Source organism: Niveispirillum sp. KHB5.9 (assembly GCF_048066115.1).
Lineage (GTDB): Bacteria > Pseudomonadota > Alphaproteobacteria > Azospirillales > Azospirillaceae > Niveispirillum.
The window spans coordinates 803,079-917,036 of record NZ_JBLTYX010000001.1 but is presented as its reverse complement, the minus strand read 5'-3'; the positions used below and the strand labels follow the sequence as shown (position 1 = coordinate 917,036).

Below are 113,958 nucleotides of genomic sequence, written 5' to 3'. Positions count from 1 at the left end.
CCTGTCACCCCTGCCGATCGACCTCGTGGTCTGGTGCAACCGCACCTATCACGATTACCGGCTGCGGCAGATCACCCAGGCCAACCATTGGGGTGCCTGGATCGCCTTCGTCGCACAGATGCTGTGCCATGCGGTGTCCCGCCTGCCGGCGCCCGCCATTCCTGTTCCCCTGGCCCAAGGAAGTGCCTGATGTCGTACACGAACCTGTTGGATGAGCAAACCCGGACGGCGCTCACCGGGCGGCTGGGCGCGTTGCGCCCGGACTGCATATCCGGTCAGATCGGGGTGTCGGAACTGAAGGATATCGCCCTGAACTATGTCAGGCGGGAATTCCAGAACGTCGCCATGGCCTTCCTGTTCGGCTCGGTGGCGCGCGGAACGGTCGGGCCGCTTTCCGATATCGATCTCTATGTCATCGTCTCCGCCGGCAGGGTGGCAGAGAAGCGCACCCTGGTTTTCGAGGGCGTGCCGCTGGAATGCAACCTGTTCGATACGAACAGCTTCTATGAACTGCTGGTGCGCCCCCGCCAGGACCGCCGGCAATATCCGTTCATCGCCAATGCGTTGGAACATGCTGCGCTTCTGACCGGGGATGAAGGCCTGTTCAACCGCCTTCAGGCCGAGGCACGCTCCATCCTGGAACTAGGCCCCCCGCCACGCGATGCCCGCCTGACGGAGAATTTGCGCGCCACCGCCACCAACCGCCTCATGGATCTCTATGCGGGCAAGGGGCCGGTGCAGACCCTGCTCGGCGTGGTCAATCTGGTGGAACTGATCCTGGTGGTCAGCGCCGGGCAGGCAAGGGACTGGTATCTTCCGGGCAACTGGTCGCTCGACCGCATCGCCGCGCGCACCCCCCAGCGGATGGCCGCCATCGAAGAGGCCAGCCGCCAGGCACTGAACGGCGACATGACCTTGCTGACGCGTCTGGCATGGCAGGTGCTGGAGGAACTCGACGGGCCGGTGCTCCAGCAAACCAACAGCTACAACAACAGCCGATAGCTCTGTCAGTTCAAATGGAGTTGTTTGAACCTCGAATAGCACAGGCACGGGCGCCCCGGCCTGCACCATCGGACCGGGCAGGGCAGGTTAACGAGGCGCTTGCACTTCAACGATCCGACGGGGAAACAGGCAGTCCTAACTGCCCGTGGGGACCTCATGGATTGCTCTCTGGCCGATGCCATTGCCCGTTTCCTCGATCATTGTCGCATCGCAAAGCGACTTTCCGCCAATACATTGCGTGCCTATCAGACCGATCTCGGCGATTTTTCCCGGTTCATGAGGGGGGGCCAGCCCGTTGTCGAAATCGACCGGGAATGCCTTCGGCGGTATGCGCGCAAGCTGTTCGATGTCGATTGCCTGAAGGAAGCCTCCGCCAAGCGCCGAATGGCGTCCCTGAAGGTGATGTTCAGATGGCTTGAGCGGGATGAGGTCATTGCCCTCAGCCCTTTTCATCGCCTGGACTTGAGCATCCGGTTGCCCCGTCGTCTGCCGAGGAATCTGGCGGCCGGCGAGATGCGCACCTTGCTGCGCGCTTGCGATGGGCAGCCTGGGCACGCCAGCATGCTGCTCAGGTTCATCATTATCTGCTTGTTTTCAACGGGTCTGAGAGTTGGGGAGTTGGCAAACGTCTCTGTTGACGACCTGGATTCCAATGATAGCAGCATCCTTGTCCGCGGGAAGGGCAATCGGGAACGCCGCGTCTTCTTGCCCAAGGGTGAGGCGGCATCGACACTCCGTCAGTATCTCAAAAGCCGATGCTCCCTCAGGCCCAGGTCGGAGAAATTGTTGGTCACGTCGACCGGCAGCCCGGTCGATACCCAACATATCCGGCGGCTTGTTGTCCGCTTGGCGGAACAAGCCGGTCTTAATCGACGTGTAACCCCCCACATGTTGCGCCACACCGCCGCCACCCAGCTGATCGAGGCGGGTGTTGATATACGGTTTGTGCAGAAGCTTCTGGGGCACGCCAGCATCGCGACCACACAAATCTACACCCAGGTCAGCGATATGAGCCTCAAGGCAACCCTGGAGAGGGCGGATACGCTGGGAAGAGTGAAAGGGGAACGGCGGTGGTCAACCGGGGTTGACTGATAACTAGGAATTACCATGAAATCACCAGCCGAACTGCGCGCGTCGGAAGCGGAATTCACATCCCAAGGAGATACGGCTGGAAAAAGAAATAACAAAATAGTAGTCAGTAAATCGAATGGGGTTTTCCTAAAAACGGACGATGGAAGGGAATTATTGGACATGCAAATGTTCAATAGCTCTGCAAATTTCGGATATGGCAGCCCCACTCATCATGACGCTGTAGTGAACCAGCTGGAGGATCTGCCGGGAATTGGCAGTGAATATCAGTCAGCTGCTCGCATCGAACTCGCCGCTGAAATTGCATTATCCGTCCAGGACCGCTTCGGGAAAAAAGGGCGCGTCCATTTCAGTGTGTCGGGTGCACAAGCAGTCGAAGACGCCCTGAAAGTCGTAGCCGTGGCAACCGGCAGCAGGTCGGTTTTTGCCTTCGAGGGAAGTTATCACGGCAGAACCCTTGCCGCAGCGTCGGTCAGTTCCTCGTACAGATATCGCCATAAATTCGGCGGCGATCATCGAGCAAGTTTTGTACCATTCCCATATTGTTATAGATGCCCATATGGAAAGTCACTTTCAGAGTGCGGATATTATTGTGTTTCTCAATTCGAACGCCTTTTCGAATCCGAGTTCGCTGGAATCAGGGATCCATCTGGCGCCCTTGAATATACCGCTTTCCTGGCAGAGCCCGTTCTTGGGAGGGGAGGGTACATTGCACCGCCGCCAGAGTATTTCCCCAGATTGAAAGAAGTTCTATCAAAATATGGCGTGTTATTAATATGTGATGACATACAAATGGGTATCTACCGAACCGGAAAGCTCTGGTCGTTGGAGAATTTCAAAGTGGAACCCGATATTCTGCTTTTCGGAAAGGCGCTGACCAATGGGCTGTTCCCGGTTTCCGGCCTTTGGGCACGCGAACCATTGCTTGATCCGTCGGTATGGACCCCAAGTTCTGCCCACGCCACCTTTGCCGGGCACCCCGTGGGCATGGCGGCTGGTCTGGCAACGTTCTCCATCATGCGCAGCACCGACTTCGAGCAGATGGCTGAACGGGTGGGGGGATTAATCGAGGATGGGCTTCGCAGGATTGCAAATAACGAGCCCAGCATTGGGCGTGTCGATCGTCTTGGTCTGGCCATCAGTGTGGAATTCTGTCACCCGGCAAGCCGCCGGCCCTGGGGCGAACGGGCTTCCGCGGTCAAGGAGGCGGCACTTCAGGCTGATAGTTGCCCTGATACCTTGTCGACCCCTTTGGGGTTGCTGCTGACCGTTGGCGGATATCACGATAATATTATTACGCTATCGCCCGCGGTGACGATGACGGAACACGAAGTACATCTGTTCCTCGACCTTTTTGAAAAATACTTAAAGGCCGTGCAATAGGAAGAAGGGGTTCAGGGGCCATCGGTCTTCCTCAGCGATGCAAGGATATTGCGTATGATGGCTTGCATCGCTTCACTCCAGGAGGTGGCGGTGATCAATGCCTGGCAGATGATCGGCAGAATGGGCTGATTGCAAACTGCTTCGAGTGTGACAATGATGCGCGACCATTGCAGTTGTTCGAAGGTGCGGTGCTTGATCCTGGAATCGAGGGCGCATTCGATGAGATAACGGTCATCCGATGACAAGGCGGCACCGGAACGGGCAATCAATGCGGCCGTTTCGACAGGAAAACGGTGGAAACATTCCGCGAGCACCCGGATCAATGAGCGGCGGATTGTCGGCTCCTGCCGTCCCACCAGTTTGAGAAGCTCATCCATGGCACATTCAGGCCAGATACTGGCCATTTGTCCCAATGCATGAACGATCTGCATAATGCCCTTGCCGGACTTTTCCGTCTCGAAGCGCAGGAGCAATTCATCGTAAAAGGGCACGGTCCCGCCCTTCGCGTCGAAGCGAGCATAGCTTACATTTTGTCGTGCTTCTGACGGGGCGTGATAGAAATAGAACGCAAGAGGATTGAAGCCATCTTCAAACTGCTGGTCGAAATCATCCAGGAATTTACCTTGCATTTGGGCACGCCACTGCCCTGGATTTACAATGTAAGCCTGAGGAAGTCGAGAGAATATGCTGCGTGTAAATCTATCAAGTATGGAAAAGGCATTGACCCCATTGATTGAATGAGAAGCAAATACGCAGCTGAGCAGCAGGTCTATCTGTTCAACCGGAATGTTGGCGGGGAGCCGTTCCAGCGCCCTGACCAGTTGATCGACAGTTGCCGTGGGCTTCTGACGGAAACTGATCGCCCAGAGCAAATTTGCAATGATGAACCGTATTGGATGCCCGATTTCCGACGCCAAGGGGGCTATCCTCATGAAATCATCCGCTGTCAGGACGCTCCCGTCCTGCAATTTGGACCACAAATCCTTAAATGGGCCGCTACGAGCCGGATCCATGTAGTAAGCCGACAACCAGTCGGGGCGGGCGTTGAAGATGAAGCGGTTGGCATCTATCTCCGACACGTTGATCAACGGAGCGCCCCATGTGGCGATCAGGTCATCAGATGGCGTCAGGTCCAGATCGATCGAGATTTCCTGAATGTATCGGGAAAGCTCCTGCGTGAAGGCGTCCCACTCGCGTTGGCTGAGATTATCCGGCCCAAGCCGGGAAGCCAGGTTCAGCAACCGGCATATCTGCAGGACGGGACCGGCCTTGCTGTCCCGAAACCAACGGGAGAGGACGGGACTGGTGATCGGCGAGAGCTGTAATTCCCATCGGTTCAGGAAGTTTCGCGCCACGCGATCATAAAGAAATGTCTCGACTTCCACCCTTTCGGATTCCGATCCATGCTCCAGTGCATCAATCCAGATTGCAAATGTATGGCCATCCGGCAGAAAATTCGCGGCCTGCAGCAGAATAGGCCGCATGAAAGCCGGACTCTTACCACTCAGAAGATCTTGGCCAAACAGATCCCGGTACTGGTCGGGATTGTGGGCTGCCATCTCTATAAGGACGTCCTTTACAAAGCTGTGTAGATTCTTCGTGGTTTGAGTGACATCTTGCAAGTGTCGGCCGATGATTTGGCAGGCGGAGCGGAGCAGTGTACGGTTGCGGCTGGCTTGATCCGGACGTCCCATGGCGAAGCAACTGACCAGAGCGCCGCGCAGGCGGGTGACAATGCCGGCTTGCCGCAAGGCCGCCTGCAGGTCCTCCGGATCCTGAAGCGGTAGTGCAGCCTGATCTTCGATGGCACAGGCAAAGAAGACTTCCGCGAGCCTGTCATGTCCGAAATCGAGATTTCTGTTCCCGTGATCGGTCAGGATGCCGGCATCAATCAGGAGGGCCAAATCCTCCGCATGTACCCCGCAATCAGCCAGCATGCTTTCCTGGATGGTGGTCGACCGGTCCCTAATCATGGTGGCGGCCAGCTTGCTGAGCGATGATAGCAGCGTCTCCAGCTTTCGTGGCGAAAGACGCTGAAGCAGTTGCTGGCGTATCGCTTCCTCGATCAGGCGGCGGCTGACGCTGGGGCCGCGAAGTGACGCTCCCTCCCTCATGACGAACCCGAGCAGGAACGGGTCCCGCAACGCGGTCTGCATGGATGGGCTGATTTCTCCCCAACGGGTCTTCGACCGGTATTTCTGTGCGTAAATCTTGAAGGCTTGCTCTGCCTCGGCGAGGCTGAAGCGTCCCAAGGTCAGGGCGGTCAGGCGATCCGTCTTGTCGCTGGAACTCCACAATACACGCCCGACATCCATGATATCCAACAGCGGGAATACATCGTTCCAGATTTCCTGTCGGATCGTGATGAGGAACTTGATTGATTTCTGGTTCCGGATACGGATTAGAATCTCGATGACACTTCGAACCAGCCTTGCGACTTCATCTATGCTTGTACTGAATTCGTTGACTGCTTCCAGAACTATGGTCAGTTCGTGGTTCATCGAATTGAGCCAACTGGCGAAATCATACAGACGGCCGATCGCATTCCCGGACCCGTATTCCAGTTCGCTGGAAATGCGGGCCGCCAAATTCAAGTCGCTGAGGGATTGTGCCCGCAGAACCAGAATCGAAGGGAAACCATCTTCCCTTTCCTGGTCACAAAGCCGGGCAACCAGTGATGTCTTTCCGCATCCGGAAGGACTAGCGAGTACGGCCAGTGGATTGCCCTTCTTGGAGCGGAATTTTTCAAGTTGGAGTTCCACCTCGCCTCTAGGTATGAAAATCGCCTCTCTTTCCGCCTTGCTCCGTTGTTGAAGGCTGGAGAGAAATCTCTCATTTGCTTCTTTTATTCGGCTTGCCACTATGGAACGTATGAATGTTCCATGGTCGATTGTTATATTCGTTCCTTTAAAAGCCAATTCAGCAACTTCTTGCATGAATGAGCCGTAAGTGCTCTTAACGAAGGCAATGTTAGTCGGGCCGAGGGCTTGGACGACAGGGGCGTGGTGCTCTGGCGGAGCGCGGTTGACCCAATAGACTTCCCCAGCCGGACGGTCGCTGGCGCGGATCGCCTCGGCCACCATATTATCATGCCCGCTGTAACCAACAAATATCAGGCGGTGTGTTTTCAGAACATATATTAGCAGAGATTGAGATGACTCGCTGTAAGACCGGCCGACGATTTCATCATCACTGAGGTGGGTTATTATTTTGCTTTCCAGGTCGCCATGCAATTTCAGGAGGATAGGAGCAGGTGGCGGCACCGCCTCGCCATTCAGCATGTCGGGCTGCGCCACGCCCGGTGCATATATCTGGAAAAGTCGCCCCCCTATTACCTTTTCAGCACGCTCGATCAACGTGTCAAAATTTGTTGTTACAATGGCATCTATTCCGCCGACCTTAACAAGAATGGCGGTGATGATGTGAGCCTCTGTTGGATTTAGGCGTTCAATTCTATTAAATATCCAATCAATGATTAGGCCGCGAGTGCGATCTCCTGTTTCATTTTTCAATATTTCTTCAAACTTTTTATCAATTTCCTCATTATCAAGCGCATCAACATAACGTGAATCCTGAAATTCATGAATTGCATCTTTCTTGAGTTGCTGAAAGGTGAGGCCACCTGCTTCTATATCTGTGCCGGCACCGAGAAACAGACAAATGGGTTTGCTTCGACGTTCGGATGCGCGCCCGCGATCCCGGATCATCAGGCCAATCGTCTTCGTATTCATTCGATAAATAATTCCTAGTTATCAGTCATTTGAGTTGATTATTAAGATTATGATGATAAATTACAAGCGTTTAGATTGTCAATATCGGGCTTGGATTTTTCGATGGTGGCTTTTCATTTTTAAAATCATCTATTTGTATGTGACCTTTGAAGGTCATCCTAAGCACTCCTAATGGTGCGGATTTTGATGGGCAATGGAGATTTGGTGTTTTGATTCTATAGAATTGATCTATCGTTCAGTCAATATTACCGGCATGGACAGCAGGTGTACAATGCGTAGGTGCTTTGAGTTGATCGGAGTCTGTTGGGTGATGGCCGTCGAAACTTTCCCGATGGTGATCTTGACTGGCGGCGGCTGGTTGGGTGCCGCTGGCGAATGCTTAACGAATTCTTCTTACAGCCTCTCGATGACTGTCACATTGGCGATGCCGCCACCCTCACACATCGTCTGCAGCCCATAGCGCCCGCCCCGCGCCCGCAACGCGTGGATCAGCGTCGTCATCAGCCGGGTGCCCGACGCGCCCAGCGGGTGGCCGAGCGCGATGGCGCCGCCATTCACGTTGAGGCGCGCGGGATCGGCCCCCAGCGCCCTCATCCAGGCCAGCGGCACCGAGGCGAAGGCCTCGTTGACCTCGAACAGGTCGATATCGTCCAGGCGCAGGCCGGCGCGGGCCAGGGCTTTGACCGTCGCCGGGATCGGCTCCTCCAGCATGATGACGGGATCGCCGGCCGTCACGGTCAGGCTATGCACGCGGGCCAGCGGGGTCAGGCCGAAACGCTTCAGTCCCGCCTCGCTGACCACCAGGACCCCGGAGGCGCCGTCGGTCATCTGGCTGGCATTGGCGGCGGTGATGCTGCCGCCCTCGGTCAGCGTCTTTACCGAGGCGATGGCGTCCAGCGAGGCATCGAACCGCACGCCTTCGTCCTGTGTGAACAGCCCGGCCGAGGTGGCGACAGGCACGATCTCATCAGCGAAGGCCCCCGCATTGATGGCCCGTGCGGCGCGGCGGTGGCTTTCCAGCGCGTAGGCGTCCATCGTCGCGCGGCTGAGGCCATATTTGTCGGCCATGGCCTGGGCGCCGTGGAACTGGCTGAATTCGGTGACGCCGTAACGGTCCCGGATGGCCCGGCTCCACGGGCCTTCCCCCAGCCCCGCCTGGGCATGCAGGGTGAGGTTGGAGAGCATCGGCACCCGGGTCATGCTCTCCGCTCCCGCCGCGATGACGATGTCCTGCGTGCCGGACATCACCGCCTGTGCCGCGAAATGCAGGGCCTGCTGCGAGCTGCCGCATTGCCGGTCGATCGTCACCGCCGGCACGCTGTCGGGCAGGCGCGACGCCATGACCATGTTGCGGCCGAAGGCGAAGGATTGCTCGCCCGCCTGCGTGACGCAGCCCACGATCACATCCTCCACCGTGGCAGGGTCGATGCCGGCCCGGTCGACCAGCGCGTCCAGGACGGTGGCGCCCAGGTCGGCGGGATGCATGGCGGCCAGCGCGCCCTTGCGCTTGGCCCCAGGGGTGCGCACGGCCTGGACGATATAGGCTTCGGGCATCGGTCGATCCTTCTTTTTCAATCGCGCGATGATCGTGACCGATCACCGACCTCAGTCGTCGGCGCTGCCATCCGGCAGCTTGGCGTCACAGCGCCCGGCCGATGACTTCCTTCATGATTTCGCTGGTGCCGCCATAGATCCGCGTGACGCGGGCGTCGCGATAAAGGCGGGCGATCATGTATTCGTTCATGTAGCCGGCACCGCCGTGCAATTGCAGGGCGGCATCGACGACACGGCCCTGCAGCTCCGTATGCCAGAGCTTGGCGGCCGAGGCGGCCTGGGCGTCCAGCTTGCCCGCCACATGCCGGGCGATGGCCCAGTCCAGATGCGCCCAGCCGACCTGGAGTTCCGTCTTCAATCCGGCCAGCACGAAGCGGGTATTCTGGAAATCGAGCACGCGTTTCCCGAAGGCCGGGCGCTGCCGGGTGAAGGCCAGCGCCTCATCGAAGGCGCGCTGGGCGGCGGCCTGGGCTGCGACCGCCACCGACAGCCTTTCCTGGGCAAGCTGTGTCACCAGATAGCCGAAGGCGGCGTTCTCCGCGCCCAGCAGGCTGTCGGCGGGAACGCGCATGTCCTGGAAGAACAGTTCCGCCGTGTCGCCCGAACGCTGGCCGATCTTATCCAGCTTGCGGCCGCGCACGAAGCCGGGGGTATCCGCCTCCACCAGGAACAGCGACATGCCGGCAGCACCGCGCGCGGGATCGGTCTTCGCGGCCAGGACCACCAGATCGGCATTATGACCGTTGGTGATATAGATCTTCGAACCGTTGATGATGAAATCATCGCCGTCGCGCCGCGCGACCGTGCGGATGGCCTTCAGGTCCGACCCCGCCGACGGTTCGGTCATGGCGATGGCGGTGATGCATTCGCCGCCGACCATGCGCGGCAGATAGCGCTGCTTCTGCGCCTGCGACCCATAGGCCTGGATATAGTCGGCGGTGATGTCGTTCTGGATCGCCAGCCCGGCATGCGACCCGGCATAGGACAATTCCTCCTGGACGATCACATTATAGGTGAAATCCAGGCCGGGCCCCCCAAAGGCGGGGTCGACGGTGGGGCACAGCAATCCCGCCACGCCGCACTGCAGCCAGAAATCCCGGCCGACGACGCCGTCGCGCTCATGTTCGTCCAGATGGGGGATGAGCGCGCGGCTGAACAGTTTGCGCACACTGTCGCGGAAGATCGCATGATCTTCGGTGAAGATGGTCCGTGTCGTGGTATCGAGCATGAGCGGTCAGGCTCCCGTTTCGATGTTTGCCAGCAGCTCGGCATTGTGCTGGCCCAAGCGGGGGGGCAGGGCGACCGGCGGCCGCTGCCCGTCGAACAGCACCGGCACGCCCGGCATGCGCAGTTCCCCCAGCACCGGATCGTGCAGGGTGGAGAAGAAGCCCACCGCGGCCAGGTGCGGGTCGTCGATCAGATCGTCGAGCGACAGCACGGGCGAGGCGGGAACCCCGATCCGTTCGCACGCCGCCAGCCAGTGGCGGCTGTCCTGCCGGGCGACCAGATCGGCGACAAGCTCATAGAGCGCGTCGATATTGGCCGTGCGCGCCGCCATGCTGGAAAAGCGCGGGTCCGTCGCCTGTTCGGCCGCCCCTGCCTCCGCGAAGAAGGCGCGCCAATGGGCGTCGGTATAGGGCAGCATGCAGACATGGCCGTCGCGCGTGCGATAGGGATGGCGATGGCGCGACAGTACGCGTGGATAGCCCATCTCCCCCTGCGCGGGGGTGAATTGCCGGCCGTAGAGATGTTCGACCAGGTTGAAGCCGGCCATGCATTCGAACATCGGGATCTCGATGACCGACCCCTTGCCGCCGGCCGCCCGCCCGGTCAGCGCCGCCAGGATGGCCATGGCCGCGATCAGCCCGGTGGTCTTGTCGGCGGTGATGGTCGGGAAATACTGGGGCTCGCCCGTCTGGCGCCGCATCAGGTCGGCACAGCCCGACAGGCCCTGGATGATGTCGTCATAGGCCGGGCGCCCGCCATAGGGCCCCGCCTCGCCGAACCCGTGCAGGCCCGCATAGACCAGCCTTGGGTTGCGCTGCATCAGCCTTTCCGGATCCAGCCCCAGCTTCGCCAGTTTCTGGGGCCGGATATTGTGCATGAAGACGTCGGCACCATCGATCAGGCGGGCCAGCGCCTGCTGACCGCTGGCCTGCGTCAGGTCCAGCACTATGCTGCGCTTGTTGCGGTTGGCGCTGAGGAACATGGCGGCCATCCCGGCCTCGGTCGAGGGGCCGGTCTGGCGCGTCGTGTCGCCGCCGGGTGCTTCGACCTTGACCACGTCGGCGCCGAAATCGCCCAGCCACTGGCTGGCCAGCGGACCCATCGCCACGGTGGTGAGGTCGATGACCTTGATATGCTTGAGCGGCAGCATCATGGTTTGTCCACCGCCTGCGGGTGGCCGGCGATCATGCGGCGCGAGCTGTAGCGCATCACCGGTTCCGCACGCTGGTTGAAGATGGTGATCGTGGAATCGACGATCCCCTTGTCCCCCTTCGCGGTCGGGCGCACGCCGGTGAATTCCACGATGGCATGCACGGTGTCGCCGACATGCACCGGCGCCAGCGGTTCCAGCGTGTAGCCCAGCATGGCGATGCCGGTGCCCCGGATCAGCGACTGGATGATGAAGCCTTCGATGATCGACAGGGTCAGTGCGCCGGGCACGGGGCGCCCGCCCATCGGCCCCACCAGCGTGGCGTCCAGGAAGCCGCTGTCGAGCATCCCGGTCAAGGTCACGAAACTGACGAGGTCGGTCTCGGTGATGGTGCGCGTATAGGTGCGGAATGTCGCGCCGACCTGCATCTCCTGCCAGAACAGGCCCTGGCCCAGCAGCGTCGCGCCACGATTGGGCGCCGATGGTTCGGATTGCATCGGAGGTTTCTCCTGATCAAGCGTCAAAGGGCCGTGACCACCGTCTTCAGCTCGGTGAAGCTCTCGATGCCGTCGGCACCGTTCTCGCGTCCCCAGCCGGATTGCTTGAAGCCGCCGAAGGGCAGGTTGGGTCCGGCGACGGAGCCGGTATTGATGGTGATGGTTCCCGCCCGGATCTTGCGGGCCAGCCGGTAGGCGGCGGAGATGTCACGTGTCCAGATGCTGGCGGAAAGGCCGTATTCCGTGTCGTTGGCAAGTGCCGCCAGCTCGTCCGGGTCATCGACCGGCGTGGCCACCAGGACGGGGCCGAAAATCTCTTCCCTTGCCACGCGCATCTGCGGGGTGACGTTGCAGATGATGGTGGGATCGACGAAATAGCCCTGGTCGCCGACCCTGTTGCCGCCGGTGATGATGCTGGCGCCTTCACCGCGCGCGCTGTCGATATGGTCCATCACCCGCCGGCGCTGGGTGTCGGAAACCAGGGGCCCCATGGTGGTGGCGGGGTCCAGGCCGGGGCCCAGCCTGAACTTCGCCGCGGCCTTGACCAGCCCCTCCATCACCTCGTCGAACCGTTCCCGCGCAACATAGAGGCGGGAACCGGCGACGCAGATCTGCCCGCTGTTCAGGAAGATGGAATTGGCGGCGGCGGGAATGGCCCGCTTCAGGTCGGCATCGGGCAGGATGATGGTCGGGGACTTTCCACCCAGTTCCAGCGTCAGCCGCTTGAGGTTGCCGCGCGCGGCCCCGATCAGCGACTTGCCCACGGCGGTGGAGCCGGTGAAGGAGATCTTGTCGACATCGCCATGTTCGGCCAGGGCCGCACCGGCCACGGCGCCAAGGCCGGTGACGATATTGACGACGCCCGGGGGGACGCCGGCCTCCAGGATCACCTCGCCCAGGCGCAGGGCTGTCAGCGAGGTCTGCTCGGCCGGCTTCAGGATGATCGTGCAACCGGCGGCCAGCGCCGGTCCCAGCTTGGACACCGCCGACATCAGCGGGAAGTTCCATGGCGTGATCAGGCCGACGACGCCCACCGGTTCGCGCAGCGTCATCGCCAGGAATTCGCCCGGCAGGTCGACGGCACGCGTTTCCCCGGCGATCTTCGTGCACCAGCCGGCCCAGTAGCGCAGGGCGGCGACGGAGGCCGGCACATCCACCCAGGTCGACATCATGATGGGCTTGCCATTGTCGAGCGTTTCAAGCTCGGCAAACTCCTCCTTGCGGGCCTCGATCAGGTCGGCGATGCGCCACAGCATCCGGGAGCGCTCGCCCGGAATCATGGAAGGCCAGGGGCCGCTTTCGAAGGCCCGGCGCGCCGCGATGACCGCCCGGTCGATATCCGCCCCGCCGCCCGCCGGGATGCGGGCGATGATGCCGCCATCGGCGGGATTGACGACGTCCAGGGCCTCGCCGCTCTCCACGTCGGTCCAGCGCCCGTCGATCAGCAATTGAAAGGGCCGCGCCAGTGACAGCCTTGTCTGTTCCTTCAGGTCGATCATCTGTCGTCTCGCTGTCAGTTGGCCAGCATCATGGCGGCGGCCTTTTCGCCGATCATGATGGAGGGCGCGTTGGTGTGGCCGCCGATCAGGGTCGGCATGATCGAGGCGTCGGCGATCCGCAGCCCGTCGATCCCGTGTACCCGCAAGTGCGGATCGACGACGGCATCCCCGTCCTTGCCCATGCGGCAGGAACTGGTAGGGTGCTGGGCCGTGGCCACCGTCTGGCGGATATAGGCATCCAGCGCCGCATCGGTTTCCAGGGCGCCGCCGGGAAACATCTCCTTGCCGACATGGTCAGCCAACTCTCCCTGCCGCATGAAATCCCGCGTCCAGCGCAGAGCATGGCGCAGCAGGCGCAGGTCGTCCGGGTCCTGGAGAAGGTTGAACCGGATGCGGGGCGGGGCCAGGGGATCGGCCGACCGCAGGCGCACGGAACCCCGGCTGCCCGGACGCAGCACGACGTTGAGGGTGGTCAGCATGTCGGGTGCGGGCTTGCGCCAGCCCGGGAACCAGACATTCGCCGCCAGGTTGGTCGACATGAACACCGTCTCAAGGTCCGGGCGCGCCAGATCGGGCTGCGACTTGTGATAGGCGATGCTACTCAACGGCACGGAGGCGGGAAGACCACGCCCCGTCAGCAGCCACCAGATCACCGACCAGGCCAGCCGGTCGGCCCGCAATTGCCGGCTGAAGCGGAAGGGCTTTTTCGCGGAAAAGCCCATCGGCACCAGCGGGTGTTCCTGCAGGCCCGTGCCCACGCCCGGAAGGTCGTGGACGATGTCGATCCCGACCTCGCGCAGATGGTCCGCCGGGCCGATGCCCGACAGCATGAGGATCTGCGGCGAGGCATAGGCACCGCCCGACAGCACGATCTCCCGCTCCGCATGGACGGTGACGCTCTTCCCGTCCTTCAGATACTCCACGCCGACGGCCCGGCCCTTTTCGATAAGGATGCGCGTGACATGGGCGCCGGTGACGATGGTGAGATTGGGCCGGTTGCGGGCCGGATGCAGGAAGGCCTTCGAGGCGCTGGCGCGGTGCCCGCGATGGATGGTGCTGTCGGGCAGGGCGAAGCCTTCCGGATCGCCCGCCTCGAAATCGTCCAGCACACGGTAGTTCAGGGACCGTGCCGTTTCGCGTATCGCCCCGGCCACCGGCTCGTCGCTTGTATAGGGCGTGACCTCCAGGGGGCCGCTGCCGCCATGGGCCGGCCCCTCGCCGCGCCAGTTGCGCTCCGATTTCCGGAAGAGGGGCAGAACCTCATCATGGGACCAGCCATCGGCCCCCATCCGGCTCCATTCATCATAGTCGCCGGGATGGCCGCGGGAATACATCATGCCGTTGACCGACGAGGAGCCGCCCAGGACCTTGCCGCGCGGCGCCTGCACCCGGCGGTCGGATGCGAAGGGCTCCGGATCGGTCCAGTACCCCCAGTCGAACGCACTGTCCCGCAGGGCGGTGAAGACCAGCGGCATCTTCAGGAGGATGCTTGTATCGGCACCACCCGCTTCCAGCAGCAGGACCTGATTGTCCGGGTGTTCGCTCAGCCGGGCGGCCACGACGGAACCCGCCGATCCGCCGCCGATGACGACATAATGATAGGTCATGGGCGCCATCCGGCCCTGCCGTGCGCCGCCCTTCCAGGCTCGGACATCTCCTGTTCCTCTTGCTTTTTTGTGGGAATGCCGCGCGTGGCGGGGCATCTGGATGCACAAAATCTATTGGCAACAGGATGCGTGATCCAATATCGATTGGAATGATATCGATATATGGAATGTATCATGGAGCTTCGACAGATCCGGCAGTTCGTGGTGCTGAGCGACATGCTGAACTTCCATCGCGCGGCCGACGCGCTGAACATGAGCCAGCCGCCGCTTTCCGTTTCGATCCGCAAGCTGGAGGAGGAGATGGGCGTGGCCTTGTTCGACCGGCAGGCGCGCGGTGTCGCGCTGACGCCGGCCGGTCTGGCCGCCCTGCCGCATGCCCGCCGCATCCTGAATGATGTCGAGGTGATGAACGAAGCCGTCCGCGCCACCCTCGACGGCATGGGCGGGCAATTGAGCGTCGGGTTCGTGGGATCGGCCGTCTATGCCCTGCTTCCCAGGGTCGTCCCGTTGTTCCGTGCGCAGCGGCCGGCCGTGGACCTGCACCTGCGCGAGGCGACCACGCTGGAGATCATCCGGGGGCTGGAGGCGGGCGACCTGGATGTCGGCGTGCTGCGGACGCCCGTGCTCGATATCGGCGACATCGTGCTGGAGCCGCTTTATCGGGAGGAGATGATCCTGCTGCTGCCCCATGATCATCCGCTGCGGGGCCGGGAACTGGTGCGGCTGGAGGAGCTGCGGGAAGAGGCCTTCATCGGCTATGACCGCGCCCGGCTTCCCAATTATCGCAATCTGTCGCTCAGCGCCTGTTCGGCGGCGGGGTTCCAGCCGCGGATCGTGGAGGAGGTGGCCCATCTGCACACGGCGATCGCCTTGGTGGAAAGCGGGATCGGCATCGCCCTGGCCCCGGCCGTGTCGCGCATTTCCGGGTCCAACCGGGTGTCCTATGCGCGGCTGACCGTCGAGGGCGCGCCGATGATGGTCGGCCTGGCGCTGGCGACGCGCAGCGGCGACAGCCGGCCGGCCCGCGACGCCTTCGTCGCGGCCCTGCGGGAAGCGGCGGGCCGCCTGGCAGATACCGAGCCGGCCCTGGCCGCCGCCGTTCCCTGACGTCAGGCGGCCGGGAAATGCCGGTCCAGGAATGAAACCACGCCGGCGCTGAAGGCATCGTTCTGGTCCCCGGCCACCATATGGCCGGCGGCCGGCACCTCGTACACTTGCGTCTGCGGGACGAGGCGGCGCATCTCGGCGATGCCCTCGTCATTGACGATGTCGCTGCGCCCGCCGCGGATCACCAGGGTCGGGATGTGGACGCGGCTGCTGATGGAGACCAGGGCATCCAGGCGCGATGGCGGCTCGCTGCTGGGCGACACGTCCAGCAGGCGCGGGTCCCAATGCCAGTAGAGCCGGCCATCGTCGCCCTGCCGCAGGTTGCGGCGCAGGCCGGACGGGTCCCGGGGACGCGGTCGTTCCGGGTTGTAGGCGATGACGGCCTCCACCGCCTCCGCCAGGTCGGCGAAGCCGTTGCGGTGGCCCTGCATGAAACGGCGGATCTTCTCCACGCCGGCGCTGGCGACGCTCAGCACGATATCGACCATCACCAGGGCCTGGGCGGCCGGCGGCTCGCCGCTGCCCACGGTGTAGAAGCCGGTCAATCCGCCCATCGAGGCGCCGACGAAGGCGACGGGCCCGTGCACGGTCGCGCGCACGGCGCGCAGGTCGGCGGCCAGCGCCTGGATCGAATAGTCACCGGTGGGCGACCAGGCGCTCTCGCCATGGCCGCGCGCATCGTAATTGATGACCCGGTATCCGCCACCCACCAGACTGTTCATCGTCCGCGACCAGGAATGCCGCGTCTGCCCGCCGCCATGCAGCAGGATGACGGTCGGTGCATCCGGGGGGCCGCCCACCTCGCCCACCAGGGTAAGGCCGTCGGGCGTGGTGAAATCCCAACGGGTGAATGCGCTCATGTCGATATCCTTGTCTGCTGTGTCGCCCGGATGCGGCCGGCTTGACGGCGGGCCGTTCCCAACCGCCGTCAAGCCTCGCCCCTAGGGGCCGGGCGTGCGTCGCAACACGCCCGGCCCCGGCGATCGCCGCCCCGGTGTCATGCCTTCTCAAGGATATGCACGACACAGGAGGAACCGAGGCCCGTCATGCCGCCGACAACATGGGTGAGGCCCAGACGGGCACCCTCCACCTGCCGCCCGCCAGCCTCGCCGCGCAGATGCAGCGACACCTCGTAGATGTTGGCGATGCCGGTGGCGCCCAGGGGATGGCCCTTGGACAGCAGGCCGCCCGACAGGTTGACGGGGATCTTGCCGCCGATGGCGGTGAAGCCGGTATCGATCAGCCGGCCCGCCTCGCCATCCGCGCACAGGCCCAGATTTTCGTAATGCACCATCTCGGCGGTGGCGAAGCAGTCATGCAGTTCGACCAGCTGCACCTCCTGCGGGCCGATGCCGGCGCGTTCATAGGCGGCGTTGGCGCAGTTGCGGGTCACCAGATTGAAATCGACGATGGCGTCCTGGCGCGGGGTATAGGGATTGCTGGTCATTTCCGAGGCGCGCACGCGGATGGCGCGGCCCATCAGGCCCAGCTGCCGTACCTTCTTCTCCGACGCGATGATCGCGGCCGCGGCCCCGTCGACATTGATGGAGCACATCAGCTTCGTGTTGGGATAGGAGATCATCTCCGCCCCCATCACCTCCTCCAGCGGGGTTTCCCGGCGGCTCATCGCCTTGGGGTTGAAGGTGGAATGATGGTGGTTCTTCACCGCGATGCGGGCGAACTGCTCGAACGTGGTGCCATATTTGCGCTGATGCTCCATGCCGACCTGGGCGAACATCGCCGGCGTCGTCATGGACCCGATCAGCCCCTCCTCGATGAAGCCATCGGTGCGCCCGCCGCTGGCAGCACCCAGCAGGCCGCGCCCCATCTGTTCCACCCCGATGGCCAGGACAAGGTCGTAGATGCCGCCCTTGACCGCGATATAGCCCTCGCGGAACGCCGTGCCGCCACTGGCGCAGGCATTGGCGGTATTGACCACGGGCATGCCGGTCTCGCCGATCTCGTGCAGGATCTGTTGCCCGACCATGGCGAAGGATCGCATCTGGTTGCCGCAATAGAGGGCCTGCATGTCCTGGATCGCAAGGCCCGCGTCATCCAGCGCCAGCAAGGCGGCCTCGGCCCCCAGCTGCGCCACCGTGCGCAGGGGATAGCGGCCGAACGGGATCATGTCGATCCCGACGATGTAGACATCCTCGCTCATCACGCTTCTCCTTGGGCGGGCACGAAGAAATGGCTCACGAACCGCTTGCCGTCCGGGTTGGTCAGGCCGGTATCGCGGAAGACGATGCTGATCGGCATGTCGCGGGGCAGCTTCGCCGGGTCGGGTTCCACCTCCACCAGCGTGCCGCGCAGCGAACCGCCGCCTTCCAGGTCCACGATGGCGGCCACGAAGGGAACCTTCACGCCCGGGAAGCTGCGATGGACGATGGTGTAATTATAGAGCGTGCCCTTGGTGGCGAGCCGCACCGGCCCGATCGTGTCGCGGCGGCCGCAGGACGCACAGGCCATCCGGTCCCCCGGCACCGTCTGTCCGCAGTTCGTGCAATGGCTGCCCATGATGAAGGCCGCACCATCGTCGCCGATCCGGATCATCGGTATCGCCGGTACATGCCCGCTGAAATCATCTGTCATCGATGTTCACTCCCCTTTCGATTTATGGTGTGTTCCGCCCACCGTACCGCGCATCGGCATGAAGGAACCGGCCTCCATGCAGGCCCGCTGGGTATGTTCCTCCAGCCGGATCACGGCCGTCAGATCCTCGATCTCCGCCGCCCGCGTCATGACCTCCTTGGTCTTGCGCAGGCCCGTGGGCGATGCGGCCAGCAGTTCCTCGATCAACCCGCGCGCGGCATTTTCCAACTGGTCGTCATCGACCACATCCGACACCAGCCCCGTGGCCAGTGCGCGGTCGGCATGGATGAAGCGGCCGGTCATCATCAGTTCGGCCGCGACGGAGGTGCCCACCATGCGCGGCAGGAAGTAGCTGGTGCCCAGCTCGCAGCCGGAAAGGCCCAGCTTCACGAAGGCCACGTTCATCCTGGCGCTGCGCCCCGCGATGCGGATATCCGATGCCAGCGCGAAGTTGAAGCCGCCGCCGCAGGCCGCCCCCTGCACCAGACAGATGATCACCTGCGGGCAGGCGCGCATCTTCAGGATGATGTCGGGCAGCGACGGGCCCGGCCCCCGCTCCGTCGCCCCCCTGGGCATGCCGTCGGGGGAATTGTTGTACCAGACCAGATCCAGCCCGGCGCAGAACGCCCTTCCGGCCCCGCGCATGACCACGATGCGGCGCGCGTAGTCGGATTGCAGGTGCTGGAAATAATCCCACAGCTCATTCACCATGGTCGCATCGAGCGCGTTCAGGCGCTCCGGACGGTTGAGGGTCAACCAGTCCACCGCCCCCTCATGCACGACATTGATCGCGGTATATCCGTTCATCTCGCCCTTTGTTCCCCGTCATTGCGGCGGATCGACGGGACAAGGTGTAGAGGGGCGGGAGCGGTAGCGGAAATTCCTACGTGGCGGGAGGGATGCCTGCCAGGCATATCGCCGGCGTCTCCCGCAGACATTCCCCGCAGGCATGGCAAGCGCCCTTTTATCCGATCTCAACGCTCCCACCCCTCTGCTAGGGTCGCCCCAAGGTCGAGCAGAACGCTCGCTTTTGGCCATGCGCCATCCCTGGGAGAGGAGCGTCGGAAGTGCAGAACGACCATTTGAACGTGGCGGCGGGGCCGCTGCCGCTGGGCGACCTGCCAGCCTATCATGCCGCCAAGGACCCGATGCTGCCGGCGGTGACCTGTGATGGCGTGACCACGCGCTTCGCCGAACTCGATGCCGCCTCCAACCGCAAGGCGCGCCAGCTGGCGGCGCTGGGCGTCGGGGAGGGCGATCTCGTCACCCTGGCCGTGCCGAACAGCCTTGAATTCTATGTGACCGCCTTCGCCATCTGGAAGCTGGGCGCCACGGTCGGCATCGTGTCGTCCAGGCTGCCCGCCGCGGAGCTGCGGACCATCGTCGAGCTGGGCAATGCGCGCCTGGTCATCGGGGAGGAACATGCCCGCATCGATGGCTGGAACTTCCTGGCCATGGGGGCCGCGCCGGGTGCTGAATTCTCCGACGCACCGCTGCCTTCCAAGACGCCTGCGCGCTGGAAGATCCATACCAGCGGCGGGTCGACTGGGCGGCCCAAGCTGATCGTGGACAAGCAGCCGGGGCTCTATGATCCGGAGAAGCCGCCCATGGGACAGAGGCAGGGCGATGCGATGCTCAATCCCGGCCCGCTTTATCACAACGCGCCGTTCATCGGGGTTTTCCACACGCTTTTCGCGGGCGGCCATGTCGTTGAGATGGGCAAGTTCGATCCGTTGCGGGCGCTGGAGCTGATCGAGCGCCACAAGGTCAACTGGGTGAATTTCGTGCCCACGATGATGAGCCGGATCTGGCGCCTGCCCGAGGAGCAGCGCAGCGCCTTCGACATGTCGAGCCTGCGCATGGTGTACCACATGGCCGCCGTCTGTCCGCAATGGCTGAAGCAGGCCTGGATCGACTGGCTGGGGCCGGATCGGATCACCGAGGTCTATGGCGGGACCGAACTGATGGGCGGCACGGTCATCACCGGGCGCGAGTGGCTTTCGCACAAGGGCTCCGTCGGCAGGCCCCGCCCGGGCTGCCGGATGCGCATCCTGGACGAGAAGGGTGGGGAATGCGCGGTGGGCGAGATCGGCGAGATCTATTTCCTGCCGGACACGGGCCGGAGCTCCACCTATGAATATATCGGGGCGCAGGCCAAGGCGGCGGGCGAGTGGGAGACCTATGGCGATCTGGGCCATGTCGACCAGGACGGTTATCTCTACATCGCCGACCGGCGGACCGACATGATCGTGTCGGGTGGGGCCAACATCTTCCCGGCCGAGGTCGAGGCCGCCCTGGACCAGCATCCCGACGTCATGTCCGCCATCGTCATCGGGCTGCCCGATGCCGATCTGGGCCAGCGTGCGCATGCCATCGTCCAGGTCGCGCAGAATGCCTGCGAACGGACCGGCGATGATGCTTTGCGGGCTTTCCTGTCGGAGAGGCTGGTGCGCTACAAAATCCCGCGTACCTTCGAATTCACCGTGGAGAATTTGCGCGACGAGGCCGGCAAGGTCCGCCGGTCGAAACTGCGCGACGAGCGGATCGGCGCGGGAGCATGATCGCCGGGGGGCAACAGCGCTGGTTGCTGGCCGGTGTCGGCCATTCATGGTAGGAATAGCCGCATGATCGACCGGCGTCTCCAATATGTCGTTTCCACCGCGCGTTACGGTTCCTTCACCGCCGCCGCCGAGCGGGTGGGGGTGACGCAGTCGGCGATCACCAAGAGCGTCGCCGACCTGGAACAGCAGCTGGGCTATTCCATCTTCAACCGCACGGCCCGGGGCGTCATCCTGACGGAGGAGGGGCGCCTTTTCGTGGAGCGGGCGTCACGCCTGCTGGAGGATACGCAGGATCTGCTGCGCGGGGCATCCGCGGGTTCCGACCCCTATGCCGGCTCGCTGCGGATCGGGGTCTGCCCGCCATCGCTGGAATGGCTGCTGGTGGAGCCGCTGGCGACGCTGATCGGCCGGCATCCGAACATCCGGCTGCATATCGTCGGCGGCAGCTACGACAGGATCGTGCAGCAGTTGCGCGTCGGGGCGATCGACGTCGCGCTTGGCTATGAGGCGGCGTTCAAGGAGCAGCCGGATTTCCGCTGTGAACCAATGGCGCCGATGAGCACCACCTTCTTCGTCCGCAAGGGGCATCCGATCCTGGAGTGCGCGGAGGTGACGAGGGCGGAAATCGCCAAGTACGACCTGATCTCGCCGTCGGGCTCCTCGCCCTATAATTTCATCTGGCGCCAGATCTATGAGGATTCGGGCATCGATGTGCATGACCGGCTGCACATCATCGATTATTTTCCCATCGTGGCCAGGCTGGTGCGCAATACCAACGCCATCAGCGTGGCCTCGCTGCATTACGTGAACACAAGTATCTTCAAGCGGCACTTCGCCGCCGTGCCCATCATATTTCCCCCCTCATCGCTCTGCTGCGCGACGCGGCTGCGCTGGAGCCCGCGCCCGGCGGTCCGCGCCTTCATCAAGGCCTGCCGAGAACGGCTGCCTTCGTCGGAAGAAATGACCGGCGTTTAGCCGGTTCCCAAAACAACCTGAAATTCGCACCCAGCCACGCCCTCATGGGACGCGGAGACGGGGGCTATTGGAAGGACGCTGATGGACCTCTCCCGCGCCACCCTGTCCACCCTTCCCACCGCCATCGCGCGGCCGGGTTATGATCCGGCGATGGTGAGGGCGGGCATCGTCCATCTGGGCTTCGGCGGTTTCCACCGCGCGCACATGGCCCGGTATACCCATGACCTGATGGAACGACGGGGCGACGCCGCCGGGTGGGGGATCATCGGCATCGGGCTGCGGGCGGGTGATGTCGGGGTCCATGACGCGCTGGCCCCGCAGGATGCGCTCTACACGCTGGTGGAGCGGCAGGACGGGGACGAGACGGCAGTTGTGATCGGTTCGGTCTGCCGGGTGATCCAAGCCGCCGCTTCCGCCAAAGCCGTGCTGGACGCCATCGATGATCCGGCGATCCGCATCGTCAGCCTGACCGTCACGCAGAACGGCTATTGTCTCAACGCCGCAACCAAGCTGCTGGACCTCGACCACCCGGCCATCCTCCATGATCTGGCGCATCCAGCGCAGCCGCTGAGCGCGGTCGGGATCATCGTGGAGGCCTGCCGGCGGCGGATGGCGGCGGGGCTTCCCGCCTTCACGGCGATGTCCTGCGACAATATCCAGCATAATGGCAGGGTGCTGCGCGGCGCGGTGCTGGCGCTTGCCGGGCGGCGTGACGCGGCCCTGACCGATTGGATCGCGGCCAACGCCTCCTTTCCCGGTACGATGGTGGACAGGATCACCCCGGTCACGACCCCGGCCATGGCGGCGGATTTCGCGGCGCGCTCCGGCCTTGCCGACCGCTGGCCGGTCTTCTGCGAGCATTTCCGGCAATGGGTGATCGAGGATGATTTCACGGCCGGGCGCCCGGCATGGGAAGAGGCCGGCGCACAGTTCGTCGCCGACGTTGCGCCGTACGAGTTCATGAAGCTGCGGCTGCTCAACACCAGCCATCTCGCGGTCGCCGGGCTGGGCCGGCTGCTGGGCCATATCCATATCGACGAGACGATGCGCGATCCGGCGCTGCGATGCTACATGCGGGCACTGATGGATCGGGAGACGGGGCCGACATTGCCGCCTGTTCCGGGTATCGATCTCGACGCCTACAAGGACCAGCTGATCCGGCGTTTCGGCAATGTTGCGATCAAGGATACCGTCGATCGGGTCAATGCCGACGCGCCGATCAACCTGCTGGTGGAACCGATCGGCGATCGTCTGGCCGCAGGCGCCGGTGTGGACCTGCTGGCGCTTGCCCTGGCCGCCTGGATGCGCCGCCTGACGGGTGTGGACGAGGCGGGAAGGCCGATCGAGGTCGTCCATCCGCTGGCCGGCCTGCTGCGCGAGCGAGCCTGTGCCGGCGGCGGGGACCCGGTTCCGCTGCTGGGCATCCGCCCTCTTTTCGGCGATCTGGTCGGGCATGAGGCATTCGTCGCCACGCTGCGGACATGGCTGACGTCGCTGCATGTGCACGGTGCCCGGACGACGCTTTCCCATGCCCGTGCCCGGCTCGGCTTCTGATGGCCATTCATAAGTGGCACGAGCCATTCCGGCGGGGCATGAAGGATGGTGTGTCGGATGAAGCAACCATCTGTTTTCAAAGGAATTTCCACGACGATGCCGCCAGGATCGGGGGCGATGCGCCGCTTGACAGCAAGAGCCCGCTCCCCGACCACCATAGTCGGCCTGATCGCAAGGCCCAATGATCCGGGAGGAAACGGGATGGCCGGAAGCCCCAAGAGACAAGGAACATTCCAGATGCAGCTGACGGATGCCGGAGAAGGGCCGCCACCGGCGGCCGCGCCGGACGGGGACGCAAGGCGTCCCACCCGATTGCCCGTCGCGCGCAAGACCGGCTATGGGGCGGGGCAGCTTGTCGAGCTGATCGTCGAAAGCATGCTCAACATCTTCGTGCTGTTCTACGCGACGGCGGTCTGCGGGTTGCCCGGCGGCCTGGCCGGGCTGGCCATCGGTGCCGGCATCGTGGTCGACGCGGTGGTGAACCCGCTGATCGGATCGCTGTCGGACGGCTGGCATTCGCGGTTCGGCCGGCGGGTGCCCTTCATGGCCCTGTCGCTGGTGCCCATCGTCGTGACGTTCAATCTGATCTTCTCCCTTCCCACCGGCCTGGGGCAGACGGCGCTGTTCGCGTGGCTGACGCTGCTGTCGGTGTCGCTGCGCATTTCGCTGTCGATCTTCACCGTGCCCTATCAGGCGCTGGGCGCCCAGCTGACCGATGATTACGCCGAACGCTCGTCGGTGGCGGCGTGGCGCTGGGGCATCGGCATCCTGGGCACGGTGGCCGTGATCGTGCTGGGCTATGGCGTCTTCCTGGCCGGACCGGGCGGCGTGTCGCAGCGCGCTGCGTACCTGCCGTTCACACTGACCTTGAGCGTGCTGCTGCTGATCGGCGCGTTCATCGCGATCCGGCAGGGGCTGGCGCTGCGGGAACTACCGCATGAGGTGGCGGCGCCGACCGGGGCGATCCATCGCCGGCTGCTGGGTGAGATGCGCGAGATGTTCGCCAACCGGACCTTCCGCATCCTGTTCGCCGCCGGCCTGCTGTTCAATATCGAGGCGGGGGTGCACCAGGCGCTGGGGCTGCATGTGGTCACCTTCTTCTGGCATCTGACCCCCGGACAGATCCAGGGGATGGGGATGGCGGCGGTGCTGGGGCTGGTCCTGGCCGCCCCGCTGGCCGGGCCGTTCGGCAAGCGCATGGAGAAGCGCACCATGCTGATCATCAGCATGATCGGCATGGTGGCCTGCCACGGGCTGCCGGCGATCTTCAAGCTGCTGGGGCTGATCACCCTGACCGGCAACGCGCTGCTGGCCGTCCTGGCCAGTGTGGCATTCCTGGGCGGTGCCATGATGGCCATGTCGATCATCGCTTTCGTGTCGATCATCCCGGATGCCGCCGACGAGCACGAGCATCTGTTCGGCACGCCGCGCCAGGGGCTGTATTTCGCGGGCTGGTCGTTCGCCACCAAGACGGCGACGGGGGCGGGCGTGCTGATCGCCGGCATGGTGTTGCAACTGATCGACTTCCCCGTGCAGCTGGCCGAGCAGGGCGCGGCGGCCGTGCTGCCCCAGCAGACGGTGGCCTGGCTGGCCATCGCGCACGGGCCCGGGGCCGGGCTGCTGTCGATCGCCGGGGTCGGGCTGGTGCTGCTCTACCGGATCGACAGGCAGGCCCATGCGCGGATCATCGCCGATCTGGCCTGGCGGCGGCGGGCACCTTAGAGCGTATTTCCGGTAACCGGAAATACGCTCTAGCTTTTCGTTTTCCTCAAGCGCCGGCGCCGCATCCGCGGCTTGGCTTCACGCCGCACGTGCGGCGCGGCGGCAGTCGCCGCCGGAGCGGCTTTCCAGTCAGAGGAAAACCGCTCTAGGGTCTGTCAGGTGCTTCAACAAACACTTTAGGCAACCGGTTTCAAGGGGTGGGGCGCGTCCGGCGGAGAAGGCCGGACGTGCCCTGAAGCATGTCTGCGCCCCCGGCGCGGGGGTATTCCTGCGGCTCATGCCCGGCACCGCGTTGGAATTGGACGCCCTACCTGAAATGCGGAAGGCTCGGGTTCAACCGAGGCAAACGGTTTCCGATACGTGCCGAAGAGCACGTGAAACAGGAGGAACAGACATGGCCGCAGGCGGTCACGAATATCAGCAGCTGATCTATGAAACGCCCGCGCCCAAGGTGGCGCGGATCGTGATGAACAGGCCCGGCCGGCGCAACGCCCAGGGCATCACCATGACCTATGAGCTGGACGCCGCGTTCAAGCGCGCCTGCCATGACGACCAGATCAACGTGATCATCCTGGCCGCCACGGGCGACCACTGGAATTCCGGCCATGACATCAGCGGCGACGAAGCGTCCATGCCGGCACCCGACCAGGTCGTCGGGCTGTGGGGCGACTATAGCGGCAAGGGCTGGGAAGGCTATTACGCCCGCGAGAAGGAGATCTATCTGGAGATCACCGAGCGCTGGCGCAACGCGCCCAAGCCGGTGATCGCGGAGATCCAGGGATCGGTGATCTCGGGCGGCATCATCCTCACCTGGATGTGCGACCTGATCGTCTGTGCCGAGGATGCGCGGTTCCGCGATGCGACGGCGGCGGAGATGGGCATCGCCGGCGTGGAGTTCTGGCAGCATCCCTATGAGATGAGCGTCCGCCAGGCGAAGGAATGGCTGATGACCGGCGGGTGGATGAGCGCGCAGGAGGCCAAACAGCGCGGCATGATCAACCATGTCGTCCCGCGTGAGCAGCTGACGGCCCGCACGCTGGAACTGGCCCAGACCATCGCCGCCCGCAATCCGCTGACTATGAAGCTGGTGAAGCAGGCGATGAATTTCGCCCAGGACCAGATGGGCCGCAAGGCGTCGGTGGATTACGGCTTCCACCTGCATCAGATCGGCCACATGCAGGCGATGCTGACCAGCGGCCTGCCCATCGACATCGAGAGCATGCCACCGGCCATGCGCGCCAACATCGAAAAGGTGGTCGCCGCGCGCAAGGCCGCTGCCGGCGGCTGATATCCAGGCTCCGCCGCGGGCGGGGCCTGCACCCAGGATTGGACAATCACATGACCGACATTGCTAACCGTACCGCCTTCATCACCGGCGGTGCGAACGGGATCGGCTTGGGTATCGCACGGTCGCTGGCAGGCGCCGGCGCCAAACTGGCCCTTGTCGATTTGGATTCCGACGCCCTGGACCGGGCAAAGGCCGAGCTGGGCAAGGTGACGGAAGTCTTCACCGCCGTGCTGGACGTGCGTGACCGTGACGCCTATGCGCGGGTCGCCGGTGATGTCGAGGCGCAATTGGGGCCGGTATCGATCCTGGTCAACAATGCCGGCGTCGCCGGCGGTGCGCCTGCGCCCAAGCTCACCTATGAGCTGTGGGACTGGGGCATCGGGATCAACCTGGACGGCGTCATCAACGGCATCCAGACCTTCCTGCCCGGCATGGCCGCGCGCGGTGACGGCGGACATATCGTCAATACGGCGTCCGGCGCGGGGCTGGTTGCCCGGACGGGCGGGGTGCTCTATTGCACGGCCAAGTTCGCCGTCGTGGGGATGAGCGAGGCACTGGGCGCCGAACTGGAGCCCCAGGGGATCGGGGTGACCGTCCTGTGCCCCGGACCGGTTGCCACGGACATCATCGACCGCACCCTGGCCATCCATCCGGCGAAGACTGTGAAACCCATGGCGCCGGAGGTTCTGGCGCGGCTGGAGGAGAAGAAGAAGTACCTGGCGGGGGGTGTGTCCCCCGATGCGGTGGGTGTCATGGTGCGCGATGCGATCCTTGGAAACCGCCTCTATGTGCATACCGACCGCACGGTCATCGGCATGATCGAAGAGCGCAGCAAGGCCCTGCTCGAGGCCATGCCGCCGGCGGCGTGAAACCGCGGGATCCCACAAGACTTCACAGGATATGCGGGACGGCGCCATGCCGGCGGGTCGGCGAGGCAGTCCGCGGCCATTCCTGGCGGGCATGGCCCGGCTCCATTCGGCATTTGACCCGAAGTCCTCAAAACGAGGACGAATGTATGAAAAAAGAAAATCAGGGAGGAGAGTTCCAATGAAGGCAAGAACACTGAAGACGCTGACATCGATATTGGCGATCTCCTGCGTAGGCACGGCCTATGCGCAGGCACCGTCCGCGCCGCCGCCGGCTCCGGCGGCAGACGCCGCGCAGGACATTCCGCTGGATTTCATCGTGGTGACCGCGCAGCGTCGCACGCAACGGCTGGTCGATGTGCCGATTTCCGTGGCGACGGCAACGCCCGAGGATCTGGAGCGGGCGGGGGCCACCTCGATCGAGAACCTCACCAAGGTGACGCCCGGCATCTACCTGCAGCGCGCCGTCTATGGCCTGTCGCCGACGATCCGCGGCATCGGTTCGACCCTCACCACCTCGGGGGGCGAGCAGAATGTGGCGCTCTATGTCGATGAAATCTACTATTCCACGCCCACGGGCAACATCTTCGACCTGGCCAGCGTCGCGGGCGTGGAGGTGCTGAAGGGCCCGCAGGGCACGCTGTTCGGGCGCAACGCCACGGGTGGCGCCATCCTGGTGCGCACCCTGGATCCCGGTTTCACGCCGGCGGGCCGCTTCAACGTGTCCTATGAGCGCTTCGACCAGGTGCGGACCAGCGGCTATCTCAATGTGCCGCTGGGCGAGAAGGTGGCCATCAACGGCTCGGTCGCCTATCGCCATTCCAACGGTTATGTCCGTGACCTGAAGACCGACAAGATCACCAACGAGGGCGAAAGCTTCACCGCACGCGGCAAGCTGCTGCTGGAGCCGACCGATAATTTCCAGGTGGTCTTCACGGCGGCGCATGCCGATTTCGACGATCCGTCGGGCAGCGATACCAAGAATATCCGGCCGGCCCGTCTGGTCGCGGCGGTGGGGGGGCCCATCGCGACGGACCGTTACCATTCATCGAACAATACCGAGCAGACCATCGAGACCCGGACCGACGAGTACAGCGCACGGGCGCGCCTGGACCTGGAGGCGGGGACGGTATCGTCCTTCACCGCGTTGCTGCGCAACAAGCTGGACGCGCTGAACGAGATCGACCTCAGCTACGCCAACCAGAATGTCGGGTTGCAGGTGAATACCAAGGTCTTTTCCCAGGAGGTGAATTTCGCCTCCCGGGACGACCGGCCCTTCACCTATGTCACCGGCCTCTATTATTTCCGCAGCCGGGGCAAGGTGCCGTTCGTGACCTCCACCGGTGCACCCCTGTCCAATTCCGCCGGCAGGCTGGAGGCCGCCGCCGGTTACGCGGACGGCACCTACCGGTTCGGCGACCTGTCGCTCATCGCCGGCATCCGCTACAGCGATGAAAAGCGCCAGACATGGAGTGCCGCCGGCGTCCTGGCACCGTCCCCCTACACGCGCATCCAGAAGGCCAACGACAAGCAATGGACGCCGCGTGTCGGCCTCTCCTATGCGCTGGACGAGGAAACCAGGATCTACACGACCTACAGCAAAGGCTTCAAAAGCGGCGTGTTCGACGCGACCTCGCCGACCGGGCCGGGCGTGACGCCGGAGAAGGTCGACGCGTTCGAGGCGGGCTTCAAGACGGCGGCGCACGATATCACTTTCAACGCCGCCGCCTTCTATTATGATTACAAGGACACGCAGGTGAATGCCACCATCTCCGGCCAGAACGGCCAGGTGTTCACCCAGCTGTTCAACGTGCCGAAGTCGCGCATCTATGGCGTGGAGGCGGATGCATCGCTGCGCCTCAGCGAGGCTTTCGACCTGCGGGCGGCCGTCGCCTATACCCATGCCCGTTACGTCGATTTCAAGTCGGCACCCGGCTATGTCGACGCACCCACCAATCCCGCGACCCTTGGCGGGCTGCTTTACGCCAATGTCAGCCTGGACGTGAGCGGCAAGGCCATGGTGCGCAGCCCGGAATTCACCGCCAGTTCCACGCTCGCCTATTACGCGTCGCTTGATGACAACAAGGAGCTGGAGGTCACGCTGTCCCCCTATTACAGCAGCCGCGTCCACTTCACCTTCGACAACAGCCTGAGCCAGAGTGGTTATGTGCTGTTCGACGCGGCCGCGACCGTGACGATCAACGACAACATCAAGGTGTCAGTCTTCGGCCGCAACCTGACCGACCGCAAATACAAGGTCAGCATGAGCCAGAACGCCCTGTCGCTGGAAGGCTGGCGCTATGCCCAGCCACGGATTTACGGCCTGTCACTTGGTTATTCCTTCTGATCCGATAAAACCCCTGCCGCCGCCCGCGATCCCGCGCGGCGGCGGCAGTTGCTTCCAGCAAGGAAAACACATGCCGACGACCAGGGGCGACGTCCGGATCCATTATGAAACCAGGGGGCCGCGTGACGGCATCCCGCTGCTGTTCATCCAGGGCTTCACCTGGCAGCTGATCGGCTGGCGGGAGGGCTTCTGTCAGGAGTTCGTCGATCGCGGTGCCTTCGTCATCCTTTTCGACAACCGGGATGTGGGCCTGTCGCAGAAATTCGGCGGGTCGGCGGATATGGATGGCGGCTACAGTCTGGCCGACATGGCGGGTGACGGTTTCGCGGTCCTGGATGATCTGGGCCTGGCGGTTGCTGAAGAATGCCGAGCTGCATGTCTATCCCGGCATGGGCCACGAAATTCCCGAGCCGCTTTGGCATGAATTCGCAACGGTGATCATGCGGACGGCGGCACGCGCCTGAGATTGCCGGCATAGTGCAAGGCCTTCCCGCGATAATCCCCGGCGGACTGCCGTAGCGCGGCCAGTTCCGGGTCGGACAATGGCCGCACCGCCCGCGCGGGCGCCCCGATGATCAGGCTTCCGGCCGGGAAACTCTTGCCCTCCGTCACCAGGGCGCCGGCACCGACCAGACAATCATCCGCGATGACGGCATTGTTCAGCACCGTGGCGCCCATGCCGATGAGGGTGCGATCGCCGATCCGGCAGCCATGCAGGACCGCATGGTGGCCGACGGTGACATCCTCCCCGATGACCAGCGGACTGCCCGGATCGGAATGGAGCATGGCACCATCCTGGATATTGGTCCCGGCGCCGATCTCGATCGGCGTGTTGTCCGCGCGGATGACGGCCCGGAACCAGATGCTGGCACCCGACCGCACCCGGACATCGCCGATAAGATCGGCCGAGGGCGCGATCCATGCCCCGACGGCCAAGGACGGTTGCTTTGTGTCGAGTTCATAGAGCGGCATCGATATTCCCCCGTTGATACCTATGGCGATTCCAGGTTGGATCGGACGGACCCTACCCTAACGCCCCTGCCATTGCGGGGCGCGTTTCTCCGCAAACGCCACGGGCCCTTCCACCGCATCCTGCGAGGTCAGCATCGCCTGCATCGCCGGATATTTCCATTGCCCGCCGATGCCATCCTCCAGGCTGGTATCCAGGCCGCGCAGGGCGGCCTGCTTGGTGGCGCGGACGGACATGGGGCTGCAGGCCAGGATGGCGGCGGCCCGGCGGCGGGCGGCCGCCATGACATCCGTTTCCGCCACCTCGTTGATGAAGCCGAGTGCCAGCCCCTCCGCCGCCGTCACGCGCCGGCCGGTGAGCATCATGTCCATCGCGCGGTGAAAGCCGATGGAACGGGACAGGCGCTGGATGCCACCGCCCAATGCCGCCAGGCCGACCCGTGGCTCAGGCAACGCGAAGACCGCGCCGGCGGAGGCGACCACCAGATCGCAGGCCAGCGCGATCTCGAACCCACCCCCCATGGCGACGCCGTTCACGGCGGCGATGACCGGCTTGGTGAGATCGAAACGGGAGGTGAGGCCGGCGAACCCGGTTGGCGGCAGGTCGAGACCGCCGCCGGCCGCCTGCTGTTTCAGGTCATGGCCGGCGCAGAAAGCCTTGGCGCCCGCCCCGGTGATGATGGCGGCCCACTGATCCCCATCGGCGGCGAACGCATCGAAAACCGCCTCCAGTTCCAGATGGGCTTCGCTGTTCAGGGCATTGTGCGCATCCGGGCGGTTGAGGGTGACAATGGTGAGCCGTCCTTCCCGGCTCACATCGACGTAACGGTAGGTCATGCGGTGGGTCTCCCGGCATGGATTGGTCGAAGGGGGGAGGGGAGGTGGCTCATTTCGGTGCCAGACGGATGGCTCCGTCCAACCGGATGGTCTCGCCATTCAGCATGGGGTTGTCGATGATCGCGGCCACCATGCGGGCGAATTCCTCCGGCCGGCCCAGCCGGCTGGGGAAGGGCGCCTGCCGGCCCAGGCTGTCCTGCGCCTCCTGCGGCAAGGACATCAGCAGGGGCGTGAGGAACAGGCCCGGGGCGATTGTCGCCACGCGGATGCCGTACCGGGCCAGTTCCCGCGCGATGGGCAGGGTCATGCCGACAATGCCGCCCTTGGACGCCGCATAGGCGGCCTGCCCGATCTGACCGTCATAGGCGGCGACGCTGGCCGTATTGATGATGACGCCGCCTTCCTCCCCACCGATGGTGCCGGCATCATGGATGCGGGCGGCGAATTTCGACAGGACGTTGAAGCTGCCGATCAGGTTGATCGCGATGACCTTGGTGAAATCGGCCAGCGGGGTGGCCTTGCCGTCCCGGCCGATCACCTTGGCCGGCGGCCCGATGCCGGCGCAATTCACCAGGATGCGCGCCTTGCCGTGCAGGCCCTCCGCCTCCTGGAGGGCCGCTTCCACGGCGTCCGCATCGGTCACGTCCAGCTTGATGAAATGCCCGCCGATCTCCTTTGCCAGCTGGTTGCCCAGGTCGGCGTTCAGGTCGAAGATCGTGACCTTGGCGCCACGGCCGGCCAGCAGCGCCGCCGTGGCGCCGCCGAGGCCGGATGCGCCGCCGGTGACGATCGCACCGGTTCCCTTGATGTCCATCGGACCCTCTCTGTCAGTTCGGAATTGGTGGCCAGGGCCCGCCGCGATGGCGGCGTCATACGGCGCTGGCAGGTCCGTCTTACAGAGGTTCGGGCAGGTTGAGGCGGGATAAAACGGCGCCAGCCATTCCTGCGAGGCATTACACGGCCCGGCTTTGCATTTCGCGATCGGGGGGCCGTGCCCTAGCGTTGGATGAAATTCAGCGGGCCAGAGCCGCCCTGAACAAAATCCATGGGAGGAACCATATGACCGACGTGCAGGGGCGCACGGCCTTCATCACCGGTGGCGGCAACGGCATCGGGCTGGGCATCGCCCGCAGCTTCGCCCGTGCCGGTGCCAGGCTGGCCCTGGTCGACCTTGATGGCGATGCCCTGGCCAGCGCCAAGGCGGAATTGCAGGACATCACCCCGGTGGAGACCTTCCAGCTGGATGTGCGCGACCGCGATGCCTATGCGGCCGCGGCCGACGCCGCGGAACGCGCGCTGGGGCCGGTATCGCTGCTGTTCAATAATGCCGGCGTCGCCGGGGCCTTTCCCGCCGAGAAGCTGACCTATGAATTGTGGGACTGGTCGATCGGCATCAATCTCTATGGCGTCATCAACGGCATCCAGAGCTTCCTGCCCAGGATGGCCGCGCGCGGCGGGGGCGGGCATATCGTGAATACCGCGTCGGGCGCCGGTCTGGCGGCGACAAGCTCCGGCGTCCTTTACTGCACGGCCAAGTTCGGGGTGGTCGGCCTGTCTGAGGCGCTGAATGTCGAACTGGCACCGGCCGGGATCGGCGTCAGCGTGCTGTGTCCCGGTCCCGTCGCGACCGGCATCATCCAGCGGTCGGCGGATGCCGCCCCCCTGGCCCGGATCGCCCTGTCGCAAGAGCAGGAGAGCCGGCGGGCGGAACGGATCGCCGTGATGAACGCGGCGCTGAAACAGGCTGTCAGCGCCGACAAGGTCGGGGACATGGTCCTGAAGGCGGTGCAGGACAACGGCCTCTACATCCATGTCGATCGGGTCATGGAGGAACGGATCATCGCCCGGACCCGGGCGCTGCTTGCCGCCATGCCGGATTGATCCCGAACATCCGAACCGAATTCAAAAGGAAGTCGACAATGAGCAATGTGCGGGTCGCCGGGGTCGGCATGATCCCCTTCACCAAGCCCGGCCAGAGCGAGGATTGGGACGTGATGGCGGAAAAGGCCATCCGTCTGGCGCTGGCCGATGCCGGCATCACCTATGACCAGGTCCAGCAGGCCTATGCGGGCTATGTCTACGCGGATTCAACCGCCGGCCAGTCCGCCCTCTACCGGATCGGTTCCACCGGCATTCCGGTCGTCAATGTCAACAATAACTGCTCCACGGGGTCCAGCGCGCTTTTCCTGGCGCGCCAGATGGTCGAGGCGGGTGCGGCCGATTGCGTGCTGGCCTTCGGGTTCGAACAGATGGTGCCGGGCGCCCTGGGATCGGTCTTCAACGACCGCAAGCGGACCATGGGCCATCATGGCGCCAAATTCCTGGAAATGCGGGAATACGACCCGGCCAAGCCGCCCACGCCGCAATTCTATGGCGGTGCCGCCGTCGAGTATCAGCAGCGCTACGGGATCGGCGACGAGGTGTTCGCGATGATCGCCGTCAAGGCACGCCGCCACGCCGCCAACAATCCGCTTGCCGTCTTCCGTGATCCGCTGACGCTGGAGGAGGTGCTGGCGGCACCCAAGCTGTCCGGACCGGTCACCCGCTTCCAGGCCTGTCCCCCCACCTGCGGTGCCGCGGCGGCGGTGCTGGTCTCGCCCCGTTTCGCGGCCCGGCATGGGATCAAGGCGCCGGTGGAAATCCTGGCCCAGTCGCTGACCACAGATTTCCAGAGCACCTGGGACGGGCGCTCGATGATCAGCCTGATCGGTTACGACATGACCAAGGCCGCGGCCGACAGGGTCTATGAGGCGGCGGGCGTGTCCCCCGACGATGTGGACGTGGTCGAGCTGCATGACTGCTTCACGCCCAACGAGCTGGTGGTCTATGAGGCGCTGGGCCTGACGCCGGACGGGACGGCGGAGCGCTATATCCGCGACGGGCAGAATACCTATGGCGGCAGCCATGTGGTCAATCCCAGCGGCGGTCTTCTGTCCAAGGGGCATCCGATCGGTGCGACCGGCCTGGCCCAATGCTACGAGCTGACGCGCCAGCTGCGCGGCAGTGCGGGCGGGACCCAGGTCGACGGCGCGCGGCTGGCGCTCCAGCACAATATGGGCATGGGCGGGGCGTGCGTCGTCACGCTCTACGGCCGGGCACAATGATACCAGTGGCAGGAAGGATTGACCGTTGGTCAATCCTTCCTGCCCCTCAATCGCCGGCGCCAGCATCCGCTGGCTTGGCTACGCCGCATGAGCGGCGCGGCGGCGGTCGCCGCCATATCAACGGTCATAATTTATGACCGTTGATATAAATCCAAGAGGAAGCAAATGACCGACGTGCAGGGGCGTACCGCCTTCATCACCGGCGGTGCCAACGGCATCGGCCTGGGCATCGCCCGCGCCTTTGCGCGGGCCGGCGCCAGGCTGGCCCTGGTGGACCTGGATATAGAGGCGCTGGCCCGCGCCAAGGCGGAACTGGAGGACATCACCCAGGTCGAAACCTACCGGCTGGACGTGCGCGACCGTGATGCCTATGCCACCGTCGCGGACACGGTCGAAGGCACGCTGGGGCCGGTGTCGCTGCTGTTCAACAATGCGGGCGTCATCGTCGCGGAGGCGCCGGCCAAACTGAATTACGCGCTGTGGGATTATGCGATCGGCATCAATCTGCACGGCGTCATCAACGGCATCCAGACCTTCCTGCCCAGGATGATCGAGCGCGGCCAGGGTGGGCATATCGTCAACACCTCGTCGGGTGCCGGGCTTGCGGCGACCGGGTCGGGCGTTCTTTACTGCACGGCCAAGTTCGCGGTGGTCGGCATGTCGGAATCCCTGCATGCCGATCTGGCCCCGGCCGGCATCGGCATTAGCGTGCTGTGCCCCGGCCCCGTCGCGACCAATGTCGTGCACCGGTCGCAGGAGGGCGCCCCCAAGGGTGCCGTGCAATTGTCGCAAGAACATGAACGGCGGAGAGCAGAGCGTCGCGAATTGATCAACCAGGCGCTTCAGAAGGGTACGGGCATCGACGAGGTCGGCCGGATGGTCATCGATGCGGTTCAGCAGAACAGGCTGTACATCCATACGGACCGTATCATGGAAGAGCCGATCAAGGCCCGGACCAAGGCGCTTCTCGACGCCCTGCCGGGCTAGGGGCTGGGCAAATGCCGGCCAAACGGTCCATCGTGGCGGTACCCCCGCCTGTTGAAACGGAAACGGAAAACATGCCGCTGAAGTCGATAGCGTCGATCATCCGGGACAATGCCAGGCGGAAGGGAACGGCGCCCGCCGTGACCTATCCCGACGGTTCGCTGAGCTGGGACGAGCTTGACCGGCGATCCAACCGGCGGGCGCGGATGCTGGCAGCACTGGGGGTCCGGCAGGATGATCTGGTCATGGTCATGCTGGCGAACGGCACCGAGTTCCATGAAGCGGTGGTGGGGGTGTGGAAGGCGGGTGCCACGCCCTGCCTTCTGCCCGCAAAGCTGCCGGGCCGCGAGGCGGGTGAGATCATCGCGCTGGCCAGTCCGGCGGCGGTGATCGGCGACGTCCCGTTCGCCTATGACGGACCCCGGATCCCCGCCGGCGCCGCGCTGGACGCGTTCAGCGACGCCCCCGTCGCGGATGCCGGTGCCGCCAGCTGGAAGGCGATCGCCAGCGGCGGGTCCAGCGGGCGGCCCAAGATCATCGTCGACACGATGCCGGCCTTCATCAACACCGATGCCCCTCCCTATGCGGCGCTGGGATTTTCCGGCGACGGTGCGATGCTGAACCCGGGGCCGCTCTACCACAACATGCCGTTCCTGTTCACCAGCCTGGCCCTGCTGGCGGGCACGCATGTCGTGGGCATGAGCCGTTTCAACGCCGAGGAGTTCCTGCGGCTGGTCGACAGCCACAAGATCGGGTTCGTCGCGGTCGTGCCGACGATGATGCAGCGCATCTGGGCCTTGCCGGAAAGCGTGCGTGCCGCCCACGACATGTCGTCGCTGAAAAGCGTGTGGCACATGTCGGCGCCCTGTCCGCAATGGATCAAGCGGGCCTGGATCGACTGGCTGGGCCCGGACAGGATCTTCGAGGCTTATGGCGGCACCGAGGGCAGCGGCACCGCGATCACGGGCCGGGAATGGCTGGCCAAGCCCGGCTCCGTCGGCAAGGTGGCGCCGGGAACCCTGCGTGTGCTGCGGGAGGATGGCAGCGAGGCGGATGTGGGTGAGATCGGCGAGGTGCATTTCCCGTCGGCCAGTGCCGCGAAGTTCCGCTATATCGGCGCGGAACAGAGCACGGATGCGGCTGGCGGCTACTGGATCGGCGACCTGGGCCATATCGACCAGGACGGCTATCTGTTCCTGGCCGACCGGCGGTCCGACCTGATCATCCGCGGCGGTGCCAATGTCTATCCGGCGGAGGTGGAGGCAGCGCTCGACGAGCATCCGCTGATATCCTCCTCCGCCGTGATCGGCCTGCCGGACGAGGACCTGGGTCAGCGCGTCCACGCCATCATCCATCTGCGCGACGGCAAGCTGCTGAACCTGGCTTCCATCGCCGCGCATATCGAACAGAGGCTGGCGAAATACAAATGGCCGGCCTCCTATGAGACCAGCCTGACGCCGCTGCGCGACGATGCCGGCAAGGTCCGCCGCACGGCGCTGAAGGCGGAACGGGTGGCCTGGCTTGAAACAGGACATGCATTCGAAGTGGAGCGGCCATGATGCTGAAACTTGCGGGCAAGGTTGCCCTGATTTCCGGTTCCGGGCGTGGTATCGGCCGCGCGCTGGCCTTGAAGCTGGCGTCGGAAGGGGCCAGCATCGTCGTGAACGATCTTGACGAAGGTCCCGCGGACGAAGTCGTCCGGACCATCCGCGAGGCGGGTGGCAAGGCGGTGCCCTGCGCCGGCAATGTGACGGACCCCGATTTCGGCGACCGTTTCGTGGCGACGGCGCTGGACGCGTTCAACGGCCTGCACATCATCGTGAACAATGCCGGCTATACGCTGGATGGCGTCATCCAGAACCAGACGGACGAGCAGTTCCAGAAAATGCTGGATGTACACACCGTGGCGCCGTTCCGCATCCTGCGCGCCGCGGCCGAACCGATCCGCGCCTTCGCCAAGCAGGAGGCTGCCGAGGGCCGCGAGGTGATCCGCAAGGTGGTCAATGTCTCGTCGATGTCCGGCACCCACGGCAATGCCGGCCAGGTCAATTATTCGTCGGCCAAGGCGGCGATGATCGGCATGACCAAGACGCTGTCGAAGGAATGGGGCCGCTACAAGACCTGCGTCAATTGCGTGGCCTTCGGCGTCATCGAGACGCGGCTGAGCCGGGCGGTGGAGGACCCCGGATCGCGCATCACCATCGAAGGCCGGGAGATCAAGGCCGGGATGCCGGGTGCAGCACTGCAGGCACTGGGCAGGATGATCCCGCTGGGACGCGCCGGCACGCCGGAAGAGGCGGCGAACGGCATCTACCTCTTCTGTGCGCCGGAAAGCGACTATATCAGCGGCCAGATCATCTCGGTCGGCGGCGGCATGAGCATGTGATGCCGGCCGCGAGGTTCATGAAAGGCAAGGCAACATGACCGACCAGGTCCAGTACGCGCACAAGGGTGGCGTCGCGTACCTCACCCTCAACCGTCCGGATGCGGGCAATGCCATCGACGTGCCGATGGCGCGCCGCCTGCTGGAGGTGGTGAGGATGGCGGAGGCGGATCGGGCGGTCCGCTGCGTGGTCCTGCGCGGTAACGGGCGGATGTTCTGCGCGGGCGGCGACGTGAAGGCGCTGCATGGGGCCGGCGATGCGCTGCCCGCACTTCTCCAGGAGATATTGGCCCATCTGCATCCGGCGATCGCCTGTCTGGCCGGGATGGAAAAGCCCGTCATCACCGCCATCCACGGGCCTGCGGCGGGGGCGGGCATCGGCCTGGCCGCCGTCGGCGACATCGCGCTGGCCGAGCCGGAGGCGCATTTCACCACCGCCTACGCGCGGGTCGGCCTGACACCGGATGGCGGTGCCACCTGGCTGCTGCCCCGGCTTGTCGGGCTGCGCCGGGCCCAGGAGCTGACCCTGACCAATCGCCGGGTATCGGCGGCGGAGGCTGCGGCGATGGGGCTGATCACGCGCGTCGTGCCCCCGGGAAGCCTTGAGACGGAAGTGGATGCACTGGCGCAGGAATTCGCTGCCTCGGCGGTGGGGGCGCTTGGCGTTGCGAAGCGCCTGCTGGGGACCGGCACCAATGCCACCCTGGAACGACAGCTCGACGCCGAGTGCGACCATATCGTCGCGCAGGGTGGCACGATGGAGAGCCGGACGGGGCTGGAAGCTTTCGCGCAGCGCCGGAAGCCGGATTTTCAGCGATCCTCATGAGGCAGGCCTGATCACCAGGTTGCGGATTTCGGTCATGTCCTCCTTGGCGAAGCGTACGCCTTCACGGCCAAGGCCTGAATCCTTCACGCCGTCATAGGACATGTTGTTCACGCGATAGCTGGGCACATCGTTGACGACCACTCCGCCGACATCCAGATCATCCCAGGCATCCAGGATCTTGAAGATGTCGCGGGTGAAGATGCCCGCCTGCAGGCCGAACCTGCTGTCATTGACGATCCGCAGCGCCTGCCGCCAGTCGCTGAAACGGATGAGGAAGGCGACGGGACCGAACGCCTTCTCGCGGTTGAGCCTGGTGTCCGCATCGACATTCTCCAGCAAGGTGGCCTCCAGCATGGCGCCGTCGCGTCCGCCACCGCACAGCAGCGCCGCCTCCTTGGGCAGCGCCTCGCGGATCCAGCCGTCGAGCCGGTGAAGGAGAGCAGCCTGAGCCGGTCATCGGATGAGGACATCGGGATGCTCCAGGGGCCGGTCAGGCGACGAGGCCCAGCGGCTGTTCCACGAGGGTGCGGAATGCCGACATCAGGCGGGCGCCGTCGATGGCGCGATGGTCGAAACTGCCCGTCACCGACAGCATCATCGCCCCCTCCAGCTTGTCGTCCACGAAGACCGGCCGCTTCTCCGCCGCGCCGACCGCCAGGATCATCGCCTGGGGCGGGTTGATCACCGCCTCGAACTGCCGGATCCCGTACATGCCCATGCTGGAGAGCGAGGCTGTTCCGCCCTGGTATTCATGGCCGTACCGGCCGCCACCATGGAGGGAGGCATCGACCGGCGTGGGGACCGGCACCGGGACCGTGACCGGCGGGGGCACCGCCGGGGCGGTTGCGGCGGGCTGCGCCGATCCGCTGTCCAGGACGCCGACTACGGTGCCGGCCGGGACGGCGGTCCCGGCGGCGACGTTGATCTTCAGCAGCGTGCCGGAGGCCAGGGCCGGCACCTCGCCCCTGGTGGCGTAGAGCGACCGGGTCCGGGTCGCGGATGGCGGCGGCCAGCAGGCCCACCACGTCGACGGGGGACGAGGGGGCCACGACCTTCAGGCCGGGGATCATCATGCACCAGTTCTCGACACTCTGGCTGTACTGCGCGCCGAAGCGGGCGCCGCCGCCATTGCCGGTGCGCACCACCAGCGGGCATTTCACCTGTCCGTTGGTCATGTAGTGGCTCTTGGGGAATTCGTTGGCGATATAGTCCCAGCAGACGGCGACGAGGTCGGAGAACATGATCTCCGCCACCGGCTTAAGGCCGGTCATCGCCGCCCCGATGGCGGCGCCCAGGATCGCCTGCCCGGAGATGGGCGTGTCGCGCACCCTGAGGGGGCCGAACTCCTCGAACAGGCCGAGCGTCGCCTTGAACACGCCGCCGGCGGCACGACGCTGAACATGGCGGCCGCACAACGCCCTGGGTTTCTTCCGCGCCGCGGGACTGCCGGTTCCCCGTCTCACGCTCTGGCTGGCCGTCCTGGTGGAAGGCGGTGTGGTGGCATCCCTGACCTCGGGCGTCCTGCTGAAGGTGGGGGCGATGACGGGGGCGGCTTCCTGGCGCTGGCCACGGCCGGCGTCCTGAAGGTTTCCCGCGGCAGGTGGCTGTGGAACGCCGGCGGGGCGGAATATCCCGCATTCTGGGCGGCGCCATCCAATCCATGGCGGAGGCCTTCGTGATGGTGCACAAGGCCGGTGGCGATGTCTCGCAATTCCGCGAGATCGTCACCGGTGGCCTGTTCTCCGGCACGGCCCACACGACCTATAGCGGCCTGATCGAGGCCGGGCGGTTCGATCAGGTGGGGTTCGCCGTCGAACTCGAACTGGCGGTCAAGGATATCGAGCTTGTCCTGGCCGCGGGCCGCGATCTGGCGGTGCCGCTGCTGACGGCCGCCCTCGTCCGCAACCGCCTGCTGTCAATGATGGCCCAGGGCGAGGGCGGCCTGGATTGGGCGGCGCTGGTGCGTGAACAGGGCAAGGCCAGCGGGCTGAATGTCGACGGGCAGGAAAATCTGTGGGGAGGCCGGCAATGAAGCTGGTCCGCGCGGCGGATGCGCAGGCCTATGTGGCGGCCGGACATGCCGGTGTGTCCGCCTTTCGCCTGCAGGGGCCGGAGGCGAGCCAGGCCGGGGATTTCTGGATCGGCCTGTCGGTTTACGAGGCCGGTGGCATCGCTGAACGGGGCATGGGCGACACCGTGAAGGCCTATGTCGTGCTGGAGGGTGAATTGACGGTCACCGGAGGGGACGGCATGAAGCACATCCTGCGCAGGCATGACAGCTGCCTCATCGAGCCGTTCGAAATGCGCGAGGTGGTCAATGCGTCGGGTGCGCCCGCGATCCTGCTGGTCATCGCGTCCAGACATCGTCGGCCGGCGGCTGACACAGGCTGAGAAAATCGATGGCGCCGTGCTGGGTCTGGTGTAACCGGGCACGGCGTGATCGATGGAAGGGCGTTGGACGCAGCCGTTACCACCAAGTCGCGTAGAGCGCGACCAGGGCCAGCACCACGCCGACGGCGCCGATATTGAAACCGGTTCCCGTGGCATAGCTGACATCGCCGGTATCGATCGTGTCGCGGGTCTTGTCCCCGCGCACGAGCAGGGAGGTGGCCACGCCCAGAAGCAGCGACAGGATGAAGACCAGCCCCATGCGGTCGATGAAGGGAAGATCCGACCACCAGACCTTGAAAGCCCAGGAGAGGAGGACGGAGGCGATGGCGGCGGCGATGGCGCCCGCTTCGTTCGTGCGCTTCCAGAACAGGCCCAGCAGGAAGATGACGGTAATGCCGGGCGTGAAGAAGCCGGTGAATTCCTGGATGAACTGGAACGCCTGCTCCGACTGGCCCAGCAGCGGGCGCGCCGTGATGATGGCCAGCAGGATCGAAACCGTGGCGGCGATCCGCCCCACCAGAACCAGATGCCTTTCCTGGCCGGCCGGGGACGCGCCACCCGCCGCCCGGTTGGGCGCCGGCCGGAACTTGGCGAAAACGTCCAGCGTGAAGATGGTGGCGATGGAATTGATCTTGGACGCCGTGGACGCGATGATGGCGGCGATCAGGGCCGCGAAGACCAGCCCCAGCAGGCCCGTCGGCAGCAGGCGCATCATCGAGGGATAGGCTTCGTCCGGCTTGGCCAGATCGGGTGCCAACAGCACGGCGGCGATGCCGGGCAGCACGATGATCACCGGCATCAGCAGCTTCAGGAAGGCCGCGAACAGCACGCCCTTCTGCGCCTCGTCCAGGCTCTTGGCGGCCAGGGCCCGCTGGATGATGTACTGGTTGAAACCCCAATAGCTGAGATTGGCGATCCACATGCCGCCGATCAGCACCGACAGGCCGGGAAGATCCATGTAATGCGGGTTGTCGGGCTTCAAGATCATGTGGAAATGGCCGGGCAGTTCCGTGGTCAGCCGCTGCCAGCCGGCGATGATGCCCCCCTGGCCGCCGATTTCGCCCAGCGTCAGGGCGGCGATGATCAGGCCGCCCATGACCAGCAGGGCAACCTGCACGATATCGGTCAGCGCCACCGCCTTCAATCCGCCGCGCAGCTGGTACAGCAGGGCGAAGGAGCCGAGGCCGACCAGGGCCAGGGTCTGGTCGATGCCGGCCACCTTGGTCACGGCGATGGACCCCAGCCAGATGATGGAGGTCAGGTTCACGAACACATAGAGCACCAGCCAGAATACCGCCATCAGGGTCCGGATCGACGGGCCGTACCGCCGCTCCAGGAACTGCGGCATCGTATAGATTTCATTCTTCAGGAAGATGGGCAGGAAATACTTGCCCACGATCAGCAGGGTCGCCGCCGCCATCCATTCATAGGAGGCGATGGCCAGCCCGATGGCATATCCGGAACCCGACATGCCGACGATCTGTTCGGCCGAGATGTTGGCGGCGATCAGCGACGCGCCGATGGCCCACCAGGGCAGGTTCTTCGATGCCAGGAAATAGTCGGTCGTGTCTTTCGGAGCCGCCCCCGGCTTGTCCCGCGATACGTACTGTGCCAACCCGAAGATGGCGATGCCGTACAGCACGACGATGACGATGTCCCACGTGGACAGCTCCATGAAATCCTCCCGATGTTTCGTGTTCCACCATGCCTGTGGGTTTCCGGCATAACCACAGGGGTGAACCGATCTTGGTGTGATGCTGCTGGTACCTGGCCCGGCCAGGGCGGCCGGCTTTCGGTATCGCAGGGACTATCCATCATAACCGGCAGGGCGGGGCAATCAAATATTGATATGTTAAATATGCCATGGACTTGGGGCGCGGGCCGGCGGTCGCTGGCCCCCGGTGGCATTGAGTCAAAAACTCATCCCACCGGTATCTACCTGCGCTTTGAAGAAACGCTGCTTCAGCGGCAGGATGGCGGCACCGATGGCGGCGGCATTGCCCGGCGCCTCCGCCGGTACGATCCTGGCCGTGGGCCGCTTCTGTGACCGGCGCTTCTGGTCGTAGAGTTCGATGGCCGGAATCACCCGCTCGGCCAGTGGGCGCGGCATGCGGCCCCCCAGCACGACGGCGTCCAGGTCCAGGATGGCGGTGGCGTTCGACGCGATGATCGACAGGCTGTCGCGCACGCGGGCGACCCAGTCGTCGATGGAAGGCCAGGACGGATCGAAGCCTTCCACCAGCTGGTCCACCGTTTCGAAAGGCAGCCCCTGGCGCGCCACCAGCTGGCGCAGCAGTTCCAGGTTGGGGAAGGGATGGCTGTTGGCCGGCAGCCCGCCGGCGAACTCCCCCGCATTGCCATGCCGGCCGCGCCAGACCTCCCCGTCCAGGATGACGCCGCCGCCGACGCCGGACGCGATATAGAGATAGGCGAAGCTACGGGCCCAGCGGCCGACGCCGACCAGGCTTTCGCCCAGGGCGGCGACATTGCCGTCATTATCGGCAAAGGCGGGCAGGCCGAACCTTTCCCGGAACAGGCCGGCGACATCGATATTCGCCCATTCCTCCAGACTGTGCGGCGTGTTGAAGCCTGCGCCCTCACCCACGAAGGAGCCGGGAACACCGATGCCGATCCCGGCCAGCGGCCGGCCCCCCGCCAGGGGCAGCAGTTCGGCCATGGCACCGGCCAGCCAGTCGGTGGCGCGCCCGATGGACAGCGACAGGAAACCCTGTCGGCATTCGCCCCGGATCGTGCCGGTGAAATCCACCAGCGTGATGGCCACCGCGTCGGTCATGATCGACACGCCGAAGGAAAAGGCGAATTCCGGCACCAGTTCCAGCGATGCGCTGGGATAGCCCCGCCGCCCCGACTGCACCTTGTCGCCGGTGCGGACCAGACCGTCATCGACCAATCCACCTATGATGCGTGAGATCGACTGCTGGGTGAGGTCTGTCGTCTCGGCGATCCGGGCCTGGGTCGCGGGTCCGGCACGGAAAAGCAGATCGAGAATCCGGCGTTCGCTCTGGGTCAGGGGGCGATCGGAAAGCAGCGGAAGATTGATGTTTTTCAGGGGTTCCACGGGATTTCCACCTTGTCTGTGCCCTTTGCCGGCTCCTGTCCGGGAGTGCGGCACCTAAAATAGCGCTTGCCAGCCGGTCATAAAAGATACATACAACAAGTGTAATTAATTTAACGGCTGGCCAACAAAGCCCGTCAATGCACAAGTCGCAAGTTTAATTTGCGTCATTGGAGCATGACGGGTTCCGGATCATGCTGACCACAGGGGAGGGAGCACCAATGCCCGTCATCAGGAATTCGCGCCGTGCCATGCTGGCCGGTGCCGCCATCGCGTTGCTGGCGCCGGCCGCGACGTCGGCGCAATCCGCGCCCGAGGCGGATGGTTTCACGCTGGAGGAGATCATCGTCACCGCCACCCGCCGGTCGGAGCCGCTGCAAAGTGTGCCGGTGGCGGTCAGCGTGGTGGACGGCGACTATGTCCAGCGTAACAACCTGAACAATATCCGTGACATCGCCAACATCATCCCCACCTTGAACTTCCGCACGGCGGCGTCGAACAAGGACCAGGCGCTGTTCATCCGCGGCCTGGGCACGGTCTCGACCTCGCCAGGGGTAGAGCCGACCATTTCCACCGTCATCGACGGCGTCGTGCTGGCCCGGCAGGGGCAGGCCACGCTGGACCTGCTGGATATCGAACGGATCGAGGTGCTGCGTGGGCCGCAGGGGACGCTGTTCGGCAAGAACGCGTCGGGCGGTGTCGTCAACATCGTTGGCCGCGCCCCGACGGAGGATTTCAAGGCCTATGTCGATGCCGGCTGGTTCGGCGGCGGGGACGAGCGCCGGCTGCGGGCCGGCGTGTCGGGCGCCCTGTCGCCCGACAAGGCCCGGGCATCGCTGACGGCGCTGTGGGGCCGGTATGATGGCAATGTCACCAACCTCTTCAACGGGCGCACCGTCAACGGCTATGAGCGGGCTGGCGCGCGGGCCAAGCTGGAACTGCTGCCGACCGACGATCTGCGCGTCATGCTGATCGCCGATTTCATGCATGCCACGGCCACCCCGCCGCAGGGCGTGGTGACGCGCACCTTCCTGACCGCCTATCCGACCAACAATGTCACCAACTTCCCGGCATTCGCCGCCGCCTTGGGGCCGGTGGTCGCCAGTGCCGACAATCGCCAGATCAACAGCAATTTCGACACGCGGGTCCGTGACGATAATGGCGGCCTGTCCGCCCAGATCGATTGGCATGTCGGCGACCATGACCTGACCGCGATCAGCGCCTGGCGGCGGTGGGAGAATACGCAGTTCCAGGACCAGGACCGCCTGCCGCGCGCCCTGGCCGGCCTGCCGCAGCAGCATGACCGCGGCGATCTGAGTTTCGACCAGTTCTCCCAGGAAATCCGCCTGGCCTCGCCCAAGGGCAACCTGGTCGATTATATCGTCGGCCTCTATTACATGCGGGCGGAGAATGAGGAGCGCTATCGCCGGGATACCACCGTGGTGTCGGGAACCGGCAGCACGGTTCATACTGGCATCGCCGATTACGGCGTGACCAACGACAATTACTCCGTCTTCGGCGAGGCGACGGTGAACATGGCCGACGATGTCCGGGCCATCGCCGGCTTCCGGCTGGTCAAGGACGACCTGCGCTATGATTTCAAGCGCGTCTCCACCTCCGCCGTGCCGGTGCCGGGCATCCAGGTCGGCTTCACCAGCAGCGGTTCCACCAATCCCACCGACTACGCCAACCGCCTGGGCCTGCAATACGACCTGTCGGACGCGGCCATGGCCTATGCCACCTGGTCGCGCGGCTACAAGGGCCCAGCCTACAACATCGCCTTCAGCATGCTGCCGCAGGATACCGGAGCGCTGAAAGGGGAGACGTCGAACGCCTATGAGGCGGGGTTGAAGTCGCGGTTCCTGGAGGGGCGCCTGCAGGTCAATCTCGCGGCCTTCCTCAGCCGCTTCAAGGATTACCAGGTCAATTTCTTCGACACCTATAATGGTTCGCCCGTCACCCGCCTGATCAATGCCGGGCGCGTGTCGACCCGTGGCATCGAGGCGGACCTGTCGGCGCGGCCGATCGCGAACCTGACCCTGGCCGCCGTCGCCGCCCGTATCGAGGCGCGGATCGATGAATTCACCTGTCCGGCCGGCACGTCCGCCTCCTGCCAGGTCAATGGCCGCCCCCTGCCATTTTCGCCCGACTGGAAGACCGACCTGCGCGCCAACTACACGATCCCGCTGGATGATAGCTGGACGGTGGATCTGGCCACGAATTACAGCTGGCAGTCGAAGGTGCAATATTCCATCAACCAGACGCCGGACACGATCCAGCCCGCCTACGGCCTGTGGAATGCCAGTATCGGCTTCGAAAGCGGTGACGGGCTGCGCGTGACCCTGCTGGCCCGCAACATCGCCGACACGCATTATTCCACACAGCTGAACACGTTCGGCAGTGGCGTGGTGCGCTTCGTGCCGCGTGACGACCGGCGCTATTTCGGTGCCAATATCCGTCGGGAATTCTGAGCATGGGTGAGAGAGGGGAAACGATGCTGGGGCGCCGGCACCTCATGGCCCTGGGGGCGGCGGCCGGTGCCGGCGTCCTGGTGCCTGCCATGGCAAGGGAAACCGACGGCGCGCGCCGGCCCACGGCGGAGGTGGGGCGCAAGTTCCAGGCCGATGGCCGGGTCGGTAGTTTTCATGGCAACACCATCGTCTGCCATATCCCGCAGCAGGGAGAGAATGCGGCCTGCTTCAATGCCCTGCTGGACATCTATCGCGACCTGCCGGCCCGGCCCTTCGCCACCAACATCGCCGCCCTGCCGCCGTCGAGCTATCACATGACGCTGTTCGACGGGGCCAACGAGACGGCGCGGGTGGCCGGCCTGTGGCCGCCCGGACTGGCGCTGGACAGTCCCATCGAGGAATGCCACCGCGCGGTCGGGCGGCGGCTGGAGGGTTTCACGCTGGACACGCCGCTGCCCATCCGCATGCGGGTCGATATGGAGGGGGCGGGCATGGGCGGCAATGCCCTGGCCATTCCACTCACGCCCATCGATGACGCGGAGAATGCCCGGCTGCGCCACCTGCGCGACCGGCTGTCGGCCGCGACCGGCATCCGGTCCCCCCGGCATGACCAATACCGCTTCCACATCTCGCTGGCCTATGTCCTGTGGGAATTGTCGGCAGCGCAGGCCGGGGCCGTGCGGGAGGCGATGCGCGACTGGATGGCGATGGTGGCGGCGGCATCGCCGGTCATCACGCTCGGCGCACCGGAGTTCTGCACCTTCAAGGACATGTTCGCCTTCAACCGGATCCGCTACCTGACATAGTATCCGGCGTCACGACCCAGGTTCCGTGGAAAGGCGGCCGCAATGCAGGATGGGAAGGCCGATGCGCAGGCCGCGACCCGGCAATCTTCCTTCAGGGTCTATGCGCTGGCGCATCTGGGCAAGAGCCTGCTGTGGACGCTGGCGGATGTCCTGACCATCCTGATGCTGATCCGCCATGGCGGCATGAACCCGGTGACCGCCGGGCTGGTCTTCCTGACGGGGCTGGTCTGGAACGCGCTGGCCGATCCGCTGGTCGGGAGCTGGATGGACCGGCGCCTGCGGCGGGGAGCCTCACTGGTGCCGGCCATGGCGGCTGCGGCACCGGGGGCCTGCCTGTTCTTCCTCGCCGGCTTGCTGGTGCCATCCGGAACCTCCGTGCCGCTGGTCATCCTGGCGGGAATGCTGTTCCGGACCTGCTTTTCCCTTTATGACGTGCCGCACAATGCCATGATGACGCGCTTGGCCGGTACACCGCGGGCGCAGGCGGACCTGGCCGGCCTGCGCACCATCGCGCACGGGCTCGCCTCGATCGTGGCGGGACTGGCGGTGGTGCCGCTGGCCGATGCCGGGACATCGCCGCTTCTTGTCCAACTCATCCTGGCCGCGGTGGCCGTGGTCGCATTGCTGTGCATGGGGCCCTGCCTGCGGCTGGTGGTGCAACTGGAAAACCTGCCGGAGACGCCGGTTCCGGCGGCCGGTGACGTGCCCCGGCCGCCGGATGCGCCGGGTCTTGCCGGCCTCTGTCTGGTCACGGTGGCCGGTGCGCTGGGCCTGGGTCTTGTCGGCAAGGCGGTGCCGCACCTGGACTGGTCGGGGGCGGGCATGGCCAGCCTGGCCATGCCGCTGCTGATGGCCGGGCGCTTTCTGGCGGCCTGGTGCGCCCGGCCGCTGGTCGATCGACTGGGGACGACGCGGGCGCTGGCGGCCTCATACCTGCTGGCGGCACCGGCCTGTCTGGGGCTGCCGCTGTTGACCGGTGGGGGCGTCCTGTCGCCGGTGGGGCTGGTCGTCCTGGGCATCTGCCTGACGGTGCCGACCATCCTGTCCTGGGTGGAGCTGGCGCAGGTGGTGCGTGCCGCGCGCGAGGGTTTCTGGCGGGCGCATTCCATGGTCGGCCTGTTCACCATGGTGTCGAAACTGGCGACGGGGGCCGCCGGCCTGTTGCTGGGGATCGTCCTGGATGTCCAGATGCCGGGCCCCGGCCCGCAGGGCATCATGACACCGGACCAGCTTTCGCTGGTCTGTCTTCTGGTCGCGGGTGGCACCCTGGTTGCCGCCGGCATGCTGTGGCGGGGCGCCCGCCATGGACGTTCAGCAAAGGAGTATCCATGATACGCAATCGCCCCGCTGCCGCGGCACTTCTGGCGTGCCTCACCCTGGGAACGGGCCTTCGGGTCGAAGCCGAAATGGTTCCGCCATCATCCTACATGGCACAGGACGCCATCGACCTGGTGGCCATCCTGCCGGCGGCCCCCCGTTCCGGGGATGCGCGGTACGAGGCGGATCGCGTCACCTTCCGCGCCACGCGCACCCTGGTTGACACCCCGCGCTGGCACTGGGCGGTGAGTGATGTCAGTGAGGCGCCGGCGGACATGCTGCGCAATTACGCCTGCGCCGCCGGGATCGAACTGACACCCGCGCGCGTCCCTGTGACGACCCGGCTGCTGGTGACGGCAGCCCAGGATACGGCGCGGGCCAATAACGTCGCCAAGCGGCATTTCCAGCGGCAGCGGCCCTTCCTCATCGACCACGGCCCCATCTGCCAGCCGGCGCAGGAGGTGACCAACAGCTTCGACTATCCGTCCGGGCATACGACCCTGGGCTGGACCTGGGCGCTGATCCTGGCCGAACTGCTGCCCGACCGGGCGACTTCCATCCTGGCGCGCGGCCGTGCCTATGGCGAGAGCCGCATCGTCTGTGGTGTCCATAATGCCAGCGCCGTGGAGGCGGGCCGCCTGTCCGCCACCCTGTCACTGACGCCGATGCGGGCCGCACCGGCCTTCCAGGCGGACCTGGCGGCGGCCCGGGCCGAACTGGCGGCGCTTGGCAACAGGCCGGTTCCTTCGGCGGAACGGTGCCGGGCGGAGGCGGACGCCCTGTCGGTTTCGCCATTGCAGTGACGCATCGGGTCCGGCGGGGCCGCCCGATGCGATCTGTCAGCGCGTTGTCAGCTTGGCCGTGATAGCGTCCACCCCATGACGACACATCGCAGAGCCCTTATCGCCACCCTGATCACGGCACCTCTGGTGCTGGCGGCTGCCACCGGCTGGGCCGGCGACGACAAGAAGCGCAAGGACAAGGACCATGACGCGGCGCGCGAGGCGCTGCGCCGGGGTGAGATTCTGCCGCTGATCCGCATCCTGGAAATCGTGGGCCGGGAGCAGCCGGGCGACATCCTGGAGATCGAGCTGGAGGATGATCCCGTCTCCTACGAGGTCAAGGTCCTGGCGCCTGATGGCCGCGTGCGCAAGCTGGTGCTGGATGCCCGCACCGGCGCCGTCCTGAAGCGCAAGGGGGACTGAATGCGCGCCCTGCTGGTGGAGGACGATCCCGATGTCGGCGCCGACGTGGCCAATGCGCTGCGCGATGCCGGCTTCATCGTCGATCTGGTCCGCAATGGCGAGGATGCCTGGTTCCAGGGCGATGTCGGCGATTATGCCATCGCCGTCCTGGATCTGGGCCTGCCGCGCCTGGACGGATTGTCCGTGCTGCGCCGCTGGCGGGCGGCGGACCGGCTGTTTCCCGTGCTGATCCTGTCGGCGCGCGGCGATTGGACGGAGAAGGTGGAAGGCATCGAAAGCGGTGCCGACGATTATCTGGCCAAGCCGTTCGAGATGGGGGAACTGATCGTGCGGGTCCGCGCCCTGGTGCGCCGCGCCGCCGGCCGGGCTTCGTCGATCCTCAATTGCGGGCGTCTCAGCCTGGATACGCGGCGCATGCTGGTGACCCTGGACGGGCGGCCGGTGCGCCTGTCGCCGCTGGAATATCGCTGCCTGGATTATCTGGCGCATCAACCGGACCGGGCCGTGTCGGCGGTGGAACTGGCCGAGCATATCTATGGCGTCGGAGAGGCGATGGACGCCAACGCCATCGAAGCGCTGATCCTGCGGCTGCGGCGCAAGCTGGGGCCGGATCAGATCGAGACGCGCCGCGGCTTCGGCTATCTTCTGTCGGGGACCGGCGCGTGAAGGGCGGATCGCTGCGGCTGCGCCTGCTGTTGGGGGCGGGGGCCGCCATCTTCGTGGCCATGCTGGTGGCCTGGCTGGTCATGGCGTTGCTGTTCGCCCGTCATATCGAACGCCGCGCAGCCGATGAACTGGCCATCGATGCCAATGAATTGCTGGCCGACCTGCGCATCGGGCCCCATGGCAAGCCCCTGGTCGACCGCCTGCCGTCCGACCCGCGCTTCGACCTGCCGGCCAGCGGGCTTTATTGGCAGGTCACCACGGATGCCGGGCAGATGCGATCCCGATCGCTGTGGGATGAGACCCTGTCGGGCGACGGGGTGGGAGAGGCCGATGGCTGGACCAGCCGTACCCTACCCGGTCCCTTCGGTCGCCGCATCTTCCTGCTGGAACGCCGGGTGGTGCTGGATGAGGGCAATGCCGGGGTGCTGGTGCAGTTCGCCCGGGACGAGGATGACCTGCGCGCCGCCCGGCGGGAGTTCGGGCTGGAAATGGCGCTGTTCCTGGCCCTGCTGTGGCTGGCGCTGCTGGCGGCAGCCTGGGTGCAGGTCAGGCTGGGCCTGGCGCCGCTGGCACGGGTGCGGGCGGACCTGTCGGCGCTGCGCCGCAACCCCGCTGCCCGCATGGAAGCGGGACATCCCAGCGAGGTGGAGCCGCTGACCCGTGCCATCAATGATCTGGCCGAAGCGCGCGAGCGCGACCTGACCCGCGCACGCCGCCGCGCCGCCGATCTGGCCCATTCACTGAAAACCCCGCTGGCGGCCCTGGCCGCGCAAAGCCGGGGGGCGCGGGCGGAGGGTGCGGTGGCGGCGGCCGACGGCCTGGACCGGGCCATCGCCGCCGTGGGTGCTGTGGTGGAGGCGGAACTGGCCCGCTCGCGCGCCGCCGCCATCCGCCAGGGGGGCGAGGGTGTGGTGGCCCCCGTGTTGCCGGCGGCAGAGCGGGTGGTGGGGGTGGTGGAGCGCACGGAGGTCGGGTCCAGGATCGTCTTCGATATCGACGTTCCCGAGGACCAGCAGATCGCCATCGCCGCCGATGACCTGACCGAACTGCTGGGTGCCCTGGTGGAGAATGCCGCCCGCTTCGCCCGCCGTCTGGTGCGGGTATCCACGGCGCGGGAGGGCACCGGCATTCTGCTGCTGGTCGAGGATGACGGGCACGGGGCTGGATATCAGCGCCGAAACCGCCCTGCTGCGCGGTGGGCGCGTGGATGAGGCGGGTCCCGGCCACGACGGGTTGGGCCTGGCCATCGTCCGCGATCTGGTGGAGGCGACGGGTGGTGTGATCACCCTGTCGCCTTCCCCCCTGGGCGGGCTGCGCGTGGCCATCCGCTGGCCGGTGGAATGATCGCCTGGCCTGGAAGGCCCGCCAACGTTCAGCCCGATTGCACCAGTTCAAGCAGCGTCCCGTCGGGCGCGGTCAAGGTACCGGTCAGGCGGCCGTCATAGAGGGGGCCGTCGCGGCGGACGGGTGGGGTGATCCAGTCCCCCCTGACCATGGAAAGGTCGGGATGCGACAGGGTGCAGATGGCGATGCCCGGCGGCAGCTGGCCCGCATGTGCGGGACGCGGCGTGGCGGCCGGCGGATATTGGTCCAGTTCCAGGAAGATGTCGCGGTCATGCACGATGGTGCTGATCGTGTGCTTGTGTTCCGCCGGCAGGCCGAAGGCGGCCGAAAGCATCGTGTAGGGGATGTCCAGCCGCTCCCCCAGCGGCAGCCCCACGGCTGTCCCGAACCAGTCGATGCTGGCCACCATGTCCGAACAGGCCATGACCAGGATGAACAGCTTGTCGATCAGACTGTCGGCGCGGGGCAGGTCGAAGGCGGGCAGGTCGCTGTTGATCTGGGTGAGATAGACGATCTCCCCGTCCGGGCCCCTCACCTGCATCGGGTGGATGGTGGGCAATCCATCATTCCGGCGCGGCGGCCCGATGATCTGGAACGGGCTTTCCAGCATCCGTTCATTCACCTTCATCACATCCTGGACGCATATTTCCAGGGCCGCCCAGCCAAAGGTGCGTAGCGGCCGGTAATCCGGTACCGGATCACCGGCCACGAAGCGCAGGAAAACCGCCGCCCCGCTGGCTGGCCGCATGATGATATAGGCCCGGCCGGCGCTGTCGGGGCAGCCCCAGGCCGTTGCCAGACCGACGGGCAGGATGCCACGCTCGACGATGCTGTAATCCAGCCATTGTCCATAGCGGGTGGCGGTGGCTTCCGGATCGGCGACCGTCAGGGTGGCGGCGCGCAGCAGCTTCATCGGGCCAGTTCCTCGGCAATGTTCTCGCTGCTGTCATCGCTGGCGGACAAAGCCTCCGCCTCCTGTTGCACGACGCGCAGGACGCGGGCCAGGAACTCCTGGTTCCACAGGCCGCGTTCCGCCGCGTCATCCTTGGTGGGGCTGAACCCGTCGATCTCCGCACGGGTGACCAGCCCCTTGGCCGCCAGCAACCGTTCCAGCGTGTCCAGCCGCTGGCGGGTGACCACCAGCTCGCCGGCCAGCGACATGGCGATGGCCATGGCGCGTTCCGCCTCCCAGCTTTCCAGGAAACGCGGGCGCTTGCCCGTGGGTTTGGCCGATGCTCCGGCCAGGGCCTGCTGGATCGACATCACGCAACCTCCTTGCGGGCGCCCACGACGTGCCAGGCCGCCTTGCGGCCGTAATCCTCACCCGTATCTTCCGCCGCATCGGGAAAGACAGTCCTGTCCACCACCCCGGTCACGCCGGCATGGATCAGGCTTTCGCGCGCAAAACCGGCCTGCACCATCCAGGTGTCCAGATCGGCCTCATGCATCTTCGTCCAGAAGGGCTCGGCGTTGTAGAACGCGTCCCAGTCGCGCATCGCCTGTTCGAACAGCGGCATGTCGGGCCCATATTGCGGCTGTTCGACATGCAGCACGATGCCGCCCGGCGCCAGCAGCCGGTGCGTCTCCTTGAAGATGCGCTGCATGGAGCCGTAGCTGGTCTCGTGCAGGAACATGGTGGTCTGCACCCAGTCGAAACTGGCGTCGGCGAATTGCGGCAGGCTTTCCACATTGGCCTGGACGAAGCGGATATTGTCTACGCCCAGGCTCTTGGCCCGCGCCAGGCCATAGCGCAGCATGGGTGCGCCGACATCCACGGCCACCACTTCGGCATCCGGGAAAGCCTGGGCCAGCGGCAGGATGGAATGGCCCAGGCCACAGCCCAGGTCCAGGATGCGCTTGGGTTTGAGGTCCGGCAGGTTGCGCTTCACCCAGCGGGCCACGGCCTGGCCTCCGCCATCCGACCAGGTGCCCAGCATGCCGCCCGTGGTGGCGAACAGGCCGCAATCATAATTGGCGGCATTGGCCACGTCGCCGGGACCATATTCGGTGTGATAGCTGCCGGGCATGCAATGATGGTCGATGGCTTCCACATAGCGCGGCAGCTTCATCGACGGGTCCAGCGTCAGGCGCGGATCACCATCGGTCAGGGAAGCGGCGCGGGCCGCCAGTTCTTCCCGCTGGCGCAGGGTGACCCAGCGGCCGGCCTGCTGGCGCATCTCCATGGTGTTGCGGCGAAGGGCGGACCAGAGCTGCCAGTACGGGTCCTGGACCAGGGCGCGGCGCACCTGATGGCGGTCGGTGAAGCTTTTGCCCGATGCTATCTGCCCGTCGAACGCCGTCTTGATGGCGGGCATCACCCGGCTGGCCAGATGGCGGTTCATATGGGCCAGGAAATTGAACCGCTCGACCTCGTCATGCGTCAATTGCGGGAAGATGCCGTGGCGGCCCACGGCCCGGTAATCGGGCGGGCCGTCATAGGCGGCGATGGGGTCGGCTGCGGGCTTTCCTGAACCGTCCATGGTCTTCATCCTTCTGCTGTCCCGGATAGAAAGCATAGGACCCGCCGCGAAGCTGCGCCCCAGATCAGATGGGCAATCTCCACCACGCGGACGGGGACCAGCCTTGCCTGGACCTGCCGCCGGGTGGCTTCCACCATCGCCGCGACAGCAATGGGGGCGGGAATGACCAGGGTCGAACGGCATTTCATCAAGGTTGACGAGCGGCTGGTCCATTACCGGCGGGCGGGGCGGGGGCCGGTGCTGCTGGCCCTGCACCAGTCGCCGCGGGAAAGCGGGGAATTGCTGCCGCTGATCCGGGCCATGGCACCCTTCGCCACGGTGATCGCGCCGGACAATCCGGGCTTCGGCCTGTCCGACCCGCTGCCGCCGGGGCCGGCGACGATGGACCGGTTCGCCCAGGCGCTGGATCGGTTCATGGACGCGCTGGGCCTGGGCAAGGTGGCGCTCTACGGCCTTCATACCGGTGCCTGCATCGCCAACCGGTTCGCCGCCCGTTACCCCCATCGCGTCACCGGTCTGGTCGTGGACGGGTTCATGCTGATGGAGGAGGGAGAGCGGGCGGATTTGCTGGCGCATTACCTGCCGCCCTTCCATCCGCAATGGGATGGCGGGCATCTGGCATGGGCCTGGCACCGTATCCGCGACCAGGGCATCTTCTTCCCCTGGTACCGGCGCGAGCCCTCGACCCGGCTGAACCGGCCCAAGCCCGACCTGTCCCGCATCCATGAACAGATCATGGAATTCCTGCGGGCCGGCGACAGCTACCGCACCGGTTACGAAGCCGCTCTCTCCTACCGTCCGGCGGACGACATGGCGGGGCTGGAAATGCCGTCGCTGCTGTTCGCGGCGCAGGATGATCCGCTGCACCGCTATCTGGCCAAGCTGCCGCCCCTGCCTGACGGGGTAACGGCCGGCACGGCGCCGGATCGCGCCACCGCATGGCACGTGATCACGGATTTCCTGCGTCTGCAATTGCCCGATGGCGACGCTCCGCCGCCACCGGCCTTCACGGCGCGCGGGGTGACGGACGGCATCGCCTGGGTGGCTGGTGGAAAGGGCGTGCCCTTGCTGCGCCTGCATGATCTGGGCGGGTCGGGCACGCTGCTGGCCCCACCGGCGGAGGGGGCGTGGTTGGCGCCCGACCTGCCGGGCATGGGCGACAGCGAGCTTGTCGCCGATCCCGGCGATATTCCGGCCGTGGCCGATGTCTTGGCCGGGCTGCTGAAGACGCGTGGCTGGACCGGTGGCGTGGTGGAAGGCTGGGGCTATGGCGCGCGGATCGCAGCGGAACTGGCCCGGCGGCATCCGGCGCTGGTGACGGAGCTGCGGGCGCATGGCGGTCTGACAGAGAAGCCGACAACCCTGACACCTGCAGAAGGTGGCGGCTATCTGCTGGCCGCTTGGCAGCAGGCCCGTGACGGCCACCTGTTCCCGCCCGGTGACGGTGTCTTGCCGGGGCCGGAGCGGCTGCAGGTGGAGACCTGGTACTGGCTGAAGGCGGCTCGGGTGCTGGAGAGGGCGTGGGGCGGTAGCTTTGAAAGTTAACTTCCTTCCCGCCACCGCGCCGACTTCTCCCCGAACACCGGCAACCCGAACCGTGGCACCCCCGGTTCGTCTTGGAACCGGATCGGCACCCCGATATGGCGGTGCCCCTCAGTGTCGGTCAGCACCATGCCGCGTTCCGCCACGAACGGATCGTCGAACGCGTCCTTCAGGCTGCGCACCGGGGCCCAGCAGCAATCGACGTTTCGCAGGAATTCCTGCCACTCGGCCAGGCTCTTCGTGCCGAAGATGCCCTTGAAGAAGTCGCGCAACGGGGCCTGTTCCGGCCCTGGCGGCTTCCTGGCGTAACCCAGCAGTTCCGGCCAGCCCAGGGCCGTCAGCAAATTCTCCGCGAACTTCACCTCCGACCCGCCCAGCACGATGAAGCCGCCATCCGCCGTCTCATAGATATGGTACATGGCGGAACCGCCGAAGCTGCGCATCTCCTTCACCGACGGGTGGCGATCCTCGGCGAAGACCGGGCCGGTGACGTTGGGGGTCCAGGCGATGGCGGCGTCGAACATCGACAGGTCGATATAATCGCCCCGGCCCGTCTGACCCCGCCGCAGCAGGGCCATCAGCACCGCCGACAGGGCCATCAGGCTGGCGGCCATGTCGGCCACGGGCATGTTGGGGCTGGCGGGCTTGCCGTCGGTGAGACCCCGGTTCAAATCCACCAGCCCGGCCAGGGCCTGCACGGTCATGTCATGGGCAGGGCGCTGGGCATAGCTGCCGGTCTGCCCGAAGGCGGAGATGGAGCAATAGACGATGCCGGGATTGATCCGGCGCACGGCGTCGTAATCCACGCCCAGCCGTTTCACCACGCCGGGACGGAACGCCTCCACCACCACATCTGCTGTCGCCGCCAGTTCCATGAACAGGGCATGGTCGGCCGGGTCCTTCAGGTTCAGCGCCACGGAGCGCTTGCCGCGCCCGATATTGCGGAACCATACCGTCGTGCCATCCGCTGTCTTCTGTCCGATGGCGCGTGCGGGCTCGCCGACGCCGTTGGCCGGTTCGACCATGATCACGTCGGCGCCATGGTCGGCCATCATCATGGTCATGTGCGGACCCGGCAGGAAGGCCGACAGGTCCAGAACCTTGATCCCCTCCAGCTTCATTCCGCCAACTCCCCCAGCTTGGGTGCGCGCTTGCCCTTGGGCCGTTCGCCATTGATGCGGATGGGCGTGGACAGCAGGCGCAGCGAACCGCCGGGCGCGTCGGGATGCTCCACGCTCTCCACCATGCCGATCTCCGCCACGAACGGATTGTCGAGTGCCTGGTCCAGGTTGGTGATGGGCGCGAAGGGCACATGCCCACCCAGGATCGACAGCCATTCGGCCGTACTCTTCGTGGACAGCAATGCGTCCAGCGTGTCGGAGAGCAATTGCCGGTTGGCGCGGCGGGCGGGGATATCCTTGAACTCGGCCCGCTCCAGCAGATCCGTCCGGCCCGTGAGCCGGCAGAACTCCTCCCAGAATTTCGGCGTCTGGCACATCAGCATGGCCCAGCCGTCCCTGGTCTTGAAAGACTGGCTGGGAGCGATGGACGGATGCGCCCCGCGCGGCAGGCGGGTGACCTGATCGCCGGCGTTCAGGTACCAGGTGGCGGGGTAGGAGAGCTGGTGCAGGGCCGTGTCGAACAGGGCGGTATCGACGTCGCAGCCTATACCGCTGGCCCTGGCCCCCAGGATGGCCGACACCGTGCCCAACGCCATCAGGCTGCCCGTCATGAAATCCACCATGGACACGCCCAACCGCGTGGGCGGCGCGTCGGGTTCGCCCGACAGGCCCATGAACCCGGCCTCTGCCTGCATCAGGTAATCGTAGCCGGGCCAGGTCTCCCGGCTGTTGCCACGCCCATAGGCCGAAAGGTGCGCGCAGACCAGGCGCGGGTTGATATGTTTCACGGCGTCATAGGTCAGGCCCAGCTTGGCCGGCTGATCACCGCGCAGATTGTTGATCAGCGCGTCGGCACCTGCCAGCAGCCGGTTGAATGCGGCGCGGCCCTCGGGCGATTTCAGGTCGATGGATGCCGATTGCTTGCCCTTGGAGAAGGTCTGGAAGAACTGGCTGTCCTGGTCGCCCAGGAAATGCGGCCCCGTGCCGCGGGACACGTCCCCGCCGGTGGCCGCATTCTCCACCTTGATCACCGTGGCGCCCAGATCGGCCAGCAGCATGCTGCCATAGGGCCCGGCGCCATACTGCTCCACCGCGATGACGCGGATGCCGGAAAGGGGGCGGGTCATGGGGGGCTCCGTTGGGGGAGGGGCAGCACCCAACCGTCATCCCGGCGAAAGCCGGGACCCAGCGCAGAGCGGCGTCCGCCGCGATAAGGGCCATATCGGCGCTGACCGCGCCTCACGCTGGATTCCCGCTTTCGCGGGAATGACGGGGGTGGGGAATAGTTTATCGGGCACTCACACTGGGTTCCGCGCAACCATTTGCTTGGCGATGATGATGCGCTGCATCTCGTTGGTGCCCTCGCCGATGCACATCAAGGGCGCGTCGCGGTACAGGCGCTCGATGGGATATTCCTTGGAATAGCCATAGCCGCCGAAGATGCGCATGGCCTCCAGCGTCACCTCGACCCCCGTTTCCGACGCGAAATACTTGGCCATGCCGGCTTCCATATCGCAGCGGTCGCCACGGTCGTAAGCGGCGGCCGCATCCTGGACCAGCAGTTCGGCGGCGCGCACCTTGGTGGCCATCTCGCCCAGCTTCAACTGGATGGCCTGATGCTCGGCGATGGGCTTGCCGAAGGTTCGCCGCGTCTGGGCATAGGCCACGCTTTCCTTCAGCGCCCGCCGCGCGATGCCGACGGCGCGGGATGCGACATTGATGCGGCCCAGTTCCAGCCCGCCGACCGCCATCAGGAAGCCCTTGCCCTCGATCCCGCCCACCAGATGGCGCTCGGCGTCCAACTCGTAATCCTCGAAGATCAGCTCGGCACTGTCGATGCCCTTATAGCCCATCTTCTCCAGCTTCTTGCCGGTGCGGAAGCCTTCGTACCGCCGGCCATTGTCGGGATCGACCTTGGGCGCGATCAGCATCGACATGCCCTTGTGGCGCGGCTGGGCATCCGGGTCGGTCTTGACCAGCAGGGCCACGGCCCCGCCCTCGATCCCGTTGGAGATCCAGGTCTTGGTGCCGTTGACGATGAAGGTGCCGCGATCGGTGCGGGTGGCGCGGGTGCGGATGGCCTGCAAATCGGTGCCGGCATCGGCCTCCGTCAGGCCCAGCCCGCCGCGGATTTCACCGGCGCAGAACTTGGGCAGCCAATATTCCTTCTGGGCCTGGGTCCCGAACTTCTCCACCACCGTGGCCATCATGATATGGCTGTTGAAGATGCCGGTCAGCGACATCCAGGTCTCTGAAATCAGGGCGACGATGCGGGTATATGTCGATGCCGGCAGCCCCAGCCCGCCAAATTCCGGGCTGATGGTGGCGCCAAACAGGCCCAGTTCCTTCATCTGCTCGACCAGTTGGATCGGGTAGATGTCGTCATGTTCCAGCTTCTCCGCCACGGGGCGAACCTCGCGGGCCAGCCAGCGTTCGATGCTGTCCAGGATGGCGGCTTCATCGTCCGGGTGGATGCCGGGATGGGGCGTGCTCATGTCTGTGGCTCCGGATTGATCAGTAGTGCGCGACCCGGTCTTCCACGGCATGGCCACGGAAGGGGATCAGCATGTTGCGCTTGAACGAACAGACGGTGACGCCGTTCTGGTTCTTGCCGATGGTACGGATGGTGACGATGCCCTGGTTGGGCCGCTTTTCAGAGGCGCGCTTGGCCAGCACTTCGCTCTCGCCATAAAGCGTGTCGCCATGGAAGACGGGGGCGGAGAACTTCACCTCGTCCATGCCCAGATTGGCGATGGCCTTCTGCGACACGTCCGTCACGCTCATGCCGATCAGCAGCGCCAGCGTGTAGGGGCTGACCACCAGGTTCTGCTTGAACTCGCTGGCTTTCGCGAACTCGGTGTCGAAATGCATCGGATGGGTGTTCAGCGTCAGCAGCGTGAACAGGTGGTTGTCATATTCGGTGACGGTCTTGCCGGGCCGATGCTCATAGACGTCGCCGACATTGAAATCCTCGAAATAGCGGCCGAACGTCTCGCGATAGCGGTTCGGGGCGACTTCCTTCCAGTTCTGCACCATGTCCTCTTGTTCCTTGTCATCAACCGGCAGCGGCGGCGGCCAGCACGCGCCGGGCCGCCCGCACCACGGGTATCTCGATCAGCTTGCCATCCAGCAGGGCGACACCACCGCCCGCCGCCGCGAAGGCCTCCACCACGCGGCGGGCACGGGCAGTCTCGGCTTCGGTGGGTATGAAGACATCGTTCACCACCGCGACCTGCGACGGGTGGATGCAGGCCCGGCCGGTGAAGCCCAGCGCTCTGGCCCGCGCCGTGCCGGCCGCCAAGCTGTCGGCATCCGCCACATCGATATGCGGCACATCGAACAGGCCGACCCCGCCTTCCGCCGCTGCCGCGACCAGGGCTGAACGCGCGTAAAGCAACGGCTCCCACTCCAGCGCACAGCCCAGTTCCGCCGACAGGTCCACCGCCCCGAACAGCAGCGCGCGCACGCGCTTGGCCGTGGCGATGGATGCCGCGTTGCGCAAACCGGCCGCCGTTTCGATCAGCGGCACCAGCGCCACTTTCCGTTCCCCCAGCACCTCGTCCAGCAGGGCGAGGTCGGCCGGGTCCGTCAGCTTCGGCAGCATAAGGGCGGCCGGCGACTTCGGGGCGTTGAGCACGGCCAGCAGGTCGGCGAGGCCCGCTTGGCTGCGCACCGGATTGATGCGCAGCCACAGCCCATCGGGTGCGCCCCGTTCGGCGATGAAGGCAATCGCGGCGGCGCGGGCCGCGTCCTTGCCGGCAGGAGGGACGGAATCCTCCAGGTCGATGCAGACGATATCCGCCCCGGCGGCCAGCGCCTTGCCGAACCTTTCCGGCCGCGCCCCCGGCACGAACAGCAATGACCGCTCAGCCATGATCAACCCTGACAATTATTATGTCCGGACATAATCGGGGCTGTGTGGTCATTGTCAGCAACTGGATTGTGGTCTGACCACCAGGAGGATGGGGGCGCATTTGTCGCCGTTCGCACTTTCGTGCTTCCCCCGCGAAAGTTTCGGGCACATTCGCCGCCACTTTCTCCAACCGTCACCCCGGCGGAGGCCGGGGCCCAGATGACAAGCGCTTCGCTCTACGACCTGGGGCCCCGGCCTTCGCCGGGGTGACGGTGGATATTGATGAAACTCGATTTGCCCGCGCCTTCCCGGAGTGGTGTTCAAGTCACCCTTACGGCTTCAGCACCTCATCGAAGAAATCGACCGTGTCCTGCAGCGCCCTGACGTGGGTGGAGCGCATCAGTTCGACATCCTGCGCCATCCAGCCATGGTTGACGCCGGGATAGATCACCATGCGGGCGGGTGCCCCCACCGATTTCAGCTTGTCCAGCATCACCTTGGCCTGGATCGGCGGCACGGCCGCGTCCAACTCGCCATGCAGCAGCAGGAAGGGCGGGGTCTTGGCGTCGACATGGTTGATGGGGCCGACGGCCTTGATCTCTTCGACACAATCGGCCGCGTCCTTGCAGCCCAGGAAATCGTGGATCGGCTTGAAATCCTCCGGCGGGCGCGGCTTGTCGGTGACGGTGAAATCATAGATGCCGTACCAGGGCACGGCCACCTGCACGCAGTCGCCCTTTTCAACCGCCACCGACCGGTCGCAATCCACCGCCGCCATAGCGGTCAGGTGACCGCCGGCACTGTCGCCGAACACACCGATGCGCTTGGGATCGATGCCATAGGTTCCGGCATTGGCACGCAGCCAGCGGATAGCGGCGTCCACATCTTGGCTCTGGGCCGGGAAAATGGCTTCCCCCTTCAGCCGGTAATTGACGGCGGCCACGGCATAGCCGCGCGCCGCCAGATCGGCCAGGACGGCGGGGAAATCGGCAAACGCCGCCAGCCCGCGCGAATTGCCCACGGCCCAGCCGCCGCCATGGATATAGAGGATCAGCGGTCGGTCCTTGGCGCCTTGCTTGTGATAGATATCCAGCTTCAGCGCCCGATATCCGGGGATCGTGGCATAGGTCAGGTCCGGCACGGCCACGACACCGCCGGGGAAGGCGACCGGCTGCTTGGGCAGCTTGTCATCTTGGCTCCATCCCTTGCCCACCTCCGCCGTCACCGGCTTTCCGGCCTGGGCGGGAACGGACAGAAGCGCACAAAGGGCACCGCACAGCAGCAGTTTACGCATGGTCCTGACCTTTTCGGGTGGGGGAGGGGATTTACGCAGTCGGCGGCACCGCCGCCGCGAACGCCTGGGCGATATTGGCGCGGCTGGTGACCCAGACATCCGGGTGCCGCTTCACATGATCGAGAAAACCCTGGAAGGCGCCGATGCGGCCCGGACGGCCGATGATGCGCAGATGCAGGCCCAGGCTCATCATCCGCGCCCCTTCGGTCTGTGCCTCCTGGTACAGCCAATCGAAACTGTCGATGGCGTACTGCATCCAGTCGCGCGGGGTCAGGGATGGCGACAGCCAGAACTTCATGTCGTTGCTGTCGATGGCATAGGGCATGATGACCATCGGCTTGGTCGTGCCGTCGGACAGGGGGACGTGATCCCAGAAGGGGAAATCGTCCGAATAATCATCCATGTGATAGAGATAGCCCTCTTCCGCCAGGATACGGCGGGTGGCCTCGGTATGCAGGTAGCGCGACAGCCAGCCGACAGGCCGCGTGCCCGTGGTCTTTTCGATGGACTGCCAGCCGTCACGGATGAATTGCCGCTCCCGGTCTTCCTTCATCCAGAACTGGTGCGTCCAGCGATGGCCATGGCAGCAGACCTCATGACCCTGCGCCACGATCTCCGCCGCCAGATGCAGTGCCCGTTCCAGGGCGACGGATGCTGCGGTGAAGGTGGCCTCCACCCCATATTCCTTCAGCAGGCGCATGACGCGGGGGGCGCCGGCCTTGATGCCATACTGGTAGTTGCTCTCATTGCCATGGATGCGGATGGGCTTGGCCACATGCACCGACAGCTCGTCCACCGGCTCCGGCCCCTTGTCGCCGTCGCGGATATTCTGCTCCGCCCCTTCCTCGACATTGACGACGATGGACAAAGCCAGCTTCGACCCGTTGGGCCAGGTGAAATCGGCGGGTGCCGGCATGGGGACCTCTATGGGCAAGGAATGATGAAATCCAAACCCCGTCATCCCGGCGAAAGCCGGGACCCAGGGGCCAAGCGCCCGACCGTTCAGCCGCTTCGATCTAAGTTGCCGAGAGGTTTGTGCTTGTGGCCCCTGGGTCCCGGCTTTCGCCGGGATGACGGGGAGGGGGAGTGAGAATTGTCGGGTTAATGCGGCTCCTCGCCGCCCGACACGTTCATGCTTTCCGCGGTGATGTAGCGGGCATCGTCGGAACACAGGAACGCGACTGCACCGGCCGTATCCTCGGGCAATCCGGGACGGCCCAGCGGGATGCGGCCCTTCATGCCTTCCAGATAGGCTTCCAGCGACAGGCCCAGCTTCTGGCTGAAATATTCGTTCTGCCAGGTGCCCAGGCCGGTGGTGACATGGTTGGGACAGACATTGTTGACGGTGATCCGGTGACGCCCCAGCTCGATCGCGGTGGACCGGACCAGCCCGACCAGACCATGCTTGGAGGCACAATAGCCGGCGGCGAAGGGGAAGCCCGACTTGGCCGCCTGGCTGGCGATATTGATGATGCGCCCGCCCTTGGCCGTCGGCACCATCATCTCCGCCGCCGCCTTGATGCCGTTAAAGCAGCCGGTCAGGTTGACATCGATGACGGCCTGCCATTCGGCCGCTTCCAGTTCCAGAAGCGGCTTCATGATGTAGCCGATGCCGGCATTGTTGACCCAGAAATCCAGGCCGCCGAACGTCTCCACCGCAAACGCCGCCATGGCCCGCATCTGCGCCAGATCGCGCACGTCGCAGGTGAAGGTCTCCACCCGCGAACCGGTGTCGGCGGCGATGTCGGCGGCCAGGGCCTGCATTTCCGACAGGCCACCGATCATATTGTCGGGCGTGGCGGCGTCGGCCGACTTGCCGATATCCGACAGCACCACCGACGCGCCATCGGCGGCCAGCCGGCGGGCAATGGCCTCCCCCAACCCCTTGGCGCGCCCGGAACCGGTGACGACGGCGACCTTGCCAGCAAAGCGCTTCATCTCCGCCCCCGTCAGCCCAGCTTGTCGGTCAGGATGAAGGTGACGTCGGCCATGTCCTGGAACTGGGCGGCCACCTTCTGCATCGTTTCCGTGGCGATATCCCGACCGAACGCGTCCATGTCGGCCACATCGATGATCTCGATATATTGGTAGGGCGGGGGCGCCTCGCTGCCCATCGTGACCACGGTGCGGAACACTGCGAATTCCTTGATCGACGCCAGACCGTTCACGATGGGAAGGTCGGTGCTGCGGGCCCATTCCTCATAGGCGGCGCGGTCGATGCCGGGTTTCAGGTTGAACAGGGCGATGATGCGCGTGGCCATGCCGGAATTCCTCCGCCTGCGAATGATATGGAATGATGCTTGAATGGATTATTGATATATCATTATATCAATTGCAAGCGTCTTATTGCTGCTACCAACCTTAAGGATCTCTCCGATGAATCAGCGCATCGTGCTGGCCCGCGCCGTGGGTCTGTCCCCCGTGCTCGACGATTTCCGGCTGGAAGAGGCGGCGATGCCGGCCCCCGGCCCGGGACAGGTCCTGATCCGCGTCGACCATGTGTCTCTGGATCCTTATGTCGCCAGCGCGCTGCGCGGCCGGCATATGTCGGGCGGTGTCGCTATCGGCGGCGTCATCCCGGGTGAGGCGGTGGGCACGGTGATCGAAAGCCGGGCCGAGAGCCTGGTACCCGGCGACCGGGTGCTGTGCCGCGCCGGTTGGCAGAAATTCACCGTGGCCGATGCCGCCCCCATCGGCGTGGCCCAGGGCCCGTCCAGCCTGGCGGCGCAGAAGGTGGAACTGCCCGACGATATCTCGCCGACGCTGCTGCTGGGCATGCTGGGCATGCCGGGCCTCACCGCCTGGGCCGGCACCATTCGCGTGCTGAAGCCCATCGTCGGTGACACGTTCGTCGTGTCGGCGGCCACCGGGCCGGTGGGTTCCACGGCCGGGCAACTGGCCAAGCGCATGGGCGCCCGCGTCGTCGGCATCGCCGGCGGGCCGGAGAAATGCGCCTATGCCAGGGATGTGCTGGGCTTCGATGAATGCATCGACCATCGCGATCCGGATTGGGTGGCGGCCCTGGCCAAGGCCTGCCCGGCGGGGATCGACTGTTTTTATGACGGTGTTGGCGGGCGCATCCTGGAAGGGGTGCTGGGCCATCTGGCCCTGGGCGCCCGCGTCGTTCTGGTTGGCCTGATGGAACAGTACAAGGCGGCGGCCCCCTTGCCCGGTCCCAATGTCGTGCCGCTGATCAAGTTCCGCGCCACGATGGAGGGTCTGGTGGTCTTCGACCATTGGCCGGAGATGGACAATTTCCGCCGCCGCGTCATTCCACTGGTCCGCAACGGCCAGATGGTCGCACGCGAGGAGCGCCTGCCCGGCCTGGATGCCGCCCCCGCCGCGCTGGTCCGCCTGATGGCGGGCGGCAATTTCGGCAAGATGGTTCTGGATCTGTGAGGCCGATAATGAGCAGCAATCCTTGCCCCACCGTTCCCCGTATCGACAGCCCGACCTTCCTGGTGCTGGCTTATGACATTGCCGACACGGAAAAGGCCCTGGCACTGCGCGACCAGTTCATGGAAGGGCATCTGGGCCATATGGAGGCCAACTGGACCCGCTATGTCAGCGCCGGGCCGATGCGCACCCCCGACGGCAAGGGCTATCTGGGCTCCATGTTCCTGCTGAAGGCATCGGACCGGGCCGATGTGGATGCGCTGATGATCGGCGACCCCTATTTCCGCTCCGGTCTTTACGAGCGGGTGGAGGTGGTACCGGCGGTGGTTGCCATCGGTACCGCCATCGGCGGGCGTATCTGGGCGGGAGCCGATCAGTTGAAGGGTGCGCCGGCGACGAAGGTGGCCAAGGGTTGATTGACGGCACTTCAAATGGAAAGGGCGCGGTCTTGTCGGCCGCGCCCTTCTTCTTTACCCCGAATACCACCGGTCATAACCTATGGCCGATGGTACGGCGGCGACTGCCGCCGCACCGCACGTGCGGTGTCAAGCCAAGCCCACGGCGTGGGCGCCCGGCGCCTGAGGGCGCATAAATACCATTCAATGCTCCACGCGGCGTTCCAGGGTCCAGTCCCAGCGGCGGGTGGGCAACTGGTCCAGCGGTTCGGGCTGGACGGCACCCTTCCATTCCCCATAGGCCTCGCCGATCTCGCGCGCGGCTTCCTTCAGGTCGGGCAGGTAGCGGGATGCGAACACCGCCTCCGTCACCGCCTTGTCCATGAAGCGCATGCCGACGCAGCCCAGCATGGCGCTGCCATGGAAGACCGGCACGGCGGCCGTCGATTCCCCGCGATATTGGCGGATATTGATGGCGTAGCCGGCCTTGCGGACATTGCCCAGCATCTTCTCGATAATGTCGCGCTGGCGCCCGGCCCCTTCCATCTCCGCCCCGGAACCGAGTGCGATATCCAGCAGGGCGGCGCGCTGCGGCGCCGGGCTGAAGGCCAGATAGGTGCGGCCGGCGGCGGAGTTCAGGATCGGCACGCGCACACCGGCATTGTAGCGCTCCAGCGCCAGCGGGCTCTGCTTGTCGGTGGTGTACCGCACCAGCATGTTGCTGCCCTGGTTGGTGCTGATCGATACCGGCCAGACCAGCTTCTGGCCCAGCTGGCCCAGCAGCGGCTGCGCCACCTCCCCGATCCAGGCCTCGTCGTCGTACCCGTCCGACAGGCCGCGGACCAGCACCGTCAGGCGGTAGCGGTCGTCCGACCCGTCGCGGACGGCGTATCCGGCCGAACACAGGGTCTCCAGCACCCGGTAGGCCGTGGTGCGCGGCAGGTCGATGGCGTTGGCCACGTCCGTCACCGTTACGCCGTTGCGGCTGTTCAGCACCTGCAGAACATCCAGCACCCGCAGCATCGCCCGAACCGGCTTGATCTTGTCCATTACCCGAACCTCCTGACGCGCCAATTATCCACCGACCAAGTGATCATGCCGGTGAACTAAAACTGTAACCGAAGAATATGGGCGTATGTCCACCTGTCGGATAAGGCCCGACGGATAGGGTGGCGCTTTGGCGGATTTGCTGGGGTTTTCGGGGCATGGTCCGGACATGGATATCCGCTGACCGGATAGAACGGCCGCAAATGCCCGCTAGGCTTACATTTTTGCCCAGTATGCGCTCGTCCGCCGTGTGGACAAGCGGATGAGGCTGCCTATCCCTGCGGCACTTTCGCGCCGCCTAATCGCTGCGACACCGATGATGGGTTCGGTGCTCAGCGAATCGAAGGCTTCAATGCCCATGAGCAAAGCAAGAATAACGGTGGTCGGGGGCGGCATCGGCGGGTTCACGGCGGCGATCGCGCTGCTGCGCCAGGGTTTCGCCGTCACGCTGCTGGAAGCCGCCCCCGCCTTCGCCGAGGTCGGGGCCGGGGTGACCCTGTCGCCCAACGCCATGAAGGGCTATGTGCATCTGGGCTTGGCGGAGCGGATTGCCGCCGCCGGGGTGGAGCCGGCCCGCCAGCGTATCCAGCATTGGCAGGATGGGCGCCTGATCCGCGCCATCGACCGTTCCGACATGCGCACCCGCTATGGTGCCCCCTACGTCTATATCCACCGCGCCGACCTGCACGCCATCCTGGTGGATGCGGCGACAGAGGCCGGCGGCGCGCTGCTGACCGATGCCGGCGTGGTGGCGGTGGAGGGCACGACCGCCATCCTGCATGACGGACGCCGGGTGGAAGGTGATCTGGTGATCGGCGCCGACGGGCTGAAATCCGTGGTCCGCCAGCTGTTCGAGCCGGAAGCAGCACACTTCACCGGCCATATCGTCTGGCGCGCCCTGGCTCCGGTCACCCCGGCACTGGCCGATCTGGCGGAATGGCCCGGCATGCATATCGGCCCCGGCCGTATGGTCGTGCGCTATCCGGTGCGCGGGTCGCAGATCCTGAACATGGTGTTCTTCGCCCGCCAGGATGGCTGGACCCAGGATGGTTGGACCATTCCGGCGGAACGCAGCGACCTGGAAACCACCTTCCAGGGCTGGGCGCCGGAAGTGCAGTCGATGATCGCCGCCGCACCGGAAGGCCGGCTGTACAAATGGGCGATCAATGCCCGCAAGCCGCTATCCACCTGGATCATCGAGGACAAGGTGGCGCTGCTGGGCGATGCGGCCCACGCCATGACGCCCTTCATGGGCCAGGGGGCGGCGTGTGCCATCGAGGATGCCATCGTCCTGTCGCGGGCCCTTGCCGACAGTGGCAGCGCCGGCGCGGCGTTGAAACGCTATGTCGCCGCCCGGCATGAACGGGCGACCTTCATCCAGCAGGAAAGCAACGCCAACGCCGACCGTTTGCAGGCCGCCAATACCGAACTGTTCGGGTTGGAGGGTTTGCGCAACGAGGATACGTTGGGCCTGCTGGATTACGATTGCCGCACCGTTCCTGTCTGATACCCTCGACCCGGGCCAAAGGCCCGGGTCGAGGTAGGCCGGCGACTGCCGGCCCGCTGCACATGCAGCGTAAGCCAAGCCACCGGACGGCGGCGCCCGGCGCCTGAGGGCGTATGAAATAACGGATCGATATGTCCCGTGAAGCCACGCCGTTCGACGGCCATTCCGTCTCCGCCGCCACGCGGTCCTTCCTGTCCGAACGCCATGGGCTGCTGATCGGCGGGCAATGGCGTCCGTCGCTGTCGGGCGCCACCCTGGACAGTCACGATCCGGCCACGGAACTGCATCTGGCGACGGTGGCGTCGGGCGGTGCGGCGGATATCGACATGGCCGTCACGGCAGCCCACCGTGCCTTCACCGGCCCCTGGTCGCGGCTGAAGGCGCGGGAGCGGGCCGGGCTGCTGGTCCGGCTGGCGCGGCTGCTGGAACGCGACGCGGAGATGTTCACGGAGCTGGAGATTCTGGACAATGGCATGCCGCGCTTCATCGCCGGCCTGACCGTTTCCAACTGCGTGGAGATGTTCGACTATTACGCCAGTGCCATCCTGCGCATCGAAGGGGTGACCACCACCCCGCCGCCGCATGTGACGGCCGATGCCGAGGCGCTGACCTATACGTTGCGCGAGCCGGTGGGCGTGGTCGGGCTGATCGTGCCCTGGAACGTGCCCGTCTCCACCCTGACCCTGAAGCTGGCCCCGGCGTTGGCCGCCGGTTGCACGGTGGTGGTGAAGCCGGCGGAGGAGACGCCCTTGTCGGCCATCGCCCTGGGCCGGCTGATCCAGGAGGCGGGGTTCCCCGACGGCGTGGTCAATATCGTCAATGGTCCGGGCGAGAGTGCGGGGGCGGCCCTGTCCACCCACGCCCTGATCGACAAGATCAGCTTCACCGGATCGACGGAGGTCGGCCGCAAGATCGTGCAGGCGGCGGCGGGCAATCTGAAGAAAGTGTCGCTGGAACTGGGTGGCAAGTCGCCCGTGGTGGTGATGCCCGATGCCGATCTGGAACTGGCCGGGTCGGGCGTGTCCATGGCCACCTTCTTCTTGCAGGGCCAGAACTGCATGGCCGGCACCCGCATCTTTGCCCATGCGTCCATCCATGACGAGCTGGTGGCGCGGCTGGAGGCCTTCACCGGCTTCTTCACCCTGGGCCATGGCCTGGACCCGGCCAACAATTTCGGACCGCTGATCGGCGGCGCGCATGCGGGCCGCGTGCTGGGCCATGTGGACCGGGCGCTGAACGATGGTGCCACGCTGGTCACCGGTGGGGCAAAACTGGACCGCCCCGGCCATTTCGTGCCGCCCACCATCCTGACCGATGTCCGCACCGACATGGCCGTGTTCCGGGACGAGATTTTCGGCCCCGTGATGGCCATCCACCGGTTCGAGACGGAGGACCTGGAACAGATCGCCGCCATGGCCAATGACAGTGTCTACGGCCTGTCGGGCAGCGTGTGGACGCGCAGCCTGTCGACGGCCCACAAGCTGGTGTCGCGCATCCGGTCGGGCCAGGTGTCGATCAACTGCCATGGCGCCATCGCCACCAACATCCCCTTCGGCGGCTACAAACAATCGGGCTGGGGGCGGGAGTTCGGTCGCGAGGGGCTGGACGCGTATCTGGAGACGAAGGCGGTGACGGCGCGGTTGTGAATAAGGCTTAACTTTCAAAGCGATGAAAGCGATTGCAGCGATAAGGGCGATAAAAGGAAAAGAGGAACTGTTATTGAGATGAATGGGATGAACAGGATAAATGGGATGAGAACAGGGATTTTCGACGGGGCTTTGCCCTGTCAATCATTTCTATCCTGTTCATCCTCCTTATCCCATTCATCCCAATGACAGTTCCCTTTTTATCGCCCTTATCGCTTTCATCGCTTTGAAAGTTAAGCTCTTTCCCCTCACCGCCCCGCCGCCAGGAATGCCTTCATCCGCACCGTCACGTTGGCCCGGATGTCGGCATAGAACAGCCCGTAATCGTGGTAGTGCAAAATCCCGCCGGGCAGCGGCTTCAGGCCCAGCGTGGGATCGGCATCCACCACCAGGAACCCCTTCTCGCACCGCGCCGCGACGGACTTGGCCACAGTCGGCAGCATTACGCCTTCGCCGAGATCGCCGGGCACGGCCCCCAGGCTCAACCTCGCTGCAGCCACCGGCCGGTCGCGGTCAAAGGTCAGCGGGTTGACGCAGACCGGTTCCTGACCCGGAACATCGCCGTAAAGCCCGACGAAGCGCTGGGCATTGGCCTTGCCCATCAGGGCCAGGTCGGTCTCCGGTGTCACGGCGTTCCAGGCGATGACGCAGCCGGTGTCGGCAGGCTTGGCGCAGATCGACAGGGTCTTGTAGGTGCGGGGGAAATCGCCCTCCGACAGGTTCACGCCCACCACATAGGCCGCCACCATCCGGCGCTGCAAAGACGAGGCGTCGATCCGGTCCTTCAGCAGCCGCATCAGATGCGATGCCCCCTGGCTGTGACCGGCCAGGATGAAGGGCCGGCCGGCATTGTCGCGCTTCAGGTACAGGTCGAAGGCGCGCAGCACGTCGGTATAGGCCAGGTCGAACGCCTTCTGCCCGTCGCCGGCCATGTTGGTGAAGGCCAGCCGCGTCGCCTGGCGGTAACGGGGCGCATAGATGCGGCAACAGCCGTTGAACAATCCGGCCTGTCGGGCGATGACGCTGGCATCGGTCCAGTCATTGACTGCGCCATCGGCCAGATCCTGGTTCCAGCGGCTGGTGGACCGGTCGGTGGTCGGGTGGATGTAGAAGACATCCACTTCCGGTGCGGATGCCACCTCGCCCTGGTTGGCGGGGACGGCACTGCTGGCGCCCGGCTTCCATGCGGTGGCCGCCCAACTATCCATGCGACCGTAATCAGGGGCCGGCGATGGGGTCTGGCTGGCAAAGGGCGGCGGCGGATCGGCCGCCAGGGCCGTTGTGGCCAGCAGGCCCAGGGACAACAGACAGGACAACACGCGCTTCATCTCGGCCCCCGGATTATTGGATTGCCCATCCTATCAGGCATTTGCCCGAGGTCGCGGCGCGACGCCGTTGCCGTAACCACCCTATGGACAGCGCCCCTCTATCCGTCAGGTGGACAGTGCAGGCGGGGAGGTTGAGGAAAGTTCGGCAAAAGAATTAGCTGACCGGGCTGGCAAATTCCGGCTAGCAGGCTGATCGGGAAATGGCCCGCAGGTCCAAAAGAATGACCACGGCGACCCCTGAAAAAAGCACAGCCGCCAAAAAACGGGAACTTGGCGCCGGATAAATAGCCTAATCAAATGACCGGAAAGAACAAGGGGGCCTTATGTATCGTTCCAAGTTCCTCGCCCTGACCACGTCCGCTTTGGTCGGTGCGTTCGCCGCTTCCGCCATCGTTCCCGCCGCACTCGCCGCCGAAGGCGAGCTGATGCTGGAAGAGATCATCGTCACCGCCCGCAAGCGCAAGGAGGATGTGCAGACCGTCCCCATCGCCATCCAGGCCCTGACCGCCGACGATCTGGCCGAGCGCAATATCAGCAGCCTGACCGACCTGGGCAACAACACGCCGGGCATCACCGTGTCCAACATGGCCGGCGGCGCGTTCAACAATGTCTATGTGCGCGGCCTGGCGCCCGCCAATTCCTCCACCGACCTGAATGTCGAGGCCAATGTCGGCATCTTCATCGACGGCATCTATCAGACCAGCCGCAACACGGCCGACATCCTGGGTGTCGTCGATATCGCCCAGCTGGACGTGGTGAAGGGTCCGCAGAGCGCGCTGTACGGCCGTTCCACCTTCGCCGGCGCCGTCGGCATCGTCACCGCCCGTCCGGGCAATGACAGCAAGGGTACGGCCTCTGTCACGGTCGGCAATAACAAGGACTATCGCGGCAAGGTTTCGCTGTCCAAGCCGATCATCGAGGACAAGCTGGCCGCCCATATCGCCGCCGCCTATTCCACCTATGGCGGGGAGTTCGACAATGTGTCGGACCCGATCGACAAGCTGGGTGGGTATGAGAAGCGCGGCGTCTCCGGCTCCCTGCTGTTCACGCCCACCGAGAATTTCACCGCGACCCTGACCGGCTTCGCGTCGAAATCGACGATGGAGATGCCGGGCCTGTCGGCGAACCCGCTGAGCAGCCATAATTGCGGCGGCTTCAACGCCCAGACCCAGGCCTATTTCCTGTATTGCGGCAAGCTGCCCACCGACCGTCCGGTCGATGCCACGGCCGGCATCCCCGACAGCACGGCCCGCGCCCGTCAGGCGGCCCTGGAGCTGGAATACGAGTTCGACGCCTTCTCCATCGTCAGCGTCACCGGCGTCACCTCCTCCAAGAATTCCGCTTGGGGTGACAGCGACCTCTATGGCAATGGCGCGGCGTATGGCGTCTGCACGGTCGGCAGCACCTGCGGTGCCACCACCGGCACCTATACCCGCACCATCAACGGCAATTCGGTCCTGGTCAGTGGCGACCATGTCGTGACCAAGAGCCAGGAACTGCGCATCCAGTCGCCCGATGACCAGCGGTTCCAGTGGCTGGCTGGCGCCCTGTTCTTTAAGTCCAACGTCGAAGCCCGCGCCGAGGCCGGCACCAGCGCCCTGGGTCTGGCACCCAATGAGCGCCTGGTGCAGATCCTGCCGGGCATGGCGGCCGGTACCGGCCCGCTGGCCACCCTTTCGAACCTGTCGCTGGTTCCGGACAGCAATGCCTCGGTGAAGCTGTCCAGCCTGAACTATCGCCAGAACGTCACCAAATCGGTCTTCGGCTCTCTGGGTTACGAGATCATCGACGATCTGCGCGTGTCGGCCGAGGGTCGCTACAATATCGACCGCAAGACCGACCATTGCATCATCACCTTCTTCGGTGCCTATGGCCCGTGCCCGGGTGCGCAGCCGCTGTCGGCGGAGTTCAAGAGCTTCACCCCCCGCTTCACGGCCGATTACAAGGTGACCGAGGACGTGTTCCTGTTCGCGTCCGCCGCCAAGGGCGTACGTTCGGGCGGCTTCAACGCCGTCGGCGGTCTGGCCGCCAACGAACTGACCTTCGAGGAGGAGGAGAACTGGACCTATGAGGCCGGCGTGAAGTCCTGGCTGTTCGACCGCCGCCTGATGCTGAACGCGTCGGTCTACAAGGTGGATTGGACCAACCTGCAGATCTCCACCTTCTCCTCCAACCCGGTGGTGACGCAGGCGATCATCACCAATGTCGGCGGCATGAAGACCAACGGTTTCGAGGTGCAGACGGAGTTCAAGGCCACCGACATCGTCTCCGTCGGCGGTTCGGTCACCTATTCCGACCCGAAGTACGGCAATGGTGCCTACGACCCGGCCTATTCGCTCCAGTGCGGCAATCCGTCCACGGTTTGCGAACTGGTCACCGTGCCGGGCCGTGGGTCGCAGGCCTCCATCGAGGGGCATCGTCCGGCCCGGTCGGTGAAGCTGCAATACAACCTGCACGCCACCGCCGACGTGCCGGTCTCCGCCGACTGGACCCTGTCCGGCCGTGTCGACGTCAACTATGTCGGCCCGACCTATACCAACAGCCTGAACGTCACCAGCTTCGGCGAGCGTACTCTGACCAACCTGCGCCTGTCGTTGGACAGCGAGGATTATTCCATCGCCGCCTGGGTCACCAACCTGACGGACGAGAATTACAACGCCAACGTTCTCCAGCAGCCGCGCAACTACTCCATCGGTACGCAGCGCATCATGGAGATCTATCATGGCGAGGGCCGCCGTCTCGGCGTCACGGCCACCGCCCGGTTCTGATCTGCCCGGTGCCTTCCCCCAGCCCGATCGGCTGGGGGAAGTTCCTTTCCGAAGTCTGGAGGATCCCTGTTCATGACCATCGTTACCCGTCGCGCCGTGATGGGCGGCATGCTGGCCGCAGCACCCCTGGTCGTTGCCTCGCGCGGCTGGGCCGCCGGGCCGAAGAATGTCGATGTCGTGGTGGTCGGCGCCGGTCTGGCCGGCCTGAACGCCGCCATGATCCTGGAGAGCCAGGGGCTGTCCGTGCAGGTGCTGGAAGCGTCCGACCGTGTCGGCGGCCGCCTGCGCACGGGCCGGGCCGAGGGCTACCAGTCCGAACTGGGCGGCAGCGAGGTCGGGGCACTTTATGGCCGCGTCCGTGATGTCTGCGGCCGGTTGAATGTCGGGCTGACCACCAAAGGGCTGAAGCCCACCGATTTCCTGCTGCATGTCGACGGCACGTCGATCCTGCCGGCCGACTGGTCGAAAGCGCCGCAGAACATGACGCGCGGCAAGGAACGCGACATCCTGCCCTACGTGATGCAGAACAAGATGATGTTCGAGCATCTGCCGTTCCAGGAAACCAATGCCTGGCTGGAACCGGCCAACATGGCCTATGACGTGTCGGCGGCGGAATTCCTGCGGTCCAAGGGCGTGTCGGAGGCGGCGATCCGCCTGGCGGATTTCGACCTGAACGGGTCGAGCCTGGAAAGCGTATCGGCCCTGTCGATCTTCCGCGACATGGCGCGGGCCAAGGTCGAAGGCTACCAGGACCCCAACAAGCCGCAGTACGGCGTCAACAATATGGAGCGCAGCTATATCGTCGGCGGTTCCGACACGCTGCCCAAGGCCATGGCCGCGACCTTGAAGAACAAGGTGCGGCTGGAAAGCCCGGTGGTCGCGGTCGACCAGTCGGGTGCGAAGGTGGAGGTGAAGCTGGCCAATGGCGAGGTGATCACCGGCCGCTTCCTGGTCATGGCGGCACCTTTTAGCGCGCTGAACCGCATCCGCTTCACGCCGGGCCTGCCGGCGGTACAAGCCGACGCCGTCGCCGGTGCGCGTTATTCCGCCACCACCCAGTTCCATTTCAAGATCACCAAGCCCTATTGGGAAAAGGACGGTCTGCCGCCCTCGCTCTGGTCGACGGAAGCGTTCGAACGCGCCTTCGCCCTGAAAGACCCGGAGACCGGCGTCATCAACCAGATGATCGTCTGGGTCAATGGCGACGGTGCCACCCGCTGGGACGACCGCGACGTCGCCCAGCAGGCGCAGCTGGTCATCAACGACCTGACCCGCGTCCGCCCCTCCATGGCCGGCGCCATCGAATATGTCCTGGGCTATAGCTGGGGCCGCAACAAGTTCGTCGGCGGCAACAAGCATTTCTATGCACCGGGCCAGGTGAAGCGCTTCGCCACCGACATGGGCAAGCCTTTCGGCCGTATCTATTTCGCCGGAGAACATCTGCGCCGCCTGGAACATGGCATGGAAAGCGCCATGGAAACGGGCGAGGCGGCGGCGTTTGAGCTGATGGAAAAGATTTGAGGCTGACTGGCTGCGGATCGCACCTTCCGGCCTCCCCGCTTTCGCGAGATTGTTGCGAAAGTCTGTGCTGTGAGGGTGTCAGCAACATCCACCGTCACCCCGGCGAAGGCCGGGGCCCATGTCGTGGAGCGAAGCGCTTGTCACTTGGGCCCCGGCCTTCGCCGGGGTGACGGTAGTGAGAGGGGCGGCGGTGGCGCCCCAGAGTTTCGGAGAGACCTGCTTTCGCGGGAAAGATAACAAAGCACTTTTGCATCACACCCAACAAACCCCCGAAAACGGGCAGGGAGCACGGGTATATGGACCGGCAAGACAGTAACGGTAAGTTCGATCTCCTTCTTGGCTACGCCCTGCCGGCGCTGGTGCTGGCGCAGGACCTGCTGACCATGTTCCTGCTGCGCACCGACAAGGCGGTGCCGATGCGCGAGGAATTGCGGGGTTGGCATTATCTGCTGGGCACGGCCCTGTTCCTGCTGGCCGGCTTCCGGCTGTGGCAATGGCTGAAGGGTAAGGCACCCGGCCCCCAGGCGCCTCTGCCGCCCCGCGCGCGGGTCTGGTCCACCACCCTGGTGCAGGCGACATATCTGATGTTCTTCATCACCCCGCTGCTGGGTGTGCTGGTGGTGTGGAGCCACGGCATGTCCCTGCATCTGGGGCCGCTTTATATCCCTGCCCTGTTCGGGGAGGACCGGAATGTCTGGCTGTTCACCGGCTATTTCCATTCCGGGGTCAGCACCAGCCTGCTGGTCTTGAAGCTGGGAGCCCTGCTGACGGCAGCCTGGTTCCTGTTCCGGCACGGGCGCGGCCTGTTCTCCGCCTTCCCGCGCGGTTTCGGCGCCTATGTGCTGATCAGCTTCACCACCTCCGTCTTCGCGCTGTCGACCTTTAAATCCTATGCCCCCGGCCCGGCCGCCGTGGCCAAGTTCCTGGGCGTCTGCGCTGTCGTCTGGGGCATGGCCTGGCTGATCCGCCGCGGCCGGGTGACCAGTGTGGGCGAGCCCCATGCGCTTCGCGGCGTGGTGCCGGCCGTCCTGTCCGTGGCGATCCTGTGCGGCATCGGCCTTTACGGTCCCTACATGCTGTTCCGTGTCTCCCCCTTCGCCACGGGCCAGGTGGTGGAGGCGGCTGCCCACATCACCTCGCACGAGACGCCGCTGGTGGTGGAACAGCTGCCGCCGGAGACGGATTTCGAACGCAAGGTGCGGGCGGAAACATTCAAATGGTGCACCTTCTGCCACACGATGAACAAGGGCGGCGCCCATCTTGTCGGCCCCAACCTCTTTGCCATCATGGGCCAGAAGATCGCGTCGGTGCCCAACTTCCCCTACGGCCAGTCGCTGGCCGCCCACGGACAGGCGGGGGAAACCTGGACAGATGAGAACATGGCCAAGTTCCTGAACAATCCCGACGCTTTCGCACCGGGTACCTCCATGACCATCTCGTCCGGCAACATCACCGATCCGGACGTGCAGAAGGCGCTGATCACCATCCTGAAGCGCGAGACGGGTTCAGCCGCGCCGTAAAACCCGCTTTCCCCGCCACCCAAGGCCCGTCCGTACCCCCTTGTCGGCAAGACAGGTCCTGTACGGGCGGGCTTTGTCATCTCCGGGCAACCCGCTCCACCCAGTGGACGACATCCGCACAGCGGTCAAACAGGGGCGCGCCCATGGTGGCAACCCGCCTTTCCGGCTCTGTTGAGGAACGATCTTCAGAACGCTTCCAAAACAGGGGGATGCGATGGGTTACCGCTTGGGCGTCGATGTGGGGGGCACCTTCACCGACCTGCTGCTGTTCAATGACAAGACCGGCGCCTTCTGGCGTCACAAGACCCCGTCGACCCCGTCCGACAGCTCCGTCGGCATCCTGAACGGCGTCACCGCCATCTGCGAGAAGGCGGGCATCACCCCGGCCGATGTGGAATTCTTCCTGCACGGCACCACCGTCGCCACCAACGCCGTGCTGGAAGGCAAGGGCGCCAAGGTCGGCCTGATCGTCACCGAAGGCTATCGCCAGATCATGCAGATCGCACGATCCTTCGTGCCGGGTGGCCTCGCCGGCTGGATCGTCTGGCCCAAGCCGGAGCCGCTGGCCAGGCTTGAGGACACGTTCGAGATCAAGGGCCGCATGAGCGCCCATGGCCAGGAACTGCGCCCCATCGACGACGCCGATATCCGTACAGCATTGGAAAAGCTGAAGGCGCGTGGGGTGGAGGCGGTCACCGTCTCCCTGATGAACGCCTATCTGAATGGCGCGCATGAGGCACGCGTGGGTGAGCTGGCGGCGGAGATCCTGCCCGGCGTGCCCGTGTCGCTGTCCCATGAGGTCCTGCCCGAGATGCAGGAGTACGAGCGCACCCTGACCACGGTGGCCAACGCGTCCGTGCGTCCCATCGTCGGCCGCTATGTCCGCAACCTGCGGGAAAAGCTGCGCACGGGCGGTTTTGCCGGCTCGCTGTCGCTGCTGCGCTCCGATGGCGGCCTGATGTCGTCGGAAAAGTCGGAAGAGCATCCCGTGTCGCTGCTGATGTCGGGACCTGCCGGCGGCGTGACGGGTGCGCTGTGGGTGGGTGCCAATAGCGGCATCCGCAACATCCTGACCCTGGATGTGGGCGGTACGTCGACCGACGTGGCCTTGATCGAGAACCTTGATCCCCGTCGCGTCCGCACGACGGAGGTCGGGCATCTGGCGGTCCGCGCCTCCTCGCTGGATGTGAAGACGGTGGGTGCCGGCGGCGGTTCCATCGCCTATGTGCCGGAACTGACCAAGGCGCTGCGCGTGGGCCCGCAATCGGCGGGTGCCGTGCCGGGTCCCGTCGCCTACGGCAAGGGCGGTACCCTGCCCACCGTGACCGACGCCAATGTCGTGCTGGGCTATCTGCCCGAGGCACTGCTGGGCGGTACGTTCAAGCTGGACCGTGAGGGCGCGAAGAAGGCGGTGCAGACCATCGCCGACACGCTGGGCATCGATCTCTATGCCGCCGCGCGCGGCATCATCGACATTGTGAACGAGAACATGTTCGGCGCGCTGCGCATGATCTCCGTCCAGCAGGGCTATGATCCGCGCGACTTCGCCCTGATGGGCTTTGGCGGTGCGGGCCCGCTGCATGTCAATGCCGTGGCCCGGCTGATGGGTTCCTGGCCGGCGGTGTCGCCCGTCTCTCCCGGCGTGCTCTGCGCCCTGGGTGACGCCACCACCCGCATGCGTACCGAAACCGCGCGTTCCTTCTCCCGCCGCTTCGATGAGACGGATGAGGCCGACGTGCTGGCCGTGCTGGACGCCATGGCCAAGCAGACCCGTGACGAGCTGCGCGGCGAAGGCATCGCGGACGCGGACATTACCAGCCTGTTCGAAATCGACGTGCGCTATGAGGGCCAGGCCTTCGAAGTGCCGCTGTCCATCGATCCGGAGGCCCTGCGCCGTGATGGACTGAAGGGTGTCACCAAGCGGTTCGATGACGAGCATCACCGCCTGTTCACCTTCAATATGGCCTCCCCGCATGAGCTGGTGAATTTGCGCGCCGTGGCGCTGGGCCCCGTTCTGGACCTGCCGGCCGCCGAACTGCCCCAGGGCAATGGCGATCCGTCCGCCGCCAAGATCCGGGACCATGAGCTGTGGATGGACGGCCAGATGGTGCCGGCGGTCATCTATGACCGGGCCAAGCTGAAGGCCGGCGACCTGATCCCGGGTCCCGCCATCGTCATCGAAATGGACAGCACGACGCTGATCGAGGCCGGCTGTGACGGCACGGTCGATCGCGTCGGCAATATCCTGATCAATCCGCGCTGAAGGGGAGGTTCGATCCATGCCCGCCCAGATCATCCAGACCAACAATACCCCCTTCAACAAGGTCACCATCGATCCGGTGACGCTTGAGGTCATCGAGAACGCCCTGCGCAATGCCCGTATCGAGATGGATGCCACCCTGGTGCGCACCGCCATGTCGCCCGGCATCCGCGAACAGGGCGACGCCTTCCCGCTGATCGCCGACCGCACCGGCCAGATGATCGTCGGCCAGTTCGGCTCCTATATCGGTCCCTTCCTGGACGGGTATGAGGGGACGGTGGAAGAAGGCGACATGATCATGTTGTCCGACCCCTATTCGGTCGGCGGCGCCATCAGCCATCTGAATGACTGGCTGGTCCTGCTGCCGGTGTTCAAGGATGGTCGCCTGGTCGCCTATACCTCCATGTTCGGTCACCAGTCCGACATCGGCGGCAAGGTCGTGGGCTCCATGCCCATCGACGCCACCTCGATCTTCGAGGAAGGGGTGCGCATCCCGCCGGTGAAGATCTACAAGAACGGCGTCTACAACGCCGATCTGGTCCGCCTGATCATGGCCCAGACCCGCATGCCGGAATGGTGCACGGCCGATCTGAACGCCCTGATCGCGTCCTGCCGCGTCGCCGCGCGCCGCGTGGTGGAGATGTGCGAACGGTTCGGCGACGATGTCTTCGCCGCCGCCACCGATGAGCTGCTGGCCCGCAATTACCGCGCCATGAAGCACCTGATCGCCACCTCGATCAGCGAGGAGAAGGTCAGTTTCGAGGATTATCTGTGCGATGACGGCCTGGGCTTCGGCCCCTACAAGATCCGCTGCACCATGCATCGCGAGGGCGACATCGTGGTGCTGGATTTCGAGGGCACCGACCCGCAGAGCCAGGCCTCGATCAATTTCCTGCTGAACGAGAACATGCTGAAGATGTTCTTCGGCATCTACATGATCATGGTCTTCGACCCGCAGATCCTGTTCAATGACGGCTATTACGACCTGATCCGGGTGAAGATCCCCGAAGGCTCGCTGCTGAAGCCGAAATTCCCCTCCGCCCTGTCGGGCCGTACCCACGCGCTGGGCCGGCTGTTCGACATCATGGGCGGTCTCTTGGGCCAGAAGACGCCGGAATTCCTTAACGCCGCCGGTTTCTCGTCGTCCCCGCATCTGTTCTATTCCGGCTATGACGCCAAGGGCCGCTGGTTCCAGCTGTTCCAGATCGGGTTCGGCGGCATTCCCGGCCGGCCGCTGGGCGACGGGCCGGACGGGCATTCGCTGTTCCCCGGCTTCACCAACGTGCCCAACGAGTTCCTGGAGCGCTATTTCCCGCTGGTCATCGAACGCTACGAAACCGTAGCCGACAGCGGCGGTGCCGGCCTGCATCGCGGCGGCAACGGCATCATCATGACCTATCGCTTCCTGGAACCGGGCGTCATCGCCATCCATGACGATCGCTGGTTCACCTCCCCCTGGGGCGTGAATGGCGGCGAACCTGGTGCGCGGGCCCGCAAGATCCTGGAAAAGCCGGACGGCACCCAGATTGTGGTGGGCAACAAGCTGGAAAACCTGACCATCGAGGCCGGCGACCAGCTGCATTTCATCACCTGGGGTGGGGGCGGCTGGGGTGACCCGCTGGCGCGTGAGCCCAAGCTGCTGGAACTGGAGCTGGAGCGCGGTCTGGTCACGGTTGATGGCGCCAAGCGTTACGGTGTGGTGCTGGTCGATGGCAAGGTCGATGCGGACGCCACCGAGACGCTGCGCGAGAAGATGCGCACGGAGCGGGGGCCGATCACGGAGATCTTCAATTTCGGTCCGGATATAGAGACGTTGCGTGCCAACAGCCTGGCCGAGACCGGTCTGCCGGCGCCGAAGGCCCCGGTGAAGCCGCGGCATTGGGCGACGTGATACACGTTCGCGCTGTCGTTTAACTCACTCTCTACCGTCACCCCGGCGGAGGCCGGGGCCCAGATCAAGGGGCGCCTCGCTCTACGACTTGGGCCCCGGCTTTCGCCGGGGTGACGGTGTAAGTTACACGCCACCTTTTCCAACGGAGCCCCCCATGGCCACGCTTTCCCGTCGTTCGCTGCTGCTCTCCATGGCCGCCACGGCGGCGCTGCCGGCCCTGGCCCAGGTCCTCCCGCCGCGCCCCGCCGACCTGACGGTGAAGACCCCCGCCGGCCGCGCCGTCGCCGTCAATGTCTGGAAGGCATCCGGCAAGGAAAAGGGCCGCATCCTGTTCTCCCACGGCGCCGCCTCGGCCCCCTGGAAGTACCAGCCCCTGGTCGATGCCTGGACGAAGGCCGGCTACAGCGTCTATGCCCCGCTGCATGTGGACAGCGCCGACCATCCCGACCGCGCCGCCTTCCAGGGTCTGGCCAGCTGGCCGGCGCGGATCGAGGATATGCGGGCTCTGGCCGACCATATCGACGGCCCCTATATCGCCGCCGGCCATTCCTATGGAGGGCTGGTGGCGCTCTGCCTGGGCGGGTCGGCCATCGCCGTGCCGCCGTCGGTGAAGACCCCGCTGCGCGATCCGCGCGCCAAGGCCGTCCTGGCCTTCTCCCCGCCCGGCGCCGGCATGGGCTTCATCAATCCCGGTGATTATGCGCCGCTGGCCGTGCCCGCCCTGATCCAGACCGGTGACAAGGATATCCCGCCCGGCCCAGGTGGTGACTGGAAAAGCCATCTGCTGCCCTATGACGAGGCGGCACCCGGCGGTGAGCGCTATGCCCTGGTATTGGATGGGGTGGACCATTATTTCGGCGGCGGCATCTGCCGGCCGGAACTGCCGGGACCGGTGCAGGCCGAACAGCTTTCCATCGCGGCCGACCTGTCGGTGCTGTTCATGCGCGCCCATGCTGGCGGCGACAAGGCAGCACTTGCCAGCCTGAAGGGTCGTTTGTCGGAGGCCGGTCCGGCGCGCCTAACGCTCAAGTGAGCGTGGGCGACCGCGCCGGGTGGGCTTGACCAGCCCGTCCCTGTTCAACAATGCCAGAGCGGCACTGGCCGTCCCCCGGCAGACGCCGTAATGCGCCGCCAGGCCCTTCTGCGTGGTCGGCACCGGGCCACCCGCGACATTGGCCGTCAGCTCCCCGCGCAGCAGCATGTAGAGCCGGTAATAGGCCGGGATCATCATCACAACCTCGGGAATGCCGGTGGCGGCATCGAGGCTGCGGCGCAGCGTCTGGATGTCGAGATTGATATGCAGAAGGGCACCTGAGACAAGAGCGCCACCCCCCGTTTCCGAGGGGTGGCAAAGTTCGGGAGAAACAGGATAGGGGAGTGAGAAGGCGCTCAAGCCTCCGCGATCTCCGTGATCGTGCGGTGGAAGCGCTCCTTGGTGTCGGCTTCCGCCGCCTCGCGCGCGTCCTTGCGCATCAGGTAGAACAGCCGTTCCAGGAAATCCTGGCGCCAGGCCTCGCGCGCTTCCAGCGCGTCCTGGTCCAGCACCAGGGCCTCGACCCCGGCGGCCAGATCCAGGCCCGTGGTCCTGGCATAGCGTTCGACGCTGTCCAGCCGGTCATGCAGCACCGCGACCTCGTTGGCCAGCACCATGATCATGGCCATGGCCTGATCCTGGCCGGGTGCGTCCTGAAAGGTGGGGCGCTTGCCCCTGGCGTCCTTGACGACATGGGGGCGTTCAGCTGCGGCATTCATCAGGCGGCATCCTTGGCGGCAATTGTTTGTTGTTTGCGGGCGATGAACACTTCCCAGCCGCCGCCCGGCGCATATTCGCCGGCGGTGAATTCGCGTTCGGCCACGGCGCTGGCGGCATCCTGGCTGTACCCGGCGGCGGCCTCGGCGGCGAATTCCATCACGGCCATGGGGGCGGTGTCGAATTTGGCGTCGGCCCGGTCGAACCCGGCCTTTTCCGCCAGTTCGAACTGGTCCATCTCGCGCATCGCGCCCCAGAAGGGCTCGTTATTGTACCAGGTCTCGTTATCCAGGATGAACTGGGTGAACGGGTCCATCAGGTCGAAGGGCGGCAGATCGGCATGGATCATCAACCCGCCCGGCGCCAGCAGGCGATGGCATTCCTTGAAGATGCGCGGCATGGCCTTGGCGCTGGTCTCGTGCAGCAGGATATGGCTGACCACCAGATCGAAATGCCCGTCGGGGAAGCGCGTCTCCTCCGCGTTCATCTGCGCGAAATTCACTTCCAGACCCACCCCGGCGGCACGCGCATGGGCATAGCGCACACAAGGCCCGCCGACATCGATGCCCCAGACCTCGGCATCCGGGAACAGTTCCTTGTAGGGCAAGGTGGCATGGCCGACCGTGCAGCCCATGTCCAGGATGCGCTTGGGCTTGAAGTCCGGCAGGCGCCGCTTCAGGTAGTTGCAGACCGACCGGCCCATATCGTCGTTCATCGGGCCCATATAGCCCATGGCGTAGAGATAGACGCCCCGGTCATAGAGTGCGCCGACGGAAACATCGTTCTTCGCCACCTCGGTGGCGTAACCACCGGGCATGCAATGGATGTCCAGCGCCGTGATATAGCGCGGCACCTCGAAACCTTCGGGAATATCCAGCACCGCCTTGGTCTTGGCCGACAATTCGGCCGCCTTCTCGATCAGTTCCGGCAATTCCCGGTCCACCGACAGGTTGGTGGCCTCCCACAGCAGTTCCTGGGCGATGCGGTTGGCCGAGGCGTACTGCTGGAAATAGGCGTCGCGGACCATGCCGGCGCGGATGTCGCGGCGGTCGGCCGGCGCGCGGCCGTTTTCCTGCTCGAACTTCGGCGCCACCCGGCTCTTGTAGATGGGGGTGAGGCCGGGAAGGAGCTTCTGCTGGATGAAGCCCTTGAAGCTCTTGGTGAATTCCTGGCGCGCCGCCTCGTCATGCGTCTGGCTGGGCAGGACGGGGTGGGGCTGTTGCTGGAAGGTGTTGAGCATGACCGTTCCCTGTTCGGTGGTGGTTGCTTCGCGTCTTTCCCGATTGAAGGTCCCAGACGGTGGAAACGCAAAGCCCCCGGCCAAGGTGTCCGCCTGATGGATATGGTTTTGGATGATCGTTCCCAGGCCGAATTCTTCCGCGTCAGAGTTGACGGCGAAGGGCGACGGCACGCCACGGCGTGTCCTATCCTGCCCAACCGAACAACGGGAGAACTGGGATCATGAGCGGACCTGATTTGACGCGGCGTCAAAGCCTGGGCCTGGCCGCTGCGGCGGCAACGGTGGGTGCCGTGGGCATCGGTGCGACGGCGGCCCGTGCGGCGGTGCCGGCTTTCCAGACCAAGATCGACTTCAAGGACCCGAAATGGAACCGCGACGCCTATGTGCGTCTGGATGCCGATATCGACCCGAGCAAGGAGAAGATCGGCTGGTTCCGGGGTAACGTCTATGGCGTCCGCGATAATGAGCCGGTGAAGCCGCTGTTCGTGCTGGACGGGTTCAGCTTCGTGCGCACCAAGCGGCTGGAGGACGGTTCCTATCGTCGCATGCTGCGCGAGATCGGGTTCTACCGGGATATCAAGACCGGCGAGATCATGAAGAGCTGGCACAATCCGTACACCAACGAGGATGTGCGCGTCGTCCCCATCGCCAACGACCCGTTCAACTACACGATCAGCGAGTTCAAGCCGCAGCCGCCCTCCTATGGCGGGCTGAACAAGGACAAGCCGGCGCCGCAGCCCTTCCTGCTGGATTGGCGCGACGGGCCGCAAGGCACGGTGATGCTGACCACCGACATCCACCTGTTCTATCCCAACGCCCTGCAGCCCGACAAATGGCCGCGCGAGTCCGCCGGCGCGTTCAACCGCGTGTCGGAAATGTTCACCTATGTGGTGCAGCGCAAGGACCTGGAAAATCCGAAGATGACGCATGTGCCCTGCGTCGGTCAGTGGTCGCGCATCACGCCATGGCTGCCCTGGATGCTGATGGGTCAGGCCGCCGGCCATATCAGCTATTTCTGCTCCTTCGGCATGTATGACAGCATCGGCGATATCCCCGCCGACCTGCGCGAGGCCGCCCGCGCCATGGACCCGAAATGGCTGGCCGCACCCACGGAGGATTACGGCCCCTCGCTCTCCAGCCTGGAGAACTATGCCCGCGAGCAGAAGCCGGCCACGGTGCCGGCCGGGTGGACCGCGCCGCAGCCGCCGGCACCCCGGACCCTGCCGCCGATGCCGCCGAAGTGAGGGATGATGCAGGGGCAGCTTGAACGTTGTCCCTGCGTGTCCTTCCCGCTTTCCTTCGAGAACGTCTGAAGCGCTGAGATTTCAGCAATATCCACCGTCACCCCGGCGAAGGCCGGGGCCCAAGTCGTAGAGCGAAGCGCTTGTCACGTGGGCCCCGGCCTTCGCCGGGGTGACGGTGGTGTGGTTGGAAATGAAGGTGCCCAAGGGTCTCCAGGGCTCTTGCCGGCACAAGCAAGGCGAAGTTGTTCCCACCACCCCACCGAAAGCCCGCCCATGACCGCCGCCGCCACCGATGCGTCCCCGCAACAAGCCGGCCGCCTGGGGCTTCTGTCCCAGGTCGGCTATGGCGCCGGACAGGTGGCGGGGCAGGTGTTCCGCGATGTGCCGTCGCTGCTGCTGCTGTTCTTCATGACCACGGTGCTGGGGATCGAGCCGGCTTTGGCCGGTGCGGCGATCTTCGTGCCCAAGCTGGTCTGGGGTGTGGGCTGCGATATGCTGGTCGGCATCCTGTCCGACCGCTGGAAGCAACGGTTCCATCGCCGCTGGTGGCTGCTGGCCGGCGTCATCGGCTCGCCCGCCGCCTTCCTGCTGCTGTTCCATGTGCCCATGGACCTGTCCACGCAGGGCCGCGTCGCCTATGTGGCCGGCGCCTTCAGCCTTTATATGGCGGTGTTCGCCAGCTTCTCCGTGCCCTATCTGGCCATCGCCGGTGAGTTGTCGGACGATCCGCACCAGCGCACGATCCTGATGTCCTGGCGTCTGGTATTCACCGCTGCCGGCGTCCTGGTCGGCGGGGCGCTGGCGCCCGGCGTGGTGCAATATCTGGGCGGCGGGCAGCCGGGGTACGAGGGCATGGCCCGCGTCCTGGCGGTGATCTGCCCCCTCTCGCTGCTGATCGCCTTCTTCGGCGCCGGCCGCGCGTCGCGCCAGGCCGGCCGGGCACCGGCTGTGGCGACGGGGGATCGGTTGACGGCGCGTGCGGCTCTCGCCGTGCTGGCGCATCCGCGCTTCTCCGTGCTGCTGACCTCCAACCTGCTGCAGCTCACCGGGTCGGGCATGGCCTATGCCGCCATGCTGTATTTCCTGACCTACAATATGGGGCAGGGGGCGGGCGCTCTGCAGCTGATCGGCGGGCTGATCATGGTGGCCTGCGCCGGCATCATCGTGGCCCAGCCCATGTGGGTGGCCCTGGCCAGGAAGGTGGGCAAGAAGCCGGTCTATGTGGCCTCGGCCATCGGCTACGCGCTCACCTACATCATCTGGTCGGTGAATGCCGGGGCCGGTACCGGTGTCGCCTACGGCCTGTGCTTCATTGCCGCCATCTTCAATTCCGGCTGGGCGCTGCTGTCCTTCTCCATGATGTCGGACATCGCAGGCGAGGATCGGGCCCATGCCGGGCTTTATTCCGCCGCCTGGATCGCGGTGGACAAGATCGGCTTCGCGCTGGGCGGCACCTTGCTGGTCGGCATCGTGCTGTCGAGTTTCGGTTTCGATGTCGCCCGCTCCATGGCGGGGCTGCCGCAGGAACCGCGTGCCCTGACCGGCGTCATGCTGGCCTTCGGGGTGCTGCCGGGTCTATTCAATCTGACGGCCGCCGCGCTGTATGCACGGTTCGGACGGCACTGAACAATAACGGAACAGGGGTATCATGGGTCAGGCAGAGGAGTTCCGGCGTGGTTGGCGGCTGGTGCTGGCGGCGGCGACGGGCGTGGGGCTGGGCATCACCGGCCTGACCTTCTATACGCTGGGCATCTTCATCGGCCCGCTGACCCAGGAATTCGGCTGGTCCCGCACCTCCCTGGCCAGCGCCACCATCCTGACCACGTTGACCACCCTGCTGCTGGGACCGGTCGTCGGCCGTCTGACCGACCGGTTCGGCGGGCGGATGGTGGGCATGGCAGGGCTGGTCGGCCTGTCGCTCGGCCTGTGCGGCCTCAGCCTGATCGGCGCTGAACTCTGGACCTTCTATCTGGCCTTCGGCGCCGCCATGGTGCTGGGTGCGGGCACGCTGCCCATCGTCTGGACCCGTGCGGTCAATGCCGGCTTCGACAAGGCGCGCGGTCTGGCCCTGGGCCTGACCCTGACCGGCACCGGCGTCTGCGCCATCCTGGCCCCGCCCTTCACCCAATGGCTGATCGCCGACCATGGCTGGCGCACCGCTTATATCGGGCTGGGCGCCCTGGTGCTGGTGCTGGGTCTGCCTGTGGTCTGGCTGCTGTTCCATGAGGTCGGGGGCAAGGTCCAGGCCACCGTTGCCGCCACCGCCCCCGTCCGCCCCGGCTTCACCGCCGTCCAGGCTCGTGGCCGGCGGCAATTCTGGATGCTGGGCATCGGCTTCCTATTCGCCTCCTTCGCCGTGTCGGCGCTGATCGTGCATCTGGTCTCCATCCTGTCCGGTGGCGGGATGGAGCGGGCGACCGCCGTCTGGGTGGCCAGCCTGCTGGGCTTCGCCATCATCGTCGGCCGCCTGGGCATCGGTGTGCTGGTCGACCGGTTCTATGCGCCGGCCGTGGCCTTCGGCGTTCTGGCCATCGCGGCGGCGGCGTGCCTGCTGCTGCTGGTTCCCGCCGGTGGGTTGGCTATTGCCGTCGTCGCCGTGGTGCTGATCGGCATGGCGGCGGGGGCGGAGGTCGATCTGGTCGCCTATCTGGCCAGCCGCTATTTCGGCCTGCGTGCCTATGGCGAGATCTATGGCTGGCAGCTGGGCTTCTTCGCTTTGGGCGCCGGGCTGGGGCCGATGGGCGTGGGCCGGCTGTACGATGCCACCGGTTCCTACACGGTCGGCCTGATCGCCTGTGGGGTTGGGTTCGCGGTGGGGGCGGTGTTGATCGGGATGCTGGGGCGGTATCCGGAGCGGTTTGAGGACTGACCTGTCCGCCCTCCGGACAGGCGGGCGGACCCACGCATCCCAAAGCGAACAGTCCTGGCACTCTGACGCCAACACCATCCTCGTCAGGGAAGCCACATCATGCCGGATATCGCCGCCACCGCCGACCTTCTGCCGCAGCTTCGCGGCCTGCTGGGCGATGGCGCCGTGCTGACCGATGCCGACAATCTGGCGTTCCACAGCCAGGATGTGCATTCGGTCGGCGCGCCCTTGCTGGCCGTCATCCGCCCGGCCACGCGCGAGGCGCTGCGCGAGGCGCTGAAGCTGCTGCACCGGGCCGGCATCGCGACCCTGCCGCGCGGCGGCGGCATGTCCTATTCCAACGGCTATCTCTCCGCCAAGCCCGGTGCGGTGCTGGTGGATACCGGCGCGCTGGACCGGGTCGTGGAAATCAATGCGGGCGACATGTATGTCGTGGCGGAGGCCGGTGTCACCTGGGCGGCCCTGGATGCGGCACTCGCCCCCCTGGGCCTGCGCACCGCCTTCTGGGGTCCGTTCTCCGGCATCCGCGCGACCGTGGGCGGCACCATGTCGCAGAACGCCGTCACCTATGGCACCGGAATCTATGGCACCGCCGTGGACAGTCTGCTGGGGTTGGAGGTGGCCTTGGCCGACGGAGCCCTCCTGCGCACCGGTTCCTGGGCGCAGGAGGGCTCCGTGCCCTTCTTCCGCCATTACGGCCCGGACCTGACCGGCCTGTTCGGGGGCGACGCTGGCGCCTTCGGCATCAAGACCGCCGTCGCCTTGCGCCTGGTCCGTCGCCGGCCGATCAATACCGGCATCTCCTTCGGCTTTCAGAATTTCGACCAGCTGCTTGGTGCGATGTCCGCCGTGGCGCGCGAAGGCGTGGCGTCGGAGGCGTTCGGCCTGGACCCGTTCCTGCAGAAGCAGCGCCTGGGCATGGGCGATCTGAAATCCGACCTGAAGATGTTGCTGGCCGTGGGGCGGGCGGGCCGGGGCCCCATCGAATCCCTGCTCCAGATGGCCAGGATCGTCATTGCCGGGCGCGGCTTCCTGGACGGGATCAATTATTCCGCCCATTACACGATCGACGCCTTCGACAAGGATGAGGAGCGGTCGATGCTGCGCCGCATCCGCGCGGCGGCCGGCCCCTTCGGCAAGGAGATCGAGAACTCCATGCCCACCCTGGTGCGCGCCTACCCGTTCCCGCCGCTCAACCACATTCTGGGGCCGAAGGGGGAACGCTGGGTGCCCGTCCACGGGATCCTGCCCTTCAGCCGCGTCGCCGGGTTCCGCGCCGATCTGGAGAAGCTGTATGAGAACCACGCGGCGGCGATGGCACAGCACCGGATCCTGGCCGCCGCCATGTTCTCCACCATCGCCACCACCGGCTTCCTCTATGAACTGGCCTTCTATTGGGAGGATGAGCGGGCGGCGTTCCATGACCGCATCCTGGAACCGTCCGCCGCCGACAGCCTGCCCCGCTATCCGGCCAATCCGGAGGGGGCAGCCCTGATGGGGCAGTTGAAGAAGGAATGTGTGGCGCTCTACGCCAAGCATGGCGCCGCGCACCTGCAGGTGGGGCGTCTCTATCCGGTGACCGAAGCGATGAACCCGGCGGCGAAGGACCTGCTGGGTGCCGTCAAGGCGCGGCTGGACGGGCAGGTGACGATGAACCCCGGCGCCATGGGGCTGTAGACACCAACAAAAAGAGGGCCCGCGAGAGGCCCTCTTTTCAATTACGGCAGCACCACCTGCCGGATCACCCGCCCGGCGGCCAGCTCATCCATCAGCCGGTTGATCTCCGACAGCGGCGCCGTCCCCGAGAGCAGCCGATGCACAGGCAGTCGGCCCGCCCGCCACAGGCCGATATAGCGGGGCACGTCGCGCGACGGGATGGAGGAGCCCATATAGCTGCCCATCAGCACCTTGCCTTCCGCCACCAGCGACACGGCCGGGAAGCTCAGCATTTCCGCCGGGTTGGGCAGGCCGACGGTGACCGTACGTCCACCCCGGCGGGTGGATTTGTAGGCGGCGACCAGCACGGCGGCCTTGCCCGCCGTCTCGATGGCCACATCGGCCCCGCCACCGGTCAGATCGGCGATGGCCTGCGCCGCGTCGGCCGGCGCCACGGCGGCGGCGGCCCCCAGTTCCAGGGCCAGGCGGCGCTTTTCCTCGATCGGATCGACGGCGATGACCGGGTTCGCCCCGGCGGCCACGGCGCCCAGCAGCGACGACAGGCCAACACCGCCGAGGCCATAGACGATGACGCTCTCACCCGGCTTCACAGCGGCCGTGTTCATCACCGCCCCCACGCCGGTCAGCACCGCGCAGCCGAACAGGGCCGCGATCTCCGGCGCGATGTCGGACGGGATCTTCACGGCGGAACGCTGGTCCACCACGGCATGGGTGGCAAACGCCGACACACCCAGATGATGGTTGACCTCCTTGCCCGGCAGCTCCATCAGGCGCCGCCCGCCGCGCAGCAGGCGGCCCTCGCCATTGGCCGTTGCCCCCGGCTGGCACAGGTAACCCTCGCCGGCACCACAGCAGGCGCATTGCCCGCACGCCGGCAGGAAGGCCAGGACGATGCGGTCGCCGGGTTTGAACTCGCTGGAAGGGTCACCGGCTTCGATCACCGTGGCGGCGGCCTCGTGCCCCAGGGCCATGGGCATGGGGCGGGGACGGTCGCCATTGATCACCGACAGGTCGGAATGGCACAGGCCGGCCGCGTCGATCTTCACCAGCAACTCGCCGGGCTTGGGCGGCGCCAGCTCCACCTCCGCCAGGCGGAGCGGCCGGCTGTCGGCATAGGGGCCGGGCAGACCAATCTGGTCCAGGATGGCGGCGGTGATACGCATGGTGAAGTTTCCCCTTGTTCACTTTCTTGGTGGTCACGGGCGATCATGCCAAGGGACTATCCAATTCCAAAACATCAAGTTGGGAATGAGCCCAGTGCCATCCGGGCCGCCGCCATTCCCGCCAGCCTTCCCAGCGTCACGGCACCGCAGATGCCCATGGCCGGCAGATAGCCCCAGCAGGACGGGCCGGACACCGACCGCGCGGCCCCGCCGCAGGCGAACAGGTTGGGCAGCGGCCGGCCGCCGGCATCCAGAACCCGCCCGTCGCCATCGGTGCGCAACCCCCCCTGGGTGTGATAGATGGCGCCGCGCAGCCGCAAGGCGCGCAAGGGCGCCAGCGGCGGGGCATCGGCCCAGACCCGGCCCTGACTGTCCGGCCGGCCTTCGCGATAGGCCGCCCAGGCATCGGCCAGCGTGGCGTCCAGCCGGCCGGCATCCGCCCCGATACTGTCCGCCCCCTTGGCGGCGTTCAGCTCGCGCAGCTGCATGCTTTCCTGGATATGGGCGCAGGCCTGCTCGATCCGTTCATCGAAGATCACCCAGGCGCGGCCGTCCGGCTGGGCCAGGACGGGATGGATGATGGCGGAGATGTCCGCCGTTTCATCCGCGAACCGGTCGCCATGGGCATTGACCAGCAATCCGCCTTCCAGGATGAAGCCCGGCGGCAGGGTGATGCCCTGCGGGTCGGTCAGCATGCCATAGCCCTGATAGGCGCCCATATCGGCCAGACCGCCGCCGATGCCGGCGCCCAGCCGAATACCCAGCCCGTCGCTGCCCTCATGCCCATGGTAATGGGCGCCGCGCGCGTCGGGGATATGGGTGTGGACCATGTCGTGATTGCCGGCGAAACCGCCGGTGGCCAGGATAGCCGTGTCGCAGCCGATGGCATCACGCCCGCCATCGGGCCGTTCGATCACCACGCCCTGCACGCGGCCATCGGGTCCGGTGACCAGTTCGACCAGCCGGGCACGATAAAGGATATCGACGCCCGTTTCCTCCAGGCGCCGATGAAGAAACTGGAGCGTGTCCCCGCCGCTGCGGCCGGGCCAGCCATGGACGCGCAGCCGCGTATGCCCGAAGGACGGCTTGAACCGCGTATCCAGCGTATAGGGAAGGCCATGCGCCGCCACCAGCCAGTCCAGCGCCGGGCCGGACCCATGGGCGATGGCGCGGGCCAGCACCGGATCGGTCCGCCCCCTGGTCTTTTCCATGATATCGGCGAACAGCTGCTCGCCATCATCATCGATCCCAAGGCTTCTCTGCGCCGCTGTGCCGGCGGCGCAGAGAAGTCCCTGGGACATCGAGGTCGTGCCGAAGGGCGTGGCGTCCTGCTCCAGCAGCAGAACGTCCACCCCGGCATCGCGGGCGGCCAGGGCGGCGACGGCACCGGCCGCACCGCCCCCGGCGACAATCACCGGTATGGCGTAATCGAATGCCACGGCACGCCTGATATCAATTATTCGGAGCGGAATTGCTGGTGAAGTTCTTCCAGTCGCTGGTGACGAAAATCTCGTCGATCAGCGTGCGCTGGAAGCACTTGCCACCCTTGTACCAATGCCAAGTGCGCGACCGGAACTTGCCGCAATCGGACAGCTGGATCATTTCGTAAAGATACAGGTCGTCGTCGCCCTTGCGGGTCCAGTGCAGGCAGGTGGAACGGTCGAAATCGTCCGGCTTCATGGCGGCGGCCCAACCCTTGATCAGGTCGTTGTCCCACCAGATGCGGCCATCGGCATAGGAGGCGGGGAAATCGCGCACCTCGGTCTTGCCGTCTTCCCAGAAATAATGGTTGGTCTGGTGATACGGATACTCACCATCCTCCTTCAGGCGGCAGATCAGGCGCGAGCGATGCTGATCGATCAGCTTGCCGGTTTCCGCGCTGTAATAACGGTACCAGCCTTCCCACACGCCTTCGTTCCGGGCAAGCAGGGGCATGTTCTGGCGCAGTTCGGCGACATTGTTGCTCATGTCTAAAGTTCCCTTGTTTTTGAGACGTTAGGGGCGCAGGTCGACGACGACCTTGCCCATTGACCGGCCTGACAGGAGATGTTCGACGGCATCCGGCACATTCATCAGGCCGCGATGGCCACGCGCGTCGAACGTGACGCTGATCTTGCCTTGCGCGTGCAAATTGAACAGCCGCTGGCGGGCTTCTGGCCACAGGTCGGTCAAAAGCCCGTTCATGAAGCCGCGCACCGACGCGCCCTTGTAATAGAGTTTGTTGGAAATGCGCGGTGCGGTGACGATTTCCGGCTTGCCGTCCAGGTCCTGGGCGGCACCGGCCACGACCACGCGGCCCAGCGGGGCGACATTGTCCAGGAAGGCATCGAAGATCGGGCCGCTGACCGTGTCGATGGCCAGATTGATGGCGTTGGGAAACTCCGCCGCCAGCACCTTTCCCACATCCTCGCGCCGGTAATCGATCACACGGGTCGCACCCAGCGCGCGGACGAAGGCGCCCTTCTCCTCCCCACCGCAGACGGCGATGACGCGGGCCCCGCGCAGCTTGGCCAGTTGCACCAGCAGATGCCCCAGCCCGCCGGCGGCGGCCGATATGGCGACCGTTTCCCCATCCTTCAGCCCGCCGACATGTTCCAGGGCCAGCAGGGCCGAAACCCCCGTCGATGCCAGGGCCAGATAGTCGCGGTCGGCACTGGGCGTGCGGATGAACTGCGATGCCGGCGCAATGTTCGCCTCGCGATAGCCGCCGGTGAAACGGTTGGTGACGGCGGCATCGCCGGGGCGGAAATCCGTCACCCCGTCGCCCACCGCCTCGACGACGCCGATGGCCTCCACCCCCGTCCAGGTGGGCAGGGGGATGCGGATATAATCCACGGCGTTGCGGGCGATCTGGGTATCGAAGATGCCGTTGACGCCACACCAATGGTTGCGCACGCGGATCTCGCCGGGGCCGGGTGCTGCCAGCGGCAGATCGACCGCCTCCACGGCGTCGCGGAAACTCCGGGCGAAGCGGGTCAGGCGCAGGGCCTTGTATGTCGCGGTCATTTTGCATCCTTGGTGAAGCCCAGCACACCCGGATTCAGCAGGCGGGCGGGGTCCACGGCGTCCTTCAGCGCGTCCAGCAGGGTGCGGCTGGCCTCGTCGCGGCTCTCGCGATAGGGATAGGAGCGGCCAACCTGGAAATGGCTGCAACCGAAGCGCTTGAAGGTGGCGATCAGGCGTTTGCGCGCCACCACCACCACCGCCGTCGCCTCCGGATTGTCCGCATGTTCGGGCAGGCGGGCCATATGCACGGGCTCCAGCGCCTGATGATGCACGGGCAGGCGCTTTTCCGGCCAATAGATCACCGGTTCCAGGATCAGCGCATTGGTCGACATCGAGGTGAACAGGTAACCGGTCTTGATGTCGTGCTTGGCGAACTGCTCGGCCAGACCGGCGAACACCTCTTCCAAGGCCGCGTAAAGGGCCGGCGCCTTGGACAGGGCGATCTGGCCGTGGATGGGAATCCAGCGCTCGCCCGCCGGCCCCAACGCGCTGTTGAGCGGGGGGAAGGGCAGGGCGCGTATGACCTTGGCGATGGTGTTCGCCACCTCCTGGCCATTATGCGCCGCCGCGATGCGCCGGGCCGTGGCCATGTCATGGGCCACACCCTCGGCCGACCGTCCCTCGGCATTCAGATGCAGGGGGAAACTGTCCAGGCTGATGAAGCTGCGGCCGGCCTTGGCCACGCGCACCGCCTCCCACAGCCCGCGCAGCGGGTTCTTCTGGCGGGTGACGACGGCGCCCAGCGCCTTGACGTCGCTGGTCATGGAGGCACGCTGCATGCGCACCCGCGTCAGGCCGGGATCGAAGGCGCACATTTCCGCCGCCACCCCGGCCCGCGCCAGGGCGGCCATGGCCCGCATCAGGTCACCGCCGGTGGAGAATTCGAAACTGGCATAATCCTCATATTTCGGCGTCTGGATCAGGCGCAGGGTGATGTGTGCCTTCACGCCGAAGGCACCGCAATCACCGCAGAACAGACCGGTCAGGTCCGGCCCGAAATGGCGATAGAAGGGGCTTTCCCCATCTTCTCCCCGCGCCCCGGTGCGCAGGATCGATCCATCGCCCAGCACCATGGTCATCGCCACCACGCTTTCGCTGGAGGTGCCGTGATGGCCCGCACCCAGCATGGCGTTCAATTGCGAGATGCCGCCGCCGATGGTGCTGATCAGGCCCGACATCGGCCCGAAGAACGGCGTGCGCAACCCATGCGGCTCCAGCGCCTTGTTCAGGTCGATCCAGGTGCAGCCGGCCTCCACCGTCACCACCATGTCGTCGGGGCGCAGGTCGATGATCCGGTTCATCCGCCGCATGTCCAGCGACACGGTGCCCGAAACGGTGGGGATATAGCCGCTGGTATAGCTCATGCCGGCACCACGCGGCGCCACCGGCACCTTGCGCTCATGCAGCAGCTTCATGACGCGCGACAGCTGGTCCAGATTGTCCGGCGCCACGATCAGGGTGACGGGTTCGGCACTTTCCGACCAGACGTCACCACTGTGCAGGCGACGGGCGGCCGCATCGTCGGTGACGCCATCAGGGCCAGTGATGGCGGCCAGGGCCGCCTTCAGCCCGCTGCCCGTCTCGTCCAAGCGTGAAGCACCGTCCGGCATCGCCCTGTTCCCATCTGCTGACTGGTTATGCCGCGCAGCCTATCGGCCCCCGTCGGCAGCGGCGCGGCTGGCCCGAGTCATTGTCCGCAAGGCGGTCACGGGCGGGCGGGCGCATGGCGTGGCGCCAAGCGGCATGGTGTGGTCCGGCCAGGATAGGCTTGAGAGATCGGGGACAGGGGCCATGGCGGCGACCCTTTATGACAAGCTGTGGGACAGCCATGTGGTGGCCGATGAGGGCGGGGGCATCAGCCTGCTCTATATCGACCGCGCCATGCTGCATGAGGTCAGCAGCCCGCAGGCCTTCGCCGGCCTGCGGGAAAAGGGGCTGCCCGTGCGCAATCCCGGCGCCCATCTGGCCGTCACCGACCATTCGGTGCCCACTCGCCATCGCGACCGGCCCATCGCCGATCGCCAAGCCCGCGCCCAGGTGGAATTATTGGCGAAGAACGCCAGGGATTTCGGGATCGATATGATCGGCCTGGACGATCCGCGACAGGGGATCGTGCATGTTACGGGGCCGGAACAAGGTTTCACCCTGCCGGGCCTGACCCTGGTCTGCGGCGACAGCCACACGGCCACCCATGGCGCCTTCGGCACGCTCGCCTTCGGTATCGGGTCGGGCGAATGCGAAAGCGTGATGGCCACCCAGACCCTGCGCATGACCCGCGCCAAGACCCTGCGCGTCAATGTGCTGGGCGACCCGCCACCGGGTGTGGGGGCCAAGGATATCATCCTGGCCGTGGTGGGCAGGCTGGGCAGCAACGGCGCCATCGGCCACGCCATCGAATATGCCGGCCCCGCAGTGCGGGCCTTGTCGATGGAGGGCCGCATGACGCTCTGCAACATGAGCATCGAGGCCGGGTCCCGCACCGGCCTGGTCGCCCCCGATGAGGTGACCTTTGCCTGGCTGAAGGGCCGCCCCCTGGCACCGCAAGGGGCGGATTGGGACGCGGCTATCGCCTATTGGCGCACTTTGCCGACCGATGAAGGTGCGGCCTTCGACCGGGAAATCGATATCGACGTGACGCGGCTGGTCCCGCAGGTCAGCTGGGGCACCAGTCCCGATCAGGTGGCCGATATCACCGGCCATGTCCCAGACCCCGCCGAAACGTCGGATGCCGAAGCAGCGGCCAAGATGGTGAAGGCGTTGTCCTATATGGGCCTGACGCCGGGCATGGCGCTGCGCGACATCCCCATCACCCATGCCTTCATCGGATCCTGCACCAATGGAAGGATCGAGGATTTGCGCATCGCCGCGCGCGTCCTGCGAGGCCGGCGCGTGGCCGATGGTGTGCAGGCCCTGGCCGTGCCCGGATCGCACGACGTGAAGCGCCAGGCGGAGGCGGAGGGGCTGGACGCCGTCTTCCGCGCTGCCGGCTTTGAATGGCGAGAACCGGGCTGTTCGCTGTGCGTGGCGATGAATGATGACCGGCTGCCCCCCGGCGGGCGCTGCGCCAGCACATCGAACCGCAATTTCGAAGGCCGCCAGGGCCAGGGGGCCCGCACCCATCTGATGGGGCCGGCCATGGCAGCGGCATCGGCTGTGGCCGGCCATATCGCCGATCCGCGCGATTATCTGGGGGAGGCCTGATCCATGCAGCCCTTCATCCGCCTTTCAGCCGTCGCCGCCCCGCTGGTCGAGGCCGATATCGACACCGACATCATCTATCCCGCCCGCTTCCTGACCATCACGGAAAAGAAGGGGCTGGGCCGCTACGCCTTCCATGACCGCCGTTTCGACGGGCAGGGGCGGGAGGTGGCGGATTTCGTGCTGAACCGCGATCCCTGGCGAAATGCCGGCATCCTGGTCGCCGGCCCCAATTTCGGCTGCGGGTCGAGCCGTGAACAGGCGCCCTGGGCCATCCTGGACCAGGGCATCACCTGCATCATCGCCCCCAGCTTCGGGGAGATTTTTCGGGGCAATTGCTATCGCAACGGCATGCTGCCGATCATTGTCGATGCCGCTACCCACGCGCTGCTGCTGGCCGACGCCCAGGCCGGCGCCATTCTGCATGTGGACCTGGAAGCACAGACCCTGACCCGGCCCGACGGCTCCACCATCACCATCGATATCGATCCCAAGAAGCGCGATGCGCTGCTGAATGGCTGGGACGAGGTGATGACCATCCTCAACACGCGCGGCGACGCCATCGACCGGTACGAGGCCGAGCGGCGGCAGCGCTTCCCGTGGCTTGTCTAGTAGGAATTTTGGGAACCAGCTTTCAATAAGCATCCCCGCGAAAGTCCGGGCTGTGAGGGTTCCTGCCATCTCCACCGTCACCCCGGCGAAGGCCGGGGCCCAGGTCGTAGAGCGAGGCGCTTGTCACTTGGGCCCCGGCCTTCGCCGGGGTGACGGTGGATTGAGTGGCAGCGGTGGTGCCCAAGAGTTTCGCGGAAGGAGGCTATGAAAAGCGGCTATCCCCCATTTTTCAACGGAATCTAACCCAACCCTCCAGCAGAGGAAAATCATGGCCAACCCCATCCTGCGCCAGAAGCTGGCCGCCCGCCAGTTCGTCACCGCCCCCGGCATCCAGGACATGATCGGTGCCGTCATCGCTAACAAGGTCGGTTTCGACGTCGTCTATGGCAGCGGCTATTGGACGGTCGCGTCGGCCTATGGCCTGCCCGATGCCGGCATCGCGTCGGTGACGCAGATGGTGGATCGCATGGCCACGCTGGTGCGTACTTCCAACGCGGCCGTCATCGCCGATGCCGATACCGGCTTCGGCGGGCTGCTGAACGTGCATCACACGGTCCAGTCCTATGAGCAGGCCGGCATCACCGCCATCCAGATCGAGGATCAGGAATTCCCCAAGAAGTGCGGCCACACGCCGGGCAAGCGCGTCATCCCGGCAACCGAGATGGCCGACAAGATCCGTGTGGCCGTGGAGGCGCGTCGGGATGAGAACTTTCTGATCATCGCCCGCACCGATGCGCGGCAGAGCGAGGGGCTGGATGGCGTGCTGCACCGGATGAAGCTCTATGCCGAAGCCGGCGCGGACATCCTGTTCCCCGAGGCGCTGACCAGCGACGAGGAAGCCCGCACCGTTACCGCCGCGCTGGACAAGCCGATGATGGCCAACATGGCCGATGGCGGCCTGACCCCCATCCGCGACGCCAAGACCCTGGAAGGGCTGGGCTATGCGCTCTCCATCTTCCCGGCCATGACCAGCCTGGCGGCGGCGGCCGCCATGGAATCCGCTTTGCTGAATCTGAAGCAGACGGGCACCAGCCTGTCGCCCGACATCCCCTTGTTCAACTTCAAGGAATTCTGCTCCCTGATCGGGTTCGAAGAGGTTTGGGCGTTTGATAAGAAGTGGGCGCGGTAATCCACCCCTGTCCGGCAGGCGGATAGCGAACTATCCGCCCTGCGACCGGCACCCCTTAATCAAGGCACCATCCACCTGTCACAAACGGGGAGGGGTGGGGAATGGAGAAGGGGGTGCCGATCCGGGCCATCACGCGGGCGATCGCGGCCTTGAAGGCCATCAATCGCCAGGGCTCGCTGACCATGATGGAAATCGCCCGCCAGGCGGAGGTGCCCTATCCCACCGCCTGCCGTCTGGTGCAGACCCTGGTCTATGAAGGGCTGGTGGAGCAGGAACCGGACCGCAAACGCTACCGCCCCACAGCACTCGTCCAGTCGCTGGCCTATGGCTTCCAGGATGATGACCGGCTGGTGGAGATCGCCCGGCCCCACATCGTGTCGCTGACGCGGCGCATCGGCTGGCCCATCTCGATTGCTTCGCGTGTCGGCCGCAACATGATGCTGCGCGACAGCACCCACGCCAACACCGCCCTGACCTTCGAACGCTATTACCCCGGCTTCACCCTGCCGGTGCTGGACAGCGCGTCGGGCAAGCTGTCCATGGCCTATACGCCGGATGATGAGCGGGAGACCCTGCTGCGCTGGATGAAGGTGTCGCAGGAGGTGGACCCGGAATATCTGAAGGCCGCCCGCGCCGGCCTGAATGTCGAGCGCATCCGGACCCAGGGCTACGCCATGCAGGGCCGCAACCACCATAATCTGACGCCGGGCAAAACGGCATCCATCGCCGTGCCCATCTTCCTGGGCGACCATTTCAAGGCGGCGATGACCATGATCTTCTTCGCCACCGCCATGAAGGTGGACGCGGCCTTGGATCGTTATCTGGACGATCTGAAAGGCACCGCCGACACGATCAGTGCTGAACTGACCCAGGCGGCGGCGCAGAACCAGAAATAGGACGCGATATCAGAGCCCGATGGCCTTGCGCAGCGTATCGTTGAGCCGGGTCTGCCAACCGGTGCCGGATCGCTTGAAATGCTGAATAAGGTCGGGATCCAGCCGCAAAGTTACCTGCGCCTTGGTCGGCGCCTTCTGCGGACCCCGTCCGGGACGGCGTTGGAGAAGCTGTGCCGCCAGTTCCTCGCCCAGCAAGCCGGGCAGGGCCTTGGCTGCGGGCCGCATTTCCTGGAAATCCTGCGTCGTCAGTTCCCGAACTTCACCATCCTCATTCGTCAGCGGTTTTCTGGGCATGGTCCCTGATCTCCCTGCGGTTGGCCTTGCGCAGGCTGATAACGCGGATACCGCCGGCGATGGCCGTGAAGCACAGCACATGAAGGCGACTGTCGATGAACCCAACGGCGATGATCCGGGTTTCCGGATAATCGAACCGCTTATCCTCCGCATACAATGCCGTCGCGAAATCGAACGCCGCGGCAGCGCTGAAGGGCAGCCCGCGTTCGACCTCGTTTCTGGCGCTCTTGGCCGGATCGAATTCGATCTTCACAGGTTATTTGTAACTACAATTTGATGCCCAGTCAAACCCCCGCACTCACCGCTCCTGCGCCACCAGCGTCACCTTCTTCTTCAACCCGCCCAGCAGCAGGTTGGGCAGCCGGCTATTGTCCCAATCCACGCCCTTGGGCGGGTTCGGACCCAGGCGCAGCACGATCAGGCCGGCGGCCTGGGATATCTGGACCGTCTGGTTGCCATTGCCGTCGAACATGAACAGGTCCTTGTCCAGATAGGGCTGGCTGTGCAGCACCTGCGGCCCGGCCGCCCCCGGCGCGCCGAACCCGCGGCGTTCCTTGTACGGCCCCGCCACCCACAGGCCCAACCCGTAATGCGGGTTCTGCGCCGTGCCCGTTGCCATCTGCTTGACATAGCCCTTGGGCAGCAGCTGCTTGCCCCCCACGACGCCATCATCCAGCAGCAGCCGCGCCATCTGCAGCCAGGCCCGCGCCGGCAGCATCATGCAGCAGCCGGAATGGGCCAGCCCACCCGGCCGGTTGATCCACACCTCGCCCCCCGGCGCCCCCACCGGGATCAGCAGCTCAGTGCCCACGAATTCCGCATAGCGCCGGCCCGTCGCCCGCTCGATCACCAGCGCGATCAGTTCCGACGTGGCGTTGGAATAGCCATAGCGTTCGCCCGGCTTATGGGTGAACGGATAATCCTGGACGATGTACTTGTCATGATCGACCGCCAGATAGGCCAGGTTCCACGGGCTGGCCGGATCGGGGCTGAACCCCTGTTCCAGAAATCCGGTGCGCATGTCCAGCAGATGGCGGATCTGCATCGCCCCCTTCGGCGTGCCCTTCCATTCGGTGATGAAGTCCGACACGCTCTGGTCCAGCGACTTCACATGACCCATCTGGATGGCACGGCCGATGATCATGCCCGTCATCGGCTTGGACAGCGACTTGGACGCCAGCGGCGTATCCATATCGGTGCCGTTGAAATAGGCCTCATCCTGGATGCGGCCATCATGCCAGACAATGAAGGCCTGGGCCGCACTGTCGGCGGCATAGGCGCGCGCGGCGGCCAACGCTTCATCCTTGATGCTGATCTGGCCGGGACCGGCCACCGGCAGCACCGCCGCCTTACCCGCCACCTTCTCGCGCGGCTGATACAGCGCCTCCAGCGAACCGGTGCTGCCGCTCAGGATCGCCAGCCGCTCGCGATAGATCGTATCGGCATCCTGATCCGCCGCCAGGGCGGTCCCGGAACTGGTGATGGACAGAAGCATGGTCAACCAGATCGAAGCGCGCCGCATCCTCAGCTCATCCCCTTGTTCATTGTTCTATAAAGCAAAAAGACCGCGGAAACGGCAAAGCGGATCCGCGGTCAGTTTTCGGGAACTCTAGTGCTCGCGATGCGGGGAACCGCAAGTCGCATGGTGAGACTAAGTGCATCATTCACCGTCCGACAGGTGCGGCCGGTGATTTATCCACTGGGTGGCCAGATGGGGACGGCCATATCGACCGCCGATCCGGCGTGCCCCCAAATACCAGTATGCGGATCGCCGGTTTGATTGGGCAGGCCGCAAATATTCGAACCTTTGTATGGGGGCAGTTCGACCATGGTTCCTGTGGGCAGGCATTCCCGTCGCATCGCGGCGCGCGCCATCCTTCCCGCCGTCCTGGCCACGGTGATGGCGGCTTGCTTCCAGTCCGCCATGGCGCAAACCGCCCCCGACAAGGGCGAGCGTCTTTATCTGCGCTGCCGCACCTGTCACGAGGTGGCGGCGGGCAAGCCCAACAAGGTGGGCCCCAACCTGAACGGTTTCTGGGGGAAGCCTGCTGGGCATGTCGAGGGCTTCAAATATTCGCCGGCGCTGCGCGAAAGCGGCGTCGTCTGGGACGAGAAAACCCTGGATGTCTGGCTGACCCATCCGACCTCGCTGATCAAGGGCACGACCATGGCCTTCATCGGGCTTCCCGACAAGGCCGACCGCGACGCCCTGATCGCGTATCTGCGCCGGGCCACCAACTGACATCCCCCTGATAACGAGAAAGGTTCTCCCATGATCCGCACGCAGGTGGTGATCGCCGGCGCCGGGCCGGTCGGCACGGTCGCGGCCTATTATCTGGCGCGTCAGGGCATCGATGTGCTGCTGCTGGAGGCCGGGCCGGACTGCGCGCAGGATCTGCGCGCCTCCACCTTCCATCCGCCCACGCTGGAAATGCTGGACGAGCTGGAGATCACGCCCTTCCTGCTGGAAAAGGGCCTGAAGGCGCCGCTCTACCATTACCGCGACCGGCGTACGGGGGCCGTGGTGGAGTTCGACCTGGGGGAGCTTGAGGGCACCACCCGCTATCCCTACCGCCTGCAATGCGAGCAATACCATCTGGCCCGGGCGCTGGCGGAAAAGCTCGACGCCCATCCCAAGGCCGATATCCGCTTCAACAGCCGCCTGGTTTCGTTGAGCCAGGACGGCACCGGCGTCGATGTGGCGTTCGAGACGCCCTACGCCATCGAGAAGGTGCGCGCCGATTACGTGATCGGCGCCGATGGTGCCAATTCCGCCGTGCGCAAATGGCTGGGCGTCGGGTTCGAGGGCTTCACCTATCCCGAAAAGTTCCTGTGCCTGTCCACGGCAGAGCCGCTGGAGGATTACTTCCCCAATCTGGCGCATGTGAATTACGTCGCCGATCCCGAGGAATGGCTGGTGCTGCTGCGCGTGCCCTCGGTCTGGCGCATCCTGCTGCCGGCCACGGCCGACAGTTCCGATGCGCAGCTGGTGTCGGACGAGAACCGCGACCGCGTGTTCCAGCGCCTGATCGGCAAGACCGGCATCAAGACCTATCACCGTACCATCTACCGCATGCATCAGCGCGTGGCCGAAAGCTTCCGCCAGGGCCGCGCCTTCCTGGTGGGCGACAGCGCGCATCTGAACAATCCGCTGGGCGGCTTCGGCATGAATAGCGGCATCCATGATGCCTTCAACCTGTGCCGGCGTCTGGTCCCCATCATCAAGACCGGCCGCCCCGACGACGCCTCGCTGGACCAGTTCAGCCGCCAGCGCCGGGGTGCCGCGCGCAGCTTCGTCCAGGCCCAGACCATCCAGACCATGGAAATGATGAAGGAAGGCCAGGGCAGCGCCCAGGAAAAGCGCCGGGACGAGCTGCTTTCCATCCGCAACGACCCCGAACAGCGCCGCCAGTTCCTGCGTCGCCAGGCCATGTTCCAAAGCCTGGCCGACGCCGCGACGATCGACTGAATACCCTCCGATATCCAAGGGGACATGACCAATGCAGGATGAAGCCAAGGACAGCCGCGGCTGGCGTAAGGTATTCGGCGTGCTGGGCCCCAGCACCAACACCACGGTACAGCCCGATTTCGACGATATGCGCCCGGCCGGCGTGACCAACCATTACAGCCGCATCATCGTCTCCAACGCCCAGGCCATCAGCAACGAGACCTTCCTGGCCGGCACCCAGGCCATCGCCGACAACACGGTCGATGCCGTGAAGTCGGTGATGACCGCCGACCCGGACTATCTGGTCATGGGCATGTCGGCCATCACCTTCTATGGCGGGGCGGAGGGGGCGGCCAGGTTCCGCCGCCAGATCCGCGAGGTCAGCGGGCTCTACCTCTCCACCGGCTCGGAATCGCTGGCCGCCGCCATCGCCGCCTATGGCGGGGTGAAGAAGGTGGCCTTCGTCTCCCCCTATTACCCGGTGGCGAACGAGCATGTGCGCCATTTCCTGTCCGATTACGGGTATGAGACGGTGCGCGACGTGCCGCTGCAATGCCCCTCCTGGACCTCCATCGCCCGCGTCGGCACGCCCCGCCTGCGCGAGGTGCTGCGGCAGCTCGACGGCGACGATGTCGACGCCATCCTGCAGGTGGGCACCAACCTGTCGATGGTGAAGCTGGCGGCGGCCGCCGAGCTGTGGCTGGGCAAGCCCGTCATCGCCATCAACACCGCCACCTATTGGCACGCCCTGCGCGCCAACGGCATCCAGGACAAGGTCTACGGCTTCGGCCGCCTGCTGGAGGAATTCTGATGCTCAGCTATGATTACGTGCCGCTGCCCAAGCGCGGCCCCCTGCGCTGGCCCGAGGGCAAGAAGGTCGCGTTGATCCTGACCTTCAACCTGGAAACCTGGGACCTGACGAAGGACACGGACAAGCCCTATTATGCCGGCGGCCCGGCCATCCTGCCCGACGTGCTGCCCGGCGACACGCCGGACTTCCCCAACTACACCTGGCGCGAATATGGCCAGCGTGTGGGCATCTGGCGCCTCTATGACCTGTTCGACGAGCTGGGCGTGAAGGCCAGCTGCACCACCAACGCCGTCACCTTCGAACGCCGCAAGGCGATGGTCGATGCCTGTCTGGAGCGCGGCTGGGAACTGCTGGCCCATAATTATGAACAGGGCGAGCTGCTGACCAATTTCGCCAAGGACCCGGCCCGGGAGCGCGACATCATCCTGCGCTCTATCGAGATGTATGAGCGCCATGTCGGCCGCCGCCCCCTGGGCTGGCTCTCCTCCTCCCTGCGCGGCACGCTGAACACCGCCGGCATCCTGGCCGAACAGGGCTTCCTGTTCTATTGCGACCTGATGAATGACGACCAGCCCTATCCGATCCGCACCGACAAGGGCCCCCTGGTCTCCGTCCCCTATTCCAACGAAATCAACGACTTCACCCTCCTGACCCGCCGCAACCTGACCACCGATGCGTTCAGAGATACGCTGATCGAGGAATTGTCGGTGCTGCTGAAGGAAGGCGAGAAAACCGCCCGCCTGATGAATGTGGGGCTGCACCCGCATGTCACGGGGCGGGGATACCGTATCCGGGGGCTGCGGGAGTTTTTGGAATACGCGAAGGGGCTGGAGGGGGTGTGGTGGCCGACGCGGGAGGAGCTGGCGCGGTGGTATTTGGGGAATAGTGAGGGGCACATGCCGGGGTGAAGGGATGGCTATGATTTAGGACTGGTTAGACAGGAGCTGGATACTAATTAGATGCCCAGCTCCTGCCTTTAGAGAGCACAAAGAAAATTAGTGAAAGTGGTATGTAGGTTATACTTTTGGCTTCTTAACGTCATTCTCTTTAATTGCCAGCGCGCGAATTCCTTCTGTTAGCGTCTGAACCTTGACTGCATCCCGTTCAATTTGAAGATTTCGGCTGTTTGCCGCTCTACGTATGAGGTCTGCACAAATTTCAAATGCCTCCCTAGACCGGTCGGCATCTGCTAGCAAAGTGTTCAGTGGTTCACACCACGTGGAAATCTTTTTGTGCTCAAATCCAGGGAAGTCACTTTCTTCAAATCTATGACGGAATGCCGGCAAGAAATGGAACTTAAACGAGCGCAGATCAGAAGTATCTCCATGCCCACGGCGCAGAAGACTCTCAAACCGGTAGAATGTTAGTGCTGCCGTATAATAGGCTTCAGGCCTATGGCCAGCTTTAAACACGCTTTCGCCGACTTGCTTGAGCAGAGTTGCTTGATATCGCCCCGCCTGATGGGCGGCGTCCAAGAACATTGAAGCAAATGCTTTCAATTGGATGCCAATGGGTATGATACGAGTCCGTTCAACGTCGGCCCGGCTGGCATATTGCTTGGACCTACGTTCGTAGTAGAGGCGACGGTTATCAGGCATGCCGGAATAATAAATTTCCAAATCTCTCTGGAATTTAGTCAGCGCGAGTAAATCGTTTTCGTCAACGGGAGTTTGTCTATTGGTTGATTTAATTACTTCTTGTGCTATTTCTTCGTCATCAGTATATATCAATTTCAACGGAACATAAAGATTATCAGTTAGGCTTGCCCTATTCATGTATAAAACATGACTGGTTTGGCAGCCATTGACAATCTGATAATCGCGTACGGTAAACATCTGGCCAGTGATGGATAGGTCGCGAGCCACTATAGTAACCCCATTGTTACGCAATACGAACTGGTCTAGTAACCCACTTGTAAGTGTTGCTGATATTCCAGTGTTTACCGGATTTTCTCCCTGAAAATCTCGAACATTATCTATAAATACTGACTTTACAATATTATCATCCTCATCAATTATAAGCTTAACAAATTCAGACGCAGGTATGGCGCCCAAATATGCAGCCTTCACTTTATCTATTGAAGGTAATACTACGGTCCTATCGAAATTAATCTGCCTACTGATTGTATATTTTGTGTTTCTATAAAGTTGCTGTAAGCCTTGCGCTCCAACTGGCTGATACTTAACCTCTGAGAACATGCTTGTCCCATTAAGGTCGCTAACTTGCTTTTTTACTATTGTTTGCAAGTATTGGTCATTATTCCATATACCTGTTGTAACGTAATAAATTCGGCACTCCGGGTTTTTGCGAAAAGTAGCCGCACGGTTATAAATTTCATCTATAATCTTGATACGTTTTTTGAGCTCCAAGCTAATAGGAGGAGATGTCTGATGAGTAAATACCGCGTCTTTTAGGTTTTGCCCAAGAGAAAGCATTGCAGAACCATCGAAGTTCGCTGAACGCTTTGCTTGAACAAAAATAAATTCAGCTTCCAGATAGCCATTTAATTTTTGAATATCTTCAACTTCTTGTTCATCATCAATCAATCTACCATTAAGTATTATGCCGCAGCCGTCAATTCCAAGATCTGCGCCGCCGCCCAATACAACATCAGAAGTAGAGAATTCTTCTCCATAGCGTGAGGCGATAACGGAAAAAGCCGCAAAGTGCTCAAACTGCTTATCTTCTGGTAGGTCTTCTAGTTCATTTTGCTTCACGAATTCGGCAAGAAGAGCTTTGGTAATTGGGTCCACTTATTCCTCCAGCATGAATCTAAGGGAAACATCCTAATTATATTTAAACTTCAGAGGCGAGCGCAGGCCCTGCGTCAACCCTTCAGGCTATTGAAAACATAATCGCACCATTAATGCTAAATCAAGGAATTATCGTAGCATTTTCTTTCTTGTCCAGTTTGTAGCCGTAACCGTAGTTTCTCGCCACGACATCGATGTTTTCGTCCTAGGGAGATTCTCTAATGCCTCGAACGACACCAAGTTGAGCACAGCATAATCTCTATGTTCTTGGTATTCTCCTTATCTATGTAGTAACATCTCTACATCCTAAGCGGAGCCGCCCCCCATGCCCATCACGACCGTATCCAGCCGGGAGCTGAACCAGGATGTCGGCAAGGCCAAGCGGGCAGCAGAACACAATCCCGTGGTCATCACCGACCGGGGCAAGCCCGCCTTTGTGCTGCTGTCCTATGCCGAGTATCAGCGCCTGACCGGTGGCCAGGGGCGGAGCATCGTTGATGCCCTGTCCATGCCCGGCCTGTCCGATATCGAGTTCGATCCGCCCAAGGCCGGCATTCAGCTTCGGCCGGCGGATTTCTCCTGATGTATGTCCTGGACACCAACGTCATTTCCGAACTGCGCAAGGCCGGCGATGGTAGGGCGGACCCCAATGTGACGGCTTGGCTGTCCCGGTGCCGCGCCGACGATTTCTATCTTTCCGCCATCACCCTGATGGAACTGGAAATCGGCATCCTGCGCGCGGACAGGCGGGATGCCGCGCAAGCCGCCATCCTGCGCAAATGGGTGGAAACGGTCGTGCGGCCCGAATTCGCCAAACGCATCCTGCCGGTGGATGAGGCGGTGGCCCTGCGCTGTGCCCGGCTGCATGTTCCCGATCCCAGTGCCGAACGAGACGCCCTGATCGCGGCCACGGCCATGGTGCATGGCATGTCGGTGGTGACCCGGAACATCGCGGATTTCACCGCCACCGGCGTGTCCCTGGTGAACCCATGGACCCCTGAAGGCTGATCGGGAGGGCCACGGTCGGATGTGACTTCGGCGTCCGCTTGTGCTATAAGAACTCGTCAACACCACAGGTATGTCCATCATTCGGAGCAGGCCCACCGCCCACTCTGAAACGCATCGCATTTTGTGTTTCACAATGTTGCACAGAACCGCCCGCATTCGGAGCGGCCACCATGGCACCTCCGAAACACACCCCTTAACAGTGTTGCACGATGTTTCACATCGCCCCACCATTCGGAGCAGCAGCCCAACCCACTCCGAACGCCCCCAACCCCAACCAATAAAAAATCCCCCTCCCCACAGCGCGGGAAGGGGGCAGGTCATCCATGTCTCCCGGACACGAAGCCTCAGAACTTGTACCCCGCCGTCAGCGTCCACATCCTCGGCTCGGCGATCGCCACCGCCGCGTTGCTGGGCGCCGTCGTGAAATATTCCTCGTTCGTCAGGTTCTTGCCCGCCAGCGTCAGGCTCCAGCTGTCATTGTCGGAGACCAGGGCCACCGAGGCGTTGACCAGACCCACCGTCTCCGTCTTCACCAGATTGGCGACGGTGGAATAGTAATCGTCCTGATACTGGTACGACGCCGACAGGCGCACACGGGCCGCGTCCTGCCAGAAAGCCGGCGTCTCATAGGAGAAGCCCGTCTGCAGGTTCCAGGGCGAGACCAAAGGCAGGTGCTTGGCACCGGCCGTGGCGCTGTCCGACAGGGGGTTCTTGGATGTGTATTTGTCGTCCATCAGGCCCAGATTGGCGAACAGGTCCAGCCCCTCCGCCGCTTTCAAGGTCAGTTCCAGCTCCGCCCCGGTGACCCGCGCATTGCCGATATTGCGGATGGCGTAGGAACCGGCGGCCACCTGTTCGGTCTGCTGCAAATCCTTCAGGTCGTTGCGATAGACGGACAGGTTGGTGCGCAGCCGGCCGTCCAGCATGGTGGCCTTCACGCCGCCCTCATAGGCCCAGACCGTCTGCGGGTCATAGACGGTGCCGAACACCACGGGGCTGGCCACGGCCAGGCCGTTGAAGCCGCCGGCCTTGAAGCCCTTGGAGACGGTGGCATAGGCGAAGACATCGTCACTCAGCTTGTAATCCACGCCGGCCTTGGGCGACCAGGAACTGAAGCTGGGTTCCCGCTGCACGGGCACCAGCACGATGGCCGGGCCGGGGGCGAAAGGCAGATAGTTCTGGATGCTGCCATCCAGCTTCTTCTTGTCCTTGGTATAGCGCAGGCCGCCGGTGACGGACAGGCGCTCATCCACCTGATATGTCGCCTGGACGAAGGCGGCATAGCTGTCGGTGGTGCTGTCGATGGTCTGCGGCAGCACCGGCATGGAGAATCCGGGGCCAAGGACCAGCACGTCCTTCAGCACCTGCAGGCTTTCCTCACGGAAATAATAAAGCCCGGTGATCCAGTTCAGCTTGCCGTCGAACCCGTCGCCCTGGAACTGGATCTCCTGGCTGTACTGGTCGGTCTCGCTCTGGCCATCGCGGACCAGACCGTTGGGGCGGAAGCTGCCATCGGCGTTGCGGATGCCGCCCGACAGGTCGAACACGAACCCGTCATCGGTGCCGACAAAGGCGGAGATCGACCGCACCGTCACGTCGCCCCATTCGGCCGTAATGTCCAGTGACACCGCCGTCTGGTCGGTATAGCCGTCGGGATCGGCCGTGGACTGGCTGACGAAGCGCGATCCGGCACGCGGGATGGCATCCTTCAACGACACGGCATTGGCGGCCAGCGTCGGGTAGGTGCCGGGCCAGGAGACAGGGATCAGGTTGGCCGGACCGTCATTGCGGTCCTGGGTGCGGGTCACCGACAGGGTGGCCTTCAACCCTTCGCGGCCATAGAAATGCAGCTTGCCGCGCAGGGCCAGGTTCTCCTGCCCGAACACATCCTTATCCAGCGCCTCGTTATGAACATAGCCGTCCTGATCCCGGTACAGGACGGAGAAGGAGGCGCCCAGGGCGTCCTCGATCAGGTCGCCACCCCAGGAGGCCGAGGCGCGGTATTCATTGTAGGAGCCGATGCCGGCCTGCATTTCGGCCCATTCATCCTCGCCCGGTGTGCGGGTCACCACCTTGATGGCGCCGGAGAAGGAATTGCGGCCATAGAGCGTGCCCTGCGGCCCGCGCAGCACCTCGATCCGCTGGATATCGGCCAGCTCCAGGTTGGACCCGGCCAGACGGCCGCGATAGACATCGTCGACATAGAAGGCGACGGCGGATTCCGACGTCACCAGACCGCCCGACTGTTCCGACCCACCGCGCAAACCCACCTGCAGGGTGGAGCGGCTGGCGGTGACCGGCAGCAGGGTCAGGCCGGGCACGATGGATGACAGGTCCTCGGCACTGCCGACCTGCTGGTCGGCCAGGGCGTCTGCGGTCAGGGCGGTGACGGCCACCGGGGTGACCTGCAAGGATTGCTCACGGCGCTGGGCGGTGACGATGATCTCCTCGATCATCAGCGTCTCCCCCGCACCCTGGGCCAGGGCGGGAAGGGCGGTGCTGCCGGCCAGGAGGGAGGCGAGCAGAAGGGTACGGCGGTTATAGCCGGGCATTTCAGAATTCCTTGATCGATGGGGTGTGAAATACCGGCTGGTCAGACGACCATGCAAACGGTTTTGACTTCCAGATAGTTTTCGATGGCGCCGACACCGCTTTCGCGGCCCCAGCCCGATTGCTTGAACCCGCCGATGGGCAGCGCCACGTCCCAGAAGGAATGGCAGTTCACCCACACCGTGCCCGCACGGATATCGGCCGACAGGCGCGACGCCGCCGACAGGTCCTGGGTCCACACGCTGGCGGCCAGGCCGAATTCGGTGTCGTTGGCGGCGGCCACGACCTCGGCCACATCGTCGAACGGGGCGACGACGACCACGGGGCCGAACACCTCCTCACAGACGATGGCCGATTTGGGATCGGCGCCGGTGATGATCGTCGGTTCGATGAAGGTGCCGGCTGGCCCCTTCTGCCCACCGCCGCAGACCAGTGTGGCACCGTCGGCCACGGCCTGATCGATATAGGCCTTCACCCGGTCGGCCTGCCGCTTGCTGACCAGCGGGCCCATCTGGGTGTCGGGCGACAGGCCATGGCCCAGGCGGATGGTGCGGGCGATGTCGGCCATGCCGCCCACCACCTTGTCGAAGATCGAGCGGTGGACATAGAGGCGCGATCCGGCCACGCAAACCTGTCCGCCATTGAAGAAGATGGCGTTGGCAGCGCCGGCGATGGCGGCGTCCAGATCGGCGTCGGGCATGATGACCACGGGCGACTTGCCACCCAGTTCCAGGGTCACCTTCTTCAGATTGCCCTTGGCCCCGTCCAGGATGGCGCGGCCGGTCTGGGTGGAGCCGGTGAAGGCCACCTTGTCCACTTGTTTGTGCGCGGACAGGGCGGCACCGACGACGGAGCCCAGACCGGTAACGACATTGACCACGCCGGCCGGCACGCCGGCTTCCACCAGCAATTCCGCCAGACGCAGGGCCGTCAGCGAGGTTTCCTCCGCCGGCTTCAGCACCACCGTACACCCGGCGGCCAGCGCCGGGGCCAGCTTCATGGCATGCATGATCAGCGGCGAATTCCACGGCGTGATGGCGGCAACCACGCCCACCGGTTCCTTGGTGGTATAGGCCTGGATGCGCTTGCCGGCCGGCTGGTAATTGATGCTGGACGGGATCGTGTCGCCCGACACCTTGGTGCACATGCCGGCGAAGAAGCGGAACTGCTCCGCCGCCATCGGGATTTCGGCCCAGCGCCCGACATAGAGCGCCTTGCCCTGGTCCAGGGTCTCCAGTTCCGACAGCTCATCGATATGGGCATCGATCAGGTCGGCGATGCGCCAGAGCAGGCGGGCGCGGGCGGCGGGCACCATGTTCCGCCAGGCGCCATCGTCGAACGCCTGGCGCGCGGCGGCAACCGCGCGGTCAACGTCGCCAGCATCGGCGGCCGCGATCTGGGCCAGCACCTCGCCCGTCGCCGGATTGATGGTGGGCAGGTATTGGCCGCCGGCCGGGTCCACCCATTGGCCATTGATCAGCAGTTGGTGACGCGGCTTCCGCAACCACTCGCGCGCGGCGGGCTGTGCCGGCGTCAAAATCTCGATATGCATACCCAGGCTCCCAGGTTCGTTCATGGACCGCCCTGACAGGCGTGTTGTTCTGGGGGGCAATTGTGGGCAGGAAAACCGAACGGGTCAGACCCGTTTTCCAGCTTTATCCGCTGGGTGGAATTTGGTTCGGCGGCAATATCTTCTGCCCGATTACTGGTGCGGCCATCTGGTGGACAGGGAGCGGGTGTGACATGGCCCGCGTTTCCTTCCCCGGTCACCTTCAAAAACTTCAATCCAAAATCAAATCCTGAGGGGATGTGCCTGCCATGTCGAAGAACCGGGTGCTCGTGTCCGCCCTGGCCGCCAGCCTGGCCTGTTCCGCCATTTCCGTGCAGGCGGCCGAAGGCTGGCGCAACCCGAAACTGTCGCCCGATGAACGCGCCCGGCTGCTGGATGCGGAACTGACGCCGGATGAACGGATCGGCCTGCTGCACGGCCCCATGGCGCTCAGCTTCCCCGGCGGTCCGCCCATTCCGGAAGGATCGGTCGGTGGTGCCGGCTTCATCCCCGGCGTGCCGCGTCTGGGCATCCCCGCGTTGAAGGAAACCGACGCCAGCCTGGGCATCACCAATCCCGGCGAGGTGCGACCCGGCGACGTGGCCACGGCCCTGCCGGCCAGCCTGGCCCTGGCGGCCAGCTTCAATCCGAAGCTGGCCTATGAGGGCGGGGCGATGATCGGCAGGGAGGCGGCGGTCAGGGGCTTCAACGTGCTGCTGGCCGGTGGCGTCAATCTGGCGCGCGACCCGCGCAATGGTCGCAATTTCGAATATCTGGGTGAGGACCCGTTGCTGGCCGGATTGCTGGGCGGGGAGAGCATCCGCGGCATCCAGGACCAGAACATCATCTCCACCGTCAAGCATTTCAGCCTGAACGGCCAGGAGACGGGCCGGTTCTACGCCAACTCCGTGATCGGAGAGGCGGCGCATCGCGAAAGCGACTTGCTGGCCTTCCAGATCGCCATCGAGAAGGGCCAGCCCGGCTCCGTCATGTGCGCCTATAATCTGGTGAACGGCGCCTATTCCTGCGGCAACGATCATCTGCTGAATGGTGTGCTGAAGG

At 64.9% G+C, this 113,958-nt stretch carries 101 protein-coding genes and 1 pseudogene (2 of these 102 running past the window's edge); 55 read left to right on the top strand and 47 right to left on the bottom strand.

The features are described 5' to 3' along the window. From ACM9HJ_RS03690 to ACM9HJ_RS03675, 4 genes are all read left to right on the top strand, one after another. On the top strand, positions 1–190 hold the 3' end of the coding sequence (locus tag ACM9HJ_RS03690) for a Fic family protein (RefSeq protein ID WP_416570331.1). The gene continues 653 nt to the left of window position 1, outside the view; 190 of the gene's 843 nt are visible here — the last part of the coding sequence; its start codon lies beyond the left edge, outside the window; its stop codon occupies positions 188–190. Further along, the gene (locus tag ACM9HJ_RS03685; protein ID WP_416570330.1) at positions 190–1,002 is read left to right on the top strand and encodes a nucleotidyltransferase domain-containing protein; all 813 of its coding nucleotides are present in this window, start codon (positions 190–192) and stop codon (positions 1,000–1,002) included. Before ACM9HJ_RS03690 ends, ACM9HJ_RS03685 begins: the two co-directional genes overlap by 1 nt. A gap of 156 nt (positions 1,003–1,158) precedes the next feature. After that, positions 1,159–2,094 (top strand): tyrosine-type recombinase/integrase, encoded by a 936-nt coding sequence (locus ACM9HJ_RS03680; RefSeq protein WP_416570329.1) that lies wholly within the window; start codon positions 1,159–1,161, stop codon positions 2,092–2,094. Positions 2,095–2,109: 15 nt separating this feature from the next. Beyond that, the gene (locus ACM9HJ_RS03675) at positions 2,110–3,474 is read left to right on the top strand and encodes an aspartate aminotransferase family protein (RefSeq protein WP_416570328.1); all 1,365 of its coding nucleotides are present in this window, start codon (positions 2,110–2,112) and stop codon (positions 3,472–3,474) included. Between the two features lie 11 nt (positions 3,475–3,485). Here ACM9HJ_RS03675 and ACM9HJ_RS03670 read toward each other — a convergent pair whose 3' ends face one another. From ACM9HJ_RS03670 to ACM9HJ_RS03640, 7 genes are all read right to left on the bottom strand, one after another. Next, positions 3,486–7,205: an SIR2 family protein gene (locus ACM9HJ_RS03670; protein WP_416570327.1), complete on the bottom strand. Its 3,720-nt coding sequence runs from the start codon at positions 7,203–7,205 to the stop codon at positions 3,486–3,488. A 393-nt stretch (positions 7,206–7,598) separates the two neighbouring features. Then, positions 7,599–8,759: an acetyl-CoA C-acetyltransferase gene (locus ACM9HJ_RS03665; protein WP_416570326.1), complete on the bottom strand. Its 1,161-nt coding sequence runs from the start codon at positions 8,757–8,759 to the stop codon at positions 7,599–7,601. An 85-nt stretch (positions 8,760–8,844) separates the two neighbouring features. Further along, on the bottom strand, positions 8,845–9,987 hold the full coding sequence (locus tag ACM9HJ_RS03660; protein ID WP_416570325.1) for an acyl-CoA dehydrogenase family protein: 1,143 nt from the start codon (positions 9,985–9,987) through the stop codon (positions 8,845–8,847). A 6-nt stretch (positions 9,988–9,993) separates the two neighbouring features. Further along, the gene (locus ACM9HJ_RS03655; RefSeq protein ID WP_416570324.1) at positions 9,994–11,139 is read right to left on the bottom strand and encodes a CaiB/BaiF CoA transferase family protein; all 1,146 of its coding nucleotides are present in this window, start codon (positions 11,137–11,139) and stop codon (positions 9,994–9,996) included. Next, positions 11,136–11,633: a MaoC family dehydratase gene (locus ACM9HJ_RS03650; protein WP_416570323.1), complete on the bottom strand. Its 498-nt coding sequence runs from the start codon at positions 11,631–11,633 to the stop codon at positions 11,136–11,138. Before ACM9HJ_RS03650 ends, ACM9HJ_RS03655 begins: the two co-directional genes overlap by 4 nt. A 23-nt stretch (positions 11,634–11,656) precedes the next feature. Further along, positions 11,657–13,132, bottom strand: coding sequence for an aldehyde dehydrogenase family protein (locus ACM9HJ_RS03645; RefSeq protein WP_416570322.1), 1,476 nt, complete (start codon positions 13,130–13,132; stop codon positions 11,657–11,659). Positions 13,133–13,146: 14 nt separating this feature from the next. After that, entirely contained in the window at positions 13,147–14,739 is a 1,593-nt protein-coding gene (locus ACM9HJ_RS03640) for a GMC family oxidoreductase (protein WP_416570321.1), read from the bottom strand. A gap of 174 nt (positions 14,740–14,913) precedes the next feature. Between ACM9HJ_RS03640 and ACM9HJ_RS03635 the strand changes: the two genes are divergently transcribed. Beyond that, positions 14,914–15,846: a LysR substrate-binding domain-containing protein gene (locus ACM9HJ_RS03635; protein WP_416570320.1), complete on the top strand. Its 933-nt coding sequence runs from the start codon at positions 14,914–14,916 to the stop codon at positions 15,844–15,846. A gap of 2 nt (positions 15,847–15,848) precedes the next feature. On the opposite strand, the gene ACM9HJ_RS03630 is transcribed toward ACM9HJ_RS03635, so the two are convergent. The 4 genes from ACM9HJ_RS03630 to ACM9HJ_RS03615 all read right to left on the bottom strand — a co-directional run bounded on the left by ACM9HJ_RS03630 (position 15,849) and on the right by ACM9HJ_RS03615 (position 19,245). Further along, positions 15,849–16,706, bottom strand: coding sequence for an alpha/beta fold hydrolase (locus ACM9HJ_RS03630; protein ID WP_416570319.1), 858 nt, complete (start codon positions 16,704–16,706; stop codon positions 15,849–15,851). A gap of 137 nt (positions 16,707–16,843) precedes the next feature. Next, positions 16,844–18,007: a thiolase family protein gene (locus ACM9HJ_RS03625; RefSeq protein ID WP_416570318.1), complete on the bottom strand. Its 1,164-nt coding sequence runs from the start codon at positions 18,005–18,007 to the stop codon at positions 16,844–16,846. Further along, positions 18,007–18,438: a Zn-ribbon domain-containing OB-fold protein gene (locus ACM9HJ_RS03620; RefSeq protein WP_416570317.1), complete on the bottom strand. Its 432-nt coding sequence runs from the start codon at positions 18,436–18,438 to the stop codon at positions 18,007–18,009. The genes ACM9HJ_RS03625 and ACM9HJ_RS03620 overlap by 1 nt, the downstream gene beginning before the upstream one ends. Positions 18,439–18,444: 6 nt before the next feature. Continuing rightward, positions 18,445–19,245: an enoyl-CoA hydratase/isomerase family protein gene (locus tag ACM9HJ_RS03615; RefSeq protein ID WP_416570316.1), complete on the bottom strand. Its 801-nt coding sequence runs from the start codon at positions 19,243–19,245 to the stop codon at positions 18,445–18,447. 260 nt (positions 19,246–19,505) lie between these two features. Here ACM9HJ_RS03615 and ACM9HJ_RS03610 point away from each other — a divergent pair, with 260 nt between their 5' ends. The 8 genes from ACM9HJ_RS03610 (at position 19,506) to ACM9HJ_RS03575 (ending at position 30,175) form a co-directional block, all read left to right on the top strand. Beyond that, positions 19,506–20,999, top strand: coding sequence for an AMP-binding protein (locus tag ACM9HJ_RS03610; RefSeq protein ID WP_416570315.1), 1,494 nt, complete (start codon positions 19,506–19,508; stop codon positions 20,997–20,999). Between the two features lie 63 nt (positions 21,000–21,062). Beyond that, the gene (locus ACM9HJ_RS03605; protein WP_416570314.1) at positions 21,063–21,974 is read left to right on the top strand and encodes a LysR family transcriptional regulator; all 912 of its coding nucleotides are present in this window, start codon (positions 21,063–21,065) and stop codon (positions 21,972–21,974) included. A gap of 81 nt (positions 21,975–22,055) precedes the next feature. After that, positions 22,056–23,528, top strand: a complete 1,473-nt coding sequence (locus ACM9HJ_RS03600) for a mannitol dehydrogenase family protein (protein WP_416570313.1) — start codon at positions 22,056–22,058, stop codon at positions 23,526–23,528. A gap of 237 nt (positions 23,529–23,765) precedes the next feature. Beyond that, complete coding sequence (locus ACM9HJ_RS03595) at positions 23,766–25,250, top strand: MFS transporter (RefSeq protein WP_416570312.1); 1,485 nt, start codon at positions 23,766–23,768, stop codon at positions 25,248–25,250. 394 nt (positions 25,251–25,644) lie between these two features. After that, entirely contained in the window at positions 25,645–26,538 is an 894-nt protein-coding gene (locus ACM9HJ_RS03590; RefSeq protein ID WP_416570311.1) for an enoyl-CoA hydratase, read from the top strand. 50 nt (positions 26,539–26,588) lie between these two features. Continuing rightward, entirely contained in the window at positions 26,589–27,407 is an 819-nt protein-coding gene (locus tag ACM9HJ_RS03585) for an SDR family oxidoreductase (RefSeq protein ID WP_416570310.1), read from the top strand. A gap of 178 nt (positions 27,408–27,585) precedes the next feature. After that, positions 27,586–29,751, top strand: a complete 2,166-nt coding sequence (locus tag ACM9HJ_RS03580) for a TonB-dependent receptor (protein ID WP_416570309.1) — start codon at positions 27,586–27,588, stop codon at positions 29,749–29,751. A 70-nt stretch (positions 29,752–29,821) separates the two neighbouring features. Next, complete coding sequence (locus ACM9HJ_RS03575; protein ID WP_416570308.1) at positions 29,822–30,175, top strand: alpha/beta fold hydrolase; 354 nt, start codon at positions 29,822–29,824, stop codon at positions 30,173–30,175. A 14-nt stretch (positions 30,176–30,189) separates the two neighbouring features. On the opposite strand, the gene ACM9HJ_RS03570 is transcribed toward ACM9HJ_RS03575, so the two are convergent. The 3 genes from ACM9HJ_RS03570 to ACM9HJ_RS03560 are packed head-to-tail and all read right to left on the bottom strand — an operon-like array spanning position 30,190 to position 32,371. After that, entirely contained in the window at positions 30,190–30,723 is a 534-nt protein-coding gene (locus ACM9HJ_RS03570; RefSeq protein ID WP_416570307.1) for a gamma carbonic anhydrase family protein, read from the bottom strand. Positions 30,724–30,780: 57 nt separating this feature from the next. Further along, positions 30,781–31,557, bottom strand: coding sequence for an enoyl-CoA hydratase-related protein (locus tag ACM9HJ_RS03565; protein ID WP_416570306.1), 777 nt, complete (start codon positions 31,555–31,557; stop codon positions 30,781–30,783). A gap of 49 nt (positions 31,558–31,606) precedes the next feature. Next, on the bottom strand, positions 31,607–32,371 hold the full coding sequence (locus ACM9HJ_RS03560) for an SDR family NAD(P)-dependent oxidoreductase (RefSeq protein ID WP_416570305.1): 765 nt from the start codon (positions 32,369–32,371) through the stop codon (positions 31,607–31,609). 245 nt (positions 32,372–32,616) lie between these two features. On the opposite strand from ACM9HJ_RS03560, the gene ACM9HJ_RS03555 reads away from it, so the two are divergent. The 6 genes from ACM9HJ_RS03555 (at position 32,617) to ACM9HJ_RS03530 (ending at position 38,854) form a co-directional block, all read left to right on the top strand. Next, positions 32,617–33,438: an SDR family oxidoreductase gene (locus tag ACM9HJ_RS03555; RefSeq protein WP_416570304.1), complete on the top strand. Its 822-nt coding sequence runs from the start codon at positions 32,617–32,619 to the stop codon at positions 33,436–33,438. A gap of 38 nt (positions 33,439–33,476) precedes the next feature. Continuing rightward, the gene (locus ACM9HJ_RS03550) at positions 33,477–34,661 is read left to right on the top strand and encodes a lipid-transfer protein (protein WP_416570303.1); all 1,185 of its coding nucleotides are present in this window, start codon (positions 33,477–33,479) and stop codon (positions 34,659–34,661) included. Positions 34,662–34,826: 165 nt separating this feature from the next. Continuing rightward, positions 34,827–35,648, top strand: a complete 822-nt coding sequence (locus ACM9HJ_RS03545; RefSeq protein WP_416570302.1) for an SDR family oxidoreductase — start codon at positions 34,827–34,829, stop codon at positions 35,646–35,648. Positions 35,649–35,659: 11 nt separating this feature from the next. Beyond that, positions 35,660–37,204: an AMP-binding protein gene (locus tag ACM9HJ_RS03540; RefSeq protein WP_416570301.1), complete on the top strand. Its 1,545-nt coding sequence runs from the start codon at positions 35,660–35,662 to the stop codon at positions 37,202–37,204. Then, a complete protein-coding gene (locus tag ACM9HJ_RS03535; RefSeq protein ID WP_416570300.1) occupies positions 37,201–38,031 on the top strand; it encodes an SDR family NAD(P)-dependent oxidoreductase in 831 nt (276 codons plus the stop codon). Before ACM9HJ_RS03540 ends, ACM9HJ_RS03535 begins: the two co-directional genes overlap by 4 nt. Positions 38,032–38,065: 34 nt before the next feature. Continuing rightward, positions 38,066–38,854: an enoyl-CoA hydratase/isomerase family protein gene (locus ACM9HJ_RS03530; protein ID WP_416570299.1), complete on the top strand. Its 789-nt coding sequence runs from the start codon at positions 38,066–38,068 to the stop codon at positions 38,852–38,854. Here ACM9HJ_RS03530 and ACM9HJ_RS03525 read toward each other — a convergent pair. From ACM9HJ_RS03525 to ACM9HJ_RS03515, 3 genes and pseudogenes are all read right to left on the bottom strand, one after another. Then, positions 38,849–39,280, bottom strand: a pseudogene (locus ACM9HJ_RS03525) (aldehyde dehydrogenase family protein); the annotation flags it as partial. The gene ACM9HJ_RS03530 and the pseudogene ACM9HJ_RS03525 overlap by 6 nt on opposite strands. Before the next feature lie 64 nt (positions 39,281–39,344). Then, a complete protein-coding gene (locus tag ACM9HJ_RS03520) occupies positions 39,345–39,566 on the bottom strand; it encodes a 2-oxo acid dehydrogenase subunit E2 (RefSeq protein WP_416570298.1) in 222 nt (73 codons plus the stop codon). A gap of 37 nt (positions 39,567–39,603) precedes the next feature. Continuing rightward, positions 39,604–40,269: a hypothetical protein gene (locus ACM9HJ_RS03515; protein ID WP_416570297.1), complete on the bottom strand. Its 666-nt coding sequence runs from the start codon at positions 40,267–40,269 to the stop codon at positions 39,604–39,606. Between the two features lie 185 nt (positions 40,270–40,454). Between ACM9HJ_RS03515 and ACM9HJ_RS03510 the strand changes: the two genes are divergently transcribed. Together ACM9HJ_RS03510 and ACM9HJ_RS03505 are read left to right on the top strand one after the other, a co-directional pair. Then, complete coding sequence (locus ACM9HJ_RS03510; protein ID WP_416570296.1) at positions 40,455–40,886, top strand: NAD-binding protein; 432 nt, start codon at positions 40,455–40,457, stop codon at positions 40,884–40,886. Next, the gene (locus ACM9HJ_RS03505) at positions 40,883–41,245 is read left to right on the top strand and encodes a cupin domain-containing protein (RefSeq protein WP_416570295.1); all 363 of its coding nucleotides are present in this window, start codon (positions 40,883–40,885) and stop codon (positions 41,243–41,245) included. Before ACM9HJ_RS03510 ends, ACM9HJ_RS03505 begins: the two co-directional genes overlap by 4 nt. A gap of 76 nt (positions 41,246–41,321) precedes the next feature. On the opposite strand, the gene ACM9HJ_RS03500 is transcribed toward ACM9HJ_RS03505, so the two are convergent. Further along, positions 41,322–42,920, bottom strand: coding sequence for a sodium/sugar symporter (locus ACM9HJ_RS03500; RefSeq protein ID WP_416570294.1), 1,599 nt, complete (start codon positions 42,918–42,920; stop codon positions 41,322–41,324). A 237-nt stretch (positions 42,921–43,157) separates the two neighbouring features. Continuing rightward, positions 43,158–44,324 (bottom strand): ROK family transcriptional regulator, encoded by a 1,167-nt coding sequence (locus tag ACM9HJ_RS03495; protein ID WP_416570293.1) that lies wholly within the window; start codon positions 44,322–44,324, stop codon positions 43,158–43,160. Positions 44,325–44,542: 218 nt separating this feature from the next. Here ACM9HJ_RS03495 and ACM9HJ_RS03490 point away from each other — a divergent pair, with 218 nt between their 5' ends. The 8 genes from ACM9HJ_RS03490 (at position 44,543) to ACM9HJ_RS03455 (ending at position 52,130) form a co-directional block, all read left to right on the top strand. Beyond that, a complete protein-coding gene (locus ACM9HJ_RS03490) occupies positions 44,543–46,792 on the top strand; it encodes a TonB-dependent receptor (RefSeq protein WP_416570292.1) in 2,250 nt (749 codons plus the stop codon). Between the two features lie 2 nt (positions 46,793–46,794). After that, the gene (locus ACM9HJ_RS03485; protein ID WP_416570291.1) at positions 46,795–47,598 is read left to right on the top strand and encodes a DUF1868 domain-containing protein; all 804 of its coding nucleotides are present in this window, start codon (positions 46,795–46,797) and stop codon (positions 47,596–47,598) included. A 42-nt stretch (positions 47,599–47,640) separates the two neighbouring features. After that, on the top strand, positions 47,641–48,930 hold the full coding sequence (locus ACM9HJ_RS03480; protein ID WP_416570290.1) for an MFS transporter: 1,290 nt from the start codon (positions 47,641–47,643) through the stop codon (positions 48,928–48,930). Then, positions 48,927–49,718 carry an acid phosphatase gene (locus ACM9HJ_RS03475; RefSeq protein ID WP_416570289.1) on the top strand — a complete coding sequence of 264 codons (792 nt, stop codon included), beginning with the start codon at positions 48,927–48,929 and terminating at the stop codon, positions 49,716–49,718. Before ACM9HJ_RS03480 ends, ACM9HJ_RS03475 begins: the two co-directional genes overlap by 4 nt. Before the next feature lie 75 nt (positions 49,719–49,793). After that, positions 49,794–50,120 (top strand): PepSY domain-containing protein, encoded by a 327-nt coding sequence (locus ACM9HJ_RS03470; protein WP_416570288.1) that lies wholly within the window; start codon positions 49,794–49,796, stop codon positions 50,118–50,120. Further along, positions 50,121–50,786, top strand: coding sequence for a response regulator transcription factor (locus ACM9HJ_RS03465; protein ID WP_416570287.1), 666 nt, complete (start codon positions 50,121–50,123; stop codon positions 50,784–50,786). Next, positions 50,783–51,997: a hypothetical protein gene (locus ACM9HJ_RS03460; protein ID WP_416570286.1), complete on the top strand. Its 1,215-nt coding sequence runs from the start codon at positions 50,783–50,785 to the stop codon at positions 51,995–51,997. Before ACM9HJ_RS03465 ends, ACM9HJ_RS03460 begins: the two co-directional genes overlap by 4 nt. Then, positions 51,990–52,130 carry an ATP-binding protein gene (locus tag ACM9HJ_RS03455; protein ID WP_416570285.1) on the top strand — a complete coding sequence of 47 codons (141 nt, stop codon included), beginning with the start codon at positions 51,990–51,992 and terminating at the stop codon, positions 52,128–52,130. The genes ACM9HJ_RS03460 and ACM9HJ_RS03455 overlap by 8 nt, the downstream gene beginning before the upstream one ends. Before the next feature lie 28 nt (positions 52,131–52,158). On the opposite strand, the gene ACM9HJ_RS03450 is transcribed toward ACM9HJ_RS03455, so the two are convergent. Genes ACM9HJ_RS03450 through ACM9HJ_RS03440 form a run of 3 tightly spaced genes read right to left on the bottom strand, consistent with a single transcriptional unit; the run spans position 52,159 to position 54,610 of the window. Further along, a complete protein-coding gene (locus ACM9HJ_RS03450) occupies positions 52,159–53,043 on the bottom strand; it encodes a hypothetical protein (protein WP_416570284.1) in 885 nt (294 codons plus the stop codon). Further along, positions 53,040–53,393 carry a hypothetical protein gene (locus ACM9HJ_RS03445; protein ID WP_416570283.1) on the bottom strand — a complete coding sequence of 118 codons (354 nt, stop codon included), beginning with the start codon at positions 53,391–53,393 and terminating at the stop codon, positions 53,040–53,042. Before ACM9HJ_RS03445 ends, ACM9HJ_RS03450 begins: the two co-directional genes overlap by 4 nt. Next, positions 53,393–54,610, bottom strand: coding sequence for a class I SAM-dependent methyltransferase (locus tag ACM9HJ_RS03440; protein ID WP_416570282.1), 1,218 nt, complete (start codon positions 54,608–54,610; stop codon positions 53,393–53,395). Before ACM9HJ_RS03440 ends, ACM9HJ_RS03445 begins: the two co-directional genes overlap by 1 nt. Before the next feature lie 162 nt (positions 54,611–54,772). On the opposite strand from ACM9HJ_RS03440, the gene ACM9HJ_RS03435 reads away from it, so the two are divergent. Then, positions 54,773–56,155 (top strand): alpha/beta fold hydrolase, encoded by a 1,383-nt coding sequence (locus ACM9HJ_RS03435; protein WP_416570281.1) that lies wholly within the window; start codon positions 54,773–54,775, stop codon positions 56,153–56,155. Here the strand turns inward: ACM9HJ_RS03435 and ACM9HJ_RS03430 are convergent. The 9 genes from ACM9HJ_RS03430 to ACM9HJ_RS03390 all read right to left on the bottom strand — a co-directional run bounded on the left by ACM9HJ_RS03430 (position 56,152) and on the right by ACM9HJ_RS03390 (position 64,681). Further along, positions 56,152–57,273 (bottom strand): CaiB/BaiF CoA transferase family protein, encoded by a 1,122-nt coding sequence (locus ACM9HJ_RS03430; RefSeq protein ID WP_416570280.1) that lies wholly within the window; start codon positions 57,271–57,273, stop codon positions 56,152–56,154. The genes ACM9HJ_RS03435 and ACM9HJ_RS03430 overlap by 4 nt on opposite strands. Continuing rightward, positions 57,270–58,400, bottom strand: a complete 1,131-nt coding sequence (locus ACM9HJ_RS03425) for a CaiB/BaiF CoA transferase family protein (RefSeq protein ID WP_416570279.1) — start codon at positions 58,398–58,400, stop codon at positions 57,270–57,272. Before ACM9HJ_RS03425 ends, ACM9HJ_RS03430 begins: the two co-directional genes overlap by 4 nt. Before the next feature lie 171 nt (positions 58,401–58,571). Continuing rightward, positions 58,572–59,768 (bottom strand): acyl-CoA dehydrogenase family protein, encoded by a 1,197-nt coding sequence (locus ACM9HJ_RS03420; RefSeq protein WP_416570278.1) that lies wholly within the window; start codon positions 59,766–59,768, stop codon positions 58,572–58,574. Positions 59,769–59,787: 19 nt separating this feature from the next. Next, the gene (locus tag ACM9HJ_RS03415) at positions 59,788–60,309 is read right to left on the bottom strand and encodes a MaoC family dehydratase (protein WP_416570277.1); all 522 of its coding nucleotides are present in this window, start codon (positions 60,307–60,309) and stop codon (positions 59,788–59,790) included. A 19-nt stretch (positions 60,310–60,328) separates the two neighbouring features. Further along, entirely contained in the window at positions 60,329–61,147 is an 819-nt protein-coding gene (locus tag ACM9HJ_RS03410) for an HpcH/HpaI aldolase/citrate lyase family protein (RefSeq protein ID WP_416570276.1), read from the bottom strand. Positions 61,148–61,457: 310 nt separating this feature from the next. Then, positions 61,458–62,420, bottom strand: a complete 963-nt coding sequence (locus tag ACM9HJ_RS03405; RefSeq protein WP_416570275.1) for an alpha/beta hydrolase fold domain-containing protein — start codon at positions 62,418–62,420, stop codon at positions 61,458–61,460. A gap of 31 nt (positions 62,421–62,451) precedes the next feature. Beyond that, complete coding sequence (locus ACM9HJ_RS03400) at positions 62,452–63,336, bottom strand: polysaccharide deacetylase family protein (RefSeq protein WP_416570274.1); 885 nt, start codon at positions 63,334–63,336, stop codon at positions 62,452–62,454. Between the two features lie 185 nt (positions 63,337–63,521). After that, a complete protein-coding gene (locus tag ACM9HJ_RS03395) occupies positions 63,522–64,358 on the bottom strand; it encodes an SDR family NAD(P)-dependent oxidoreductase (protein ID WP_416570273.1) in 837 nt (278 codons plus the stop codon). Positions 64,359–64,369: 11 nt separating this feature from the next. Next, positions 64,370–64,681, bottom strand: a complete 312-nt coding sequence (locus ACM9HJ_RS03390) for a hypothetical protein (protein WP_416570272.1) — start codon at positions 64,679–64,681, stop codon at positions 64,370–64,372. A gap of 115 nt (positions 64,682–64,796) precedes the next feature. On the opposite strand from ACM9HJ_RS03390, the gene ACM9HJ_RS03385 reads away from it, so the two are divergent. Together ACM9HJ_RS03385 and ACM9HJ_RS03380 are read left to right on the top strand one after the other, a co-directional pair. Continuing rightward, the gene (locus ACM9HJ_RS03385) at positions 64,797–65,819 is read left to right on the top strand and encodes an NADP-dependent oxidoreductase (protein ID WP_416570271.1); all 1,023 of its coding nucleotides are present in this window, start codon (positions 64,797–64,799) and stop codon (positions 65,817–65,819) included. An 8-nt stretch (positions 65,820–65,827) separates the two neighbouring features. Then, complete coding sequence (locus tag ACM9HJ_RS03380) at positions 65,828–66,232, top strand: YciI family protein (protein WP_416570270.1); 405 nt, start codon at positions 65,828–65,830, stop codon at positions 66,230–66,232. 183 nt (positions 66,233–66,415) lie between these two features. Here ACM9HJ_RS03380 and ACM9HJ_RS03375 read toward each other — a convergent pair whose 3' ends face one another. Continuing rightward, positions 66,416–67,261: a helix-turn-helix domain-containing protein gene (locus tag ACM9HJ_RS03375; RefSeq protein ID WP_416570269.1), complete on the bottom strand. Its 846-nt coding sequence runs from the start codon at positions 67,259–67,261 to the stop codon at positions 66,416–66,418. Between the two features lie 355 nt (positions 67,262–67,616). Between ACM9HJ_RS03375 and ACM9HJ_RS03370 the strand changes: the two genes are divergently transcribed. Next, on the top strand, positions 67,617–68,765 hold the full coding sequence (locus tag ACM9HJ_RS03370) for an FAD-dependent monooxygenase (RefSeq protein WP_416570268.1): 1,149 nt from the start codon (positions 67,617–67,619) through the stop codon (positions 68,763–68,765). A 131-nt stretch (positions 68,766–68,896) separates the two neighbouring features. Then, positions 68,897–70,411 (top strand): aldehyde dehydrogenase family protein, encoded by a 1,515-nt coding sequence (locus tag ACM9HJ_RS03365; protein ID WP_416570267.1) that lies wholly within the window; start codon positions 68,897–68,899, stop codon positions 70,409–70,411. Between the two features lie 248 nt (positions 70,412–70,659). Here ACM9HJ_RS03365 and ACM9HJ_RS03360 read toward each other — a convergent pair whose 3' ends face one another. Beyond that, on the bottom strand, positions 70,660–71,739 hold the full coding sequence (locus ACM9HJ_RS03360; protein ID WP_416570266.1) for a DUF3089 domain-containing protein: 1,080 nt from the start codon (positions 71,737–71,739) through the stop codon (positions 70,660–70,662). Between the two features lie 323 nt (positions 71,740–72,062). On the opposite strand from ACM9HJ_RS03360, the gene ACM9HJ_RS03355 reads away from it, so the two are divergent. The 6 genes from ACM9HJ_RS03355 to ACM9HJ_RS03330 all read left to right on the top strand — a co-directional run bounded on the left by ACM9HJ_RS03355 (position 72,063) and on the right by ACM9HJ_RS03330 (position 82,732). After that, the gene (locus ACM9HJ_RS03355) at positions 72,063–74,507 is read left to right on the top strand and encodes a TonB-dependent receptor (RefSeq protein WP_416570265.1); all 2,445 of its coding nucleotides are present in this window, start codon (positions 72,063–72,065) and stop codon (positions 74,505–74,507) included. A gap of 72 nt (positions 74,508–74,579) precedes the next feature. Beyond that, on the top strand, positions 74,580–76,028 hold the full coding sequence (locus ACM9HJ_RS03350) for a flavin monoamine oxidase family protein (RefSeq protein WP_416570264.1): 1,449 nt from the start codon (positions 74,580–74,582) through the stop codon (positions 76,026–76,028). A 296-nt stretch (positions 76,029–76,324) separates the two neighbouring features. Further along, positions 76,325–77,548, top strand: a complete 1,224-nt coding sequence (locus tag ACM9HJ_RS03345; protein ID WP_416570263.1) for a c-type cytochrome — start codon at positions 76,325–76,327, stop codon at positions 77,546–77,548. Positions 77,549–77,762: 214 nt separating this feature from the next. After that, positions 77,763–79,811 (top strand): hydantoinase/oxoprolinase family protein, encoded by a 2,049-nt coding sequence (locus ACM9HJ_RS03340; protein ID WP_416570262.1) that lies wholly within the window; start codon positions 77,763–77,765, stop codon positions 79,809–79,811. Between the two features lie 16 nt (positions 79,812–79,827). Further along, on the top strand, positions 79,828–81,699 hold the full coding sequence (locus ACM9HJ_RS03335) for a hydantoinase B/oxoprolinase family protein (protein WP_416570261.1): 1,872 nt from the start codon (positions 79,828–79,830) through the stop codon (positions 81,697–81,699). 154 nt (positions 81,700–81,853) lie between these two features. After that, a complete protein-coding gene (locus ACM9HJ_RS03330; protein ID WP_416570260.1) occupies positions 81,854–82,732 on the top strand; it encodes an alpha/beta hydrolase family protein in 879 nt (292 codons plus the stop codon). Here ACM9HJ_RS03330 and ACM9HJ_RS03325 read toward each other — a convergent pair. The 3 genes from ACM9HJ_RS03325 to ACM9HJ_RS03315 are packed head-to-tail and all read right to left on the bottom strand — an operon-like array spanning position 82,718 to position 84,689. After that, entirely contained in the window at positions 82,718–83,092 is a 375-nt protein-coding gene (locus ACM9HJ_RS03325) for a hypothetical protein (protein WP_416570259.1), read from the bottom strand. The genes ACM9HJ_RS03330 and ACM9HJ_RS03325 overlap by 15 nt on opposite strands. Further along, the gene (locus ACM9HJ_RS03320; RefSeq protein WP_416570258.1) at positions 83,089–83,451 is read right to left on the bottom strand and encodes a hypothetical protein; all 363 of its coding nucleotides are present in this window, start codon (positions 83,449–83,451) and stop codon (positions 83,089–83,091) included. The genes ACM9HJ_RS03325 and ACM9HJ_RS03320 overlap by 4 nt, the downstream gene beginning before the upstream one ends. Next, complete coding sequence (locus ACM9HJ_RS03315; protein ID WP_416570257.1) at positions 83,451–84,689, bottom strand: methyltransferase domain-containing protein; 1,239 nt, start codon at positions 84,687–84,689, stop codon at positions 83,451–83,453. The genes ACM9HJ_RS03320 and ACM9HJ_RS03315 overlap by 1 nt, the downstream gene beginning before the upstream one ends. A gap of 221 nt (positions 84,690–84,910) precedes the next feature. On the opposite strand from ACM9HJ_RS03315, the gene ACM9HJ_RS03310 reads away from it, so the two are divergent. The 4 genes from ACM9HJ_RS03310 to ACM9HJ_RS03295 all read left to right on the top strand — a co-directional run bounded on the left by ACM9HJ_RS03310 (position 84,911) and on the right by ACM9HJ_RS03295 (position 90,479). Continuing rightward, entirely contained in the window at positions 84,911–85,933 is a 1,023-nt protein-coding gene (locus ACM9HJ_RS03310) for a DUF1838 family protein (RefSeq protein ID WP_416570256.1), read from the top strand. Positions 85,934–86,206: 273 nt separating this feature from the next. Next, positions 86,207–87,559 (top strand): MFS transporter, encoded by a 1,353-nt coding sequence (locus tag ACM9HJ_RS03305; protein WP_416570255.1) that lies wholly within the window; start codon positions 86,207–86,209, stop codon positions 87,557–87,559. 22 nt (positions 87,560–87,581) lie between these two features. Continuing rightward, positions 87,582–88,802 carry an MFS transporter gene (locus ACM9HJ_RS03300; RefSeq protein WP_416570254.1) on the top strand — a complete coding sequence of 407 codons (1,221 nt, stop codon included), beginning with the start codon at positions 87,582–87,584 and terminating at the stop codon, positions 88,800–88,802. 99 nt (positions 88,803–88,901) lie between these two features. Then, on the top strand, positions 88,902–90,479 hold the full coding sequence (locus tag ACM9HJ_RS03295; protein WP_416570253.1) for an FAD-binding oxidoreductase: 1,578 nt from the start codon (positions 88,902–88,904) through the stop codon (positions 90,477–90,479). Between the two features lie 41 nt (positions 90,480–90,520). On the opposite strand, the gene ACM9HJ_RS03290 is transcribed toward ACM9HJ_RS03295, so the two are convergent. From ACM9HJ_RS03290 to ACM9HJ_RS03270, 5 genes are all read right to left on the bottom strand, one after another. After that, positions 90,521–91,642, bottom strand: coding sequence for a zinc-binding dehydrogenase (locus ACM9HJ_RS03290; protein WP_416570252.1), 1,122 nt, complete (start codon positions 91,640–91,642; stop codon positions 90,521–90,523). A gap of 74 nt (positions 91,643–91,716) precedes the next feature. Next, positions 91,717–93,081, bottom strand: a complete 1,365-nt coding sequence (locus ACM9HJ_RS03285; protein ID WP_416570251.1) for an FAD-dependent oxidoreductase — start codon at positions 93,079–93,081, stop codon at positions 91,717–91,719. A gap of 13 nt (positions 93,082–93,094) precedes the next feature. Further along, positions 93,095–93,610, bottom strand: a complete 516-nt coding sequence (locus ACM9HJ_RS03280; protein WP_416570250.1) for a hypothetical protein — start codon at positions 93,608–93,610, stop codon at positions 93,095–93,097. Positions 93,611–93,637: 27 nt separating this feature from the next. Next, on the bottom strand, positions 93,638–94,648 hold the full coding sequence (locus ACM9HJ_RS03275; protein WP_416570249.1) for a zinc-binding dehydrogenase: 1,011 nt from the start codon (positions 94,646–94,648) through the stop codon (positions 93,638–93,640). Next, positions 94,645–96,258, bottom strand: a complete 1,614-nt coding sequence (locus ACM9HJ_RS03270) for an FAD-binding oxidoreductase (protein ID WP_416570248.1) — start codon at positions 96,256–96,258, stop codon at positions 94,645–94,647. Before ACM9HJ_RS03270 ends, ACM9HJ_RS03275 begins: the two co-directional genes overlap by 4 nt. Before the next feature lie 181 nt (positions 96,259–96,439). Between ACM9HJ_RS03270 and leuC the strand changes: the two genes are divergently transcribed. From leuC to ACM9HJ_RS03250, 4 genes are all read left to right on the top strand, one after another. Beyond that, positions 96,440–97,849 (top strand): 3-isopropylmalate dehydratase large subunit, encoded by a 1,410-nt coding sequence (gene leuC, locus ACM9HJ_RS03265; RefSeq protein ID WP_416570247.1) that lies wholly within the window; start codon positions 96,440–96,442, stop codon positions 97,847–97,849. Positions 97,850–97,852: 3 nt separating this feature from the next. Then, complete coding sequence (gene leuD, locus ACM9HJ_RS03260) at positions 97,853–98,458, top strand: 3-isopropylmalate dehydratase small subunit (RefSeq protein WP_416570246.1); 606 nt, start codon at positions 97,853–97,855, stop codon at positions 98,456–98,458. A gap of 268 nt (positions 98,459–98,726) precedes the next feature. Then, positions 98,727–99,587, top strand: coding sequence for an isocitrate lyase/PEP mutase family protein (locus ACM9HJ_RS03255; protein ID WP_416570245.1), 861 nt, complete (start codon positions 98,727–98,729; stop codon positions 99,585–99,587). A 101-nt stretch (positions 99,588–99,688) separates the two neighbouring features. Then, complete coding sequence (locus tag ACM9HJ_RS03250; protein ID WP_416570244.1) at positions 99,689–100,483, top strand: helix-turn-helix domain-containing protein; 795 nt, start codon at positions 99,689–99,691, stop codon at positions 100,481–100,483. A 9-nt stretch (positions 100,484–100,492) separates the two neighbouring features. Here the strand turns inward: ACM9HJ_RS03250 and ACM9HJ_RS03245 are convergent, their stop codons facing one another. From ACM9HJ_RS03245 to ACM9HJ_RS03235, 3 genes are read right to left on the bottom strand one after another with little or no spacing between them, the layout of a single operon-like run. Next, positions 100,493–100,777: a BrnA antitoxin family protein gene (locus tag ACM9HJ_RS03245; RefSeq protein ID WP_416570243.1), complete on the bottom strand. Its 285-nt coding sequence runs from the start codon at positions 100,775–100,777 to the stop codon at positions 100,493–100,495. Further along, a complete protein-coding gene (locus ACM9HJ_RS03240) occupies positions 100,752–101,030 on the bottom strand; it encodes a BrnT family toxin (RefSeq protein ID WP_416570242.1) in 279 nt (92 codons plus the stop codon). Before ACM9HJ_RS03240 ends, ACM9HJ_RS03245 begins: the two co-directional genes overlap by 26 nt. Before the next feature lie 45 nt (positions 101,031–101,075). Continuing rightward, positions 101,076–102,299, bottom strand: coding sequence for a serine hydrolase domain-containing protein (locus ACM9HJ_RS03235; RefSeq protein ID WP_416570241.1), 1,224 nt, complete (start codon positions 102,297–102,299; stop codon positions 101,076–101,078). Positions 102,300–102,605: 306 nt separating this feature from the next. Between ACM9HJ_RS03235 and ACM9HJ_RS03230 the strand changes: the two genes are divergently transcribed. Genes ACM9HJ_RS03230 through ACM9HJ_RS03215 form a run of 4 tightly spaced genes read left to right on the top strand, consistent with a single transcriptional unit; the run spans position 102,606 to position 105,944 of the window. Continuing rightward, entirely contained in the window at positions 102,606–103,019 is a 414-nt protein-coding gene (locus ACM9HJ_RS03230; protein ID WP_416570240.1) for a c-type cytochrome, read from the top strand. A 30-nt stretch (positions 103,020–103,049) separates the two neighbouring features. Beyond that, positions 103,050–104,246, top strand: a complete 1,197-nt coding sequence (locus tag ACM9HJ_RS03225; protein ID WP_416570239.1) for an FAD-dependent oxidoreductase — start codon at positions 103,050–103,052, stop codon at positions 104,244–104,246. Between the two features lie 31 nt (positions 104,247–104,277). Continuing rightward, complete coding sequence (locus ACM9HJ_RS03220) at positions 104,278–105,036, top strand: hypothetical protein (protein WP_416570238.1); 759 nt, start codon at positions 104,278–104,280, stop codon at positions 105,034–105,036. Continuing rightward, complete coding sequence (locus ACM9HJ_RS03215) at positions 105,036–105,944, top strand: hypothetical protein (RefSeq protein WP_416570237.1); 909 nt, start codon at positions 105,036–105,038, stop codon at positions 105,942–105,944. Before ACM9HJ_RS03220 ends, ACM9HJ_RS03215 begins: the two co-directional genes overlap by 1 nt. A 108-nt stretch (positions 105,945–106,052) precedes the next feature. Here the strand turns inward: ACM9HJ_RS03215 and ACM9HJ_RS03210 are convergent, their stop codons facing one another. Further along, positions 106,053–107,789 (bottom strand): AIPR family protein, encoded by a 1,737-nt coding sequence (locus ACM9HJ_RS03210; RefSeq protein ID WP_416570236.1) that lies wholly within the window; start codon positions 107,787–107,789, stop codon positions 106,053–106,055. A 325-nt stretch (positions 107,790–108,114) separates the two neighbouring features. Between ACM9HJ_RS03210 and ACM9HJ_RS03205 the strand changes: the two genes are divergently transcribed. Next, positions 108,115–108,372 (top strand): type II toxin-antitoxin system Phd/YefM family antitoxin, encoded by a 258-nt coding sequence (locus ACM9HJ_RS03205; RefSeq protein WP_416570235.1) that lies wholly within the window; start codon positions 108,115–108,117, stop codon positions 108,370–108,372. Continuing rightward, on the top strand, positions 108,372–108,797 hold the full coding sequence (locus ACM9HJ_RS03200; RefSeq protein WP_416570234.1) for a type II toxin-antitoxin system VapC family toxin: 426 nt from the start codon (positions 108,372–108,374) through the stop codon (positions 108,795–108,797). Before ACM9HJ_RS03205 ends, ACM9HJ_RS03200 begins: the two co-directional genes overlap by 1 nt. Before the next feature lie 344 nt (positions 108,798–109,141). Here the strand turns inward: ACM9HJ_RS03200 and ACM9HJ_RS03195 are convergent, their stop codons facing one another. Both ACM9HJ_RS03195 and ACM9HJ_RS03190 read right to left on the bottom strand, forming a co-directional pair. Further along, a complete protein-coding gene (locus ACM9HJ_RS03195) occupies positions 109,142–111,349 on the bottom strand; it encodes a TonB-dependent receptor (protein ID WP_416570233.1) in 2,208 nt (735 codons plus the stop codon). A 41-nt stretch (positions 111,350–111,390) separates the two neighbouring features. Beyond that, positions 111,391–112,899 carry an aldehyde dehydrogenase family protein gene (locus tag ACM9HJ_RS03190; protein WP_416570232.1) on the bottom strand — a complete coding sequence of 503 codons (1,509 nt, stop codon included), beginning with the start codon at positions 112,897–112,899 and terminating at the stop codon, positions 111,391–111,393. Positions 112,900–113,165: 266 nt separating this feature from the next. Between ACM9HJ_RS03190 and ACM9HJ_RS03185 the strand changes: the two genes are divergently transcribed. Beyond that, positions 113,166–113,958, top strand: the 5' portion of a protein-coding gene (locus ACM9HJ_RS03185) for a beta-glucosidase (protein ID WP_416570231.1). Its footprint extends 1,397 nt past the window's final position; the window shows 793 of its 2,190 coding nt (coding positions 1–793); its start codon is at positions 113,166–113,168; the stop codon falls past the right edge of the window.

Bases quoted from the DNA above. Each gene is read 5' to 3' on its own strand.
- ACM9HJ_RS03685 (WP_416570330.1), top strand. From the start codon at position 190: ATGTCGTACACGAACCTGTTGGATGAGCAAACCCGGACGGCGCTCACC.
- ACM9HJ_RS03680 (WP_416570329.1), top strand. From the start codon at position 1,159: ATGGATTGCTCTCTGGCCGATGCCATTGCCCGTTTCCTCGATCATTGT.
- ACM9HJ_RS03675 (WP_416570328.1), top strand. From the start codon at position 2,110: ATGAAATCACCAGCCGAACTGCGCGCGTCGGAAGCGGAATTCACATCC.
- ACM9HJ_RS03670 (WP_416570327.1), bottom strand. From the start codon at position 7,205: ATGAATACGAAGACGATTGGCCTGATGATCCGGGATCGCGGGCGCGCA.
- ACM9HJ_RS03665 (WP_416570326.1), bottom strand. From the start codon at position 8,759: ATGCCCGAAGCCTATATCGTCCAGGCCGTGCGCACCCCTGGGGCCAAG.
- ACM9HJ_RS03660 (WP_416570325.1), bottom strand. From the start codon at position 9,987: ATGCTCGATACCACGACACGGACCATCTTCACCGAAGATCATGCGATC.
- ACM9HJ_RS03655 (WP_416570324.1), bottom strand. From the start codon at position 11,139: ATGATGCTGCCGCTCAAGCATATCAAGGTCATCGACCTCACCACCGTG.
- ACM9HJ_RS03650 (WP_416570323.1), bottom strand. From the start codon at position 11,633: ATGCAATCCGAACCATCGGCGCCCAATCGTGGCGCGACGCTGCTGGGC.
- ACM9HJ_RS03645 (WP_416570322.1), bottom strand. From the start codon at position 13,132: ATGATCGACCTGAAGGAACAGACAAGGCTGTCACTGGCGCGGCCCTTT.
- ACM9HJ_RS03640 (WP_416570321.1), bottom strand. From the start codon at position 14,739: ATGACCTATCATTATGTCGTCATCGGCGGCGGATCGGCGGGTTCCGTC.
- ACM9HJ_RS03635 (WP_416570320.1), top strand. From the start codon at position 14,914: ATGGAGCTTCGACAGATCCGGCAGTTCGTGGTGCTGAGCGACATGCTG.
- ACM9HJ_RS03630 (WP_416570319.1), bottom strand. From the start codon at position 16,706: ATGAGCGCATTCACCCGTTGGGATTTCACCACGCCCGACGGCCTTACC.
- ACM9HJ_RS03625 (WP_416570318.1), bottom strand. From the start codon at position 18,007: ATGAGCGAGGATGTCTACATCGTCGGGATCGACATGATCCCGTTCGGC.
- ACM9HJ_RS03620 (WP_416570317.1), bottom strand. From the start codon at position 18,438: ATGACAGATGATTTCAGCGGGCATGTACCGGCGATACCGATGATCCGG.
- ACM9HJ_RS03615 (WP_416570316.1), bottom strand. From the start codon at position 19,245: ATGAACGGATATACCGCGATCAATGTCGTGCATGAGGGGGCGGTGGAC.
- ACM9HJ_RS03605 (WP_416570314.1), top strand. From the start codon at position 21,063: ATGATCGACCGGCGTCTCCAATATGTCGTTTCCACCGCGCGTTACGGT.
- ACM9HJ_RS03600 (WP_416570313.1), top strand. From the start codon at position 22,056: ATGGACCTCTCCCGCGCCACCCTGTCCACCCTTCCCACCGCCATCGCG.
- ACM9HJ_RS03595 (WP_416570312.1), top strand. From the start codon at position 23,766: ATGCAGCTGACGGATGCCGGAGAAGGGCCGCCACCGGCGGCCGCGCCG.
- ACM9HJ_RS03590 (WP_416570311.1), top strand. From the start codon at position 25,645: ATGGCCGCAGGCGGTCACGAATATCAGCAGCTGATCTATGAAACGCCC.
- ACM9HJ_RS03585 (WP_416570310.1), top strand. From the start codon at position 26,589: ATGACCGACATTGCTAACCGTACCGCCTTCATCACCGGCGGTGCGAAC.
- ACM9HJ_RS03580 (WP_416570309.1), top strand. From the start codon at position 27,586: ATGAAGGCAAGAACACTGAAGACGCTGACATCGATATTGGCGATCTCC.
- ACM9HJ_RS03575 (WP_416570308.1), top strand. From the start codon at position 29,822: ATGCCGACGACCAGGGGCGACGTCCGGATCCATTATGAAACCAGGGGG.
- ACM9HJ_RS03570 (WP_416570307.1), bottom strand. From the start codon at position 30,723: ATGCCGCTCTATGAACTCGACACAAAGCAACCGTCCTTGGCCGTCGGG.
- ACM9HJ_RS03565 (WP_416570306.1), bottom strand. From the start codon at position 31,557: ATGACCTACCGTTACGTCGATGTGAGCCGGGAAGGACGGCTCACCATT.
- ACM9HJ_RS03560 (WP_416570305.1), bottom strand. From the start codon at position 32,371: ATGGACATCAAGGGAACCGGTGCGATCGTCACCGGCGGCGCATCCGGC.
- ACM9HJ_RS03555 (WP_416570304.1), top strand. From the start codon at position 32,617: ATGACCGACGTGCAGGGGCGCACGGCCTTCATCACCGGTGGCGGCAAC.
- ACM9HJ_RS03550 (WP_416570303.1), top strand. From the start codon at position 33,477: ATGAGCAATGTGCGGGTCGCCGGGGTCGGCATGATCCCCTTCACCAAG.
- ACM9HJ_RS03545 (WP_416570302.1), top strand. From the start codon at position 34,827: ATGACCGACGTGCAGGGGCGTACCGCCTTCATCACCGGCGGTGCCAAC.
- ACM9HJ_RS03540 (WP_416570301.1), top strand. From the start codon at position 35,660: ATGCCGGCCAAACGGTCCATCGTGGCGGTACCCCCGCCTGTTGAAACG.
- ACM9HJ_RS03535 (WP_416570300.1), top strand. From the start codon at position 37,201: ATGATGCTGAAACTTGCGGGCAAGGTTGCCCTGATTTCCGGTTCCGGG.
- ACM9HJ_RS03530 (WP_416570299.1), top strand. From the start codon at position 38,066: ATGACCGACCAGGTCCAGTACGCGCACAAGGGTGGCGTCGCGTACCTC.
- ACM9HJ_RS03520 (WP_416570298.1), bottom strand. From the start codon at position 39,566: ATGTACGGGATCCGGCAGTTCGAGGCGGTGATCAACCCGCCCCAGGCG.
- ACM9HJ_RS03505 (WP_416570295.1), top strand. From the start codon at position 40,883: ATGAAGCTGGTCCGCGCGGCGGATGCGCAGGCCTATGTGGCGGCCGGA.
- ACM9HJ_RS03500 (WP_416570294.1), bottom strand. From the start codon at position 42,920: ATGGAGCTGTCCACGTGGGACATCGTCATCGTCGTGCTGTACGGCATC.
- ACM9HJ_RS03490 (WP_416570292.1), top strand. From the start codon at position 44,543: ATGCCCGTCATCAGGAATTCGCGCCGTGCCATGCTGGCCGGTGCCGCC.
- ACM9HJ_RS03485 (WP_416570291.1), top strand. From the start codon at position 46,795: ATGGGTGAGAGAGGGGAAACGATGCTGGGGCGCCGGCACCTCATGGCC.
- ACM9HJ_RS03480 (WP_416570290.1), top strand. From the start codon at position 47,641: ATGCAGGATGGGAAGGCCGATGCGCAGGCCGCGACCCGGCAATCTTCC.
- ACM9HJ_RS03475 (WP_416570289.1), top strand. From the start codon at position 48,927: ATGATACGCAATCGCCCCGCTGCCGCGGCACTTCTGGCGTGCCTCACC.
- ACM9HJ_RS03470 (WP_416570288.1), top strand. From the start codon at position 49,794: ATGACGACACATCGCAGAGCCCTTATCGCCACCCTGATCACGGCACCT.
- ACM9HJ_RS03465 (WP_416570287.1), top strand. From the start codon at position 50,121: ATGCGCGCCCTGCTGGTGGAGGACGATCCCGATGTCGGCGCCGACGTG.
- ACM9HJ_RS03450 (WP_416570284.1), bottom strand. From the start codon at position 53,043: ATGAAGCTGCTGCGCGCCGCCACCCTGACGGTCGCCGATCCGGAAGCC.
- ACM9HJ_RS03445 (WP_416570283.1), bottom strand. From the start codon at position 53,393: ATGTCGATCCAGCAGGCCCTGGCCGGAGCATCGGCCAAACCCACGGGC.
- ACM9HJ_RS03440 (WP_416570282.1), bottom strand. From the start codon at position 54,610: ATGGACGGTTCAGGAAAGCCCGCAGCCGACCCCATCGCCGCCTATGAC.
- ACM9HJ_RS03435 (WP_416570281.1), top strand. From the start codon at position 54,773: ATGACCAGGGTCGAACGGCATTTCATCAAGGTTGACGAGCGGCTGGTC.
- ACM9HJ_RS03430 (WP_416570280.1), bottom strand. From the start codon at position 57,273: ATGAAGCTGGAGGGGATCAAGGTTCTGGACCTGTCGGCCTTCCTGCCG.
- ACM9HJ_RS03425 (WP_416570279.1), bottom strand. From the start codon at position 58,400: ATGACCCGCCCCCTTTCCGGCATCCGCGTCATCGCGGTGGAGCAGTAT.
- ACM9HJ_RS03420 (WP_416570278.1), bottom strand. From the start codon at position 59,768: ATGAGCACGCCCCATCCCGGCATCCACCCGGACGATGAAGCCGCCATC.
- ACM9HJ_RS03415 (WP_416570277.1), bottom strand. From the start codon at position 60,309: ATGGTGCAGAACTGGAAGGAAGTCGCCCCGAACCGCTATCGCGAGACG.
- ACM9HJ_RS03410 (WP_416570276.1), bottom strand. From the start codon at position 61,147: ATGGCTGAGCGGTCATTGCTGTTCGTGCCGGGGGCGCGGCCGGAAAGG.
- ACM9HJ_RS03405 (WP_416570275.1), bottom strand. From the start codon at position 62,420: ATGCGTAAACTGCTGCTGTGCGGTGCCCTTTGTGCGCTTCTGTCCGTT.
- ACM9HJ_RS03400 (WP_416570274.1), bottom strand. From the start codon at position 63,336: ATGCCGGCACCCGCCGATTTCACCTGGCCCAACGGGTCGAAGCTGGCT.
- ACM9HJ_RS03395 (WP_416570273.1), bottom strand. From the start codon at position 64,358: ATGAAGCGCTTTGCTGGCAAGGTCGCCGTCGTCACCGGTTCCGGGCGC.
- ACM9HJ_RS03390 (WP_416570272.1), bottom strand. From the start codon at position 64,681: ATGGCCACGCGCATCATCGCCCTGTTCAACCTGAAACCCGGCATCGAC.
- ACM9HJ_RS03385 (WP_416570271.1), top strand. From the start codon at position 64,797: ATGAATCAGCGCATCGTGCTGGCCCGCGCCGTGGGTCTGTCCCCCGTG.
- ACM9HJ_RS03380 (WP_416570270.1), top strand. From the start codon at position 65,828: ATGAGCAGCAATCCTTGCCCCACCGTTCCCCGTATCGACAGCCCGACC.
- ACM9HJ_RS03375 (WP_416570269.1), bottom strand. From the start codon at position 67,261: ATGGACAAGATCAAGCCGGTTCGGGCGATGCTGCGGGTGCTGGATGTT.
- ACM9HJ_RS03370 (WP_416570268.1), top strand. From the start codon at position 67,617: ATGAGCAAAGCAAGAATAACGGTGGTCGGGGGCGGCATCGGCGGGTTC.
- ACM9HJ_RS03365 (WP_416570267.1), top strand. From the start codon at position 68,897: ATGTCCCGTGAAGCCACGCCGTTCGACGGCCATTCCGTCTCCGCCGCC.
- ACM9HJ_RS03360 (WP_416570266.1), bottom strand. From the start codon at position 71,739: ATGAAGCGCGTGTTGTCCTGTCTGTTGTCCCTGGGCCTGCTGGCCACA.
- ACM9HJ_RS03355 (WP_416570265.1), top strand. From the start codon at position 72,063: ATGTATCGTTCCAAGTTCCTCGCCCTGACCACGTCCGCTTTGGTCGGT.
- ACM9HJ_RS03350 (WP_416570264.1), top strand. From the start codon at position 74,580: ATGACCATCGTTACCCGTCGCGCCGTGATGGGCGGCATGCTGGCCGCA.
- ACM9HJ_RS03345 (WP_416570263.1), top strand. From the start codon at position 76,325: ATGGACCGGCAAGACAGTAACGGTAAGTTCGATCTCCTTCTTGGCTAC.
- ACM9HJ_RS03340 (WP_416570262.1), top strand. From the start codon at position 77,763: ATGGGTTACCGCTTGGGCGTCGATGTGGGGGGCACCTTCACCGACCTG.
- ACM9HJ_RS03335 (WP_416570261.1), top strand. From the start codon at position 79,828: ATGCCCGCCCAGATCATCCAGACCAACAATACCCCCTTCAACAAGGTC.
- ACM9HJ_RS03330 (WP_416570260.1), top strand. From the start codon at position 81,854: ATGGCCACGCTTTCCCGTCGTTCGCTGCTGCTCTCCATGGCCGCCACG.
- ACM9HJ_RS03320 (WP_416570258.1), bottom strand. From the start codon at position 83,451: ATGAATGCCGCAGCTGAACGCCCCCATGTCGTCAAGGACGCCAGGGGC.
- ACM9HJ_RS03315 (WP_416570257.1), bottom strand. From the start codon at position 84,689: ATGCTCAACACCTTCCAGCAACAGCCCCACCCCGTCCTGCCCAGCCAG.
- ACM9HJ_RS03310 (WP_416570256.1), top strand. From the start codon at position 84,911: ATGAGCGGACCTGATTTGACGCGGCGTCAAAGCCTGGGCCTGGCCGCT.
- ACM9HJ_RS03305 (WP_416570255.1), top strand. From the start codon at position 86,207: ATGACCGCCGCCGCCACCGATGCGTCCCCGCAACAAGCCGGCCGCCTG.
- ACM9HJ_RS03300 (WP_416570254.1), top strand. From the start codon at position 87,582: ATGGGTCAGGCAGAGGAGTTCCGGCGTGGTTGGCGGCTGGTGCTGGCG.
- ACM9HJ_RS03295 (WP_416570253.1), top strand. From the start codon at position 88,902: ATGCCGGATATCGCCGCCACCGCCGACCTTCTGCCGCAGCTTCGCGGC.
- ACM9HJ_RS03290 (WP_416570252.1), bottom strand. From the start codon at position 91,642: ATGCGTATCACCGCCGCCATCCTGGACCAGATTGGTCTGCCCGGCCCC.
- ACM9HJ_RS03280 (WP_416570250.1), bottom strand. From the start codon at position 93,610: ATGAGCAACAATGTCGCCGAACTGCGCCAGAACATGCCCCTGCTTGCC.
- ACM9HJ_RS03275 (WP_416570249.1), bottom strand. From the start codon at position 94,648: ATGACCGCGACATACAAGGCCCTGCGCCTGACCCGCTTCGCCCGGAGT.
- ACM9HJ_RS03270 (WP_416570248.1), bottom strand. From the start codon at position 96,258: ATGCCGGACGGTGCTTCACGCTTGGACGAGACGGGCAGCGGGCTGAAG.
- leuC (WP_416570247.1), top strand. From the start codon at position 96,440: ATGGCGGCGACCCTTTATGACAAGCTGTGGGACAGCCATGTGGTGGCC.
- leuD (WP_416570246.1), top strand. From the start codon at position 97,853: ATGCAGCCCTTCATCCGCCTTTCAGCCGTCGCCGCCCCGCTGGTCGAG.
- ACM9HJ_RS03255 (WP_416570245.1), top strand. From the start codon at position 98,727: ATGGCCAACCCCATCCTGCGCCAGAAGCTGGCCGCCCGCCAGTTCGTC.
- ACM9HJ_RS03250 (WP_416570244.1), top strand. From the start codon at position 99,689: ATGGAGAAGGGGGTGCCGATCCGGGCCATCACGCGGGCGATCGCGGCC.
- ACM9HJ_RS03245 (WP_416570243.1), bottom strand. From the start codon at position 100,777: ATGCCCAGAAAACCGCTGACGAATGAGGATGGTGAAGTTCGGGAACTG.
- ACM9HJ_RS03235 (WP_416570241.1), bottom strand. From the start codon at position 102,299: ATGCGGCGCGCTTCGATCTGGTTGACCATGCTTCTGTCCATCACCAGT.
- ACM9HJ_RS03230 (WP_416570240.1), top strand. From the start codon at position 102,606: ATGGTTCCTGTGGGCAGGCATTCCCGTCGCATCGCGGCGCGCGCCATC.
- ACM9HJ_RS03225 (WP_416570239.1), top strand. From the start codon at position 103,050: ATGATCCGCACGCAGGTGGTGATCGCCGGCGCCGGGCCGGTCGGCACG.
- ACM9HJ_RS03220 (WP_416570238.1), top strand. From the start codon at position 104,278: ATGCAGGATGAAGCCAAGGACAGCCGCGGCTGGCGTAAGGTATTCGGC.
- ACM9HJ_RS03215 (WP_416570237.1), top strand. From the start codon at position 105,036: ATGCTCAGCTATGATTACGTGCCGCTGCCCAAGCGCGGCCCCCTGCGC.
- ACM9HJ_RS03205 (WP_416570235.1), top strand. From the start codon at position 108,115: ATGCCCATCACGACCGTATCCAGCCGGGAGCTGAACCAGGATGTCGGC.
- ACM9HJ_RS03200 (WP_416570234.1), top strand. From the start codon at position 108,372: ATGTATGTCCTGGACACCAACGTCATTTCCGAACTGCGCAAGGCCGGC.
- ACM9HJ_RS03195 (WP_416570233.1), bottom strand. From the start codon at position 111,349: ATGCCCGGCTATAACCGCCGTACCCTTCTGCTCGCCTCCCTCCTGGCC.
- ACM9HJ_RS03190 (WP_416570232.1), bottom strand. From the start codon at position 112,899: ATGCATATCGAGATTTTGACGCCGGCACAGCCCGCCGCGCGCGAGTGG.